This is a genomic window from Flavobacterium agri, from assembly GCF_013401995.1.
GTDB classification, from domain to species: domain Bacteria; phylum Bacteroidota; class Bacteroidia; order Flavobacteriales; family Flavobacteriaceae; genus Flavobacterium; species Flavobacterium agri.
In genome coordinates this window covers 58,514-173,856 of the sequence record NZ_JACBJI010000005.1, presented here as the reverse complement: position 1 = coordinate 173,856, position 115,343 = coordinate 58,514, and the positions used below count along the sequence as shown (strand labels likewise).

Here is a 115,343-nt window from a genome sequence, read left to right as displayed (position 1 = left end):
CGATCTCGGCCGGAATGTTTCCGTTGAGGCGGTTCATGTACATTTCAAGATTCTGCAAATGTACCAATTGGCCGATAGTCGTCGGGATATTTCCTTCGAGCTTGTTGAAAGCCAGATTCAACGACTGCAGGTTTTGCAACTGCCCGATTCTTGTAGGAATCTGACCCGAAATGTTATTTTTGAACAAATTCAGTTTCACCAAACCTGTAAGGTTGCCTATTTCAGTTGGCAACGTTCCTGTAAGATTGTTATTCGACAAATCGAGGCCTGTAACCTGGTTGTTTTTGATGGTTACACCATACCACTGTGTCTCTGGCTTTTTGAGGTCCCATTTATTGGTCCATTGAGCGCCGTTCGTGTTCTTATACAGACGGATAAGCGCTATTTTCTCGGCAGCCGGGATGGCGGCGAACATGGCCGATACGGCTAAGGTAAGTGCTAGGGTAAATATTTTTTTCATGTCTGAATGATTTAGGGAACTTTGATGGGATAAAACTAACAGAATCATCGACAACTGACAAAAAAAATCGATGAAATGCACTTTTTAATTTATTTGTGAAATATTTATCCTACAAAAATACATCAATCGGCACGAATCTGTAACTGTCTCACCACTAAGCGAATTAAATTTTGCTACATTTGAATCACCAACCAATAAAAACAAACCTTATGAATGTCAATTTCCTTGCGCTCATCGTAGCCGCACTCTCGTCTCTTGTTACCGGATTCATCTGGTATAACCCGAAAGTATTCGGCAATGCCTGGATGAAAGAAACCGGCATCGTGCACGACGAATCCAAAAAACCCAACATGGTCAAGATTTTCGGGATGACCATCGTGTATGCGTTCTTCATCGCTTTCATTTTGCAGATGCTCGTGATCCATCAATTTGGGGCTTTGGGAATGATCGGAGGCGATCCTACAAAAGCGCTTCCTTCATACGCCTCGTTCATGGCCGATTACGGAACGAACTTCCGCACTTTCAAACACGGAGCGCTTCACGGTTCCATGACCGGACTTTTCTTTTGCCTTCCGATTTTGGGAGTCGGTGCCTTGTATGAAAACAGGAGTTTCAAGTATACGATGATCGTCGGCGGTTATTGGGTCGTGACCTGCGCCATCATGGGCGGAATCATTTGCGCCTGGCAATAATTATCGGCTAAAAAATAGAATCCCGTTGCGCTTGTGACGGGATTTTTTTTCGGCATTCGTTAAAGTTTTACTTAAGCCGATTCGCATGATTGCCCGAAATTCTACATTTGAATCCTCAATTCCCGACGTTGGAAAAAGACTATTCTTTTATTCTTTACGATAAAGTTTCTGATTTGCCCCAAGCCTGGGACGCGCTGGCTATTTCGAACATTTTCCTTTCCACGCGATATTTATCGGTTCTCGAGATTTCGGCTCCGACGAATATGAGATGTCACTTCATCGGGCTTTTCGAAAAAGAAGAACTTGTCGGCATTGCTTTGTCTCAGTTTCTCGATTTGAATTTGCTCGAATCTTTTGGAGAACGCGACAGATGCATTAAAACGTCGGTGCGCAATTTCATCTTCAAACGCTTTAGTTCGCATGTGTTGTTTATCGGAAACAATATGCTCACGGGACAGAATGCGTTCGCCATCAAAGACGGTACCGATTGTACATCGGCCATCAAAACACTTCGAAAAGCATCGGTTTCGTTGACCGAATCGTTCCAGAAATCGGGCAAAAAAGTCCATTTGGTCACGTTCAAGGATTTCGAGGCTGCCGAAATTTCAAAATTCAAAAAAGCCGGTTATTCCGACTATTTCAAGTTCAGTACGCAACCGAACATGGTACTCGGCATCCGCTCCGGATGGATGACTTTCGACGATTACGTTTCGGATCTTTTGAAAAAATATCGCGATCAGTTCAAACGCGCGCGCAAGAAATCGGAAGGTCTTGAAAAGCGCAAAATGCACTTGGAGGACATCGTCAAATATGAAAACACGATTTACGATTTATATCATCACGTCGCCAAAAACGCGCCTTTCAACACTTTTTTCCTCGCTGAAAACCATTTCAGGACACTCAAGGAAAAACTGCGCGACGACTTTTTGTTTTACGGTTATTTCGACGATGGGAAACTCGTCGGTTTCAATACGCTGATCAAAAACGGCTGTGTGCTCGACACTTACTTTTTGGGTTATGACGAAAGCGTGCAACGCGAAAAGATGCTGTATCTGAATATGCTGTACGACATGATTGCGTATTGTATCAACAAAGGTTTCAAAAAAATAGTATTTGCACGTACGGCTCTCGAAATCAAAAGCTCGGTCGGGGCCGAACCCGTCGAGATGTTTGGTTTCATGAAGCACCGAAATACGCTCGTCAACAAAAAACTTGATCATGTTTTCGATTATCTGGAACCGAAAATCGAATGGCAACAACGGCATCCGTTCAAAGAAGCGCTTTAATCTGTTTTAGGAACGGCTACTTTCATTTGCTTCGGCAATACGAAGATGTCGAGTGCGGTTTCTTCTCCCGCATATTCCCCGTCGATCTGGAAATGTACCGGAACTTTGGTCACTACTTTGGCTTTGTCTGTAGAATAAATCTCGACTTCACCCGTATCGAGCGGCATATTTCCGGTGACGATCTTTCCGAAAAGCACGAGGTCGAACGTTTTTAAAATGACGATTTCGAACTTTCCGTCGTCCATTTTACCGAGCGGATTGATGGTAACGCCGGTGCCGTATTTCTGTGAATTCGCAAAGACGATCATACGCGCCTCGGTCATTATCGTTTCCCCGTTCACCTCTATCGTTGCTTCGAAAGGTTCGTTCTGTTCCTGAAGCGTGGCGATACTTTGGAGCGCATAACCGATCTTGCCGCGAACCGTACTTTGCTCATAATTCTTGACGAGGTTCGCATTGAGCCCGATGTCGGCCAAATGCAGGCTTTTTTCGCCGTTGATGCACACCATGTCGAGTTCCATGGCGTCGTTGTGAAATGCGATTTGCAGGTTTTCGTCGAGCGCCGTCGGAAAATTCAAATCGACCGACAAACCGTTGGCCGAACCCGCGGGTAAAATCCCCAAAATCACGTCCTGGTGTTCTACGGCTTGCGCCACGATTTTGATCGTTCCGTCTCCGCCCGCAATCAGGATGCGTTGCGGCTTGTGTTTTTCGTAAAGTTCTGCTATCCCCTTTTCGTCGTTTTCGCCTGTCGTTTCATAGGTCACGAGCGAGATTTTCTCGGTTTCGGCAAAAGCCTGTACCGCAGCCAGGATTTCGGCTTTGTCGAGATCGCCGGATATAGGGTTGACGACGAAAAGGTATTTCTTGGTGGCATCCATACTTTAAAATTGCGCGATTTTTCGTAATTTGAAATAAGCTTTAACACCGATTTTAAATTTAACGATTTTTCATGAAGCCGATTCTCAAATTGTACCGAGGTTACGCCAACGAAGAAGAACTGATCGTCATGGGTCACGTTTTTCGTCCGACGACCAAAGAAGAATACGACTTCCAGAAGAAACGTTTCCGCAACGCCAAGTGGGTGATCCGCATGTTCCGCATCAAGACGCAAAAGAACGCCGACGTGTACCTGCATTGGAACAACCAGAAAATCCACACCAAAACCCTCGATGACGGCTATTTTAAATTTTCAATCCCGTTGAAGAAAGAACCCGATTACGGCTGGATCGATTATTTCGTGAGCATCATGCACAACGGAGAAGAAATCGTGACCAAAAGCAGCTTTATACGGCCTCACGAAGGCAATTTGGGCTTCATTTCGGATATAGACGATACGTTTTTGGTGTCGCACACGCGCAATCCGTTCAAGAAGCTTTATATTCTTTTGTTCAGGAATGTGAACGACAGGAAAGTTTTTGAAGGTGTCGTTCCGCATTATCAGGCGTTGAGCACGGCCGGACGCAACAAGAAGAACGAGCAGAACGCTTTTTTTTACGTGTCGAGCAGCGAATGGAACCTGTACCGTTTTATTGTCGATTTTACGCAACTTCACGAACTGCCGCGCGCGGTTTTACTGCTTAAGGACATCAAGACGAGCCTCACCGATTTTTTTATTACCGGACGTGGCGACCACAACCATAAATTCGAAAAAATCAAGCACATCCTTGAGTTTTATCCGCATTTGCAATACACGCTTTTGGGAGACGATTCACAGCACGATCCGTATTTGTACGAAGCTATCTGCAAGATTTTCCCGGTTACGGTAAAGGCGGTTTACATTCGGCAGACGGGAACCGAAAAAAAACAAAAAGCCATAGACGCCATCAAGAACATGGAGTCAATGAATGTTGCATGCTGCTATTTCAGGGATAGCGAAGATGCAATTGCCCATTCGAAGCGGATTGGGTTGATTTCTTAGTTTGGGGATTCCGACGAAGGAGGAATCTCAGCTTGTGCGCATTGGCTAAGATTCCTCCTTCGTCGGAATCTAAAATCACCCTTCTATTTCCTCTTGAATCCTCTCCCATTCCGCCATCAACTTATCCAATTCTTCTTTTTTACGATTGTAAGCAACGAAAAAATTGGCGTCTTCGATGTGCTTGTCGTAGTTAGATTCGAGTGCTTTGTCGTCTTTGCGGATGTCTTCTTCTAGCTGTTGAATTTGACTTTCGACCTTTGAAAGTTTGTTTTGCAGTTGTTTGTTTTTCTTTTGGTCTTCGGATGATTTCGGCGCTTCCTTGATCTCTTTTTTGGCCACGTCTTTCTTTTCGACTTCTCGCATGTTCTCTACGTTGCGCTGTTCGAGGAAGAAATTGATGTCGCCCAGATATTCCTTGATTTTGTGGTCGCGGAATTCATAAACCACATTCGACAAACCTTGCAAAAAGTCACGGTCGTGCGAAACGAGCAACAGCGTACCTTCGTATTTCTGGAGTGCGGCTTTGAGTACGTTTTTCGATTTGATGTCGAGGTGGTTCGTAGGTTCGTCCATCAGCAAGACATTGATTGGCTGAAGCAACAATTTACAAAGCGCAAGCCTGTTCCTTTCACCTCCCGAAAGTACTTTTACCTTCTTCTCGACGTCGTCTCCGCGGAACAGGAACGCACCGAGCATGTCACGTACTTTCGAACGGTTCGTATCGTTTGCGGCGTTGGTCATCGTTTCGAGCAGCGTGATTTCACCGTCGAGGTATTCGGCCTGGTTCTGCGCGAAATAACCGAGTTCGACGTTATGTCCGAGCTTGATTGTTCCCGTGTAATCGATGTCACCGACGATGGCTTTGATGAACGTTGATTTTCCTTGTCCGTTCTGGCCTACGAAAGCCATTTTGGATCCGCGTTCGACGAGAAGCGAAATATCCTTGAAAATGTTTTTATCGCCGTAATTTTTGGTGACGTGTTCGGCTTCGATGACGACACGACCCGGCGTTTTCGAAACGGGAAACGAGATGTTCATCACCGACGTATCTTCTTCGTCCACTTCGATGCGCTCGACTTTATCCAGTTTTTTGATAAGCGACTGCGCCATCGACGCTTTCGACGCTTTGGCACGGAATTTCTCGATGAGTTTTTCGGTTTCTTCTATCTTCTTTTGTTGATTTTTTTGGGTCGCCAATTGCTTTTCGCGGATTTCACTCCTCAAAATGAGATATTCGGAATACGGTTTGGCGAAGTCGTACGCTTTTCCTAGTGAAATCTCGATCGTGCGGTTCGTAACGTTGTCGAGGAACATCTTATCGTGGGAAACGATCACGACGACGCCCGGAAAATTCTTCAAAAAGCTTTCGAGCCAGATGATCGACTCGATATCGAGGTGGTTCGTCGGCTCATCGAGAAGCAGGATGTCGTTGTTCTGCAAAAGCAGTTTAGCGAGCTCGATACGCATGCGCCATCCGCCAGAGAACGTGTCGGTCTGGTTGTTGAATTCCTCGCGCTTGAAACCGAGTCCGAGCAGGATTTTTTCGGTATTTCCGATGTAATCGTATCCGCCGAGCAATTCGTAACGATGCGTGTAATCGGACAAATCTTCTATGAGTTTCGAGTAGGTTTCCGATTCGTAATCGGTACGCGTCGCAAGTTGATGGTTGATGTGTTCGAGTTTGCGCTCGATTTCCTTGATTTCCTCGAATGCCTGATACGCTTCCTCGAGAACTGTCCGGCCTTGCTCGAAGTCGATGTCCTGGCGTAGGAATCCGATCTTTACTTCTTTTTCTGTGGCGATGCTGCCCGAATCGGGAGCCAAATCGCGCGACAGGATTTTGAGCATCGTAGATTTTCCGGCCCCGTTTTTCCCGACTAATCCGACGCGGTCGCCCGCACCCAATCGAAAGGTGACTTCTTCAAACAAATACGTGCCTCCAAACGACACCGAAAGATTGTGGATATTGAGCATTTTGTGCGATTTTATACGGAAGCGAATCCGTAATTTTGCAGTGGAAATCGGCGGAAAAACTACATCCGCGAATTTTTTTGCAAATGTTAAAAAAAGGCAGCAAACTGTATAGCATTTTAACAGGAACTTGTCCGAAATGCCACGAAGACAAAATGTTCGTGAACCCCAACCCTTATGCGTTGGCCGATAATCTTAAAATGCACCACAATTGCCGCAAGTGCGGATTCGTTTACAAAATCGAGACGTCGTTCTTTTTTGGGGCTATGTATGTGAGTTATGCGCTTGGCGTCGGGCTCGGAATCTTGATTTTCGCGATCGCGTATGCGTTTGGCGCGACGATGCTGCAGTCGTTCGGTTGGATTTTCGGATTGGAGATGGCGCTTATGCCAATCATAACACGACTTTCACGCAACATTTACATCAACCTCTTTATCAACTACGATCCCGAAGCCATCAACCGTTATAACGAAAACGCGTGATATTGACGCTTGCCGGGATTTCCGTGCCGTTTTCGATGGATTCGTAAAGTGTTTTTGCCGATGTCGGGCCGAGCATCACGCCTCGCGTTCCGAGTCCGTTTAGAATATGGAAGTTCGGAAAATTTGGATGTGTGCCGATTAGTGGTTTTCGGTCTTTTACCGTTGGGCGGATTCCGGCTTTTTGATCGACAATCTCAAAATCTACCTTGACGATTTCCTTTAGTTTTTCGATGAGTTCCAGTTTGGCGGATTCGGTCGGCATTTCGGTTTTGTCTGTCCATTCATAAGTCGCGCCAACCTTGAAGGTTTTGTTTCCGAGCGGAAGTATGAAAACGCCTCCTTTGACGATTACATCCATTTCCAAATTGGCTTTGATGATTATGACTTCGCCTTTCGTTCCTTCGAGCGGCAAATGATTGAAGTATGGATTTGATTTGATTCCGAAACCTTCACAGAAAACGATGTGACGCGCTTTGATAGTTCCGTATTCGACAAAACCTTCTTTTTGCGTCAATTTGGAGTAATCGAACGACTCGTTGACATAGGAGCCTGATGCTTCAAGAAAGCGTTTGTAATCGCTTAAAAATGCCATTGTGTCGACGTAACCGGTTTGGAGTACGAGGCCGAAATCGAAAGGAGAATCGATGTCGTTGAATTTGTCGCGAACCAAAGTTCCGGACAAGAAAGGCGACAATCCGTCTTTTTCGGAAGCGATGAACCAATTGTTCTGCTCTTCTACAGATGCGAAACGACGTAGGATTTGTTTATCAAAGTTGTATTTCCTGCCGATTCGCGATTCGACTTGCACATAAAACTGCTGCATGGAATCGAGCTGTTGTTGCGCGTCCTGCAATCGGCTGAATCTTTTTAGGATTACGGGATTGTAGACGCCGGCTGCTGTTTGGGAAGAATGCTGCGAATCGTTGTCAAAAACCAAAGCGGATTTGCCTTCGTTGATCACAGTTTCGGCGAAAGCGATTCCGGCAAGACCGGCACCGACGATGATGTAATCTTTCATGCCGTAAAGTTACGGATTGCGCGTGAGCGATGGAAGTGGTTAGCCCGCAGTTTGCAAGCCTTTATTTTTTTGGGCGCGGCGCGGCGACCAACGGAAGCCGTGTCGCACCTTAAAAAATTTGGCTTGAAAACGAGGACTATGAACGAACAGCGCGACGGCGGCTTTGACGAAAGTTGCCGTCACTACCGACTTACGAGCCGCCGGCACGCCATAAAATAAAAAACCCTCACTAAAAAGCGAGGGTTTTTGTATGATTTGAGAATTTTAGTAATTCCACATATCTTGCTCGAAATCGCGGATTTTATCCTTGATGCGCTCCGACTCGAGAAGTTGCATTTGCGCGTTGTCTTTCATGTAGTCTGCAATCTGGCGGTCACCGTACACGTTTTCTTCTTTGTAGATCTCTCCGCTGAAGCGGCGTGAGTTCAAAAGGTGGTCAAACGAGATTGGCATGGCCGAGTTGCGGTCGTTGAAAGCTTTGTGCTCGTGCAATACGTCACGGATTGCAGGGAAGTACACCCAGAAAAGCTCGATTGGTTCAGCCTTTTCCTTTCCGATGTCACGGGCCTCGATAGCAACCGGACAAATCGCCAACATACGATACTTCAATTCACCTTGACGTTTGTCGAAATACCAATATCCTTTGATACGGTATCCTTTAACGTCGGCCGGAGTAAGCTCCGTTTTGTTGATAAACTGAGGATCAAGTTGCTTTTGGGCAGGAACAGTTCCTCCAGGAGTAGATGAAATGACACGCCCTTTCTTGTCTTTCTTCACTACCGCTTTTGTTTCGCGGGCAAAATAAAGATCGCGGTTGTTGTTCAATTCGTCACGACCTGAATCGAGTGTATCGATGTAGGTAAATACAGATTCCATGTCTTTCAACGTTTTCTTAGTGTTGAAATACTCATCGGCATAAACCTCGGTGATTTTTCCGTTCTGTACATTCGCCAGCAAAACATTGAACAAAGAACGTCTGTCTTTACCGATGTTAGCGGTATCGACCGGGTAATACATCGGGAAGTTAACGCGTTGGTCAAGATCGATATATTCCCAAACGGTTTTACCCATCAGTACATCGCGATCGTGCACGTATCCGTAAGGCAATGGCTTGTCGTTATCGGAAATCAACTGTGCAGGCGTCTTTTTACCGATTTCGTCCGGCGTCTTTGCGTTAAGCAAATTCGATTGCCCAAACGTATGGCTCGCAGCCGCTGCACACACTATTACTAAAAGGTTTCTAAGTCTCATGTTTGTACTGTTAAGTTATGTAGGTTAACGGATAACTTAAATTCTTATTGTATTTCGTAAATAACTGGTGAACATTTCTTGGTAGTAATGTTCGGAGCTCCTTCAATTACAGTTTTGATATCGCTGATGGTAACTTGATCGCCACGGCTTGCACGCGCAAGAGCAGCTTTACACTGAGCGTTCACACGGTCACCGTTTACGACTACTGCAGCTTGTCCAGGAACTTTGAAAGTAAACTGGGTTACACGGAAGTTAAGGTCGTAAAGGAAGTCTTCCAATTTCGCGGAAACCTGAGAAACTTCAAGACGTGATTTAGCTCCTTTAGTATCACCAACGATTCCACCGATAGCACCTTGTGGTCCTGGGATGTTTTTGATACGGAAAACTTTCTTATCTGTAACCGATTTTCCATCAGGCAATTTAGCGTTGACGTTAACGACAACTTCTGTACCGCCACCTGGGTTAAGGTTGTATTTTCCTTTACCTGAGCTAGACAAACCTGGAGCAGAAGCTTTGACATCGCTGTCAGCCACGCCTGCAACCGAAATTGTCATCGGGTTAGGAAGACCGCGGTAAACAACGTTCATCTTGTCTGCAGAAATGTTAGCTCCTGAAGGACGTGGAACAACCACATACTTACCTTCGAATTTCAATGGAACCGGCTTTCCGTCTTCAAGGAATGTAAATTCACCTGCGATTTTTTGCTCACCAACCGATCCAGCAGTCATATCGATAACAGCTTGACCGTTTTGGATTTTACCAGGTCCTTTGAAAGCAGTCGGTTTTGTGTTTTGATCGTAACGACCCAAAACCACTTTACCTGTTACTTTTTCACCTTGGAAGTAAGCGTTTTTGTCCAATACAACCAAAGCAGTATAGTTTTTCATTGAAGCAGTTTCTACCGCAGCTTTACCAAGAAGGATAGCGTAAGTATCGGCTTCTGCCTTTCTCACGTCGTTCTGGAATGCAGAAATCTTAGTCAAAGATGCAATAGAAGGAAAGCCTTTGAAATGGTAGTCAAGATATTTCTTGGTAACACCTTCTCCATCCTTCACATCAGCAGTGTTGAATTTTGCAGTAATCTCTTCTTGAACTCCACTAAGCTTAGTGTTGTTTCCGATTACAGCCTTCATATCAGCAAGATATTTCGCGAAAGCGTCAACAATCTGCTTTCCTTTTGGAGAATATCCATCTCCTTCGAACCATCTTTCATCAATTTTATCACCCTTATCCATCGCCTCATAAGGAAGCTTTTTAGTTTCAGGGTTTACTTCAACACCTTCTGTAGCATCTTTTTTAAGACCTTCAAGATAAGTGTAGAATTGGTTGCTTATTTCAGAAACTCTTTTAGCTTCAGATGCCGCTTGCGTAAAGTGAGCATCTTCTGAAGCCTTTTTCTCAAGAGCCGCAAGCATACCTGTATTCGTTTCTGTAGAGGATATGTTAGCTGCCTCGAACTTCTCGTTCATAAGACCGAAAGCCGAAAGTACCTCTTTTGACATATTCAATGCCAACATCGCGATGAACACCAGATACATCAGGTTGATCATCTTTTGCCTAGGGGTTAATTTTCCTGACGCCATTCTTTTAGATTAGTTAGTTTAAATTAAAAAATGTCGCCTAAATTAGTTTCTACCCATTGCAGAAAGCATTCCGCCATAAACATTGTTCAATGAAGACAAGTTTGACGTCAATGACTGCATTTGATCTTTCAATTTAAGGTTGTTCTCAGCTACCTCTTGGTTGATTTGAGCGTTACGAGAAGCGCTTTCCAACTGAACTTTGTACAAGCTGTTCAAAGACTCAAGTTGAGCGGCAGCCATAGTAAGCTCTTCGCTGTATTTCTTTTGTGAAGCGATAGCATCAACTGTAGGAGAAATTCCTTTAGCAGCAGATTCGAAGTTACGGATGCTGCTTCCCAAGCTAGCCATAAGCTCTCCGTCGATCTTAGCTTCTTTAAGCAAGTTGTCAAGCTTTTGAGAAAGCAAACCTTGAGCTTCTGTTGGGTTCTCTTTTTTATCTTTTGGTTTGGCTTCACCTCCGGCAAGTTCCGGATATACCAATGACCAGTCAAGTTCTTTAGCTACAGGATCAAAAGCGGAAAGACCGAAAATCAAAGCCTCAGTTCCAAGACCTATGATAAGCATCGCGCTCGCTCCTGGCCAGTGCATCAATTTGAACAAAGCTCCAACGATTACGACCGCTGCTCCCATACCGTAGCAGAAATTCATTACTTTAGGACTCAATAATGCCATAATAATAATTTTTAGTTAGTTAAGTTAATTTACAATAAAGTGGTTAATAATTAAGGTTCTTATCTTTTGGGCGCTTTGCCGGTTATTTGCAAGCCCATGTAATCTTGAACTGTACGGAATCCGATATAACTTCTAGCCGTATCAGCATATTCAAAGTCACGTGTAGAAACTTGAAGGAAATAGGCCACATCCTTCCAAGAACCACCACGAACGACTTTGCGCATATTGGTTTGATCACCAACAGTCGGGTTCATTGTAGAAACATATTCGTAAGCTGCAGGATCGTATGAAGAATCCGTCCACTCGGCTACGTTTCCAGCCATGTTGTAAAGATTGAATCCGTTAGGATCGTAAGACTTGGCCTCGACAGTGTACAACGCCTGGTCAGCTGCGTAATCACCACGGTTAGGTTTGAAGTTAGCCAAGAAACAACCACGGTCGTTTTTCGTATAAGGACCACCCCAAGGGTAAGTTCCTGACTCAAGACCTCCACGAGCGGAATATTCCCATTCAGCCTCTGTAGGTAAACGGAAAGAGTTGATAAGATCTCTTCCTTTTTTAGTCTTGATATAAGCGTTTTTGTTCAAAGTTCTCCAAGCGCAGAATGCCTTGGCTTGCTTCCAGGTAACACCTACTACAGGATATTCGCTGTAAGCCTGGTGCCAGAAGTAATCATTGTGCATCGGCTCATTATAAGAGTAAGCGAAGTCTTTGATCCAAACAGTAGTATCTGGATATACTTTTACTTTTTCAGTTTTGATGAACTGGCTGCGTTTTCCGACTTTCGCCTTAGCTGCAGCCTGGATGTCCATCCAAGAATAACGGAACTGAAGCTTGTTCACGTCAACGGTACGCAATCCGTTAAAAGATTCAGCAACAGGAAGATACATACTATCCATAACTTCTGTATAGTACTCATCCGGATATTTGCTCGTATCGTTGATAAGCTTCACCTTCTTATTAAGTCTTCTTCCGGCATAAGGATCGTCCGATGTACCTTGGCTATAGTAGTTTTCGAACATATACTTATCGTATGGCGTCATTTTTGCAGGATCGGCATCGTTAAAAGCAAAATCACTGATGCCTTTACCGTTACCTTTTCCGCCTCCGCCACCGGCTGTACTTCCTCCACCGACTTCATCGGCAAGAATAGCAAGACGCACACGGATTGTGGAATCCTTAACCCATTCTACGAATTGACGATACTCACTATTTGTGATTTCAGTCTCATCCATATAAAACGAGCGAACGGTGACCGTCTTTGTAGGCGCATCCTGAACATTCGCCAAATCATCGTCTGACTTACCCATGATAAATGAACCTCCAGGAACCAAAACCATTCCGTAAGGTTTCTCCGGATGCCACTTCTTCCCTTTCACCCCGACAAGTTCGCCTTTGCTATTATTCGAACCGCAGCTTGCCAAAAGAGCGAAAAATGCTGTGAATGCAACGAATTTCTTCATATAAATTTGGGTTATGTGTGTTTTCTTTTTTAAGGGCGTAAACCTATTTATAATTTTTTAAAAAAACAATAAATAATTCTAAAATTTCAACTCCGGTTCAAATGTAGAATTATTGTTTAGAATAAAAAAATTTTTCATCGACAAAATGCACAATTAAATCGATAAAATACACTTTTTATGAATTATTGTAAGATATAACTTACGAAAACGATTGCGTTACATCTTTAACTGACAATGTTACACTTACACAATATTCTTGCGTTGGGCCTTCCACCATCTTTCGGGCATTTCTTCGTTGCACGCAGATAAATATTCTTCGTATGAACAGGGTAATAACGTATTTCTTTTTAATTTATTATTAACATTTGAAATAAATGGTATTTCAATCCACCAACGATCCGTTTTGTCGCTTTTGTAGAACACGATTTCTTCTCCTTCAGACGGCACTATATATTTAAGGTAGCCTTCGCGACTTCCGTACGGATATTCATTCGAACGATAATGGAAGCCTTCCACGAAATACCAAATGATCTGTGCCATTAAAGGCGCTTCGTGTTTCGATGCATGATGGCCGAAGATTCCGAACGACGTCACCTTATCACTAATTCCCGCATAACGGGCGAGCGCGCAGATCTCTTTGCCGTCGAATCCGTTCGGGATGAATTGGAACATGTTGCCCGATGCGGACGATTTCACCGAAGTCATGTCGATGCTCACCACATCTGTATCGCGCATCACAGGTTCGGCAATCGCTACCTTGTTGGCGACCTCGCCCAAGCGATATGCATCGAAGAACAATTTGTCCATCAAATCGATTTCCTCCTGCGAGTTGTAATACGTCTGATACCCAAGATTGCTGTAATTGAAAAGATTGTTGGGTTCATCAACAACGATTCTTGCCAGATACGATTGGCTCGGAAGCGAATCGGTTTCCCCTTTGCCAAAATCGAAACGGCTGTCAATCGCCGTAAGGTTGACCATTTGCTCCAATTCGTCGTATGCGCGATACAACGGATAGGTCAAATCTTGCGAGCCACCTATTATTATAGGTATAATCCTTCGCTTGATCAATCCGGTACACGCATTTTGGACAGCATAGTAAGTATCAGACAACGATTCCCCTGCGATGATGTTCCCCAAATCGGCAATCGCGACATCCCAATTACCGGGAAACAATCCGTAAAGCTCTTTCCTGAAATGAAAAAGGTCCGTTTCAGCATGAACCGAACCGGACCCTCGATTTTCGTAAACACCGATAATGGCGATCTTAATCTTATCGAGGTCTGGGAAATCCTCTTGAGTATGAAACGTCACCTTACTCCCAAGATGCTGGCTCGAAAGTTTGCTTACAAAGCCGAGCATCTCATTCTCTACGGGCGACAGAAAGTCAAATTCCATATATTATTTCTTTTTAACCGTGGTTTTCTTGGCGGTAGCTTTTTTCGCGGTCGGCTTTTTGGCTGCCGTTTTTTTGGCCGGCGCCTTGGCAGCGATCATTTCTTTAGCCTGCTCAAGCGTCATGGCTTCGGCGTTGAAATTCTTGTCCAGCTCGATCTTGATCTTGCCTTGTGTCAAAACCGATCTTCCCCAACGCGCTTTTTCAACCTTGATGCCTTCCGCTTCCCAATTGTGGATAAGCTTGTCTTCGTCTTTTTGAAGTTTCTCTACTATTAAGGTATCGACATCCGATTGGGTCAGTTTATCGAAGTTGTATTTCTTGTTCACGTTGATGAACATGCCGTTCCATTTGATGAAAGGCCCGAAACGACCCACGCCTTTCTGTACCGGCATTCCTTCATATATCGCGATAGGCGCGTCGGCTTGGTTTTTCTGGTCGATGAGTTCGATGGCCCTGGCCGATGTGACGTCCAACGGGTTCTCGCCTTTCGGAAGCGAAATGAAGGTTTTCCCGAATCTCACGTAAGGTCCGAAACGTCCGTTGTTGACTTCGACTTCTTCCCCATTGTAAGTCCCGAGGCTTTTCGGAAGCAGGAACAAATCCAACGCTTCTTCCAAAGAGATGTTACCGATATTCTGGTCGCTCATCAAACTTGCGAACTGCTTGTTCTCGTCGTCGGCTTCACCTATTTGCGCCATCGGACCGAATTTGCCCAAACGCACCGAAACCTGCTTCCCTGTTTTAGGGTCGGTTCCAAGAATCCTTTCACCGCTTTCGCGCTCGGCGTTTTCCTCAACTTCCTTCACGTTCGGATGGAACTTGCTGTAAAACTCCTGCATCATCTTGGCCCAGTTACGGTTTCCTTCGGCGATCTCATCGAAATCTTCCTCGACCTTGGCGGTAAAATTATAGTCCATGATGGCTTCGAAGTTCTTCACAAGGAAATCGGTCACGATCGTACCGATGTCGGTAGGCACCAACTTTCCTTTATCTGAACCCGTATTTTCGGTCAACGTCTTTTCGGAAAGCTTGCCGGAATGCAACGTCATCTGCACGTATTTACGCTCGACGCCTTCCATGTTCCCTTTCTCGACGTATGTGCGGTTGATGATGGTAGAAATCGTTGGCGCATAAGTCGAAGGGCGACCGATACCAAGTTCCTCGAGTTTCTTAACCAATGACGCTTCGGTATATCTTGCCGCCGCACGCGTATATTTTTCGGTAGCCGTGATAGACTCGTTGCGCAAGCTCTCGCCTACTCTCAAAGCCGGAAGCATACCTTCGCTTTCTTCCTCTTCGTCATCGTGTCCTTCGAGATAGACCTTCAAAAAGCCTTCGAATTTGAGCACTTCGCCCGATGCGATAAAATTCTCCGAATGGTTGTTCGCGGAAATCGTCACGTTCGTGCGCTCCAATTCGGCATCGCTCATTTGGGAAGCGAGCGTTCTTTTCCAAATCAAATCGTAAAGACGCGATTGGTCGCGATCGCCCGTAATCGAATGACGCGACATATCCGTCGGACGGATCGCTTCGTGCGCCTCCTGAGCGCCTTTTGCTTTGGTCACGAAATTGCGCGGTTTCGAAAATTCCTTTCCGTAAGACGACGTGATTTCTTGTTGGGCCGCATTCATCGCTTCCGAAGAAAGATTCACGCTGTCCGTTCTCATATACGTGATGAGTCCGGCCTCGTACAGACGTTGCGCGACCTGCATCGTGATTCCGACCGGCATGTATAATTTACGCGCCGCTTCCTGTTGCAAGGTCGAGGTCGTAAACGGAGCCGCCGGCGATTTTTTTGCCGGTTTCGTTTCAAGGTCGGCTACCTTATATATAGAGCCGATATTTTTCGCAAGGAAATCCTCGGCTTCTTTTTTTGTACTGAAGTTCTTCGGAAGACGCGCCTTGACGACTTTTCCGGCCTCATTCGTAAATTCCGCAGTAATCGAAAAAGACGCAACCGGCTTGAAGTTCTGGATCTCGCGCTCTCTTTCTACGATCAAACGCACGGCTACCGATTGCACGCGACCGGCAGACAACCCGCCTTTCACCTTTCTCCACAATACCGGAGACAATTCGTATCCGACCAAACGATCGAGCACGCGCCTTGCCTGTTGCGCATCTACCAAATCGTAATTGATGCTGCGCGGATTGTCGATCGCTTTCAAAATCGCGGTTTTGGTGATCTCGTGGAAAACGATGCGCTTTGTTTTTGACTTGTCCAGTTTCAGTTCTTCCGCCAAGTGCCATGAGATGGCCTCTCCCTCGCGGTCCTCATCGGAAGCCAACCAGACGGTTTCTGCATTCTTAGATAAGTCCTTGAGTTTTTTGACGAGCGCTTTCTTGTCTGGCGAAACTTCGTATTTGGGTTTGAAACCATGCTCGACGTCAACTCCGATTTCCTTCGACGGAAGATCGGCAATGTGCCCGTAGCTCGATTCGACCTGAAAATCCTTACCGAGGAATTTCTCGATCGTCTTTGCCTTTGCAGGTGACTCCACAATTACTAAGTTCTTTGCCATACCATTTTTCGTTTGCCGCAAAAGTAGGGTAAAATTTTAAATTTAACGCTCAGATGATTTTTACGAAAATCCACAATCTGAAAAACGCAAGTTTATACCTTAATATATATAGGTAAAAATGAGCACACTAATTTGATGTTAAATCACCGACTGACATCTTGTCACGAGTATTAATTTTCACGTATCTTTGCCAACCTATTTACGCCTGTATGGAAAAGATAATTGAGGAAAGCAAACAAGGTGAAAGCCTCGTCCTGGAACAAAAACCCGAGAACACGAAAAAGCTTTTTATCGAAAGCTATGGTTGTCAGATGAATTTCTCCGACAGCGAAATCGTGGCTTCAATCCTTCACGGACAAGGCTATAACACGACCCAAAATCTCGAGGACGCCGATCTGGTATTGGTAAACACGTGCTCGATCCGCGACAAAGCCGAACAAACCGTTCGCAAGCGTCTCGAAAAATACAATGCCGTCAAAAGCATCAATCCGGGAATGAAAGTGGGCGTTTTGGGTTGTATGGCCGAACGTCTGAAGTCGAAATTCCTCGAAGAAGAAAAAATCGTCGATCTCGTCGTCGGGCCTGACGCATATAAGGATTTACCGAATCTTTTGGCCGAAGTCGAAGAGGGACGCGACGCGATCAACGTGATCCTTTCGAAAGAAGAGACTTACGGTGATATTTCACCGGTTCGTCTCAACAGTAATGGCGTCACGGCTTTCGTTTCAATCACGCGCGGATGCGACAACATGTGCACGTTCTGCGTCGTTCCGTTCACACGCGGACGCGAAAGAAGCCGTGATCCGCAAAGTATCATGGAAGAAATCGCCGACCTGCACGCGAAGAACTTCAAGGAAATCACGCTTTTGGGCCAAAACGTCGACAGTTATTTGTGGTACGGCGGCGGACTTAAGAAAGATTACGAGAAAGCGTCCGACATGCAAAAAGCCACGGCGGTCGATTTCGCACAATTGCTCGATATGGCCGCAACGGCGTATCCGAAAATGCGTTTTCGTTTTTCGACGTCGAATCCGCAGGACATGCACGAGGAAGTGTTGCACGTGATCGCGAAACACCACAACGTGTGCAAGTACATCCACTTGCCGGTCCAATCTGGAAGCACACGCATTTTGAAGGAAATGAACCGTCAACATACGCGTGAGGAATACATGGCTTTGATTGATAAGATCAGGGCGATTATCCCGAACTGCGCGATTTCGCAAGACATGATCACCGGCTTTCCGACAGAAACCGAACAAGATCACCAAGATACGTTGTCGCTCATGGAGTACGTGAATTACGATTACGGATTCATGTTCGCCTATTCCGAAAGACCGGGCACTTTGGCCGCAAGAAAACTCGAGGACGACGTTCCCGAAGAAGTCAAGAAGCGCCGCCTGACCGAAGTTGTCGCGATGCAGCGTCAGCTTTCATTGAATTGCACCGAAGCTTTCGTAGGGCAAACCGTAGAAGTTTTGATCGAGAAAGAATCTCACCGTTCCGACGCGCATTGGAGCGGACGCAATTCCCAGAATACGGTCGCGGTTTTCCCGAAAGAGCATTACAAAACGGGCGATTTCGTGATGGTCCGCATCGATTCGTGTACGAGCGCGACGTTGATTGGGGAAGCGATCGGGTATTCCGAAAGAATGCAATAGTTTTAAGCCACGAATGGCACGAATGACACAAATTTTTGATGTGTTTTCCTGCCGATTTTTATATGCCACGAATTTGGAAACGGTAAGCGCGTTTTCCGATAAGATTTTTATACGCCATGGAACTTTACAAAAAAGGCGAATATTAAGCCATTGTCGGGTTGTGTATGGAAATACATAACAAATTGGGAGGAGGTTTGACCGAAGCCATCTACAAAGATGCTTTGGAACTTGAACTGAAATTGAACAATATACCTTACGAACGCGAAAAGCCTTTCAGGATATATTACAAAGGAGTTCTTCTCGCCCACAGTTATTATGCAGATTTCATTGTCGATGGGAATATCGTGATCGAAATCAAAGCAATTAGTGAAATCATAAAAGAGCATTTCTCCCAAACTTTGAATTATATGAAGTTGGCCGAAAGCAAGCTCGGAATCATAATTAATTTCGGAGGAAACCGCTTACAGCACAAAAGAATGATTCTTTAACAACTGCTTATAATTAGTGACATTCGTGTCATTCGCGGCTAAAAAGTCCTTCGTCATTTATCACCAGACACCAGTCTAGCATGGAATCAGTACAAGCCATAAAACAACGCTTCGAAATCATCGGCAACGACCCGAAGCTCAACCGCGCCATCGAAAAAGCGATCCAGGTCGCACCCACGGACATTTCCGTTTTGGTGACGGGCGAAAGCGGCGTAGGTAAAGAAGCCGTCCCGAAAATCATACACGCGCTTTCACACAGAAAGCACGGAAAATACATTGCCGTGAACTGCGGCGCGATTCCCGAAGGCACGATCGATTCGGAGCTTTTCGGACACGAGAAAGGCTCATTTACAGGCGCGACATCTACTCGCGAAGGTTATTTTGAAGTAGCCGACGGAGGAACGATTTTCCTTGACGAAGTCGGCGAATTACCGCTTACGACGCAAGTCCGCTTATTGCGCGTGCTTGAAAACGGCGAATTCATCAAAGTCGGATCGAGCCAGGTGCAAAAAACCAACGTAAGGATCGTGGCCGCGACAAACGTCCATATGGCCGACGCGATCGCCAAAGGCAAATTCCGCGAGGATTTGTATTATCGATTGAGCACGGTCGAAATCCATTTGCCGCCTTTGCGCGAAAGGAACGACGATATCCATTTGCTTTTCAGGAAATTCGCCGCCGATTTCGGTCACAAGTATAAAATGCCGCCGATCAAACTCGACGATTCGGCTGTCGATTTGCTACTTCGTTACCGTTGGGGCGGAAATATCCGTCAGTTGCGCAACATTGCCGAACAGATTTCGGTTTTGGAAACCACGCGCGACATTTCGGCAAGAACGCTGCAATCGTACCTGCCTTCGGACGGAAACGCATTGCCATCGGTAATATCGGACAAGAAAAACGACAGCGATTTCTCTACCGAACGCGAAATCCTGTACAAAGTGTTGTTCGACATGAAAAGCGACCTGAACGATCTCAAGCAGCTCACGCTCGAACTTATGAAGAACGGAGGCGCGAAAGTACAGGAAGACCATTCCAACCTGATCCGCAAAATTTACGGAAACGGCGAGGAAACCGATATCGAGTTCGAACAGCCGCACCGCGTATCGGTAATCCCGGTCCAAAAAACGCCCGTGGTAACGCCTTCTCTCGACGAAGATTACGATTTTGCCGAAACCGTAGAGGAAGAAGAACCGCTAAGGCTTGAACAAAAGGAAATCGAGATGATCAGAAAGGCGCTGCAACGCAACAAAGGCAAACGGAAAGCGGCCGCAAACGAGCTTGGCATTTCGGAAAGGACGTTGTATCGCAAGATCAAACAGTTTGATTTGGAGTAAGTTCGCTATCTTTAGGCGACTAACCAACACCGGCAAACCATGAAAAAAGCTGTCTTCCTTCTGTTTTCGATACTGTTTTTGGCTTCGTGCTCAAGCGACGACGATTCGCCAAGCGGCAACACACCACCCGATCCGAATAAGTTGGCGATGGTGATATTCCAGCCCGGATTGGCAAGCGAAAACCACTGGTTTTTCAATAATGACGGCTTGCTTACCGATGTCAAAAAACCAGACGGCACGCTGCTCAAACACTTTGAATACGACGAAAACGACAATGTGGTTCTGGCTCAATTTTTCGGCATGAACCCGAATTCTTTCACTTTTGTGTACGACGCGAACAACCACATCACATCGGTAAACGGCAAACCGCTCACCTTCGATACGGCTACCGGAAAATACACCGAAGATTACGAAAATCCTGTTGTAGGCGCGGAATACGATTTCTTCGACCGTTACGAATACAATGTCGATGCCAACGGCCGATTGGTTTCGGAATTCGCTTATTACCTTTCATCGGATGGGAATTACGACTCAGACGGCGCTCATTCCAATTTTGATTCGAACGGGAACGCCGTTTCTTTGTGGTCACACGGAGGCGAATCCGGAACGGGTTTTACGTATGACGACCATCCGAATCCGTTAGGGCCGGCCACCGCACACATCACTCGCGCTTTGGCGGTTACCCAATTCGGCGATTATTACGGAAAATTCATGTCGGGCCTGATCGCTTCGTCACACAATGCGGTTTCACAACACTATGCTCCCGAAGACCCCGAATCACACACTTTCACTTATATTTACAACGCCAACGGATTACCGCAATCCTCGAATGTACAATCGTATTACCTCGGGGATCTTGAGTCCGATACGGCCTATGCCCAATATTATTATCAAGGCGAAATTTTACCGTGACGCCTACTCCATTACAATGAAAAAATTCAGAATCCTTTTCTTTTTGCCTTGCCTTTTGCTTTTGAGCGGATGCAGCGTCTACAATTTCACCGGAACCGCGCCTATCGACGCCAAAACCTTCCAGGTGAATTATTTCCAGAATACGTCGGATTTGATAGAACCTGGTATCGACCGGACTTTTACGCTGGCTTTACAGGATTTGATTCAGAACCAGACCAATTTGAGCCTGACCAATTCAGGTGGCGAACTGTTATATGAAGGCGAGATCACCGATTACCGCATCACGCCGATGACCGCGACCGCCGACCAGAAAGCAGCCCAGAACAGGCTTACGATCCGCGTGAATGTGAGGTTTACCAACAAGAAAAAGGAAGAGGATAATTTCGAGAAGTCGTTTTCGTTCTTTTACGATTATCCGGCAGGCTCGCAACTTGTAGGATCAACGCTGAATACGGCGATCGACGAGATCTTTACGCGCATCACCCAAGATATTTTCAACGAATCGCTGGCCAAATGGTAGGTTGCCGAATCGGTAAATTTGTGTAATTTCCGCATCTCAAAACCACACATTGAACATTACGGACTATACATATCTGTTGAATCACCCCGAGTCGATCAACGAGCGCCGCACCGAGGAGCTCGACAAGATCGTCACGGAATTCCCGTATTTTCAAAGTGCGCGTGCGCTTCGACTTAAAGGGCTTTACAACGAGGACAGCTTCCGATACAATTACGCGCTCAAAGTCACCGCGGCGTTCACGGGCGACCGCAGCGTGCTTTTCGACTTTATCACGTCGGACAATTTCACATCGGTAGACAAAGAATTGTTCGCGCAAAAACAGCAGGAATTGCATGCGATCGATGTGGCCGACAGCCATCATGAAGTCGTCGAATTGACGATGGACGAGAGTTTCCGCGCAAGCCTCGACACCGAATTCGTTCCGGCCGAGGAATTCGAGCAAGATCACAACCACATCGCACATTCTCCCGAAATTGTCGAAACGCCCGAAGTCGAAAACCACGAAGAAGAGCAACTTGATGAAATTGCCGAAACTTCTGAAACTTCCGAAACACTTTCCGAACCCGAATACGATTCTGCGACGCGCTCCATTCTCGATTCCATAAAAGAAGCCGAGCAATATGCCAAAAGTTTAGTGGTTGCAGATGTTGAGGAAGTGATTGCCGAAACGCATGTCGAAAACGAAACCGAAGAGGTAGCCGAAATTCCGTCGGAAACAGAAGTCGCACCAACCGAAAACGCCATAACCGAAACCGAAGAAAACCTCGAAATCGGCAAACCGCTCGAATTCTCGAAACAGGAAACCCATTCCTTCCACGAATGGCTGCAGCTTTCGAAATTCGAACCGATCGTACGCGATGAAGTCGTACCCGAAACACCCGAAATTGCGGAAACCGAAGTTGAAGACGACGCCAACGAAACCGATTCGGAGCGTCAAAAAAAAAATGAGCTGATCGATAAATTCATCGAAAGCAATCCGAAAATCCCGAAAATCACGCCCGAAACGAAATCGCCGTCGTTCATTTTCGAGCCGTCACAAGCCGACAACTCGTACCTTATGACCGAAACGCTGGCGCGGGTTTATCTCGAACAAAAGAAGTATGACAAGGCGATTCAGGCTTACGAAATTTTAATTTTGAAATATCCGGAAAAAAATAGTTTCTTTGCAGACCGAATTTTAGATATCAGGAATTTACAACAAAATAACAAGTTACAATAATGAGTACGTTTTCTATTTTTTTAGTGTTGATCACCATCGTTTGCTTTTTGCTCATCATCGTGGTGATGGTGCAAAACCCTAAAGGCGGCGGTTTGTCTTCGTCTATCGGCGGTGCGCAAATGTTGGGCGGCGTTCAGAAGACGAACGACTTCCTGGACAAAAGTACCTGGACTTTGGCCGGTATCCTTATCGTCTTGATTATCCTGTCCGGCTTGAGCTTCACCGGATCTTTGAACGACAACCAATCCAAAATCCTTAACAACACAGAGGCTGCAGCTCCTAAAGCAACGACTCCTGCCGCTTCTACGCCAGCAGCGACTACTCCGGCTCCAGCCGAAAGTGCTCCGGCCCAACCTGCCAAATAATAGATTTCACTATATTTGAAATGCCAGCCTGTCAACGCTGGCATTTTTTTTAGGAAAAAATGACAGTCTGGAACCGATGGCATATTTTTCGACTAAGGCGAACTAAATTTTAATAATCTAAAACAATATAACATGGCTTTGAACATCCAACCACTTCACGACCGAGTGCTTATCGAGCCCGTTGCAGCCGAAACCCAGACCGCATCGGGTATTTACATTCCCGACACCGCGAAAGAAAAACCGCAGAAAGGAACTGTCGTAGCCGTTGGCAAAGGCACAAAAGACCACGAAATGACAGTAAAAGCTGGCGACACCGTTTTGTATCACAAACATGCCGGAACCGAATTGAAATTCGAAGGCAAAGATTATCTGATCATGAGCGAGGCGGAGATTTTCGCAATTATTTAAAGCTATAGGCTTTAAGCAATAAGCTTTAGGCATGAGAGACTTTAGGAAATATGAGATTTGGCAAATGAGCCATTCTTTCACCCTTAAAATTTATGCGGTGACAAAGAATTTCCCAAAGGAAGAAATATTCAACCTAACGAGTCAATTGCGAAGAGCTGCTGTTTCGATTCCAACTAATATTAGCGAAGGTTGTGGAAGGAATTCCGACCGAGAATTCAACCATTTCCTGAATATTGCCTTGGGTTCGACCAGCGAAACAAAATACCTTTTGATTTTGGCTCATGAACTGAATTATTTGTCATCGGAATCATTTTCTGAAATGAATAAAGAAGTCAACAACATCAAAAGCAAAATTTTTAAACTGAAGGAAAATTAACACAAGAGTAAGCTTATAGCATAATGCCTAAAGCCTACAGCAAATACAAACAGAAATGGCAAAAGATATAAAATTCGACATTGAGGCACGCGACGGTTTAAAACGCGGTGTCGACGCATTGGCAAATGCAGTAAAAGTGACATTAGGTCCAAAAGGAAGAAACGTAATCATCGGTAAATCTTTTGGCGCGCCAACCGTGACCAAAGACGGTGTTTCGGTGGCAAAAGAAATCGAATTGAAAGACACGCTCGAAAACATGGGCGCGCAAATGGTAAAGGAAGTCGCTTCCAAAACCAACGATTTGGCCGGTGACGGAACGACAACCGCAACCGTATTGGCACAAGCCATCGTAAAAGAAGGCCTTAAGAACGTGGCCGCGGGCGCAAACCCTATGGACTTGAAGCGCGGAATCGACAAAGCCGTCCAAGCGATCGTAGAAGACCTTTCAAAACAGTCGAGCGAAGTAGGCAGCAACACCGACAAAATCCAACAAGTCGCTTCGATTTCGGCAAACAATGACGACAAAATCGGTGAATTGATCGCCACTGCTTTCGGAAAAGTAGGCAAAGAAGGCGTCATCACCGTCGAAGAGGCAAAAGGAACGGACACTTACGTAGATGTGGTTGAAGGTATGCAGTTCGACCGCGGTTACCTATCGGCTTACTTCGTGACCAACACAGAGAAAATGGAAGCCGAGCTTGAAAACCCGTACATACTTTTGTATGACAAGAAAGTTTCGGTGTTGAAAGAATTGCTTCCGGTGCTCGAACCGGTCGCCCAATCGGGAAAGCCGCTTTTGATCATAGCAGAAGACGTAGACGGAGAAGCTTTGTCTACCTTGGTCGTGAACAAATTGCGAGGTGCTTTGAAAATCGCAGCCGTTAAAGCACCTGGTTTCGGTGACCGACGCAAGGCTTTGCTTGAAGACATCGCGATCCTTACTGGCGGAACCGTAATTTCTGAAGAAAGAGGTTACACACTCGAAAACGCTACTTTGGACATGCTAGGAAACGCAAAACGCGTATCCATCGACAAAGACAACACGACTATCGTGAGCGGCGCCGGCGACCCTGAATTGATCAAGAATCGCGTGGCGCAGATCAAGGCGCAGATGGAAGTCACCACTTCCGATTACGACCGCGAAAAACTTCAGGAACGTTTGGCCAAATTGGCCGGAGGCGTTGCCGTACTTTATGTTGGCGCCGCATCCGAAGTGGAAATGAAAGAGAAAAAAGACCGTGTAGACGATGCGCTCCACGCAACCCGTGCCGCCGTCGAAGAAGGAATCGTTGCCGGAGGCGGTGTTGCCTTGTTGCGCGCCAAATCGGCTTTGAAAGATTTGAAATCGGAGAATGCCGACGAGGCGACCGGAATCCAAATCGTTTCACGCGCCATCGAAGCGCCTTTGAGAACCATCGTCGAAAATGCAGGACTCGAAGGTTCAGTCGTAGTAGCCAAGGTATCAGAAGGTAAAAACGACTTCGGATACAATGCCAAAACGGACGAATACGTAGACATGCTCAAAGCGGGTATCATTGATCCTAAAAAAGTGACACGTATCGCGCTTGAAAATGCGGCATCGGTTGCGGGAATGATCCTGACTACAGAATGTGCGCTAGTCGACATCAAAGAGGAAAACTCCGGTGGCGGAATGCCTATGGGAGGCGGAATGCCCGGTATGATGTAATCTGAATTTTAAGATTTTTTACAGAAAAGCCATCCTTTGTAGGGTGGCTTTTTTCTTATATTCGTCCACAAACCAAACAATGATGAACAAACTTTTATATGCTACACTATTAGCGATTTGCTCTTTTTCGTATGCTCAACAATCAATGAGTCCCGATCTCAACAAAGAGTCTATCGCGATTTCGGAGTATTTCAAATCGGATCGTGAGGGCATTCACCTTCACGTCAATAAAGCGGCATATCTTTCGGGAGAACAGATCTGGTTTAAGGGTTATGTAATCAAGAAACAATCGGCACTGCCCTATCCTGAAACCATGAACGTTTATGTGACGCTCATCGATTCTAAAGGCCAAAAAGTGAACAGTGCGCTTTTGTATTGCGAAAATTCGCTTTTCAACGGATTTCTGAAAGTGCCCGAAAATCTCGAAAGCGGCGTGTATTATCTACAGACGTACACGTACTTCATGAACAACTTTGCAGAGGACGAATCAAGCGTTTATCCGATTACCGTCCTTAAAAAAGATTCCAACGATTTTTTCGACCCGAACGCTATAGACTTCGACTCGCTTTCGATTACTTTTTTTCCTGAAAGCGGTGTGTTCCTTGCCGGAAATGCCAACACTATGGCCATGCGTATTGCCGACTGTAGCGGAAACGGTGTGCCGGGAATAGAAGGTGCGGTTTTCGACTCCAAAGCAACCCAAATAGCAGTCGTTAGTACAGATGCCAGCGGATATGCCCGATTCGATATAAACGACACCAACATGGGACCGTATAGACTCAAGGCGACCATCAATAACAAGGAATACGAACAGACGTTGCCTACACCGTCTGTTACGGGTATCAATTTCTCTATAAACAATTATGTTTTTGCCGATAAAGCCACACTGACGCTAAAGACGAACAAGGCTACGCTTGAAAAAATCAAGGGTCGAAAATACGACATCGTCATCCAGCAATTCGGCTCCAGTACTACGGCCACCTTTTCGTTCGATGACAACCAAACAAAGCAAAACCTTTCGATCCCGTCAATCAATTTTTCGGACGGCCTCAACACGGTTTACCTCGTCGACCCTGGTGCAGGCGTAGTAGCCGAACGTATGGTGTACAAAGCCCATAGATCGTCATCTGCGAAAACGGAGCTGAGCATTTTACAAAAGCGGGGAGATTCTATAGTGGTAGGAGCTACTTCCAGCATGAAACTTGCCAGTCTTAGTGTATCGGTAGTACCTACTGAATCAGTCATGGCCAAGAATGACATGTTTGGCAAGCTAGAACTCGCAGGCCTAAAGAACAATGAGAAAATTAATGGGCGCTACTATTTTGAGGGATTCAATCGAAAAAAACACTTTGAACTGGACAACATGTTAATGGCACAAACGCCCAAATATGCATGGAAAAACATCATTTTGGATGCTCCTGTTTCCAAATATCCGTTCGACAAAGGACTCACCCTTAAAGGGACGGTCAACAACAAAAACATAAATCGCGCTACCTCGAAAGTAAACCTCAATGCAATGGCTTATGGCCTTAACGAATTCTCTAGCATAGACGACAAAAATGAATTCGTATTCGACCAATTGATGATCCAGGATTCGTCTAACGTATTCATATCGCTTTTCGAAAAAAAGGACCAACGTACCGATATCAAGCTGGCTGCGCAACTCAGCGGAAACAATCGCCCGTTCATCAAATCTTTCGAACCCGTGGCTAAAACTTGCATACTTAAGCCTATTGAATGGAAATATGGGTTTCCTGAAATCCGGGATGCCATTAAACTGGATTCGGTATTGGTAAAAGGCGCCAATAAACCTAAAATGAATAAGGAGCGGGCACGTTATTATTCAAATTCGGTCGGAAAGGGATATAAAATCAACGACCAGGATGTGAATATGTATCCAACAGTTGTTGAATTCATCCAGAATCATGGCTATAATGTCACCCAAAACGCGGGTCGGGTAATTATCACGCGCACTTATTCCACCTCTTTTAATGCGCCGAACAGCCCACAGGTCTATATAGACGACATGATCATGGACGATCACAGTTTATTGACCACGTACCGCATGGACATGGTCGATGAAATTTACATCAACAAACACGGATACGGCAGCGGACTGGCAGGTGCAAATGGATCCATCAGGATTTACTTAAAAAAGGGTGCTTACAACAGCAGAGTTAAAGTATTGTCCAAAAGCATATTGATTAAAGATGCTTTCCAACTGCAAAAAGAGTACAAGAACCCCGATTACGCAGATACCAAAAGCGACGCGTTCCACAGTCTTGGCGCGTTGCATTGGATTCCCGAACAACCTACAGATGCTCAAGGCAAGTTCCGTTTCGCATTTCCGAACCTGCGCCAAGATACCGTAAAGATCGTAATTGAAGGAATCGCCTCAGACGGGACACTGATTTCAGAAGAACAGATCCTAAAGATAAATTGATTATTCAGGATTCCCGGGAACCTCGGGAGTCTTGACTTTTTTCCCGAATTTGAGAATGACGGGCACGATCGTGATCAACACCAAAGAAATCACGATGATCTCGATGTGCTCTTTCAAGTCGATGCTGAAACGCTCCAAAAGGAACCCGTAAAGGTAATGGCCCGCGAAAATAAGGCTGAACGACCAAAGGAACGAACTCAAGACGTTGTAGAACATGAAGCGTTTTTTGTCCATAAGCACGATTCCGGCCACGATAGGCGCGAACGTCCTGAAAATAGGAAGGAAACGCGCGAAGATGATGGCGCGTCCGCCGTGTTTTTCAAAAAATTCTTTTGATTGGATCAGGTATTTCTTCTTGAAAAGGAAAGAATCTTTGCGATTATATAAGTAGTATCCGCTTTTGGCACCGAACCAATAGCCGACCATATTCCCCAAGATTCCGGCCAAACCGACAAGTGTCGACAGCAACGCCACATTGAGGAACGAATTGTCTATAAAAACGATGTTCTCTATGAGTTCGCGGTTATAGATCCCGGCAAGGAACAACAAACTGTCTCCGGGAAGAAAAAACCCTGCAAACAGGCCGGTTTCGGCAAAAACGATGAACAATACGATGAACAGTCCAACTTTGACGCCATTGATATCGAAGTGGATGTAAAACAATGGATCAATCAGGTCTTTCCAATTAAAATCGCTCATTCGGTCTGTTTGTAGGGTTTGAAAAATAGTCCGTGAAATTACGCATTAATTACGGCAACGGCAATTTCACATCCCAATTTAAAGTTTTATTAACGGATTTCGGATCGCACTGATTACGGCTTGCGCCCGTACTTGCAACAGCTGTGCAATTTGTCGTAATCTTCATCCGAAGCCTTTGCTTTTTCGGAATCATGACCCGCTTTGGCGACCGCTTTTTCAACTTCCTCAAGCGATGTTTTCTCTTCGTTGATGATCAAGGCCAACTGATGCGAATCCACATCCCAAACCGCCGATTTCACGCCCGCAACAGAAAAAGCGGCTTTCTCGATGCGCTTCTTGCATTGTTCGCAGTTTCCGTTGACCTCGACGCTGTATTTCGCGTTCTTGCTTTTCTTTTGCTGTGCATTGGCACCGATTCCGATCAAGGCGACCAATAGGATAAAAATGATTTTTTTCATGATGTAATGTAATTATTTGATTTTAAAACGAAGTCCGGCGTAATACATCTGTCCGAAAATGGGCGCGTACACGATCGACGCATCGAAATTCGGACCAAACGGATCGTCGGCTCCCAAAATGGGCTTGTCCTGTTTGTAATTGGCGATGTTCTCACCTCCGACGTACACCTCGAAAACCGAAGAGAACGTACGCGTAATCTGGGCGTTGACCACAGAAAACGCAGGCGAATGGCCGGGCAATCGATATTCGGCCGGATTTCCCGAAGTGTCCGGCAAGCGCTGGCTTCCGGTCCAGTTCCAGGTCGCGTCAAACTTCCATCGCTGTCCTTTTTGCTTGATGTGGGTCGCGAATTCGACATTGGTGAAAAAACGGTGTTTGGCCTGAAGCGGACGCTCGAAATTCCCTTCGGCATAATCGGTTTCGATATCGTAAAATTTGTACGCCGTGCGGATATTCAAGTGCTTGACGGGTTCATAATTGAAATCGACCTGCAAGCTGTTGGCCACCGATTTTCCGTCGAGGTTGTAAAAATTGACCTGAGTCGGGCCGGCAAACCAATCGACCACGACCTGATTTTCGAAATCGGTGCGGTACAAATCGAATCCCGCATCGGCAGGTTTTCCGAACAAATCGAATCGCTGGTTGAAACTGATGCCGTAATTCCAAGCGATCTCGGGATCAAGCCCATAAATGTTTCCCGTAGAATTCAGTATCGCAAAATTCCTTGCACTCGCGAACAACTGCTGGTTTTCGGCAAAAATATTGGCCGCGCGTTTGCCTCTTCCGGCCGAAGCGCGGATCACTCCTTTTTCCCAAGGATTGTAGCGCAAGTGCAGACGAGGCGTGACGAATGTTCCCAAACGGTTATGGTTGTCGACACGGACGCCAGCAATCAGGCTGAAATTGTCGGTATTGTCATACGTATACTCGAAAAACGCACCCACTGAATTGTCGATGCGGTCGAAATCGCGATCGATTCCCGGAACTTGCACGAATTCGTCATATCGGTCATAAGAAAAATTCAGACCCGTCGCGAACTTGTGCATCGTATTGTCGATGATCGAATTCAGGATCAGGTTCGAATAAAAACTGTCCTGGGCGATGTCGTATCGATTGAATCCGAAATACGAATCCTGCTCGTGTCGGCTGAACGCGTTCTGGAAACCGATGCTCTGGAACGGCATATCGGGAAATACATATCCGATTTTGGTCGCCACGTCGTATCGCCTCGTATTGATTTCCGAACCCCAATGGTTCGTCGTGAATTTGTCGAGATCGGGGTTGAAATCGACTTGACCCGTTTGCTTCTCATCGTTCATAAAACGAAAATTGATGAAACTCACCCAGCCTTTCTCGGCATTCGAATACTGCCAGCGGTTCATGATGTTGATTTGGCTGCCAAGCGGATTATCGAGGAAACCGTCGTCGTTCATGTCGTTTTTAGACAAACGCGAATTCCCGTGGATAAACAGGCTACTCGCCCATTTGTCGGACAATTTCCGATTGATGTGCGTGTTGATCTCGAAGCGCGAATCGGTAGAACCGTACACGTTGAGGAAAAACGGGATGTCGTTCATCGGCTTGAGCAACTCGGTGTTGATCTGTCCCGAAATCGACTCAAAACCGTTGACGACCGAACCCGCACCCTTCGTGATTTGGATACTTTCGACCCAAGTTCCGGGCGTGAAGGACAATCCGTAAGCTTGGGACGCGCCGCGCACCGACGGGATGTTTTCTTCGGTGATCATCAAATACGGGCTTGTCAGACCAAGCATCTTGATTTGTTTCGCACCCGTAAGCGCATCCGAAAAATTGACATCGATGGACGGATTGGTCTCGAAACTCTCGGCGAGGTTGCAGCATGCGGCCTTAAGCAGTTCCTTGCTCGTCATCACGGTCGTATTGGCCGTGACCGAAAGTGATTTTTTGAGGCTTCTCGAGCTCGATTGCACACTGATGTTCTGCAAAGTGTCCTGTGCAGACATAGAAAACGCGGCAAACAGCACGAAAGCCGTTAAGTATAAGCGCATAAAATTGATTTTGTGTTAGAAATTGGATGAATCCGGAATCGAACAAAAAATCAGGCGTAGAAAATATATTGGCTGTACAATTTGAAAAGCGGAGGCGCGTTGGCGTCGCAATAATACGAAGCGGCAGGCTTTTCGATGAAGTTTGAAGAAATCTGGAACGGGATCGAAACGATTTCCGAAGGCACGAAAGGCGCTTCGAACGAGAAAGAGAACGTTTTTACGATCGTCTCGTGTTCCTTGTCGGATTTGACGATTTTGGTCTTGCAGCAGCCCATCGGTTTCGAGTCGGCTTTTCCGCAGCAACCTTTTTCCGAAGAAAGGAAAATCGGCTTGACCGACGCGATCTCGTCACCGCAATAATGCACGCTGAACGCCAATCCGGTATTGGAAGCCAATACGAGGAAAGCGAGAAGGAAGCCTATGCATTTTTTCATTTCCTTTGGGATGTTAGGGATTCCGACGAAGGAGGAATCTCGGCAAATCGTACTGGCTGAGATTCCTCCTTCGTCGGAATCCGCAACAAATGTATAAAAAGCAACGCTTCGACTTCTTAACGAAACCCTATTTTTTAGAAATGCGCCTCTGATAATAGAACGCCGGGACGAACAAAAGCAGGAACAACGGCTGAATCAAAAACCGCCTTGTGTAAAAAAGCAGGAACGCATTTTTGCTTTCGAAATGCAACAGCGCGAAAAAAGCCGCAATCAGCAACACGAAGAAAAAGACGTACAATCCGATCGTGAAATACAGCAGGCTACGGTCTTTGAAAAGCACGTAAATGATCGCGACCGACAGGAACGTATTGATCCAATAGCGCGAACCCAATCCTAAAAAAAGCGAAAAGCCGTCGTATTTCGGGAAAGGTCCGCCCAGGTAATCATTCTTGAAATACGACAGGAAAGGATCGTAAAACAGCTTGTCCTCGAAGGCGCGTACGGCAAACAGCATGAGCACGAGAACCGTCACGGTAAGACCGCGGTTGATCCTATTATTCTTTCTTTCTTCCATGCTGAGAGAATTTATTGACCCAGACCACCCAAAGTAAAAACACGACGCCGTAAATGATCGCCGGGAAAATCACGCCGTGTAAAATGTGTTCGTATTTCGGATAGTGCAAAAGCGCGATGCTCAAAAGCCCGATACGCACGATGTTAAGGATATGGATCAAGACCGTGCCGCCCAAAATAAAACACAGCGTCTTTTTCCATTCGCCTTTAAAAGCGACCACGAAAGCCGCGAAAAGTATGATCACGCTAAGTGCGTTGCAACCTTCGACCACTCTCGCAACATAAGTGCCGTCTAAGATGAACATGATCGACGGCTGGAGAAGATGCGGTTTGACTTCGGTGTGATATCCGAGCGCGTCGGTAAACCATTTCGTTTGGTCGGCTACAAGTTTGGTGAAATCGTCAACCTCGAACGCAGCCGCGTTGAAACTGTTGAGATAGGTTTGGTAAATCAGCGTCAAGCCCGCATATACCGCGAAAAACTTCAACAGGAAAATAAAAAACGGCTTGTACTGCTTAAGGGTTTCCAATTATTTTTTTAACAAATTTATATAATCTTATGGTTGGCGATGGCGTAATTTTGCATAAAAATCCGAACCATGACTTTTGAAGAACTCAGACAGAAAGTAATCGACATACTCAAGCACAGTAACGTACTTAAAGACGACAAATTGTTGCAGATTTGCCATTTGCTGCGCGACAACATCGATTATTACGATTGGGTCGGATTCTATTTCCGCAACGGCGACAAAGAAGAACTGATTCTAGGACCTTATGCCGGAGAACCTACCGACCATACCGTAATCCCTTTCGGAAAAGGCATTTGCGGACAGGTCGCCGTATCGAACAAAAACTTCGTCGTGCCCGACGTGATGGCGCAAGACAACTACATCGCGTGCTCGATGACCGTAAAATCTGAAATCGTGGTGCCTTTGTTCGTCAACGACGAGAACATCGGCCAGATCGACATCGATTCTGAAGTACTCGATGCGTTTACCGATTTGGACGAGCGTTTCCTTGAAGATGTTAATTCTTTGATCGCGAAGTTTTTATTCTGATCAAACTAGTACTTTTGCGCTCCAATTTGAAAAGGAGATGCAAAAGATTTTTACTTTTTTACTGTCGATAGGCTGTTTGGCGCTTGCATCGGCACAACTCGAACCGGTGACGAGCTTTACCACTGGCGGAGGTGATTATGTGAACCCGCCGATTTCACCCCAAAGCCAATATTCGCATTCGCAGACTATTTACCACAAGGACCGTCTCGATTTCATCGGCACGATCAACACGATCAGCTATTTCACCATTTTCAGCGGATCGTCCCTACAGAATTCAGGTCAATGGATCGTTCGCATCGGTTACACCGACAAAGACGAATTTACCGATGGCGAGCCGTTTATTCCCGATTCCGAGACGACGGAAGTCTTTAACGTCGGGACGATGACGTATTCGGGAACCGAGCTCAAACTCACGCTAGCGCAACCGTTCTACTACAACCGCGAGCACAACCTCGTGATCGACGTGCGCGAAATCCAACCTGGATCCACCTCTAGCGCGCTTACGGGTTTCTTGGGGAGCGAATTTTTATTCGAGCCTCCAAAGGTGACGGCGATGAACTTTTCCGGTGGAAATGCAGGGCCTGGCATCTGGGAAAATTCCCTTGCAAGGATCAAATTTGGAGGCGACCTCCAAAAATGCCCGACCATTTACGCCGGCAACGTAAACAATGTCGAAACCACTACGGCTACGGCCTATTGGCCAAACCCGAACAACGTCGTCGCTTTCGAATATTCGGCCGCACCCGAAGGCCAGCCGATTCCGACAACGTACGTGACAACTATGGCGACCACCGTACAACTTACCGAGCTCCTTCCGGGGACGCATTACAAGTTCTACAGACGTTCGCAATGCGATTTCGGAGGCGATTTTTCGTCCTATCCGTTCGCGACCAAACCATTGCCGTTGACCGTACCTACGCATATCACCTTTGAAGGCCAATCGGATTATAATTATCGCATGGACCATGAATGGCTCGGATTCATCAAGCTTTCCAACATGGCCGGCAACAACTCCCAAACGGGGGTGCGTTTGGCAGGTTATGCCTTCACTGACCCGAATCCGTGGCAGGAATTCGGATCCGACGACTGGTGGCAGTACAACGACGATTACCTAAGCTCGTTGCTCTTCCAAGTCGATCTCACAGCTTTCATCGGAAATCCGGTTTTCAAGTTCGACTTGCGTCAGAATAGCGGATCGTTGGTGCGCGTGCTCGTAAACGGCGTGGCACAGCCTTTCGTTTTCGCGCCTGAAGCGGAATCGGGCAATCCGTTCCACACCGTTGCGATAGACCTAAGCGATTATGTGGGCTTGCTCTTCGATGTAGAAATCCAGCATATCGGTCATACCGCGTCCACTTCGGACGGTTTTGAGACACCCGACGACGCTGCTTTCATCGACAATATCAAACTTGAACAAAGCTGTGATGTTCCGTCGGGTTTCACCATACTGGCCACGCAAAGCAGCCTGTCTTTGGAATGGGATTCGGAAGCTGCGGAATTTGAGGTTGCCATCGTGCCTCACGACGGAAACGCTCCTTTCTCGGGAATGGTCATCAGCACCAAAAACCATCAATTCGACAACTTGCCGCAATCGACCGCTTACGATATTTTTGTACGCTCGAATTGCGACGGCAACCGTTCGGGATGGATCAAGGTACACGCAACAACGCTTCCCGAGCCGATTACGGCTCCGTACTATCAGAACCAGAACGTGATTTCCAGCGCGAAGGCCGCGCCCCAATTCAACAAAAGTTCGGATATATTTTACAACACGGTGCCTTCCTCACTTTCGTTGTTCACCAAGCAAACGGGACTTCCTTGGATAGGTGGCGACGCGCCTACAGAGGAACAAGCCTGGAATGCGAACCGCGCCTACGTGTCGGCGATGAAGTACCGCATCGATGCGACCCAACTCGCTACGGTCGCGTTCAAAGCCGACATCAAGCAACAATATTATTACCAATCGCCGCTTACGAACTGGTTCCGCGTTCTGGTAAACGGCCAACAATTCGGGCCAAGCCGACACGCGAACGTGAGTACGAACGACCCGTTCTCGATCCTGACCCTCGACCTGACCCCGTATGCGGGCCAAATCATCGACGTGACTTTGGAATCCTGCTCGAAATACACCACATATGTAAACGGAGGTCATATGAACCTCACGCGTTTGCGGTCTATACAAGTTCAGGGTACTCCTTTGCTAGATGTTGCCGACGAACAGAAAAAAACATTTTCGGTATTTCCGAACCCGACGCAGGGATTGGTGAGCATTTTAGCTTCGAAAGAATTGTCGCATGTCGAAGTGCTTGATATTTCGGGTAAGAAAATAAGGGATTTCGAGGTATCGGGCATGATGGCCGATCTCGATATATCGGGGTTGCAAAGCGGGACTTATCTCGTAAAGGTAACGGCCAACGGCACATCCGAAACCGTTAAAGTCATCAAACAGTAAGCTAAAACGCGGCTGCCGACCTGTGAAGCGATTTTTTTTTTAGTCGAGTACGCAATTTTTCAATTATAAAAATGTACTTTTGCACCCGTATCCGAAAAACGGCTACATACATAAAAATCATTTAAATAATATTGGCATGTATTTGACTAAAGAAGTTAAGGAGCAGATTTTCGCTAAGCACGGCGGATCGGCTACCAACACAGGATCTGCAGAAGGGCAGATCGCGTTGTTTACGCACCGTATCAATCACTTGACAGAGCACTTGAAGAAGAATCGTCACGATTTCAACACCGAGCGCTCCCTTGTAAAGCTGGTAGGTAAAAGAAGAAGTTTGCTTGATTATCTCAAGAATACCGAAATCAACCGCTACCGCGAAATCATCAAAGAATTGAATATTCGTAAATAATCGGAAAGAGGTGCTCGCGCGCCTCTTTTTGTTTTATAAAATCCGCTCGTCGGATAAATTAGATTGACAGAAAAAGTTTTGGTTTTTCATTGGGTTTTAAACAACTACAGCAACAACAACACAACTACAACGAAGACCCATTGTTTAATCAAGAAATTGGATTTATGATTCCACAAGTAACAAAAGAAGTTATCGATCTGGGAGATGGAAGAAGCATCTCGATCGAAACTGGGAAACTAGCCAAGCAAGCCGACGGATCGGTTGTCGTTCGAATGGGCGACGCTATGCTGCTTGGAACGGTAGTTTCCGCAAGAAAAGCAAGTCCGGGTGTAGACTTTTTGCCCCTGACTGTAGATTACCGCGAAAAATTCGCAGCCGCAGGTCGCTTTCCTGGCGGGTTTTTCAAACGTGAGGCGCGTCCTTCCGACAAGGAGGTCCTGACTATGCGTCTCGTGGACCGCGTTTTGCGTCCGCTTTTCCCCGATGATTACCATGCCGAAACGCAGGTGATGATCCAACTCATGTCGCACGACGACGAGGTGATGCCCGATGCTTTGGCAGGTCTTGCCGCATCTGCTGCTTTGTCTGTATCCGACATTCCTTTCGAGACGTTGATTTCGGAAGTACGCGTTGGCCGCATCAACGGAGAATTCGTCATCAACCCAAGCCCAACTCAATTGGCGGAGTCTGACATCGACATGATGATCGGAGCTTCTGAAGATTCGGTTGCGATGGTAGAAGGCGAAATGAAAGAAATCTCTGAAGCCGAAATGGTAGCCGCGATCAAATTCGCACACGAAGCCATCAAGGTCCAGATCGCTGCACAAAAACGTCTTCAGGCGGCTTTCGGAAAGAAAGAAATCCGTACGTACGAAGAAGAAAACAACAACGACGAAGTGCGCGAGAAAGTAGAGAAATTCGCTTACGACAAGTGTTATGCAATTGCCAAAGAAGGCACTGCAAAACACGAGCGTTCAGAGAAATTCGCTCTCGTAAAAGAAGAATTGAAAGCAGAATTCACCGAAGAAGAACAACTCGAGTTCGGCGAATTGATCGGAAAATACTTCTATAAGACACAAAAAGAAGCGGTCCGCAACGTGATCCTTGATTTGGGATTGCGCCTTGACGGACGTAAGACGACCGAAATCCGCCCGATCTGGTGTGAAGTCGATTATCTTCCGTCGGTTCACGGTTCGGCTTTGTTCACACGTGGTGAAACCCAGGCATTGGCAACGGTGACTTTGGGAACTTCGCGTGAAGCGAACATCATCGACGCACCGAGCGAGCAAGGTGAAGAAAGATTCTACCTTCACTATAACTTCCCACCGTTCTCGACAGGTGAAGCCAAGCCGTTGCGCGGAACTTCACGTCGCGAGGTCGGTCACGGGAACCTGGCGCAGCGCGCGTTGAAAAACATGATCCCGGAAGAAAACCCGTACACGATCCGTGTGGTTTCTGAAGTACTTGAATCGAACGGTTCGTCTTCTATGGCGACGGTTTGTGCCGGAACTTTGGCGATCATGGACGCGGGTGTTCAAATGACGAAACCGGTTTCCGGAATCGCGATGGGATTGATTTCTGACGACAAAACAGGCCGTTGGGCTGTACTTTCGGACATCCTTGGAGACGAAGATCACCTCGGTGACATGGACTTCAAAGTAACCGGAACGGCCGACGGTATCACCGCTTGCCAGATGGACATCAAGATCGAAGGATTGCGTTACGACATCATGGAACAAGCTTTGAACCAAGCGCGCGACGGACGTTTGCACATTCTTGGAAAACTCCTTGAAGTACAAGCTGCGCCACGCGAAAACGTGAAGCCGAAAGCACCGAAAATCATCATGACGACCATTCCGGGCGCTTTCATCGGGGCACTTATCGGACCTGGAGGAAAAGTCATCCAGGAACTTCAGAAGGCATCCAAAACGACTATCGTCATCAACGAAGTCAACGAAGAAGGTGTTGTCGAAATTTTGGGTACAGACCAGGACGGAATCGATATGGTACTTCGCAAGATCGACTCGCTTACGTTCAAGCCGGTTGTCGGTGAAGTCTACAAAGTGAAGGTCATCAAGATCATGGACTTTGGTGCAGTTGTGGAATACCTCGACGCTCCAGGAAACGAGATCTTGCTTCACGTATCGGAACTCGCATGGGAAAGAACAGAGAACGTCACCGACCTTGTAAACATGGGTGACGAGTTCGAAGTGAAATACATGGGAATCGATCCTAAGACGAAAAAAGAGCGCGTGTCGAAGAAAGCTTTGACGCCACGTCCGCCAAGAGACGAGAACGCTCCACGTCCGGAGAGACGCGACGGCGACCGTCCGAGAGGCGACCGCAACGACCGTGGCCCACGTCACGGTGGCGACAGACACAGAGGCGACCGCAACGATCGTCCGCGTAATCCCGAAGCATCGGGACGCGAACCACGCGAACCTCGTCAGGACCAACCTACATCAGAAGAATAAAACATCTTCATCCATAGTAAAATCCCGGTAATCAATGGTTATCGGGATTTTTTTATTTCTTAAAAAGTCAGAATGATAAAATTTTTCCTACATTAGGCTCCGAATTGCTATATCCCTAAACATGATTCTTTTCAGATCGAGGCATCGGCTACTGGCCTGTGTTACCTTATTTTGGCACGCCCACTCGTTTTCGCAGAACACAGAAATCCTCAACGTTTATGACCAATCAGTCGGGGTTGAGAACCTAAACCTTAACAACGGTCGCGCTTATGACAATCCGTATCGCGTAAGGAACGGCAACCATCAATTTCTGGCAACAAATGATTATACAGAAGGCATTGTATTTTATGATGGCCAGCAATACGCAGAAGTATCGTTGCGATACGATATCTATCACGACATTTTGATGTTTCGCCCGAGAAACATAAGCAACAACATCGGTACGATTCTCGAGAAAGACCGCGTGGATTCGTTCACGATCAATTCAAAAAACTTTGTCAACCTCAACGCCATTGCTTCGAAACCCGATTTCGTATCCGGTTATTACGAGAAGTGTTTCGAAGCTAAAAGCGCCACGCTGCTGGCCAAACATCACAAATTCCGCAAGGAAAAGCACGGTGAAGGCGTAACGTATGAGGAATTTTCCGACGACCCGAATTTCATACTTTCAAAAGGCGGCAGCTTCTTCAAAGTGAATTCCAAAAGCGAAATCACCGCGATTTTCCCCGAACAGAAAGACCGAATCCGCGATTTCTACCAAAAAGAACGCGACCTCGAGAAAAAAGACAAAATCAAATTCATGACCAACCTGTTGCGTTACATCGACAATTATTCCAATTAATGAAAACCGTGAAAAACCTACTTTTCGTTTTGTTGTTCGCGGTTTCGGCAACGGTTTCGGCCCAACAAAAAATAAGCGTTTCGTTTACCGATGTCCCTGTTGAACAGGCCATCCAAAAAATCGAATCGGCTTCTGCCTACAAATTTTATTTCGACAAAACCTGGTTTAAGCAAGCCGGAAACGTGTCGGCCAACTTTACCGCCACCGATGTCAATACGGTGCTCGAATCTATTTTCTCTCAGACCAACCTCAACTATTTTATAGACGGCGACCGCATCATCCTGACGCAGAACAGCGTGATTTACGATCAGTTGCCGAACGATTATTTTTCGGATAACCCAAAAGCCAAACCGGTTGCCGAAACCGCGAAACCCGTGTTTTTCAACGAACGCGGATCGGATGCCGACGACGATACCGTAGCCCTTGTCGGAAAGGAAAAAAGCGAGAACGACAAAACGTCGATCATTACGGGTTATGTGCGCGATGCCGCAAGCGGACAAGGCGTTCCGGGCGTATTGCTTTCGGTGAAAGGCACGACCATCGATGCCGTGACAGATGACAGTGGTTTCTATGCGCTCAAAGTGCCGTCTGGTGCGCAGACGATTGAAATCAAATCGCTCAATCACGTTCAGGCTTCCAAAAAAATCGTGGCCTACGGCAACGGTAAGCTCGACTTCCGCGTAACCGAGAATCCGAACATGCTCAAGGAAGTCATCGTACATATGAACGACAAAGCCACATTTAAAACGGCGGTGACGGGCGTGACCAATATCGATGTGGAAAACATCAAAACCATCCCGCTCGTGCTTGGCGAACGCGACATTTTCAGGGTTGCCACGACGCTTCCGGGCATAAAAACCGCGGGCGAAGGTTCGGCCGGATTCAACGTAAGAGGCGGAAAAGAAGATCAAAACCTGATTTTGCTCGACGAAGCCGTGTTGTACAATCCGTCGCACTTTCTTGGCTTTTTCTCGGCAGTTAATCCGTTTACGACGGGAAGCGCGATGATTTACAAAGGAAGTATTCCGGCAGAATTCGGAGGAAGGCTCTCATCGGTATTCGACATCACGACCAAAAAAGCCGAAACGACAAAATTCTCGGGCGAAGGCAACATCGGGCCGGTCACGAGCAATCTCGCGCTCAACATCCCGATTGTAAAAGGCAAAAGCGGACTCGTAATTGGCGGACGCGCGACGTATTCGGGTTGGATTTTGCGCTCGCTCAAAAACAGCGATCTTCAAAACAGCCGCGCCTCTTTTTACGACGGCATCGTGAAATACACGCATCAGTTGAGCGAAAAAGACGATTTGGAACTTATGGGTTATTACAGCCACGACGATTTCAGCATCACATCGGATTCGCTTTACAAATACGACAACCGTCTCGCCTCGCTCAAATGGAACCACCGTTTCAACAACAAGCACCGCGGCAGCCTTATCGTGACAAACAGCGAATACAAATTCCACATCGAATACGACGCTTCGAACCCGAATTCGTTCGACTTCGGCTATAAGATAGACGAAACCCAACTCGCGTTCAAATTGCGCTACCAGTTGAGCGAAAAACACAAGTTGAGTTACGGACTGAACAGCAAATTGTACCAAATCCGTCCGGGTTATCTGGATCCTTTGGGGTCAGAATCGCTAATGGTGCCGATCGATATCCAAAAGGAAAAAGGACTCGAATCGGGTGCTTTCGTGAGCGACGATTTCGAACCGAACGACAAATGGCTCATCAGCGTCGGGCTTCGCTATTCGTATTACATGGCTTTGGGCTCGTCTGTACAGCGGACTTACCAGGCCGGACTTCCGAAAAACGAAGGTACGGTCACGGGCGAACGCACTTTCGGCAACAACGAGGTCATCAAGACTTTCGGCGGATTGGAGCCGCGACTTTCGGCCCGTTACCTCATTTCGGACGGATTTTCGGTCAAAGCCGGATTCGACCAAACTTATCAGTACATCCATTTGTTGTCGAGCAATACGACACAATCGCCAACGGCTACGTGGAAATTGTCTGATTTGAACGTGGATCCGCAGCTTTCAAGACAATTCTCTCTCGGTTTTTATAAAAACTTAGCCGACGACGTTTACGAATTGAGCCTCGAAGGCTATTACAAACGCTCCGAAAACATCCTCGATTACAAAGTGGGCGCGCAACTGTTGCTCAACGAACACGTAGAAACCGAATTGCTGCAAGGCGAAGGCAAAAGTTACGGTTTCGAATTGTTGCTCAAGAAAAATACGGGAAGGCTCAATGGTTGGATCGGATATACGTATTCGCGCAGCTTCATCAAACTCGACAGCAGATTCGACGACGAACGCGTCAACAACGGTGATTATTTCCCATCGAATTTCGACAAACCACACGACTTCAGTGCCGTTTTGAATTACAAACTCACCAAGCGTTACAGTTTTTCTGCCAATATGGCCTACCAAACCGGAAGACCCGTCACCTACCCGATTGGCACGTATATGTACAACGGTATTGAATTCACGATGTACAGCGATCGCAACCAATTCCGCATTCCCGATTATTTCCGCGTCGACATCGGCGTGAACATCGAAGGAAACCACAAGATCAAGAAACTCGCGCACAGTTTCTGGAACTTCTCCATTTACAACGTACTCGGAAGAAACAATCCGTATTCGGTATTTTTCGTGACCGAAAGCGGACAGATCAAAGCTTACAAGACGTCGATTTTTTCGATTCCTGTTCCCACTTTGACTTATAATTTCAAATTTTAGCCATGAAAAGGACGTATAGAATATCGCTTTTTTGCTGTCTGGCTGCACTTTTGCTTTTGGGTTGTACAGATCCTTACGCACTCCAGACACGCAATTTCGAAAATGCCCTGGTCATAGAAGCTACGATTACCAACGAAGTGAAACAGCATGCGATCAAGCTCTCGCGTACTTATCGCTTTGAGGAAGACGGGCCGACGTTCGAAATCGGCGCCAATGTATACCTTCAGGACGATTTAGGCGCGACTGTAAACTTTACCGAACAGGACACGATGTATGTAGCCGAAAATGCGTTCGCACCCGATCCGCAGCGCAGTTATACGTTGCACATCACGACTTCGGATGGCAAGTCGTATTCTTCGACTCCCGAAAAGCAGACGACGGTCACACCAATCGAAAGTCTAAATCCGATAGTTGCAAATTTGGGAGGTGGACAAGGCGTCAAGATTTGTGTCAATTCATTCGATCCTACGGGGACTTCGAAATACTATCGATACGAATACGAAGAGGCCGGGCGTTTCCAAACACCTATGTGGAGCGATAACGAAATCGTGATCGGACCCGACGACAGCGATACCGACGCTTTTCCCGAAATCTATTTGTGGCCAAGGACAGAAGAAGCGCACACTTGTTATCGCAAAGGGCGTTCGAAAAGTATCGTCGTGACTTCTACGAATCAACTCAGCGAGGACCGAGTCGTGAACTTTCCGATACGTACCCTTGCAGACACAAGCTACATCCTTAACGACCGATACGGAATCAAGGTGCGTCAATATGTACAAAATCTGGCGTCTTATACGTTCTACAAGACGCTGAGCGAGCTTTCATCGAACGGAAGCATTCTGTCGCAGAACCAACCGGGCTTTTTTTACGGAAATATCCGCAACGATAACGATCCGAGCGAAAAAGTAATCGGATATTTCGAGGTTTCGTCTGTGTCCGAAATGACATTGCTGTTCGATTACAACGACATTTTCCCGAACAACCTTCCCATTCCGTGGCCTTACGAATGTACCGAACGCGATTTGAATCAGGACGATTGGTCGTCTCCAAGACCTTTGGGTGACGCACATGTGATCATCAATCTGACTTCGGCCGGATCTATGTTTTTCCACACTTGGAACGCTCAGGGATGGTACACGCTGGCCAGCAGTCAATGCGTAGATTGTCGCGTTACCGGATCGAACGTACCACCCGATTTCTGGCAAGACTAATACAAGTGACGATATGAATGCGATGCGTCTTTTGATTTACATCTTCTTATTGGGAACCATAATCGGTTGCACCGAACCGTATGCGTTACAGTCTACGAGGTTTGAAAGCGCGTTGGTCATACAAGCGACGATTACCAACGAAATGAAACAGCATGTGGTCAAGTTATCGCGTACCTATCGCCTTGAAGAAACCGGACCCTCGTTTGAAAGCGGTGCCGACGTGTATCTCGAAGACGATTCGGGAAACGTGATGCCTTTTGAGGAACAGGATGCCGAATATATTTCGGAAAACGCATTCATACCCGATGCGCAGCATAAATACACTTTGCATATCGTGACTTCAGACGGCAATTCGTATTCTTCTACCGCCGAAAAACTGACCACGGCAACTCCCATAGAAAACCTGACACCCGTCGCTATCGGTATCGGGAACGAACAAGGAGTGGAAATCAGGGTGAATACTTACGATCCGACAGGCACTTCAAGATACTATCGATACGAATACGAAGAGGCAGGCCGTTTCAAGGTGCCTTTTTATTCGGAAAGTGAAGTGGTGCTTTTTCCGGACAACAATGACGACGATTCATATCCCGAAATTTTGCTGCTTCCGCGAACCGAAGATGCACGTACTTGCTACCGAAAAGGAAAATCGAACAAAATCCTAGTAACTTCGACCCAACAGCTCAGCGAAGACCGCGTAATCAATTTCCCGATACGCGCTATAGTCGACACGAGTTACATCCTCAATGACCGTTACGGCATCAAGGTGCGCCAATATGTACAGAACCTGGCTTCGTATACATTTTACAAGACGCTCCGCGAATTCTCGTCTACCGGAAATATATTGTCGCAGAACCAACCCGGTTTCTTTTACGGCAACATGCGCAATGATCAACATCCGAACGAGAAAGTGATTGGATACTTCGAAGTTTCATCGGTTTCCGAAAAGGTACTTATGTTCAATTTCAACGACATTTTCCCAAGTACCATTGCACCGCCTTGGCCTTACGAATGCACTTTTTTCACCTACAACCAGAACGTGTTCGCCCCGGGTCCGCTTTTGGCTCTCGACCTGATCAATGATCTGAGTGCCGGAACGATCACGTATTACGAACAGGATAACCAGGGGTTTTATATCATGGTGAGTGACCAGTGTGGCGACTGCCGCGTAACGGGATCGAATGTACAACCCGCGTTTTGGCAAGATTGAGTGAAGAACACAGAAAATCAGACATGACAAAATCATACAACATATCATCAATAAGATCGCTTTGACAAGATTGACCTACATCCGAATAACATTTTTCCTGATCTTTTCGGGATGCATCCAAGCGCAGCAAAACAAAAACGCTTCCGTTTCGTTCACCGAAAAAATCAAGGTACACGTGAATGCATCGGCATTGGTAAGCGGAGAAACGCTTTATTACAAAATGTTCTGCGTTGACCGCGACGGAAAACCGAGCACGTTGAGCCGCATTGCCTATGTCACTTTGGTATCTTCCGACAAGAAAGCGGTGTTTACCCAAAAACTGCTATTGGAAAACGGTTCGGGCGAAGGCGATTTTTTTATTCCCGCATCGCTCGCTTCGGGCATGTACAAACTTATAGGTTATACACGATGGATGGTCGACAAGCCCGCATCTTTGTATTTCCAGACCGATTTAGCGATTGTCGATCCGTTCACGTCTTCGGTTAAAAACGCTTTGAAAAATGTGCCCGTGATGAATCCTACCGCAAGCAAATCGGGCGAAATCACATTAGCCAAAAACGCGTGGACGCAAAGGGAAAAAGTCACGCTCGGCTTAAAGTTGCCAAATGGGAACTATGCGCTTTCAGTGCGCAAAAAAGACACGCTGTCGTCTGTCGTGAAAGCCAATACCGAAATGGCTTCGAACGAATTCAAGCTATCCGAAAAAAACAACCTTCCCGAAGTGCGGGGCGAAATCATCAGCGGAAAAGTGACCTCCAAAAACGCTGAAGCCGTCAATGACATCGTGATAAGCCTTTCGATTCCCGGCAAGAACTTCGCGACCAAAATCGCCAGGACGCGAGCCGACGGAAGTTTTATCTTCACGCTCGAAAACGCCTATCTTCAAAAAGAAGCCGTCGTCCAGATCGTCGGTGACAAAAAAGAAGCTTTCGAAGTTCAACTCGACGGATTGCCGCAGCCCGATTTTTCGACCCTGCAATTCCCTGATTACCCGATCAACGCTTTTGCGAAAAATACGTTGCGCGAACATGCCGTGGCCAGCCAGATTGAAAACGCTTATCATTTGCACAGAAAGGACAGCATTCGGGCTTTCCCGACTTCTAAAGCGTTTTACGAACCGTCGGGAACCGTTTTCGCTTTGGATGCCTACACCCGTTTCCCTACGGTTGCCGAAACGATTACCGAAGTCGTCGAAGAAACGTATTACACCAAAAAAGACGGCAAATACGAACTTCATGTGCGCGAACATCTCGAAGGTTACGATCCGATCGGTGCTTCGCTTGTGATCGTAGACGGCATCTGGCTTCCCGATCCTACCGAACTTTTCGACTATCCGGCCAAAAACATAGAGAAATTCACGATCATTCCGGGTTATTATTATTTGGGATCCGAAGGTTTCAACGGATTGATCAGCGTCGCGACCAAAGACGGCAACTATGAACCAAAGTCGAAAGGCGGGTTCATTTTTAAAGATAAGTTGCCGCGTCCGTTTGCCCCAAAAGAGTATTTCACACAAGATTATTCTGCCAAATCGGATGAGCGAATCCCAGATTATCGCTATCAATTGGCTTGGATTCCGAACCTCGATTCATCCAAAACCGAAGTCTCTTTTTACGCTTCCGATGTGAAAGGCACGTTCGAAGCCGTCGTGGAAGGTGTTTCCCAAGACGGCTTGCCCGTTTTTTCTACAATTGAATTCGAGGTGAAATGATCAGCCGTTGAACAAATCGTTGCGTTTTATGATTTTGCCTTTGCGCAATTGTAAGGCGTGCCACGAACTCGGGACGTCGTGTGTCCAATCGCGCAATAAAAGTATGATCAGATAAACGTCTAGGTGCGCGATGATCCCGACGGTGAACATGATATAAAACGTCGCGCCCGCATATCCGAAACCGATAATCCCGATGAACGCGGCGAACAACGTAATTCCCCAAAGCTTGGACAACAGTGCGTGCGTGCAGGTTTCCTTTCCGAATTTTGCGACGCTGATCACGTAAGTCAAGGCTTCCATCACAAAAATGGTGATGATCGGTATTTTGTGGGACGAGATCAACGCAGGTTCGAGCAGCCACGCACACCATCCGGCGCACACCCAGAAGACGAGGTCGGTCTGGCTGTCCATTCGCCTTAATTTTTCGGATGAGATTCCGGTTTTCCTTGCAATGATACCGTCGAAAATGTCCGACAGTATTCCTAAAGTGATGAAGATGCCGAGCGTGGCACGCAATCCGTCGAACGGGAAATAACACAACGCGATCATGGCCGGTCCGCACAAAAGTCGGAACAACAAAAGAACATACGGTACTTTTTTCATGTCTGTCATTTTACCAATTGCCTTTTTGATACGTCATCCCTTCGAGCTTGATCTTTTTGAAGACCAACGGATTGAAATACGAGCCTTTCTCGATCAGGTAATCTGTTCTTTTTTTACCGAATCCGATGCAATACGTCGTACGCGGATTGTCGTGCAATAGGATGACGTCGCCGTTTTGGTCGACTTTTCCGAACTTGAGCTGGTCCGACCCCGCGTTGATATCCGAATAGAGTTGGATGCGCAACAAATCGCCTTTTAGGTAATAGTATCCGACAACGCCTTTTTCGGGATCGTTGACGTCCTCGATTCTCGGAAAGGCTTTCGTGCCTTGCACCTTTACGCGCCCGTCGGCATAAAACCGCATGTAGCGATCGGGTACTTTGTACGCATCCGAATTCCTGTAATAATTGGCGTCGTGCAGATAATAGATGGCCGTGGTATCGATCAACGACAAATCAGCAAGCGGTTTTACGCGATGGCGATACGGAAAGTCGTAATGCTTCGGCGGACGTGTGTAACCCGCTTGGTTCACGACATAATGCGAACAGGACGCGCACGCCAGGATCGATAAAATTGCAATACCTTTTTTCATGATTTCATTTTTTGTTTGACCCAAAGCTATTGCGATAAAAGCAACCTGATTTGTGCGATTTGTGTTTAAAAAAATATAGATTTGTGAAAATCGCAAATATGAGCCAGCAGGATGTGTTGCTTTCGGTCATCCGGAAAAAGATAAAATCGGGATCGCTTATAGAGGCCGTCGCCGTAGCCTTGGGAATCAGCTATGATGCCGCACACAGGCGGGTTTCATCCAAAAGCAAGTTCTCGATTGAGGAAGCCGTGGTTTTGTGCCGCCATTACAAGATTTCGATAGATGCGATACTTACGGGCTCGAATACGCTTGTTGTCGAAAAAACCAAAGAAATCGAGATTCCCGAAGACATGACGCAGTATTTCAGGCAATCGGCTGATTATTTGCACCGCTATGAAAACCAGGAAAACATCTCGTTGTTTTACGCGGCCAAGGACATTCCGTTGTTTTATATGATTGGCGGCACGCTGTTGTCTAAATTCAAATTGTACGTGTGGATGGAATTGCTCACAGGCGTACAGAAACCGTTCGAAAGTTTCTCGATGCCCGAAAACCTGCAACAGCACATTTCACGCATCAAAACCGCTTACGACCGTGCCGACGTGCATGAAATCTGGAACGACACGACGATAAACAGCACACTTCAGCAGATTTTTTATTTTTTCGAATCGGGCCTTCTTTCCAAAACCAACGCAGAATTATTGTATGAAGACATGCGCGGATTACTGTCTAAAGTCGAAGCCAAATGCGACGAAACCGCTGGAAAGTTCCATCTGTACTTTAATGAGTTGCTCATTTTGAACAACAACGTAATCGTTTCTTCTATTGAAAACAAGACGATGTTCATTCCGTATACGGCTTTGGGGTATTTTATCACAGAAGATGAAGTCACTTGCCAAAAGGCTTTTGATTATTTTTTGAGGCAGATCAAGAGTTCGAAATCTTTGAATTTGTCGGGGACACGCGATCGCAAGATTTTCTTTAATAAAGCGGGGAGGAAGATTGATTTTTATATTAAGAGGCTTAATGATCCGGAGGAGTTGATGTTTTAGAAACATCTAACGTTTCGGTCACGAAAGCTGCGCTTTCGCTCTTTGCTTCGCCTGCCGGCGGGGCCTTCTTTTGTCTGGCAACAAAAGAAGCAAAAATGCCGATGCGCGACCGCTCGGCGACCTGACAGCCCGAAAATCCCGAAGCGAAAAAAACTCGCCGATACCTCTATGGTTAGGGAAACTTTGTTTGGGCTCAAACAGTTTTTCGCTTTTTCGGGATTTTCGGGGCGTCAGGTGCCCGCCTGCGCGTTCATGGCGCCGGAGTTCGGAAGTTTTGATTGATTTTTGGCTTGCGCGCTGCGCCAAAAATGGTACGCTTGGAGGGTTTTGGCCTTGGCATTTTGGTGTGGTGGCCACGAGGGCGTTGCTGAGCATCGGATATTACAGGGAGCAGGCATAGATAGAAACCTTCTCGCGGAAAAGAACCAATACGTCGCACATCGCAGCCACGACCTTGCAACTATTGGAGATAGTTTATACTATCGAAAAAATTCCAAATCAATACTTATGGTGAAGTGCATTTGCATATGATACATAAATATAGTAATTTAGACGTCAAAGTTACTATATTATATATTCCATGAAATTAGAAAGACCTCCAGAATATACGGTTTACGAAGGAATAGTTTCGGATTTCTTCGATAAGAAACATGAGAAGTTCCTAGAAAAATCTGATGAAAGGTACGACTATTGGGACTCATTAAAATACAAAAAGGGACTGCCTTTTCCGGAAGATCTAGTAAAATCATGGAGTCTTGTCAAATTTCACAGAATGGTAAATTACAAGACATTGGACTTTTCCAACACACAATTTCACTATTACATCACCGCTAATATCCAAAAAGACCTCCATGAATTCGATTTGAAGCTGATCGGCGGGTTATACCAAGACCCCATAACAGCATCGGATAAACACGAATACTTGAGGGGTTCCATTTTAGAGGAGGCCATCGCCAGTTCACAGGTGGAAGGGGCCGCAACCACGACAAAAGTCGCTTTTGAAATGCTGAAGTCGGAAAGAAGTCCTCGGAACGAATCAGAACAAATGATATTCAACAACCTAAGAAGCATCCAATTCATCACCGGAGAAACTGGGCGTCAACTTGATTTTGAGTTCATAGTAGAAATACATAAAATAATGACCGCCAAGACTTCCGCCGAATACTGTTCAGGAGGATTCAGGACAAGCCAGATATTTGTTACGGACCATGTAGATGGTGAAATAGCCCATACACCACCCGCCGCTGACAAACTTGAAGGCTTTATGCAGGATTTGTGTGATTTTGCCAATTCGGAAAAACAGTTCATACACCCAATAGTAAAGGCGTCGATCATTCATTTCATGTTTGGCTTCATACACCCGTTCATGGACGGGAACGGAAGAACCGCCAGAGCACTTTTTTATTGGTATCTATTGAAAAAAGACTACTCTTTAATTAAGAACATATCCATATCCAGAGCTATATTGAACTCGAGGATCCAATATGACAAAGCGTTCTTAATGGCCGAATACGACGGTTTCGATTTAACATACTTCATAAATTATTCCGTTAGGAATTTAAGAATAGCATTTCAGAACCTAATAAAATATCGGGACAAGAAAAAAGAAGAGTCAGATAAAGCCAATCTGATAGCCTATAAACTTCTGAATAAGGGACTCAACAAAAGGCAGGCCGACCTTGTAGGTTATCTGTATCACAAGAACAACCCTAAAGTCAACATCGGCAATTATTCACTAAGGCACGATGTCGTCAGGCTCACGGCCAGGAGGGACATAAACGACCTTATTAAAAAAGGATTGGTTGTAGAGGAAAAAATAGGCCGGGACGTCATGATCCATATAAAATCGAAAGACGCGGTCGAAGCTTATGCCAATAAGTAAACGCTGGTATTCCGGAGATATCTACAAGGAAAATTTGTGACATTTTTTTCTGACGCATTTTTTTGTCACAAAAATAATTTGCCCGGAAATGGACTGCTGTGGAAACAGCGGTTATTGCTGTAGCATTTTTATTCATCGCGAAAAAATTGCTACGAAAATGTAGCCATTTTATTTATGCGGAATTTTTTGCTACACCCCGATGTTGGTAACTTACCGACGAACCCATTTGCCAAAATCTTTATATTTACGCAAACAAACACTTTTCACCATGGAAACTCCTTCTAAATCGCATATCGGACGTAAAATTTCGCGCATACGGGAACTGCGCGGCATGAAGCAGGAAGCGTTGGCGCAGGCTTTGGGCGTAAGCCAGCAAACCGTTAGTACTTTGGAGAACAGCGAGGAGATCGATGAGAAGCGTTTGAAGGACGTCGCGGAGGCGCTCGGCATTAGTGCGGAGGGAATTCGCAATTTTAGCGAAGAAGCGGTTATAAATTACTTCAACAGCTTTAACGATGCCGACTTCAGCAACAGCCAAGGTGTTAGCTTTGGGAACTTCGGCCCGAGCCACTGTACGTTCAATCCTTTGGATAAGTTGGTGGAGGTTTATGAGGAGAATAAGAGGTTGTATGAGCGGTTGTTGGAGAGTGAGAAGGAGAAGGTTAGGTATTTGGAGAAAATGATGGATAAGTAGAAAATCCGACAGAAGTCTTTTCGTTTGTGTTTTTGCATTTATAAACGATAATTAGACGGTTATTAGCTCAATACGTCACGAAATTATGCAGCTATAAGTAAGTTAGGGGGAAGCTTTAAAAGACGATATGGGAAAAAAATCGAATTTTTTCAAGATATTGAAATCCAGGATTGATGGTTTAAGAATAGAACTGAAAATTCTTGCAATTATAACCTTTACCTCTATTTTATTATATGAATTTTGGTTAAATAAAATTCCAGCTGCTAACTCCTTCTTTTATGATTTCGGAATAGTATGCCTCAAGCTCTCTTACTCATATATCTCCGCATTTATTTTCTACTTTCTAGTCGTTTACGCACCAAAAGAGCGCAAAAAAGTTCGAGCATTAAGATTTTTAAACAATAAAATTCATGTCATGAAAAATTTGACTGCTCTGATGATCCAAAGAATTTGTGACGAATCGGGAAATCCAATTAACAATCCCGACAATTTAAGCCTTGAGGAAATTAAAAGATATTGCGAATCAATTTCTATTAATCATCCTATAAGGAATATTAGAACTGGAGAAATTGTTCATCCAAATATGTATGAATATATTCAGGAAAAATCACAAAAAATTAAAACTAGCCTGGATCAACTTATTTCACTACACGAACTCTTAGATGATGAATTATTTCATCGATTTTCAAATATGAGCGACATCATTGCTCGGGAATTGACTTTTGAAATTTATGGAATGAACATTCCAAACCTTAAATTTCTGGGTGAAGGATTGTACAATCTAAATTGCGAAAAAAAGAAAATGTACACTTACTTTAATTCAAAATATTATCCGCGATATTATTTCCAATATTTACTAAAAAATTAAGCCTTCCCCTAACAGCGGCTTCCCGCCATGGCAGCGGGCTGAGGCAATACGAAAATCGATTTTTTAAGCCGCAAAACATTGAATTTTGCTACCTTTCGTCTCGGTGGAGAGATTCCTCTCCGTAAGGCTGCCACGATCGGGAAGCCACCGAACGTAACCCGAAATTGCATAAATTCTTAAATTAACAATAACGAATGTAATCATGACTTGCTAGAGATTGCAAAAATAATCTTGTCGGAATTAGCGATAATCGTCTTAAATTGTAATTTTATTAAATTACTCTCCAACAGATAGTTGTATGGCACTAAGAAAAATTAATCCAAACTCTGACCATGGCTATATTGATGGCATGAATATTTCGCTTCCGCAAAATTTCACTAATTTTCTTACTGATATTAGGCTTTTTCCTTTTCGGCATATTGATGAGCTATACATGGAATTCCAACATCCAATTAGTGTGATTTCAGGTACAAATCGATCAGGTAAATCAACAATATTAATGGCAATCGCATGTAGTCATCTCAATTTCGAAAAAAGAAATGTTCAAAATGGTAAATTAGAACGGCACACTTGGAGTTCTTTAATGCATTTTACCGACCATGATACACAAAGCCGTGATTGGACATATTTCATTTCTTATCGATGGGGAACAACAACTGAAACAAAACGAGGACAACGAAAAGCTGCCACAAACAAATGGAATGGTATAGGTAAAAAAGAAAGTCAATTTTCTCGACAAGTTGTGTTTATTGATTTGGATCGAGTGATGCCCGCTAGAAATTTTAGCAGAACACTTTTTCACCGTGCAAGACGAGCTACAACTTCTGGAATTTCGGCTTTAAATGTGGTCAGAATTGAAAAGTATATGTCATACATACTTGAAGAAAATTTCAGTATCCACAAACTGGCGAACTATATAGACAAAGATATCTTTAGTTATAATAATTCAAACGAATACTCTAGCTACAACGCGGCAACTGGCGAAGAAGTATTATTAAAAATCATTATTGATTTGGTTGACGCTCAATCAAACTCATTGATATTAATAGATGAAATCGAAATCGGATTACACCCAAAAATTCAAAGACGCTTGATGGATGTGTTGTATCATGTTTGTAGGACAGATAAAAAACAGTTAATATTAACTTCGCATTCCCCTTCAATCCTGTCTTCGGTACCAAATAATGCCCGGAATTTTATCCAAAAACTTCCCAACGGATCGTATCAATCGCTTACAAATATCAGTGTGAATGCTTGTTTATCAAAAATGGATTCAAAAGCTTATCCATTATTTGATTTGTATTGTGAAGATACAGAGGCTAAAAAAATAATCTCCAAAGCAATTTCTAATATTCAACGAAATCAAAATATTTCAAACTTTTCCGACCTAATTAACCTCATTGTTGTTGGTGACGCTGAAAAAACATATAATTATTATACCGCACATAAAAATACATATCCCAACAAACGGATTAAGACTGGCTATGCTTGCATTTTGGATGGTGACCAGCGCGCTACGACATCTGGCGGTGCTTTGACATATCCACCAGAAGATACTCTGCATTTTATCTATTCTAACCATAGCCCTGAAAGATTTTTAGTTCAGGCTTATCTTAATCAAAATCCAAACACGACACTTGAATACCATGTCCAAAATTCTAATGTTCATAGTCTTTTCACTAAAATGGTAGAGGAATCAGTTTGTATTTCAAGAGAGGAAGCGTTTGAAGTTTGTTGGGCGATTTTTTTTGCAACACCAGATGGACAAGCATATTTTCAAACTCTCCAAGATTTCATTTTAGAAATGGTTGAAAAATATTCAACAGAATTATAAATCAACTCCCCACAACAGCTGCTAAAAAACGAAATGGCAGGCTTCCGGTAATTTAACGCCAAATAAGGCTGCTTATAAAAACGTTGTGAAATGATTACAAAAATTCATCTAAATAAGGTTGCAAGTTATACAACATCAGCAACATTAGAGACTGACAAGAAGGTAAATCTCATTTATGGCTTAAATGGAACTGGGAAAAGTACATTTTCAAATTACTTACATAAGAAAATGGATGATAGGTATAAATGTTGTTCAATCGAAGGGTTGACCGACGACCATGATCTTCTTGTGTATAATCAAAGTTTCATTCAAGAGAATTTTTTCGAGGATGATAGCTTAAAGGGTATTTTCACTCTTTCAAAAGAAAATAAAGAAGCGGAGACGAAAATTGCAAATGCTCTAGAAGAAATTAAAAAACTTCAAAGCAATAGAGATATTAAAGCTAAAGAACTTGATACTGAAAAAAAAAGCTTAAATAAGAAATTAGATATAGCGAAGGAGACTCTGTGGAAAATAAAAACTGATTATAGTGGTGGCGACCGCGTTTTAGAATTTTGTCTGGATGGTTATAAAGGTTCCAAAGACAACCTATTTAATCATGTGATTGCGCTACCAAAGCCATCTGTGAAGCCGTTAAAAAATATAAGCGATTTAAAAAATGACTTACAATCGATTTCTGGTGACAACGCTGAAAAATATATAGAGTTGTTACATATAGATTTCTCTTATCAAAATACCCAAACTAAAAATTTGCTTGATAAGCAAATTGTCGGAAACGAACACAGTAGTGTTTCTCAATTGATTAAGCATCTTGGTAATTCCGATTGGGTAAAGCAAGGCCTGCAATATATTCCACAAGAAACAGAAAATTCGACGTGTCCGTTCTGTCAAGAAGACACGATATCGAAGGCATTACTAGATAGTATTAGAGATTATTTCGACGCTTCCTACGAAGCCGATATTACGGCTTTGAAAGAGTTTCTAAAGGTATATTCGGATGGGATTCAAAACCTTCCAAGTAAATCTGTCTTAGAATCAAATCCTAGGCTTGAGGACTATAGAAGAGATTTCGAAATCAAATTTGCTGCGTTTACAAAAGTTTTAGAGAACAATAAAAAACTAATAGAAGAAAAAATCAAAACGCCAAGCGTTTCAATTTCTCTAGCGGATTCATCTAAATTACTCGAGGAACTAAACGAGATAATTGGTAGAATCAATTTATCTATTCGCGAACATAACAAAAACATAGATCAAAAAGACATTGTGAAGAGTAATATCAAAAAAGTCTTTTGGGATATTATGCGTTGGGATTATGATCAAACCGTAAGTTCTATTAATGCCGACAAATCGACGTCCCAAATCAAAATACATTCGTTAGAGACGTCTTTAAAAGTCAATTCCGAGAGTATTGCAACTCAACACGCAATTATATCCGAAGAGCAGAAACAAACGGTAAATATTGAGAGTGCTATTGAAAAAATTAGGAATGGCTTAAATGATCTAGGAATTACAGACTTCGAAATTAAAAAGCACTCTGAAAATCTATACAAAATCGTCCGACGGGAAAACGAAGACAAGGTCTTTCATTCGTTGAGCGAAGGTGAAAAAATGATTATCAGTTTCCTTTATTTTCTCGAATTGTGCAGGGGTAAAAAGGAAGCTACAGATGCTGGAAAACGGAAAGTTGTTGTTATTGACGACCCCATTTCTAGCTTATCACATATCTATGTTTTTAATATTGGCAGGCTAATTAAGAATGAATTTTTGGGAAAGAAAAAAACTTCTACGGATAAAGAAACTGGTGAGCAGAAAATAGAGTTGGAATATAATTACGAGCAAGTATTTATCCTCACACATAGCTTATACTTTTTCTACGAGATGACTGAGACAAATCATGATTTCAGAAAAGAGAGTCAGAATCTATTCCGACTTATAAAAAATGAAAATGGCAGTAGGTTTATCCCCATGAAGTATGAGGAAGTCCAAAATGATTATCAAGCTTATTGGTTTATTATAAAAGACGAAGAGCAGCATCCTTCCCTGATAGCTAATTGCATGAGAAATATTATTGAGTATTTTTTTAATTTCGTAGAGAAAAAAGACTTAAATAATTATTTTCAACAGGAACCTTTAAAAGCAAATAAATTTCAAGCTTTTTACCGATATATAAATAGGGAATCTCATTCTCTAGGGCAAAATATTTTCGATATTAAAGAATTTAATTATCAAGATTTTAGGGATGCATTTAGAGAGCTCTTTAAAGTTTCTGGTTATGAAGAGCATTATAAAAAAATGATTAGAAAATAAGCATATTGTCTTACAGCGATTAACTCCAATGCTGTTTACAGTAAAAAGCCAATCCAATTCCCTAATTTCACATATAAAAGAATTTTCTCGGAAAGCCATAGATTAGCGAACTCACACCGGCCGAAATAGCGACGAATACAATCTGAAACCCTACCTTCCCTTCCAAACCCGCTTCCCCTTCCCAACCAAAACCGTAAACAACGCCTTATCGGCATCCACGGAGAACTTTAAATTCGGTACATAAGTACAAAGCTTGTTGAGCTGCACGGCCATTTGTTTGTCGGGCACGGTGACGGTAATCAAATCCCACTCAAGCAAACGTTCGAGGTCTTCAGGCTTAGGGTAGATCCCCAGGGCGTCGAGGATGTGTTTGATCTTTTGGGCATTGAGGCGGGCGATGGCTTCGTCGAGCGGCGCGAGTTGCTGCGACAAGGCTTCGGGGAGTTCGATCTTCGGCATGAGATTTCGGTTCAAGGAGTTTCCTAAAGATACGGTATTGCGGCCTTGCCCGCACCAACCCGCCGCCAAACCGCACCCAAAGGCACGGATAAAGTATCAACCGTGCAAGTCACCCCCCCAGCCACCCAAATAAACTCCCTCGTGAACCCAAACCCAAAATGTCAAGGCCCTCACTTCCCCGCGGACCATTTTTGGCGCAGCGCGCAAGCCAAAAATCAAACAAACACTTCCGCTTCCCCGCGCCATGAGCGCGCAGGCGGGCACCTGACTTGCCGAAGATTCGGAAAAAACGAAAAGCTGTCTGAGCCGCAGGCGAGTTCTTTTCGTTTCCGAATCAAGGCAATGTCAGGTCGCCTGTGCGGTCGCGCAAAAGGCATTTTTGTTTCTTTTGTTGCCAGACAAAAGAAAGCCCCGCCGGCAGGCGAAACCTTCCAGCAAGCGAAGCTTGCGCAAAAAAAAGGATGAAACGCAAGTTTCATCCTCTATAATCAAGCAAATAGAAAAAGTTACGCTTTCTTCAAAAGTACCTTCTCCTGCGTAAACTGATACGCCGCCTCCAAAAAATCCATCATCTTCGGCCAATTGCCGTTGGGCTCGTAATAATTCGTATAATACTTGTTCGTCCTGATTACAAGTTTGTTTCCTTCCACTTTAGCCGTACTCGTAAAACCACCCGTCGGGTTGGTCACGTTCTTATTGAGCTTCTCGATTCCGGTAACGGTATAGCCCGCCGGGATTTCGAGCGCGATCTCATTTTCGAAACTGCGCGGGAACGGCATAAAAACGTCGAGCTTGCGGTCTTTTTCCTTTTGGTTGATCTCGATTTGGCCCGTAAGGATTTTCCCGATTTCGACGATGTAATTATTGCCCGCTTTCTTGACGAAATTGTTCTCGATATCGAAATCCTCATTGATCACGAACGGCTCGTTACGCCCGAACCTTCCGGTATTTTTGACCGTATATTCGTATTTCTCGATCTTGAGGTCGTACTCGTCCGAAATGCTTTTCTTGAGGTTTTCGCGTTGCTTGTCCTTGTATTTGTTGATGAGTGCTTCGTATTCCTTTTTGTACTGCTCGCGTTTCTTGTCGCGCTTTACACGTTCAAGTACCGACTCGGTCTCGAACTTCTTGTAGTCTTCATCGACATAATCGTAAAAATACAGGCGATTGCTTTGCTCATCTTCCTTCAGATGCCCTGAAAAAGCAGATTCGCGTTTCACTTTCAATCCTGTCATCCCTGAATCCATCGTCACATTCGACACGACTTTGGAATGATTGTCCTGGAACGTAGACGACGGAAGACGCACTTTTTCCACATCGGTCACACGTTTGCGTTTGAAAACGTTTAATACGTAAGCATCGGTATTTTCAAGTTCCGACGCGATTTGGTCGGCATTCGTGAACGGAGAGAAATACTTGAGGTAAACCGGCTCCGGAGTCGTATTCACGCGCAACATCACGTCGAGGTTCGGCCCTAAAAGCACATCGTCGAGCGGACCGTTGTAGCGAGCCGTGGCCACGACGATATCGTAATCGATCTTATTATCCTTCAAAAACGCCATGAAGTGGTTGATGAACTCGGTCTCGTTGTCGAGGAAAATCGGATTCTTGTACAACTCGAACGGATTGAAGATTTTCGCCTCGTTTATCGCAAACGCCTCAATGAATTGCGTATAATAGAAATGGCGCGTGAAATAATACACCTGACGCACTTTGTCGGCATCGTCGGCGAACGTCTTTTTCTTGAGGAATTTCTCGATGTGCTGCATGTCGCCGAACGGACGGTACTTTTCCTCGAAAGAGAACATCATATCGTCTTTAGTGAATTTTTTCTTGACTTTTCCGTTGGCCACTTCCTTGTCGGGCTTACCGAAAGGTTTTGTGCTCACCTGCCATTTGTAGCTAGGCAACGCCACAAGCGGATACAACCAGCGTTGGGTTTCGTTCTTAGGGACGTCTTTCGCACGGATTTCCAAACGTCGGTCGCCTTTGCGTCCCGGAGGCAAATCTGAAAATTCGGGTGCGCCGTTGAACGAATTGAGGTTGATGAACAACTTTTTGTCGAGCTGTAATTCCACACGCAACGCCAACGTTGGATACCCGCCCGAAAGCGTCGATTCCTGGGTATCGAAAATCGAATTCACGTCGTTGATGATCGCGTAGAAATAGTAATCGATGATATCGCCGACCTCGAGGTTTGCGATCGCAAGTTTCCGGTCGTCGTCTACTTGGCGCGCCTCTTTTTGGGTGTCGATGATGATTTCCTTTCCGTCGGGTTTGATAATCTTGATGCCGAGCATGTTGTTGTTCACGCTACGGCTTCGGCTCGAAAGCTCTTTATACGAAAATTCCGAAAACTCGGTCACGGCCGCCGCATCCTGAAGTTTGATGCGCTTGCGGAAACCCTGCTTCGGGTAAAACATCGGATAATAAAAATAATCGTACTCATACAGCACGACAGCCGATTCGTTCTTGTATTTGTCGGGAACGGCTGTCGCATCGCTGCCTTCGTCTTTGGTCTCCCAAAACATTTTGCGGACTTCCTCCATATCCTGGGCGAACGTAAATCCGACCGTCAAAAATAAAACAGCAGTAAAAATCTTCTTCATATTACGATTTTGAAAGGACAATTTGTTGGTTATAAATGGTGTTCAGGTTTTTGATGAAATCGTTCCAGGCCGTGAATTCCGTGGTCTTGATCACGCCGTTTTTGAATACGAAATTCTTCTTGCAGATGATTTCCTTCGGGGTTTGCGTAAAAGTGATCGCGACGTCGTAATCTTTACCAGACACGTTGATGTTTTCGGGCAATTTGGTCACTTTGTAACCTGCGGGAATCTGCAAGGTCACCGACGACAGGTAATCGCTTTTATAATCGAACTCGTAATCGGTTTTGCGCTCCTTGAAATCGAAGTCGTTGAATTCTTTCATGAAGTCGATGTCTACGTAAATTTCGCCGTCGAAGCTAGAAACCTTGTTGTTTACCGCGACGTCATAGTCCAGTTTAAGTTGCTGCTCGCGGTTTTTGAGGTCGGACGTCACGACATTGCTCACCTGAATGTTCTTGTTGCGCAACGACAGATAGTTCTGCAACGCGTCCTGTTTGCGTTCCTGTCCGAATCGGTTGTATCCGTAAAGGAATTCGGCGCAACTTTCACCCATGAACGTTTTGGTGCACTTTCCTTTCAGGGTTTCATTGTCGATGGCCAGACGGATCGCATACGTTTCTTTGTTCACCTCGGTATTCGACGTCGGGATCTTGTCGATGATGAACTTGTCGCCGTCCTCGATCATGACTTCCTTGCCCTGGATGCGTTCGGCATTGACGCCCAAAGCCCCGAATTTCTCGGTTCCGTCAAGGTAGAATTTCTTGCCTTTGTAAAGCAGCGTGCAAATCATGTGGTTGTCGACGGCCAAAGACGGAACGGTGTAATCGTACGAAATGTGCTTCGTGCCGATCCACGTCAAACGCGCATCGAAACCGGCCGCTTTAAGCATTTGCTTGATCAGGTTTGCCATGCCTTTACAGTCGCCATAACGTTTGGTGAACACGTTTTGGGACTCGTCGGGCTTGAAACCTGCGATTCCGTCCTCGAACGCGATGTATCGGATGTTATCCTGGACCCAATAATAGATGTTCTTGATTTTTTCCTCGTCGGATTTTGCCGCAGCGGTAAGCTCGTCCACTTTCGCTTTGAATGCCGACGGATCGTCTTCCATCATATCGACAAGCGATTTGTACCATTTGTACAGGTCGGCAGAATCGGTGAAAAGGCGGTTTTCCTTCCCATCTTTCGTATACGATTTGGCCAAAACCAAAATGTGCGGATACACATAGGTGCGTCCGGGCGCGTTCTCGTCTTTGTAAAATGCAGGTGCGTTCTTGAGTTCATAGGTAAAAACGGTTTCGCCGTCCGAATTCACCGTTTGGTTTTTGGAAATAGAATATCCCGAAAAATTGAATTCGCGCAACTCGACATTGAGCCATTTGGGAACGGCTATCGAAATTTTCTTGTTGATGACCGGATATTCATCGTTGAAATAAAGCGAAGTGAAATACTTCACATCATTATAACTCTTGTCAAGCTCGTAGTTATACGTGTAACCCTGAACCGGAAAATCGACGGCCATGTGTTTGACGCGCGCATCGTTATAAAACAGGTCACTGTCTTTATAAAATTCGTCCTGAACCATGAAATTCGCCTTTTTATCGTTGCGGAATTTGAGGCTGAACTGCTCGATTTTCGATTCGCTGTCGTAAAATTCGTATTTGTGGATGTCTGCGCGATGGTTGATGTTCATGAGTTTTTCGCGGATTTTGTTCGAAACGGTCACTTTTGATCCGTCTTTACTGATTCCGAAAGAAACCATGTCGCTGCTTTCGAGAATCGCGACATCTTCCTTGCCGTATTGCTCGCGCAGCTTTTTTGCCAATTGCACATCTTCATCTGTCGGGTCGATGCCTCTTTGGGCCGACGCGATTCCCACCGTCAGAATCAACAAAAAATGGATAAGGGTTTTCATTGAAAAAATTTTGCGGAAATATAGTAAAATCGCGAACTGATTTATAATCGGGAATTTTTTTTTTGAAGGTTTGTAACTTTTTGTCACAACCAACCGTATAAGTAACGTATCTTCTTAAAAAAAGGGAATCATTTCATGAGACAACTTAAAATTACGAAGCAGGTAACCAACAGGGAAACGGCTTCACTAGACAAGTACCTACAGGAAATCGGGAAAGTCGACCTTATCACCGCCGACGAAGAGGTGGAACTCGCACAAAAAATCAAAGCCGGAGACCAAAGAGCACTAGAAAAACTGACGAAAGCCAACTTGCGTTTCGTGGTTTCCGTAGCAAAACAATACCAGAACCAAGGTTTGACGCTTCCAGATTTGATCAACGAAGGAAATCTTGGCCTTATCAAAGCCGCGCAACGTTTCGACGAGACGCGTGGTTTCAAGTTCATCTCTTACGCCGTTTGGTGGATCCGTCAGTCGATTCTCCAGGCGTTGGCAGAACAGTCGCGTATCGTTCGTCTTCCGTTGAACAAAATCGGATCGATCAACAAGATTAACAAGATGTACGCTTTGCTCGAGCAATCGAACGAACGTCCGCCAAGTGCAGAAGAAATCGCGAAAGAGCTCGACATGACCGTAAACGATGTAAAGGAGTCGATGAAAAATTCAGGACGTCACCTTTCTATGGACGCGCCTTTGGTTGAAGGTGAAGATTCGAACCTGTACGACGTTTTGCGTTCGGGCGAATCTCCGAACCCGGATCGCGAATTGATCCACGAATCGCTTCGCACCGAAATCGAACGTTCATTGGAAACTTTGACGCCTCGTGAAGCTGACGTTGTCCGTCTTTATTTCGGACTCGGTGACCAACATCCGATGACGCTCGAAGAAATTGGCGAGACTTTTGATTTGACTCGTGAACGCGTGCGTCAGATCAAGGAAAAAGCGATCCGCAGATTGAAGCACACTTCAAGAAGTAAGATTTTAAAGACATATTTGGGGTAATTGAAATCCTGAAAAAGTTAATTTTAATCTTGAAACTTGAAATTCCAAAATAATTAGTATGTTTGGAAATGAAACAATGACAAATCCCCTAAGGGCTTTAATAGCAACAACAGTCTGATTAACTGTTCGTTTTTTGATTGATGATTGAAACTCCGGCTGATTACCGGAGTTTTTTATTTTTATCCCGATAAAAAACTCCGGTCTGTTCGCGCCTTGCGCTCGGGTTTCCGGAGTTTTTTATTTTTATCCCGATAAAAAACTCCGGTCTGTTCGCGCCTTGCGCTCGGGTTTAGCTTTGCTCAGTTCGCCTTTCAGTCTCGTGTCCGGAGTTTTTTATTTTTATAGCTCGTCGGGCTCATAACCCGAAAGTCATTCCGACGAAGGAGGAATCTCATCCAAAATCTCTTAAACGAAAAGCGCTTTCCAAAACCACAAAACCTTCTTTCGGAGACACATTTTCCAAAGCGCAGCGGAGGAAAATGTCAATAAACACTTCCGTTTAGTCACGCCGTTAATTGCACAGGCGGGCACCTGACCGATGAAGGTTTGGAAAAAATGAAGCGCTGTTTGAGCGCAGCGAGTTCGTTTCATTTCCAAACCGAGGCGTTGTCAGGTCGCGGCTGCAATTTGGCGCTACGCATTTTTGCTTCTTTTTCTGCGAGGAAAAAGAAGAAGAAAACTACCTTTGTCCAGTCATAACTACACCACATGAAAAACACCCTCATAGCACCATCTGTACTAGCTGCCGACTTCGCCAATCTTCAACGTGAAATCGAAATGATCAACGCTTCCCAAGCGGATTGGTTCCACATCGACATCATGGACGGCGTTTTCGTACCGAACATCTCATTCGGCATGCCCGTACTCGAAGCCATCGCCAAACATGCCAAGAAACCTCTGGACGTGCATTTGATGATCGTCGATCCAGACCGTTACATCAAGACTTTCGCAGACCTGGGCGCGAACAACCTGACCGTCCATTACGAAGCCTGCACGCACTTGCATCGCACGCTCCAAGCGATAAAGGCCGAAGGTATGAAAGCCGGCGTCGCATTGAATCCGCATACGAGCGTAAGTGTTTTGGAGGACGTCATCCAAGACATTGATTTGGTTTGCCTGATGAGTGTAAATCCGGGGTTTGGCGGCCAATCGTTCATTGAACACACCTACAAGAAAATCCGTCAGCTTAAAGAAATGATCGTCAAGACCGGAGCTTCCACTTTGATCGAAATCGACGGTGGCGTGAACAGCAAAAACGCGACTCCTCTCGTAGAGGCCGGTGCCGATGTACTTGTCGCCGGAAACTTCGTGTTCAGAGCCGAAAACCCTACGCAAACCATCATCGACCTCAAGCAAATCGTCGCGACCGTAGCCTAATGTCGGTGATTCAGCATTTTAGAAACATGTGAATACAGTACCGGGAAGTTCGATTTGAATTCGTAAGGCGTCTCAAAATAATTTTCAAGGATGACCGCCAGGAATTCGAATTGGTTCGTGTACGCATAGTCCCTGAAATAACCCGAATCCAATAATTTTTGGCGATTTGGTGGATGGGCGATCTCCTCCAAAATCCTGTCGTAGGTTTCCATAAAGATTACGGCACTCACATCGTTGCCCATTTTGCCGTGATGATGAAGGATGTGCCCGAATTCATGAATGCCGAGATTCAGGTTGTCATTCGCGATGTCGTTGCCCGCGACAAAGTCTTCCCATGAAAACACCACGGCTTTCATATAGGGGTTGAACTCGCCCTTGTGATACTGATCGGTAATCGACGACAGATACACTTTGGGATAAATGACGATACGCTCGAAAATTGGGGTAAGGTAATTGCGCATCCCGAACGACATCATGACATACACACTTGCAATCCTAACTTTTACTTCTTCGGTAACCTCGAAATCTTCCCGGCCCGAAAATTCGTATTTCTCAAGAAAACGATGGATGCGATGTTCGAAAAAAGCTTTGTGCCTGTCCGACAATTTCACGTAAAAAGGCGAATATTGCCTGAGTCTAAACTGGATTTCAGGCGATATTTTCTTGCGCAAAGGATAAAAATGCACGTAAAACGGTCGTTTGAATGTCTTGGCGAATACGAATTCTGCCTGCAAATAAACGATGCCGAAGAAAAATGAAAAAGCCACGAGTATAAAAAAGGCGGCAAGCACAGTGACCGCGACCATTTCGGCAATCGGCATCTTATCGAATTCATCCATGCCGCAAATATAGAAATCGGGCGCTTTAAAATTGATGCGAACAGGATTTTACGACGGCTGTTGATGCGAATATCCCGAAGCAAGATATCGAATGTCCGAAATCTCCAAAACATGCTTGGTATGGCCCAAAACGACAGCATTGATCATCGCCTTGCCGACTTCCGAAATATTCAGCACGCTTTTAGGAGCGACCAACCGAATGGACTTTGCAATCCATTTATAAAGCGTTTTCCAGTTCTTTTGACTTTGGGTTGGATACATAACTCCGGGACGAAAATTGTAAACGGCTTTAAAACCTAATCGCATCAGGTCGTTTTCGGTTTTGCCCTTCACGCGCGCCCACATGACACGCCCGTTTTCGGTACTGTCCGTGTGGCTGCCCGAAACATATGTAAAAACCATATTGGGATTTATGCGGACAAGGGTTTTGGCGAACGATAGCGTCATATCGTACGTAATCTGGGTATATTTTTCCTCGTTCATCCCAACCGAGCTTACACCTGCACAAAAGAAACAAGTGTCAAATCCTTCCAGTTCCGCTTTGCGATCCTGCAATTTGGAAAAATCGGGAACGAGAAGTTGTTTGAGTTTCGGATGCTCCAAATCGTATGGTTTGCGATTGACAATCAAAACCTCGTTCACATTTTCGTTTTGGAGACATTCGAGCAATACGCCTTCGCCGACCATTCCGGTCGCGCCTGTAATAATGACTTTCAATCGCATAAGATATCGTTTAATTAAAGATATCTATTTCTGGACTTTTTTTCAAGCAAAAATCCCGATGCTACAAACAAATCGGGGTTTTAAAATGATGATTCAGAGTTGCTCGAAATAAGCGCCGGAATCAAGATTTTTGAGTAATCCCATATGTTTTGGATGCCATCCCAATACATTTTTTGTCGACTCACTCGATGCCGGACAATCGAAAGAAGCGAAATGCAAAAACCACCCGAAATGTGCTTCCGCTCCCAATTTATCTTTGCCGATTGTTGGAACACCCAGCCCTTTTCCGATTGCGGTCGCGATTTCGCGAAAAGGCACGCCTTGTTCCGCTATCGCATGAAATACTTTTTGTTCAGGTTGTTGCTCGATGATCAAACGGTATAAAGTTGCTGCGTCCAAGCGATGTACGGCCGGCCATCTATTGTCGCCTTGACCGATATATACCGATTCGCTGTTTTCTTTAGCCATCGCGATCACCATAGGCACAAAACCGTGGTCATCTTGACCGTGAACCGTTGGAGGAAGCCGTACGATATAGGTATTCACACCTTTTTTGGCTACGGCATTTGCAGCTTCTTCGGATGCGGCGCGAGGGGCGACGTCGGAATTTGGAGGCACATCGCTTTCGGTGACCAATCGCCCGTAATTGAGCAATCCGATTCCAGATGTGATGACCAATGGGCGATCTGAACCGATCAACGCTTCTCCCAAAGCCGTGATGACACGTCTGTCGTCTTCGCAATTTTGTTTGAACGTACTAAAATCGTGATTAAAGGCCGTATGGATAACGGCATCACAACCCGAAACCCCTTTTTTCAAGCTCTCCGTATCGTCGAGGTTACCGAAATATACATCGGCACCAACCTGTTTCAATGCTTTAGCCGATTCGTTCGAACGCGCCAGACCAATGACCTGGTGACCGGCATCCAAAAGTTCTTTTGCGATTGCGGAACCCACGAATCCCGAAGCTCCAGTAACAAATACACGCATGATAATGATTTTTAATGGACCAAAATTCACGAATCGTCCATACAAAAACGTGGTCATTTGACCCTATTTTGATTGTCTATGCAACTGGGCTTTTCGAATTCTGGTAAGCGTTTTGAGCGAAATGCCTAAAAATGACGCAATCATGCGAAGCGGCAGTCTCGAAAGTAAATCGCCCGACGTATGTACGAAGTTCTCATATTTCTGTTCGGGAGTCTCACCCAACGCCGTGAGCAAACGGTGACGACTGTTGTAGATGTTACGCGAGATAAGTTGCTGGGACAGGCTTTGAAGCTCGGGGAGTTCAGATCTCAAACGTTCAAAATCATTCCTTTCCCAAATCAAGACATCTGTTTTCTCTATTGCCGATATATTGTAAAGTGCCGGAATTTGCCTGTCATAGCTTTCTACATCTAGTGTCCAGGTGTTTTCGGGTGAAAATTGAAGGATGTGTTCGTTACCGTCGGTTGTCAATCCAAACGTGCGCAACAGCCCTTTTTCAACGAAAACCTTATGACGGCACACTTCGCCCTGCCGCAACACAAATTCACCTTTTTTAAAGGCTTCCGGATTCGCAGAAGAAACTAAGGAATCGATGGAATGGGCCGATAGATTATGGGATTGAAGGTAGTTTATGAAGGATTCCATAGGTTGAAGATACGGAATTTGGAGTTTTTAGGAGTCGGATATTATTACCTTAAATTGAACTTGGAAATTCGCTCCGAACGAGTATCCGGATCATGAATGAGAGGACTACGCTGCACGCGGCCCTCGAAGGCTCCGCCTTCAAAGTAAAAAAAGTAAGGCAGAAAATGCTCAAGTGGGACTTGGCGATTCGCTTGAAAGATTCATCGGAATCACAAATGAGAGGACTGCGCTACGCGCGGTCCTCGAAGGCTCCGCCTTCAAAGTAAAAAGAGTAAGGCAGAAAATGCTCAAGTGAAACTTGGCTTCTTCTGCCTTACTCTTTTTACTCATTCGTGATCCCGAGAGGACTCGAACCTCCATCATCAGAACCGGAATCTGACATTCTATCCGTTGAACTACGGGACCGGATTATTATGCCAAAAGCCGCTTCACGACAGCAGAGATGGTCTTTCCGTCGGCCTGGCCCGCCATCTTTTGCGAAGCCAATCCCATGACTTTACCCATATTGGCCATTCCGCCAAGGTTGTTTTCTGAAATGATCTTTTCGACGATGACCTCAATTTCGGACTCGGACAATTGGGCCGGAAGAAATTTCTCGATTACAGCCGCCTGATCGATTTCGGGCTGGGCCAAATCGGCACGTCCTTGTTCTGTGTAAATTGCCGCGCTGTCTTTGCGCTGTTTCACCAAACGCTGAAGGATTTTGATTTCCTCATCCTCGCTTAATTCTTCCTTTGCACCGCTTTCGGTCTGGGCCAAAAGAATAGCCGATTTCACCGCGCGAAGCGATTCCAAAGCCACGGTATCTTTAGCTCTCATGGCATTCTTTATTTCCTCGGTAATCTTGGCTTGTAGGCTCATGACGTTGATTTTTTAGTGGTGCGAAGTTAAAAAAATAACCCGAAAACTCGTTTGAATTTTCGGGCTAAAAAAGAAAAAATGGTTTAGGTTAGTCTACATTGTCATGTAGAAAGGAATTGTTCGAACGCAACTGCAAATCATCGTTGCTGTCCGTTCCGAGCGACATGCGCGAATTGGCATTGTTGATCGGATTTGAGCTTATGTCGATACCTGAACGCTTATACGCAGGCTCTTTTTCGAATTCATCGATACGCGCGTTGTGGAACTTGTAGTTGAACTCTTTCAACTTTCTCCTTCTTTCGTCGGCACGATGCTTCAAAGTCTCTTCGATAGACATTTCGAGAGGCGAAACTTCTTCGTAAGCCGAAGAGAAATTCGACGTCGGGATATTCGTCTCGACTTGCTTCATCTGGATATCGAGTTCCGGCTCAGCTGGCACTACTGGTGCATTGGCTGCAGGTTTCGAATCCATGAGGCTTTTCTCGACTTCCATGTACTCCTCGAGCGAATATTTTACGATTCCCGTCTCGTTAAGTTCGGTCATCGGAACTACCTGAACCGGATCGTTCACTTTGATATCGCGTGTTTCCTGGGTCAGTTCGAACAAGATTTTATCTTCGTTTACCACCGGAGTCGACGCAATCGGAAGGTCGAAACTGAAAGCCGCCTGTTCTTCTTTCTGTACGAAAACCGGTTCCTGGACTTTAATTTCCTTTACCTCCGGAGTCGTCATGAAGAAATCGAAATCCTGTACGGCCGAAACCACTTCGAACGTCACGTCGAGGTTTTTGATGAATTCCGATGTCGGGACCAAATCCATTTCGAACGTAGGTCTTGACGGAACAACCGACTCTGCTTGAGCAACTGGTGCCGCAACGATTTCGGGCTCTTCTTCGGTCAACTCAAAAACAACTTTCTCTACGATATCTTCGACTGAATTTTGAGGAGCGCTTTCCTCAACTTTCAAAAAATCAACCGATGGCAGGACATTTCCTTTAGACAGGTTGTGCTCCATTTTCTGCTCGCCGTCCAAAGAATGTATGATGCGTTTCGGTTCCGTATTGACGATTTGCGTCTGTTGATCCATGTTGAATCCGGTCGCGATGATGGTCACGGCGATAGATTCGCCAAGCGTTTCGTCTTCGCCCACACCCATGATGATGTTGGCGTTGAATCCGGCTTCCGATTGGATATAGTCGTTGATTTCACCGATTTCGTCAATCGTGATCTCGCTTGTTCCCGATACGATCAAAAGCAATACGTTTTTCGCGCCTGCGATTTTGTTGTCGTTCAAAAGCGGGGAATCCAAAGCGGCAACGATTCCTTCTTTTGCGCGGTTTTCACCCATTGCGACAGCCGATCCCATTATGGCGGTTCCGGAGTTCGACAATACGGTTTTCGCATCCTTCAAGTCGATGTTTTGCGTGTAGTGGTGCGTGATGACCTCGGCGATTCCGCGTGATGCGGTTGCCAAGACTTCATCGGCTTTCGAGAACCCGGCTTTGAATCCGAGGTTTCCGTAAACTTCGCGCAATTTGTTGTTGTTGATCACGATGAGTGAATCGACTTGTTTGCGCAAACGCTCCACGCCTTGCATCGCCTGCTCCGAACGCACTTTCCCTTCGAACTGGAACGGAATGGTCACGATGCCGACGGTAAGGATATCTTTTTCCTTGGCCAATTGAGCGATTACAGGAGCTGCACCGGTTCCCGTTCCTCCGCCCATACCGGCCGTGATGAACACCATTTTGGTATTGCTGTCGAGCACTTTCTCGATCTCGGCTACCGATTCGATGGCCGACTGCTGCCCGACTTCAGGATTCGCACCCGCTCCAAGACCTTCGGTAAGATTGACTCCCAATTGGATCTTGTTCGGCACGGAACTGTTTTGCAACGCTTGTGAATCGGTATTACAGACTACGAAGTCGACACCTTTGATCCCTTGCTTAAACATGTGGTTGATGGCATTGCTTCCGCCGCCTCCAACACCTATTACCTTAATGACGTTCGACTGATTTTTTGGTAAGTCGAACGAGATGCTTCCGAATTCTGAGTTGCCTGTCATACTATCTGGTATTAAATTCTTGCTTTGCTTTTGTTTTGTTTTTGGCGCCTTTTCTTATTCGGCATTGTCAAGGAATTCCTTGATTTTCTCTACATATTTGTCGAAAAACGAACGACGGATCTTGCCTTCTGTCGTTTGCGGTTCTCTTTTTGATTCCACCTCGACCATTTCAACCCTCTCGAGGATTTTTTCCTCTTTTACAGGCTCAGGCTGCGTGAACACGGGCTGTTGCTGCTCGATCGGCTGTTGGTACTGGAACGGATTCTGGTGCTGCACCGGCTGTTGTCTGAAAACCGGTTGGGCAATCGTCTCGACATGAACCCTCACGGCGCTTTGCGTCCTGTTGTTCACGCTGTTCATGACCAACCCAACGGCGGTTGCGTACATCGGAGACGAAATGTCTTCGCTCGAATTTCCGGCCAAATGCTCGTTCGGATAGCCGATACGCGTGTCCATTCCCGTAATGTATTCCACCAACTGCTTGATGTGCTTCAATTGGGATCCGCCTCCGGTCAATACGATTCCGGCTATCAATTTCTTGCGCGGATCTTCATGTCCGTAAGCCTTGATTTCGGCAAAAACCTGCTCGATGATTTCCACAACTCTCGCGTGGATGATTTTCGACAAGTTCTTGAGCGAAATCTCTTTCGGTTCACGGCCGCGAAGACCAGGGATCGACACGATCTCGTTGTCTTTGTTCTCGCCCGGCCAAGCCGATCCGAACTTCACTTTCAAAAGCTCGGCTTGCTTTTCGATGATCGAGCATCCTTCCTTGATGTCTTCGGTAATCACATTTCCCCCAAATGGAATGACTGCCGTGTGACGGATGATACCATCCTTGAAAATCGCCAAATCGGTAGTTCCGCCACCGATATCGATAAGCGCAACTCCGGCTTCTTTTTCTTCCTGGCTCAACACCGCGTCAGACGAGGCAAGCGGCTCAAGCGTCAAGCCCGAAAGCTCGATTCCTGAACTCTGTACGCATCGTCCAACGTTTCTGATGGAAGAAGCCTGACCGACCACGACGTGGAAACTCGATTCGAGCCTTCCGCCGTACATGCCGATCGGTTCTTTGATTTCGTTTTGGCCGTCGATCTTGAATTCCTGCGGCAACACGTGGATGATTTCCTCACCCGGAAGCATCGCCAGTTTGTTCACCTGATCGATGAGCAATTGTATGTCTTTGTCGCCGATCACTTCGTCAGGATTGTTCCTCGACACGTAATCGGTGTGCTGGATGCTGCGGATGTGTTGACCCGCAATCCCAACGACGACGTCTTTGATTTTGTAACCCGAATTCGCCTCGGCTTCCATCACGGCTTGCTGGATCGACTGGATCGTCTGGGTGATGTTGTTCACCACGCCGCGCGCCACTCCAAGGCTTTTGGACTTTCCCATGCCTAGGATTTCGAGTTTGCCATATTCGTTTTTCTTTCCGATCATGGCTACGATCTTCGTCGTCCCGATATCCAAACCTACTGCAATGTTCTCTTTTTCCATATCCGAATTATTTTGAGCAAACGACCTGTTGCGTAAATATCAGGTTGATCCTCTTATAGTTGTTAATCGTACTATCCAGCGCGGCTTTCTGAAAGAACGCCTTGTAATTCTTAAACTTCCTGTCGATGTGTATCGGTCTTCCGAAATCGATTTCATACGCGTAATTCCTGTTCTTCATCACCAAAGCGCCGTTTGGCAACATCTTGATCCCGATGATGTTCTTCTTCAAGAAGTCGTCGTCGTGGATCGATCGGAATACTTTTATGAGTTCCGGATTGTTCGCATCCATCGTGCCCGAAACCAGCGGCACCCTTGCAGTGTAGAGCGTCGATAGCGGCATCTTTTTCCCTTGGTAATCAATATAGAAAGAACCGGATCCGTCGAACACCCGTACAACAGGAGTTTTCTGTTTTACTTTGGCTTTGAGCACGCCGTCCACGCTAACGTAAACCTGTGATTTTTCAACCATTTCGTGAGCATTCACGGCATTTTCCAACTTGTTCAAATCTAAATTTTCTTTCGCAACGGTTTCGGAAGCCCTATTTTTTTCTATTAACAATTTATTAACCGCTTCGGGCGTCAAAAACAGGTTTTCGGTCTGTTCGAAAGCGACTTCCGATTTCTTCAAAGCCCGATGTTCATTGCGATTCGCGCTGAAGGCGAACAAAAAACCTACCACGATGAAAATCAACACCAAACGAATATTTTCCCAGTTGAATCTTTTCATGACAATGCCTTTTTTATTTCTGGAACGAGTTCGCCAATGTCGCCTGCCCCGATGGTCACGACAACGTCGGCATTCGCATCCATAATCTCGTGTATCAGATCGGTTTTCAACACCAATTTCTTGTTCGGATTTTCGATTTTCGAAAGTAGCCATTCGCTCGTGACGCCTTCCATCGGAAGTTCACGCGCCGGATAAATGTCGAGCAGCAAAACCTGGTCGAAATTCGACAGGCTTTTCGCAAAATCGTCGGCAAAATCTTTGGTGCGGCTGAACAGATGCGGCTGGAAAATCGCAACGACTTTCTTTCCGGCATACAACTCGCGAACCGCTTGATGGACGGCATTGATTTCGGTCGGATGATGTGCGTAATCATCGATATAAACGCGGTTTGTAGTCTTTATCTGATACGAAAACCTGCGTTTGATGCCTTTGAACGAAATAAGCGCCTTGCGGATGTTGTCGGCCGAAACCCCGAACGTACGCGCCATCGCCAAGGCCATGAGCGCATTGCTCAGGTTGTGCCAGCCCGGAAGCGCAAAACGCAGATCCGGGATGATCTCGTTGGGCGTCTGCACGTCGAACAGATATTCCCCGTTGTCGATACGGATATTGAACGCTTTGAAATCGGCGTCTTTATTGACCGCGACGGTCATTCCTTCCAGCGACAGACCTTGGGCGACGAAAATCATGCCTTTGTCGTCTACTTTATCGGCGAATTCACGGAAAGAAGTTTCGATCGAGGCGCTGTCTCCGTAAATATCCAAATGGTCGGCATCCATACTTGTCACGCAAGCGATATTCGGGTGCAGGTGCAAAAACGAACGGTCGAATTCGTCGGCTTCGACAACCGTGACTTTGGTTCCGTTTCCGATCAGGTTTGAATCGTAATTTTCGACGATTCCGCCCAAAAACGCCGTCATGTCGACTCCGCTTTCGAACAGGACATGTCCGAGAATACTTGACGTCGTCGTTTTTCCGTGCGTCCCTGCGACGGCGAAACAGAACGTGTCCTTGGTGATGATGCCCAAAACTTCGGCACGCTTTTTCACGGTGTAGCCGTGGTCGAGAAAGTAATTCCACTCGGAATGCGATTTCGGTACGGCCGGCGTGATGACGACCAATGTGTTTTCTTTCGTGAAATCTTTGGGGATGAAATTCACGTCATCCTGAAAATGAACCGCAATACCTTTGCTTTCGAGAACGCTTGTCAATTCGGTCGGGGTTTTGTCGTAACCGACGACGTTCTTGCCCGCGTATTTGAAATACCTAGCAAGCGCGCTCATACCGATGCCGCCGATGCCGATGAAATAGACGTTATGTATTTGGTTCAGGTTCATTGTTTTTGCCCCAAGGCTTTTTTGCCACGAATGGCACTAATTCACTACTATTTAATGCCGCGATCACGAATTCATTTGTGACATTCGTGCGATTCGTGGCTACTTTTCAATCAACTTTACAATTTCTTCGACAATATCTTTCGTCGCATTTTCTTTAGCCAACTTTCCGATATTGTCTCCGAGTTTCTGCTGCAGGTTTTCATCTTTGAGCAAATTGTTGAACGTATTCTCGAATTGCGTATCGAGCTCGACTTCCTTGAGCAGAATCGCACCTTCCTTGTCGACGATGGCTTTCGCGTTTTTCGTCTGATGGTCTTCGGCCACATTGGGCGACGGAATGAAAATCACGGGTTTCCCGACGAGGCACAATTCCGAAACCGAAGACGCTCCGGCTCTCGAGATCACGATGTCCGCGGCGGCGTAAACCAAATCCATGCGATCGATGAACGAAAGCACTTGCACGCCCGGCTTTTCATCGTAATGCTTGTATTCTTCGTAGTACAACTTCCCGCATTGCCAGATCACCTGTACGTTTTGGGCCGCGAAATTCACGAGCTCTTTTGCGATCAATTGGTTGATGCGGCGCGCTCCGAGGCTTCCGCCCAAAATGAGCACGGTTTTCTTTTCGGCATCGAGCTTGAAATACTCACGCGCTTCTTTCTTTTTGCCTTTAAGGTCGATCAGGTCCTGACGCACCGGATTTCCCGTAAGCACGATTTTATCGGCCGGAAAAAACCGCTCCAGGCCTTCATACGCCGTACAAATTTTCGCCGCTTTGCGCGACAGCATCTTGTTGGTGATTCCCGGATACGAATTCTGTTCCTGCACCAAAGTCGGAATGCCGACCAAACCTGCAACCTGCAACAGCGGACCGCTTGCGAAACCGCCAGTACCGATTGCGACATCGGGTTTGAATTCGCGGATGATCGAACGTGCTCTTAACAAACTCGAAATCAATTTGACCGGAAACATCGTGTTGTCCAAAGTCAATTTGCGTTGCAAGCCAGCAATCCACAAGCCTTTGATTTTGTAACCGGCTTGGGGCACTTTCTGCATTTCCATTTTGTCCTGGGCACCGACGAACAAAAATTCGGCGTTCGGGAAACGAAGCTTCAATTCATTGGCAATCGCGATCGCCGGGTAAATATGACCTCCGGTTCCGCCTCCGCTTAATATGAATCTTGGTGCTTTCAAACTTTTTCTTTTTTGCCTCGGATGGCTATTTTTTTTTGCCACGAATGGCACTAATTTCACTACTATTTTATGCTACAAATCATCACGAAGCCATTTGTGACATTCGTGTCATTCGTGGCTAAACCTTCCCGCGAACGGCATCCATAGGATTCGCAGTCGCATCTTCTATCGAAAAATCGACGCCGCTTTCAACGGCCGATTCGCGTTCCTTCAATATTTTTTCGGCTTCTTCCTCACGAGCGATCTGTTGGTCTATGAGCTTGCGAAGCGCTTCTTCGCGTTTTTCCTTATCGGATATTTCCTGTGCGATCTCTTCTTCTTTTTTGGTCACGCCGATGATGATGCCGAGTGAGACACACGTCATCCAGATCGACGAACCGCCGCTCGAAATCAGCGGAAGCGTTTGTCCCGTCACCGGAAGCAAATTCACGGCGACCGCCATATTGATCATCGCCTGGAACACGATCGGGAATCCGAGGCCGACGACGACGAGTTTGCCGAACATCGAATTGGCTTTGTGCGCAGCGACGATGAATCGGAAAAACAGCAATAGGTACAATACCATGACGCCGATTCCGCCGATCAATCCCCATTCTTCTACGATGATCGCGTAAATGAAATCGGAAGACGATTGCGGAAGGAAGTTTTTCTGTACGCTTTTTCCCGGACCTAATCCGTAAACGCCTCCAGATGCGATGGCCGTTTTCGCCAGATCGGTCTGGTAGTGCTCGTCGGATGTGTCGCGGTCTTCGGTACGCTCTCCGAAACTCGCGATACGGCTTTCCCACGTATGCACGCGGTTAAAGAATTTCGCTTCCGGAAACGCGTGAGCCAATGCCACGAAAATCACCAAAGCCCCGATTCCGGCACCGATGATGAGTCCGATGTAACGCAACGGATATTGTCCGATGAACACAAGCATGATGATCATCGAAAAGATCAACGCCGCGGTCGAGAAGTTCGCGGGCAAAATGAACGCCAAAGTCATGAAAACCGGCGCCCACAATTCCCAAAGCGATTGTTTGAACGTAACCGGCGTCTCGCGTTTCTTCGACAGGTAACGCGCCACGAAAATCATCAAAACCACAGAGGCGAGCGTAGACGTCTGGAACCCGATTCCGATGAATGGAATGGTAATCCAACGCGAGGCATTCGCTCCCGCGATAACCGTTCCTTTGACCAAAGTATAGGCCAGCAATGCCCAGACGATCGGCAACGCGATCATCGAAATCCCTTTGAAATAGTGGTACGGCACTTTATGCACCCAATAAATCATGCAGAATCCGATGAAAATGTGCAGCAAATGCTTCACCAGAAAACTCACCGTATTTCCGGTTCCCTGACCGATATACGCCAAGTTCGAACTCGCGCTGAACACGGGCATGAACGAAAACAGCGCCAGCAAGGCGATGAACGCCCAGATGACTTTGTCTCCTTTTAGGTTGTATAACAGGTCTTTCATTTTGACTCAGAAATGTCTATTATCTATCCGTCTATTATCTATTCTCTTATAAATTGTGGACGGCATTCTTGAACTGCTTGCCGCGATCTTCATAATTCTCGAACAAATCGAAACTCGCGCATGCCGGCGACAGCAACACGGCTTCTCCTTTTTCGGCCAGTTTTTGGGATGTGCGCACGGCGTCGGTCATGTTGTCGACCTCGACCATCACGTCTACCACGTTTCCGAAGGCATCGATAATTTTCTTGTTATCGACGCCCAGGCAAACGATGGCTTTGACTTTTTCGCGAACCAATGGCATAAGTTCCGAATAGTCGTTTCCTTTATCGACACCACCGACAATCCAGACGGTTTGCGTCGTCATCGAATCGAGCGCGTAGAAAGTCGCGTTGACGTTCGTCGCTTTCGAATCGTTTATGTATTGCACGTTCCCGATTTTCAACACCTTTTCCAAACGGTGCTCAACGCCTTGGAAATTGGCCAGACTCTCACGGATCGTGGCTTTGCGGATCTGCATCAGCTTTGCAACCGAAGCCGCCGCCATCGCATTCTTCAAATTGTGCTTGCCTTCAAGAGAAATATCTCCCGTTTCGATGATGAACTCTTCTTCGTTGATGTTGATTTCCATTTTGTTGTCTTTTAAGTAGGCGCCTTTCTTAAGTTTTTGGGTAATCGAGAAAGGGATTAATTGTGCTTTTGTTTTGTTGTTCTTGAGCCAGTTCTGAATCGCTTCGTCGTCGGCGTCGTATATCAGGTAATCGTCCTTGGTCTGGTTCATCGTGATCCGGAACTTGGCATCGATGTACTTTTCGTATTTGTAATCGTATCGGTCCAGATGGTCGGGACTGATGTTGGTGATGATCGCGATGTGGGGCGCATATTTGATGATGCCGTCCAATTGGAAACTCGACAGTTCGAGCACGTAATACTCGTAATTGTCTTCGGCGACCTGCCAGGCGAAACTCTTTCCGATGTTTCCGCCGAGCCCGACGTTCAATCCGCCGCTTTTGAGCAGCCAATGTGTGAGCATCGTCGTGGTCGTCTTGCCGTTGCTTCCTGTGATGCCGATGGTTTTTCCTTTGGCGTACTTGGAAGCGAACTCGATTTCCGAAATCACCGGAATCCCTTTTTTGTGCAGCTTCTTGACGATGTCCGCTTTGTCTGGAATTCCCGGGCTTTTCATCACGATGTCGGCGTTAAGGACCTTTTCTTCGGTGTGTCCGCCGTCCTCGAATTTTATCTGGTTGAGTAAAAGAACTTCTTTGTAATTGTTTTTGATTTTCCCGAAATCGGACAGGAAAACCTCGTAGCCTTGCTTCTTTCCGAGGATCGCGGTTCCGACGCCGCTTTCGCCTCCGCCAAGTATCACCAATCGCTTCATGTTATCTCAATTTGAGCGTTACGATGGCCAAAATGGCGAGCAAGATTCCTGTAATCCAGAAGCGCGTCACGATCTTGCTTTCGTGATAGCCTTTCTTTTGATAATGGTGATGCAGCGGCGACATCAGGAAAATGCGTCGGCCTTCGCCATATCTTTTTTTGGTCCATTTGAAATAGCTTACCTGCAAGACGACCGAGAAATTCTCGACGAGGAAAATCCCGCACAACAACGGAATCATGAGTTCCTTTCTGACGGCAATCGCCAGAACCGCGATGATGCCTCCTATCGTCAAACTTCCGGTATCGCCCATGAACACGGCCGCCGGATACGAATTGTACCACAGGAATCCGATGAGCGCACCTACGAAAGCTGCGATATAGACCGTCATTTCACCCGAATTTGGGATGTACATGATGTTCAGGTAATTCGAGAAAATGATGTTACCCGAAACGAACGTGAAAATCCCGAGTGCCAATACCGAAATTGCCGACGTTCCTGCCGCCAATCCGTCGATTCCGTCGGTGAGGTTCGCACCGTTCGAAACCGCCGTGATGATGAAAATCACGACCGGAATGAAAATCAGCCATGCCCAATCCTGATAACCGTCGCCCATCCAACGAAGCGCTTCGGCATAGTCGAGTTCGTTATTCTTGAAGAACGGAATGGTCGTAGTGGTCGATTTTTCTTCTACCGGCGCCGGATAAATCACGGTTTCGCTCGGATTCTGGCTTGCGAAAATGTTCGTATGCTGCGTATCGGTGCGCACGGTGACTTCGGGGTTGAAATACAGCGTGCATCCGACGATCAATCCCAATCCGACCTGGCCGATGACTTTGAAAATGCCTTTCAATCCGGCTTTGTCTTTCTTAAAGATTTTGATGTAATCGTCGATGAAACCGATCGTTCCCATCCAAAGCGTCGTCACGATCAAAAGAATGATGTAGATGTTGTTCAGTTTCGCCAACAGCAATACCGGAATCAACGTCGAGATGATGATGATCAAACCGCCCATAGTCGGCGTTCCCGCTTTTTGCGTCTGGCCTTCAAGACCGAGTTCGCGCACCGTTTCCCCAACTTGCTGGTTGCGTAGGAAATTGATGATTTTCTTTCCGTAAATCGTCGAAATCAGCAGCGAAAGCAACACTGCAAGCCCCGAACGGAACGTGATGTACTGGAACACGCCCGTTCCCGGGATGTTCATCGTCTTATCTAAGTATTCGAACAAATAGTACAGCATTGCTTATTTATTGAGTTGGTCCAACAGTTCTTTTACGGTCGCCATATCGTCGAAATCGTAGCGCACGCCTTTGATTTCCTGATACGTTTCATGTCCTTTTCCTGCAATCAGGATGATGTCTTTCGGACCGGCCAACTGGCATGCCATCTTGATCGCCTGTTTGCGGTCTACGACGGCTACGGTCTTTTTGTAATTCTGCGGCTGCACGCCTTTTTCCATATCTGAAATGATGTCTTGCGGATCTTCGCTGCGCGGATTGTCGCTAGTCAAGATCACCTTATCGCTCATGTTCGATGCGATGTCGGCCATGATCGGACGTTTCGTTTTGTCGCGATCGCCTCCGCATCCGACAACCGTGATCAACTGTTCGTTTTTGGTGCGGATGTCGTTTATGGTTTTGAGCACATTCTCCAAAGCGTCAGGCGTATGCGCATAATCGACGATTGCCGTGATCTTGCCCTCGGAAACGATGAATTGGAATCGGCCCGAAACGCTTTCCACTTCGCTAAGCAATCGCAAGACTTCGAGTTCTTCCAAGCCCAAATTCACGGCCGTTCCGTAAATCGCAAGCAGATTGTAGGCGTTGAACGTTCCGATGAGACGCACCCAAACTTCCTGTTCGTTGATTTTGAGCAACAATCCAGAAAGTTGGTTTTCTAGAATCTGCGCGCGATAATCGGCGTACGATTTCAAAGCATACGTGAGTTTCTTTGCGATCGTGTTCTGCAACATCACCAAGCCGTTCTTGTCGTCGAGGTTCGTGAGCGCGAACGCATGTCGCGGCAGATGATCGAAAAACGACTTCTTCACGTCGCGGTATTCGGCGAACGTTTCGTGGTAATCCAAGTGATCGTGCGACAGGTTCGTGAACACACCACCCGCGAACTGCAAACCTTCTGTGCGTTTTTGGTGGATGCCGTGAGACGAGACTTCCATAAAACAGAAATCGACGCCCGCATCGACCATTTCACGCAGATGTTTGTTGATCGTAAGCGAATCGGGAGTCGTATGCGTGGCCTTGTATTCGATATCGCCGACGAGGATTTTTACGGTCGAGATCAAACCGGTCTTGTATCCCGCCTTTTTGAAAAGCTGGTATAAAAGCGACGCGATCGTGGTTTTGCCGTTCGTGCCCGTGATTCCGGTAAGTTTGAGGCTTTGCGATGGATTTCCGTAGAAATTCGCAGCCAAAAACGCCAAAGCCTTGTTCGTGTCTTTTACCTGGACATACGTGATTCCGTTTACGATGACATCCGGAAACGTATCGCAAACCACGGCTGTAGCACCTTGGTTGATGGCTTTCTCGATGAAATCATGACCGTTCGAAACCGTTCCGCGGATGGCCACGAACACATCGTCGGCCTCTACTTTGCGCGAATCGAAATCAATGTTGCGCACGGCGATGTCGGTCGAGCCTTTCACCGCTTCGATCGATACCTTGTACAAAAGATCCTTCAATTGCGTCATGATAATTCGAGTATGATTACGTCGTTGTCGCCGAAATGCTGTCCGGGTTGTATCGACTGTTTTTTCACTTTTCCGATGCCGACCACTTTCACTTTCACGCCGAGATTACCAAGAAGCGCAACCGCGTCCATTCCCGACATTCCTTTGACGTTCGGGATGGTTTTTTCCTTGACTTTTTGGGTTTCGGTATAGTAATCGTTGTAATTCTTCTCCTGTACTTTGCTCTTGCGTTCGAGGTTTTTGACTTCGTTCGTAGAAGGTGCGTCGGTGAATATTTTCTGGGCGATGCGCTTGAAAACCGGTCCGGCAACGTCGGCTCCGTAGTAATTGTTGCGCGATGTGTTGGGTTCGTGCACGACGACGATACACGAATATTTCGGGTTGTCCGCCGGGAAATAACCCACGAAAGACGAGATGTAATGCTTTTCGGTCCCGTCCTTTCGGTTGTAGTTCGCCTGTGCCGTTCCCGTTTTTCCGGCCATCGAGAAATTCTTCGAATACAGTTTGTTACCGGTTCCTTTCTTGACGACGTTTTCAAGACAGGCACGTAGTTTCTTTACGGTCTCGTCCGAGCAGATTTTCGGGTTGATGACCTGCTTGTCGTATTTTTTGATGGTTTTGTTCCATTCGCGGATTTCGGAAACGAATTGCGGCTTGACCATTTCTCCGTTGTTGGCGACGGCGTTGTAATACGTCAAGGTTTGCAAAGGCGTGATCGAAACTCCGTATCCGAAAGCCATCCACGGCAGTGAAAGCGCGCTCCAGTTGCGGCCGCCGCGATGCGGAATGAACGGTTCGCCTTCGCCTTCGAACGGCAATCCCAATTTCTTGTTGAGGCCGAAATCGTCAAGGTGATCCACGAACTGCATCGGATTTTCTTTGTACGCATTGTAAACCGCTTGTACCAAAACCGTATTCGACGAAACTTCGAATCCGCGTCCCAAAGAAATCTTGCCGTAACCGCCTTCGTGCGAATCGCGCACATGACGCCCACGGATCGTGAAATCGCCACCGCGGCTGTCGTAGATGTCGCTCGTATCGGCTTTCTTGTCTTCGAAAAGCGCCATCAAATCGGCGAGCTTGTAAGTAGAACCGGGCTCATGCGATTCGGAAACCGCATAATTCACACGCTCGTAATACGTGCTGTCGGTCTTGGAATTGCGCCCGAGGTTCGCGATCGCTTTCACATAACCCGTTTTGGTTTCCATGACCACGACGCAGCCGTGATCGGCATCGTAATCCTTGAGTTGCTTCAAAAGTGCGTGGTGCGCGATGTCCTGGATATACACGTCGATCGTGGAAATGATGTCGTAACCGTCTACCGGATCGACTTCGTTCACGTCGCGGATCGGCTTCCACTGGCCTTTTGCGATTTTTTGTTTGAGGATACGGCCGTCTTTTCCGTTCAGATATTTGCGGTACGCCCACTCGATGCCTTTTCCGTCGGCTTTTCCGTCAGGACGCACGACATCGTAACCGATCGTACGCTTGGCGATGGTTCCTATCGGATGCTCACGAACCGTATATTGTTCGGTGATGATGCCGCCTTTGAACGCGCCTTTATTGAACAAAGGGAACGATTTGATGCGCATGTATTCGGTAAAACTCAAACCTTTCGCAATCAGGCAATAGCGGTTTTTGGTGTTGCGCGCCTTGGTCAGTCCGGCGTAGTAATAGCCTGACGGACGACCCAAAAGCACCGAAAGCGAATCGGACAAAGCCGAAACGTTCTTGCGGAAATCTTCCTGTTTCGGGGCAACGGCGTCGAATCGAATGTCGTAATTCGGGATCGAGGTCGCGAGCAAGCTGCCATCGGCCGAATACACATTGCCTTTGTTGGCCGGAATCACGAAATTCTTGACCGTGCGCTCCTTTGCCAATTTTCGGTAATAGTCGCCTTCCACCCATTGGATGTTGCACAACTTGACCGAAATCGCGATCGCCATGATGAAAACCAGGAACGCGAACAGGTAAATGCGGTACGATATGTTCTTTTCGTCTATTGCCATAATCTCGCGAAGAAGCCTTTTTCTTCGGGTTTTTTGACTTTTATTTTTTGTGGCGGAACCGGTGACGGAACGATGCCTCTCATTAACATTTTTTCGGAAACCGTAGATTCCATTTTAAGCTGCATGAGCTCGGAACGCCTGTCCACGAATTCGGACCGCAATTCTTTGACTTCATTGTTGAGCGCCACGATCTTGAAAACCTTGCGTTCGTAGCTCTGTGTGTTCGCGATCATGATAATCGCCAAACCGATTAGGAATACGATGAAGCGCCAATTCTTGGTCGCGTCTTCGTTGATCAGGAATCTTGCCTTTAATATGCTGTAAACGTTCATGGCTAGATTTTTTCGGCGATTCGCAGTTTGGCGCTGCGTGCGCGATTGTTTTCCTTGATTTCCTCGTCTGTCGGGACGATGAGCTTGCCGATGGTCTTGAACGGAACCGAAAAGTTGCCGAACATGTCGCGCTCGGGCTCACCTTCGAACATCCCGTTTTTCATGTAGCGCTTTACCAGGCGGTCTTCGAGCGAATGATAGGCGATTACGCTCAACCGGCCGCCAGGTTTGAGAATCTCAAGCGATTGCTCGAGAAATTCCTTCAGCACGTCCATTTCCTGGTTCACTTCTATGCGGATCGCCTGATAGATCTGCGCCAGGATTTTGTTACTCTTATGAATGGGCAAAAAGCGGTGTAATACTTTTTTAAGTTGTTCGGTATCGCGGATCGGAGCCGCCTCACGGGCTTCGACGATAGTCCTTGCGATGACCGGAGCGTTTTTGAGTTCGCCGTATTCGAGAAACACACGTCTCAATTCGGAATCCTCGTAAGTGTTGACGACTTTGAACGCATCGAGTTCGTCCTTCTGGTTCATGCGCATGTCGAGCGCGCCTTCGAAACGAGTGGAGAACCCTCTTTCAGGAACGTCGAATTGGTGAGACGAAACACCCAAATCGGCCAAAATCCCATCGACTTCACGCACGTTGTGGAATCGTAAAAAGCGTTTTATGAAACGGAAGTTCTCGTTGATGAGCACGAATCGTTCGTCTTCTATCGCATTCCCCAAAGCATCGAGATCCTGGTCGAAAGCGAACAGTTTTCCGTTCGGGCCAAGGCGCTTCATGATTTCGCGCGAATGCCCGCCTCCGCCAAAAGTGACGTCTACGTAAACGCCGTCGGGCTTGATGTTCAGCCCGTCTACGGTTTCTTTTAGCAGTACAGGGTTATGATATTCCATTGTCGCCGTCATTGATATTCCCCATTACATCTTCAGCCAAATCGGCAAAATCTATTTCACTGTTGTCGAGAGACTTCTCGTACAAATCCTTATCCCAAATCTCGACGATGTTCACCGCCGAAGCCAACACCACATCGCCTTTAAGCTTGATCTGGGCAAACTGTTGCAGGTCTTTGGCAACGAGCAGACGTCCGGCCGCATCGATCTCGACCATCTTGACTCCGGCGGTGAACCGCCTGATGAAGTCGTTGTTCTTCTTGACGAAGCGGTTGAGCTTGTTGATTTTGGTCATCATCGCATTCCATTCACTCATAGGATACAACTCAAGGCACGGCTGAAAAACCGAACGCTTCAAGACAAAACCGTCCTGAAGCGACGCAGCCATCTGCTTCTTCAAAGGCGCAGGCAACGTGAGCCTTCCTTTGTCGTCTGCCTTGCATTCGTATGTTCCTATAATTGCCTCCAACTGCAGTTTGGATTTGATTTGAAGCAAAAATATAACAATTCCCCCCACATTTTACCATTTTAACCCACTTGTTGATAAGTTTTACCATTTCTTCACCCACCACTTACATACAGCGCCAATTCCTACAGCCTTAATTGTTTAACGAATTATTAAGATTTTAAAATTTTTTAAAAATTAATTTCGGATTGCAGACGATTCTTATTCGAATTTTTACGGATTTTAGAATTTGTAGAGACTTCCTACAACGCCGATTTTCATGTGGAAAATGTTGATAATTGACTGATTTTCATCTTGCTGAAACACGTTTTCCCGATTCGGCAAAAAAACAGTGCCTTAATACCAAAACTGCTATCTTTGCAGCGACCTGAACTACAAAGCATCAATGGATAACGATCTTATCAAAGAAGGGAAATACAAGTATACCGAGGCCGGCGAAGGCACTCCAATCATCGTCCTTCACGGACTTATGGGCGGCCTTAGCAATTTTGGAGGCGTGTTCGATTATTTCCCGGAGCACGGTTACAAAGTCATCATCCCCGAACTGCCGTTGTACACCCAAAACATCCTTAAAACCAACGTAAAAGCATTCGCTCGCTGGGTCAAGGATTTCATCACTTATAAAGGTTTCGACCGCGTCATTTTGCTTGGGAACTCGCTTGGCGGACACATCGCTTTATACCACGCCAAAATGTATCCCGAGAAAATGCTGGGGCTTGTGCTTACGGGAAGCTCCGGTTTGTACGAAAGCGCAATGGGCGACAGTTATCCGAGACGTGGCGATAAGGATTACATCCAAAAGAAAGCCGAGGAAGTGTTCTACGACCCTAAAATCGCGACTCCTGAATTGGTTGACGAGGTGTATCAGGTTGCGAACGATCGCTTGAAATTGATCAAGACGCTTACGATCGCCAAAAGCGCGATCCGTCACAATATGGCGAAGGATTTGCCGAAAATGCATGTGCACACGTGTTTGATTTGGGGCGCGAACGACAAGGTTACGCCGCCGGAAGTCGCTGAGGAATTCCATCAGCTTTTGCCACATTCCGATTTGTATTGGATCGAAAAATGTGGGCACGCGGCGATGATGGAGCATCCTGATGAATTTAACCGCATCATGCATGAATGGTTGAAAAAACAGAATCTTTAAGAGTCCGAAAGGGCTTTTTTTTGTTTGATGGGGTTGGGTAGGAATTTAAGATTTTGTGTAGTTTTTCTGTACTGAAGGAAGCCGAAACCGTAATATCTTGCGGGTGGGTGGTGGTAATTTTTTCCGCCGAAAATTAAAATATTTACCTCTTTCAGAAGATTTCAAACCATCATTTAGGAGTTCGCCCGTTTAGAAGTATCTTTGCCTGCGAAAACGATCCACATGAAAATCACGTCCGCCGAATTCGTCATCAGTAATTCCGACCCGAAAAAATGCCCGAACGAGCCGCTTCCTGAGTACGCGTTCATCGGCCGTTCCAACGTCGGGAAATCGTCGTTGATCAATATGCTGACCAACAACAAGAACTTGGCAAAGACCTCGGGAAGACCCGGAAAAACGCAGCTCATCAATCATTTCAAGATCAACCACAATTGGTTTTTGGTCGATTTGCCGGGTTACGGATACGCCAAAGTATCGAAATCGGTCAAGGCCACTTTCCAGAAATTCATCACCGAATATTTTGAAAAACGCGAGAATTTGACGTGTGCATTCGTCTTGGTCGACATCCGTCACGAAGCCCAGAAAATCGACCTTGAATTCATCAATTACCTTGGGACGATAGAAGTTCCGTTCTGCATCATCTTTACCAAAGCCGACAAAATTGGGCGCGTCAAAGCCCAGGAAGCCGTCGCTGCTTACCGAAAGACCTTGCTTGCTAACAATTGGGAAGAAATGCCGCAGCACTTCATCACCTCATCCGAAGATAAGACAGGCAAAGACGAAGTGCTCAACTTCATCGGACAGGTAAACGACGACATCTTCAAAAACAATTCCTTCTAACCAAACCAACATGTTTAAAAAATTAACGCTACTGGCGTTGTCATACGCCCTGTTATCGTCATGCGCCAGCGTTTCCGATTATCGCATCGGATACAACACAATCGATCAGCAACTAGATTTCAGGCAAGGCAAATGGCTTCTCGGATTTATTGAAGGCCCGACAGTAGCCAAACAGGAAATGACTGCAAAAGCCAAAATCGATTTGAATAAAATTTCAGGAGGACGCGTCGATTACGCCGGAGACGTAAGCCTTTTGATGGCGGAAAAAACCCCGATGAATCCATCTAAAAACAAATTGGCCCAAATGTACAAGGGTACGGGTTACGATTACTTCATCAACATCCATTGCCAGGGCAGTGTTGCGGAAAGCGACAAGGATTTCACCGAACAAGATTATATTACCTATACGACTTCTTTCGCCGAAGTGATTTGCGAGGTATACGACCTCAAAAAAGGCGAAGTCGTTTACAGGCAAGCGTGTTCGGCACGACTCAACAAAGACACGAGTTTTGCGTCAAAACCAGTGTTTACGGTACTTTTTATCGCCTACGGAAAAATAATAGACGACATTCAGAAACGGGCTGCAACCCTTCAATCATAAAAAAAGCGACTCTTTCGGGTCGCTTTTTCATTTCTTACTTTTTGACAAGTTCCATCTTCTCGGCGAAGTAGTCGCAGAAATCGCGCATGGAATCGGCCATTTTTTCGTCGTCTGTCGCGCGTTGGAACGTATCGGCCATGGCGACCAATGTTTGATGGAAGAACTTTTTCATCTCATCGACCGGCATGTCTTTCGTCCAAAGGTCGATGCGCAGCGTTTCCTGCGATTTGTAATCCCATAGCGACAACAACATGGCTTTTGCGCGTTCGTGGTTCACGCCGCCGTCCTGGGCCGACCAGTACATTTTTTCGGGCACGTGGTTATCATCGAGCGCGATGGTTACTTTTATTTCGGAGTTGCGAAGTTTATTACTCATTCTTTTTGGGTTTGTATCTTGATTTTTCGAAAAGGGTTCGCGCATCGGTCTTGAGCAAGTCCTGAACCGACACCTCATTGTTTTCCATGTAGGATTTTACGATTTGCCATCCGATGTATTCGCCTATGCGTCCCGGACTTTGATTGTCGATCTCGAGATAGAATTTCGAGAACGGTGCCGGATTGAGAAACCTTTCGGACAGTTTCTGATCGGTACTGTACAACATCTGGCTTTCGATGAAGTATGCCCAAACGTAGCCTTCATTTTCATCAGACCAAGCGATTTGTTCGGGCGTGTATCCTATTTTGTCAGCATCCGATGTTTCGGGAAGGAAAAGGTCTTTGAGATACAATTGCTTTCCCACGTAAACCATCTGGCTCAAAAACGTATTGTCGGGCGGACGGATTTTGTATTGCGACCAAGCCGAAACCACATCGGGCAAAATTTGATTTTCCTCGAAATTCTGACGGATGTATTCCGGAAATTCACCGGCGTAGAATTTGTGGTCTTTCCCAAGGAACAATTCGAGCGAAATCACGAGCGTATCGTTGGCAAAAAGCACCTTGCTGTTATAGTCCATATTTCCGACAAGCGTATAAACGACGGGCGTTTTGGCATTCGGGAAATAATATTTGAAATGCTTGAAAAGGTCTTCTATCTTTTGCTGTTCGGGTTCGAAATTGCCGTACTTTTTCTCAACTTCGCCATACACTTCCTTCCACAACGGATCTTGCAGGCGCTCAAGATATGGCGCATCGGACGGATCGGGGAAGAAAAACGGGTATTCCAGACGCAAGTCATTCAAATCTTCGGGTTTGGATTTGAAAAAGGCCTGGTCAAAGCGATGCACCTCCATTTTTACAGGCACTTCCTCTACTTCTTTCTCAACCTTCGATTTCTTGTCGCATGAAGCCAATATGACAATTAAACCCAAAAATGTAAGCAGATTCCTCATTTGTTGATTAAATTAGCGTGACAAAACCGGCTGCAAATATACCGGAAAAACCTCAGTAAACATGCCCAAAAAAAGCACGATCAAAGCCGCCGAAACCGTAGATTTCATAGTAGACTGGCTCAAGGCTTATGCCCAAAACGCCAAAGTGAACGGATTTGTTGTAGGCATTTCGGGCGGTATCGACTCGGCCGTGACCTCATCGCTTTGCGCAAAGACAGGAATGAAGACACTTTGCGTGGAAATGCCGATCCATCAACCGCCTCATCACGTGACGCGCGCCCAGGAACATATCGCGCAATTGAAGCAGAAATATCCGAACGTCGATGACGCGCGAGCCGATTTGACGCCTGTTTTCGAATCGCTCAAGACTGCGGTTCCGACATCCCAAAACGAACACGCACTTTTCCTGACGCTTGCCAACACGCGCGCGCGTCTCAGGATGACGACTTTATACTATTACGCCGGATTGAATGGATTGCTCGTGGCCGGAACCGGAAACAAAGTCGAGGATTTCGGCGTTGGTTTCTTTACCAAATACGGTGACGGGGGCGTCGATCTGAGCCCGATCGCAGATCTTATGAAATCGGATGTGTATGCTTTGGCGGCGTACATGGGCGTTCCCGATTCGATTTTGGTCGCGCCGCCGACCGACGGGCTTTTTGTCGACGACCGTTCGGACGAAGACCAACTCGGCGCATCTTACGACGAACTCGAATGGGCGATGCTCGAATCCGAAAAAGGAAGAGCCGCCGACGACTTCACCGGAAGGGAAAAAGAAGCGTTCGAAATTTACGCGCGACTGAATCGTGCGAACAGGCATAAAATGCTTCCGATACCCGTTTGTGAGATTCCATCAGATTTTAAATAAAATTTTAACATAATTTTTCAAAGGATTACATTTTTTTTCTAATTTTGATTAACCCCGAAAGGCGTTTAACAGTAAAAACCAGCACTATGATAAATGTTTGTTTGGCCGACAACTATCCGGTAGTTCACTTTGGGGTAAAGTCATACTTCAAAGATCATCCGGAAATCCATGTAGTTTCTAACGTGGGGAATTTTCTTATGATTCCCGAAGCGTTGCGCAACAAACAAATCGACGTTTTGATACTCGATTTGGAACTTGACGGATTGACGAGTATATACGAAGTGAAATCGGTCATCAAGAACAACCCGAAAACGAAAGTCATCATCTTTACGAGCCTTTCGGAACAGATTTACGCTCCGAACGCTATAAAATCGGGTGTTTCCGGATTCGTGCACAAATCTGCTAAATTGGAAACTTTGGGCATTACGATCCAAAAAGTCCACAACGGCACGATCATGCTCAGCGATTCGATCAAGAAGAATTTGGCACTTATCGCCAAGCAGAATAAAAGCGAACGTTTATATCGCAAGCTGTCCAATAGAGAAATTGAGGTATTGCGCTATTTGAGCGACGGAAAGAAAAACAACGAAATTTCCAAAATCCTGAACCTCAACGAGAAAACGGTCAGCACGTATAAACTGCGATTGCTTACGAAACTCAACGTAACCAATCTCGTAGACTTGGTAAATAAGGCAAAAACCCTCGAAATCGTTTAACTATAGCGCGTCATTACTCTCCCCAATCTTTTTGAAAACGAACCGATGAGCGTGTAATAGTCCATCGCGAGCGCCAGCGTTTCAGAATTGTCGGCGTCGGGTTCGGACGAAATTTCACCTTTAAGGTCGTTAATGATACGGTCTACCAAAAACCATCTCAATGTAAGAATGGTTTCGGATACGTATTGCGCAATCGTCTGGTCTTTGAGTTTGACCACGATGTTTTGGGATTCCCAATTATGGAGCTGTTCTCGTTCGTCGACCATCAATATATCGGTGACTTCGGATGCGAATTCGGGTGGAAGCTGCGCGATGTACTGATCGGTTTCGAATTCCTCATTTTGCTGATAGAACGCGATCAGGTTGTTATAAATGTCGCGGAACAACGGATTAGCCAATTGCGTCTCATCTTCCTGAAGACTTAAGAAAATGCGTTCGTACACTTTGGCCTCGCGTTTTACTTTGGCTTCTTTGATTTCGCCATCGGCATTGGCTTCGTATACGATATCGTCGAACTCCTCGGTCTTAAAGCCATAAAGCAATAGTATTTCGAGGATTTTACGCTCGAGTTCGTACAACACATCGACCTTTTCCTGAGTTTGCGTCTCTTCGTTGCGTACGATATCGAATGCTCTCTCTTTGGTTTCCTGCTTGAGTTTTTTTCCGGCCTCGTCTATGTCTTTTTGGACGAGTTGGGCCAAAGTACTTACGAGAACCTGTTCCGAAATATCCATGATGCGCGCGCATTCCTGAATATAGATTTCGCGCTGGATGCGATCGGGAATTTTCGAAATACTCGTCACCATATCACGGATCAACCCTGCTTTTTTTACCGGATCGTTTTGGGCTTCATCGACAAGTAAAGTCGCCTTGAACTGGATGAAATCCTTCGCGTTCTTCTGCAAGTATTCGACCAGATCGCCGTGCGCGGTTTTCCTCGCGAAACTGTCGGGATCTTCGCCTTCGGGGAAAGTGCACACTTTTACGTTCATGCCTTCCTCGAGAATCAAGTCGATTCCTCGAACCGAAGCGCGCAAACCGGCGGCGTCACCGTCAAAAAGCACGGTGATATTTTTCGTAAGACGGCTGATGAGGCGGATTTGATCCGGAGTCAAAGCCGTGCCCGACGAAGCCACGACGTTCTCGATTCCGGCCTGATTGAACTGGATCACGTCGGTATAACCTTCTACGAGGTAACAATTGTCGAGTTTGGCGATCGATTGCTTGGCCTGGAAAATCCCGTAAAGGACTTTGCTTTTGTGATAAATGTCCGATTCGGGCGAATTGAGATATTTCGCGACTTTTTTGTCGTTTGTCAGGATACGTCCGCCGAAACCGAGTACGCGTCCCGACATCGAATGGATCGGAAACATGACGCGGTGACGGAAACGATCGACAGTCCTGCCGTCTTCGCGTACGATCGTCAAACCGGTTTTATCGAGAAATTCGAGCTGATAACCTTTGCCAAGTGCGTCTTTGGAAAATGCGTCCCAAGCTTCAGGTGAATAACCTAGCCCGAACTTTTTGATGGTTTCCCCGTTGAATCCGCGCTCTTTGAAATAGCTCAAACCGATCGCTTTTCCTTCTTCGGTGTTCAACAGCACGTCGTGGAAATATTTCTGGGCGTATTCCGACACCAAAAACATCGATTCGCGTTGGTCGAGTGCGGCTTTTTCTTCGTCGGTCTTTTCGGTTTCCTCGATCTCTATGTTGTATTTCTTGGCGAGATATCTGATAGCTTCGGGATACGTGAAATGCTCGTGTTCCATCAAAAAGGCCACAACATTGCCGCCTTTGCCCGATGAAAAATCCTTCCAGATCTGTTTCACGGGCGATACCATAAACGAGGGCGAACGCTCGCTGGTGAACGGGCTCAATCCTTTGAGGTTTGAACCTGCGCGCTTGAGCTGCACGAAGTCGCCTATGACTTCTTCGAGGCGTGCGGTTTCGAAAACGGTATCTATGGAGGCTTTTGAAATCATAAGAGAGGCGAAAGATACGAATAGATTTCTGTTTTGGAACGCTCCTCGACTGCGCTCGGAGCATGTTCCGAGCGCAGTCGAGGAACAAAAAAAACGCCCTGGTTTCCCAAAGCGTTTCTCCCTTTTATAACTATCTGCTAACCTTAATTGAAATCGAATCGCAGGCCGAACGAAATGTTGCGTTCGTCTGTCGCATTGTCTTCGAACACCGGGTTCAAATCGTATTTGCAGTACAAACTGATCGATTCGTAACCGACGTAAGCACTCAATCCGTACACGAAATCGTTCACATTGAAATCGCCGACGGTCTTGTTCTTGACCTCGTTGTTCTCTTCGTTTTCGTATTCGAGGATGCGCTTGGCTTTGACGTTTCCGCCTACGAAACCTCCAATACCGACTCTCCAGCCTTGATGCGTACGGAAATACGTTTTGTCGCCATCCGTTTCCTTACCCGAAAAATCGAATTCCAAATGCACGGGCACGACCAAATTCACGGTACGGAATCTCGAGTCTCCCAAATTGATCGAACTGTTCACGAGATTTGTCTGGTCGCCTTGCTCCGCGAAATAACGATTGTCGGTCGGACGAACGGTGTTCCATTGCATCGAAAGTCCGTATTTGGCATGCAGCAAATTGCTGTGTGCAAGGATTCTCGTGTTCAAAGTAAGCCCGAGTTCATAGAAATGCGAGCCCCAAACACGGTAGTCGGAATGCGCGATCGCACCGTCTGTCATATAATGGTTCAAACCGAATGCGAAAACCAATTGCGATGTCGTGCGGTTCTCGCCTCTTATCGTGTCTTTCACTTTATCGGTGACTTTTATGCCATTCGAACCAATAGAAATACGGTAACGTCGTGTAGAATCCTTTTCGGTGATTTTGCCGTCTACTTTTTCCTGCACGAGTTTCTTGAGTTCCTCTTGTGCCGCCGCGGTTCTCCTTTCGATATTGGCCGCACGGGTTTCAGCATATTCCAGTTTCTTTTGGTCGGCTTGGTCTATCGTGAGCTGGCCTTCCTGAACCTGTTTGTTTACAGCATCCACTTCAAGTTTGAGCGCTTCCTTCTCTTCTTTGGTGATTACCGAAATCTTATCGCTGATGATCTTGATCCGGTCTTCGAAAGTCTGTTGTGCAAAGGCTTTGCTCACAAAAAGACATAGCAAGGCCGATACGTAAAAAATAACGTTTCTCATGGTGTTCGTGATTTAATTGATGATTAATGGTTCTCTTCGAGGTTGCGGTTCTCGACGGCAACCTTAACTTGTTGGTAGTTTTTGTTGAGTGCGCGCAGGGCTTTTTGGCGAAGCGTGAGTTTTTCCTCGGCCTGGCTGTCTACTTGCGAAAGAAGGCTTTTCGCATTGACTTTTACGCCCTTCACCTGGGCTTCCCGTTTGGCTTGGGCATTTGCGAGAAGCTCGTCAGCCGTGGCACTTGAAGCGATTTGTGGATTCGCCTGATTTAACTTGTCCGTTTTTTGATCGATGATCGAATTTGATGATTGATTTTGATTGATGGTATTGTCGGCCAATTGCGCCTTTTGTTCTTGAACCGAATTGACTTTTTCAATTTTCCGTCTTACCGAAGGCGCTGTCGCTTTTGCCGTTTCCGATACTTCAGAAGAATTCTCAGCGATCTGAACCTTGGGTTGCGCTTCGATTTTAACATGCGAAGGCTTTTGCACCGGTGTTTTGGCAGTCTCGACCACTTGATGGTTTCCGTTATCGATCGCCTTCGTATCGCCTTGTCGGAAAAAAAGTGTCCCGACCAAGAGGAATCCCAAAAAACCCGCGGCCACGTAAAGCCATTTGAAACTTCTCTTGATTTTCACGACTTGAGGTTGGGCTTCGGCCGCCGACAACATCGCGTCGAGCCTGTCCCAAGCGGCAGAACTCGGTTGTATTTCACGCTGGTTGAGTTTTTCTGAGAACTCCTTTTCCATTTTATTCCGTGCCATTTTCATAGTTCTTTGATTCAACAATTTTTTCCTGCAGAATTCGTCTTGCATGCGACAGTTGCGATTTCGACGTGCCTTCGTTGATTCCGAGCATTTCGGCGATTTCCTTGTGTTTGTAACCTTCTATGGCATACAGGTTGAAAATCATGCGGTAACCGTCGGGCAAACCGTCTATCAGATTTTGGATGTCGTCTACGCTGAGTCCGCTTTCGACGTCGTTGAAGCCTTCTTCTTTGTAGAAACTGTCTTCCATGAAACTCACTTTCTTCTGGACGCGCAGCCAAGAAATGCACTCGTTGACCATAATCCGTCGGATCCAACCTTCGAAACTGCCTTCGTGCTTGAAATTCCTGAGATTCGCGAACACTTTCATGAACGCGGTGATCATCAAATCTTCGGCATGATGCACATCTTTGGCGTATTGTCGGCAAACGCTGAGCATTTTAGGAGCGTACTGCGTATAGATTTTCTGTTGGGCATGTCGGTTGTTTTCGACAGCCAAAGCGATTATCTCATGTTGCTCCTGATGTAAAGCTATTACCTTCAAATCCTTTTTAAGTGGGTTTCTGATAGCATAGACGACGACTTTCGGAAAAGCGTTGCATGTATCGGCAAAAAAATTTCAGAAAAACAAAAAAGCCCTGTATTTACAAGGCTTGACAGATATAAAATATTTTATTTTTTTCGTTCGATGACGTAATTGACCATGAGTTCCAAAGCGCTTTTGAACTCCGATTCGGGGTATTTCTCGAGCAAAACGAGTGCTTGGCGGCGAAATTCCTCCATTTTGGTTTCGGCGTAACCCAAACCGTTGCGCTCTTTCACGAAGTTGATGACTTCCTTGACGCGCTTTTTGTCCTTGTTGTGGTTCTTGACCGAATTGATGAGCCAGGATTTTTCCTTTGCCGAACACGTATTGAGCACATGGATCAACGGAAGCGTCATCTTTTGTTCCTTGATGTCGATTCCGGTCGGTTTTCCAATGGCTTCTTCAGAATAATCGAACAAATCGTCCTTGATCTGGAACGCCATACCGATAAGTTCGCCGAATTTGCGCATGTTTTCCACTTCGCCCAAATCGTCTGTTACCGAACGCGCTCCGAGCGCACAACAACTCGCAATCAACGTCGCGGTTTTCTTTCGGATGATTTCGTAATACACGTCTTCGGTAATATCGAGCCTTCTCGCCTTCTCGATTTGTAGGAGTTCACCTTCAGACATTTCACGCACCGCGACCGAGATAATCTGCAGCAAATCAAAGTCTCCGTTGTCTATAGACAGCAAAAGTCCTTTCGAAAGCAGATAATCGCCGACGAGCACGGCAATTTTATTCTTCCAAAGTGCGTTAATGGAAAAGAATCCGCGGCGGCGGTTCGAATCGTCGACAACGTCATCGTGCACCAAAGTTGCCGTATGGATGAGTTCGATGACCGACGCGCCCCGATACGTTCTTTCATTTACGGTTCCGCCCGACGTCATTTTTGCGATCAGGAACACGAACATCGGACGCATCTGTTTGCCTTTCCGATTGACGATATAATAGGTGATGCGATTGAGAAGCGCGACTTTCGACGACATGGATTCGTAGAACTTCTTCTCGAAGAGTTCCATCTCGGGTCGGATGGGTTGTTTTATTTGCGCGCTGATGTTCATTTGCCTTTCAAAGATAGACTATGTTTGCACAAGTTCAAAGGTTAAAAATTTGTTGGCTTTTTTTGAACGATACGTTAAACCATATTGGATTCCAGCACTCTAATTCCAAAACCATAAAAACCAAAATCTATGAAAAATAAATTGTTGTTAGGATTTGCGGCCCTTGCGCTGACTTTCGCAAGCTGTACAAAAGACGAAGACGAGGCTTTCAACGCCCAAAGCGCGCGTATCAATAATGAGATGGATCGCATCGCCGACGACGTTTAGGCCATTGCCGAGGAAGAGTACGAAAACCAGCAAGCCGACGCCGGACGTCCGAATTCTGTACAGGCGTTTCTGCCGTCTTGCGCCGTCGTGACAACCACTTTTACCGATGCAACCTGGACAAGCGTGATCGAATTCGGCGAAAGCGGATGCACGTTGAATTCGGGAGCTGTCGTAACCGGACAAATCATCGTGAGTGGAAGCCTTGATTTTGACGCGGCCTCGTACGAAGTCGATTATACGTTCAACAATTTCTACCACAATAACAGACATGTGGAAGGCAACCGCCACGTCACGTTCACCTGGGAAAGCACGACTGCACAACCCGAAGCGCATACCGTGGCGAACATCGACATCGATTTTACGGTGACGTATCCGAACGGAAACGAATACCACAGGACGGGCCACAGGATCCGCGAATTGATCGACGGATACGACACGCCGTTCAACTGGACCGACAACGTCTATCAGGTAACTGGAAACTGGACGACGACCGGCCCCAATGGCAGTTGGACGACGACCATCGGAACACCTTTGGTTTGGTACGCGACCTGTCCTTACATCGGTGCCGGAACGTTGACGTTGTCTACAGGAAACAACACCGCGACTCTGGATTACGGAGACGGCACTTGCGATTATTTCGCACAACTCACCGTAAACGGAGGCACGCCGACAACGGTCCTTTTGAATTGATAAAGGTTAATTACATAAAAGTGAAGAAACGCTTCGGAGACGAGGCGTTTTTTTATTCGGCGTCCTTATTGGCGAGTTGCCCGCATGCGGCATCGATGTCTTTTCCTCGGCTGCGACGTACTTTCACGACGATATCGGCTTTTTCAAGTGCCGAAATATAAGCATTGATCGATTCTTCGGACGCTTGTTGGAATTCTCCGTCGTCGATCGGGTTGTATTCGATCAGGTTGACTTTGCACGGCACGTATTTGCAGAATTTCACAAGTGCGTCGATCGATTTTTTGTCGTCGTTGATACCTTTCCAAACCACATATTCGTAAGTCACGCGGCTTTTCGTTTTGGCGTACCAATATTCGAGCGCTTCACGCAATTCCGTAAGCGGGAAATTCTTGGTGAACGGCATGATCTTGTTGCGGATTTCCTCTACGGCCGAATGCAAGGATACGGCGAGTTTGAACTTCACCTCATCGTCGGCGAGTTTCTTGATCATTTTGGTCACGCCCGAAGTGGAAACCGTGATCCGTTTCGGCGACATGCCCAAACCTTCGTCCGAGGTGATTTTCTCGATGGCTTTCATCACGTTCGGATAGTTCATCAATGGCTCGCCCATTCCCATGAACACGATGTTCGAAAGCGGCCGGTTGTGATAGAGTCGGCTTTCCTTGTCAATCGCTGCGACCTGGTCGTAAATCTCGTCGGGATTGAGGTTGCGCATGCGCTTGAGTTTGGCCGTCGCGCAGAAATTGCAATCGAGCGAACATCCTACCTGGCTTGAAACGCAAGCAGTGGTTCTGGTTTCTGTCGGAATCAAAACCGATTCGACAAGCAACCCGTCGTGAAGACGCACGGCATTTTTGACCGTTCCGTCTTCGCTTTTCTGCATTTTGTCGACCTTGATGTGGTTGATGACGAAATTGCGCTCGAGCATCGCACGCGTTTCTTTCGACACATTGGTCATGTCTTCGAAGCTGTGCGCACCTTTGCTCCATAGCCATTCGTAGACCTGGTTGCCCCGGAAGGCTTTATCTCCGTTGTCTACGAAAAAATCACGGAGTTTTTCTTTGGTCAGTGCGCGTATGTCTTTCTTTTCGATTTCCACGGCGCAAAGATACGGTTAAAGTTGAAAGTCGAGGCAGTTAGGGTGTTAGGGATTTTATAAAATGGATGAGGACAATAATTTCGACATGAACAAACGCAAAACCTAAAATTTAAGAAAATGTACATAAAATCTATAATGGAGCGAATCGCGTTTGGGCTAACTTTGAGACCTAACAGATTTAAAAAATCTGTTAGGTCTCAAACACCGATTTTTGATGTGGAAAAGTAGTGTCGAAAAAACCTACAACGGCTTTTCTCAAAACACCAGAAAGACAAACATCCGAAAACTTCTATTCGTAACTTTGGAAAAAACCATCCGATGCAATTCAAATACCTGTTTATCGCATTGATCGCCACGATTCCAGTTTCGTCCCAAGTACAAAAAGTGGGATATTCCGAAAAAGGAGATTACACCCTACTCTATTACTCGGTCAAAAATATCGACACGGTCAAAATCCCGGGCAATTGGGAACGCGACAAACGCGACCTCGCAACTTCAGTTTACCTGACGAATCCGCATAGCGACATCGCGTTTTACATCGACACCAAAAACAAGAAATACGCATCGGCTGCCAACGAGGCCGAAGCACTCAAATTATACGTAGCCGACAAAACCCACAAAATCAAAAAATCCTGGGAAATCGAGCTGCTCGACACCGACAACGAAACCTATCAACTGTATAAAATCAAAGGTTTGCGCCATCCCGACGGCAATCAGGTCGCACTTTTGGGAAGTCGCGGCAAATACGTGTACAACATCGTATGTTATGGCGCGATCGACGACAATCTCAAATCTGAATTCCTTATCCGATTATTCAAAAACACCACTCCGTAATGCATTTCATTTCCGAAGAACTCGAACTCTATACAGAAAACCATTCTCAGGACGAGCCGCAGTTGTTGGCTGAACTCAACCGTGAAACCCATCAGAAAATCCTGCAGCCGAGAATGCTAAGCGGGCATTTGCAGGGACGCGTTTTGAGTATGCTGTCGAAAATCATCAGACCTCAAAGCATCCTCGAGATCGGGACGTTTACGGGTTATGCTACTTTATGCCTCGCGGAAGGATTACAGCAAAACGGCACGATCGATACATTAGACAACAACGAGGAATTATTTGACTTCCAACGCAAATATTTCGATCGCTCCCAATGGAAAGACCAGATTTTCCAACACCTAGGCAACGCGCTCGACATCATTCCGACGTTGGGTAAAAAATACGATTTGGTGTTCATCGACGCCGACAAACAGAACTACGCGAATTATTTCGAAATCGTCGTTCCGATGATGACCAAAGGCGGCATAATCCTTTCGGACAACGTGTTATGGAGCGGAAAGGTGCTCGAAGAAGTCAAAGCGAACGACAAAAGCACGATCGCACTGCTCGATTACAACAAAATGCTCAAGGAAGACCCGAGAGTGGAAACGGTTTTATTGCCCATCCGCGACGGGCTCACTGTTAGTCGGGTTATCTAGATTCGATTTTTGGTCGGGAAAGAAACGGTTGCGCAAATACGCGTACACGTAAAGCATGATCGTTCCCATAAGCAATCCCCAAGCGTAACCGCACAAAATATCGCCCGGATAATGCAATCCGAGGTAAATGCGGCTGTATGCAAAAATTAACGGCCACAGGAAAAAGAAGCCCATGTATTTGAGATACGGACGCAACACGCGGTAGCTGAAAAAAGCCACGGCCATCGAATTCGACGCATGTCCCGATATAAAACTGAAGGATTTCCTTTTTTGCACGGCGCGGATCAAATCGGCCAAATCAGGGTCGCTTCCCGGTCTTAGCCTTTGGAAACCGTTTTTGAAAAGATTCGTGGTCTGATCGGTCAACGTGATCAACAATGCGATACAAATGACGACCAAAAGCGCGTGCCTCCAACCTAAACGTTTAAATGCCAAATATAGGATGACCGCGAAAATCGGGATCCAACTCGTGAATTTGGTGATGATGAGCCACAATCCGTCATAGGTTTCGGAACCCAGACTGTTGAGCCAGATAAAAACGTGTTGGTCTAAATCGATTAGCTTGTCGATCATCGCCCCTGGCGTTTGATAGGACCCGAAGCGATTTCGTCGATTTCCTGTTTGGTTTTCTCAAGATCGGCCGAATTGCTCATCAAGCTTTCCTTGGCCTTATCGATTTCGGAATTGATATTGCTCTTGATGTCGAACAACGACTTGTCAAGACCGTTGGCTTCGGCTCCTTTGTTGATCTCGCTTTTGATTTCGTTCGTCGCATCCTTTAGTTGACGCATGCCTTTTCCTAAAGCGCGCGCCATTTCGGGGATTTTATCCGATCCGAACAACATCAACACGACAAAAATTATGAAAATCAATTCGCCTCCGCCTATTCCGAACATGATAAAGATTTTAGGTATTTGGCAAAGGTACGAACTTACGCACGTCGCGGTTTGCCGTTAACAAAATTTTCGTCAGTCGAATTTGGATTTCACGGCTTCTTTAGGCCAGGTGTTGTTCGAGACATCGATGTCGGCCGTTTCTTCTTTCGAATCGATCTGGATTTTGGAAACCGCTTTCTTCACCGCAAAAACACGTGAAACTTCTGCGTCGCTCTTTCTCCAGATTTGGGCCGGGAACGTATAATCTTCAGTAGTTCCGTCCTCGAAAGTCAACTGCACGATAAGCGGCATGACCAAACCTCCGGGCTTGTTGAAACTCACTTCGTAGAAATACTTCGGATTGTCGAGTTTGGCGCGTTGTTCTGCCGTGAAATTAGCCTCGAGATATTCGTTGAGCGGCTGAACTTCTTTGGCATCGAACGCCTTTTTCATTTCGGGTTTGAAGTTCGCGTCGCCTTCCGCGACCATATACACTAGCGGTCCGGCCATTTGGCGTCGGTTGCGTCGGTTCACTTCGGGTTTGTCGAAATCTTTGGGTTTTTCGGCCGAAACGTAATATTGCTTGACTTCTTTGATGCCGATGTCGTTGAAATCGGTGGTGTAGAACCAGCCTCTCCAGAACCAGTCGAGATCGGTTCCCGAAGCGTCTTCCATCGTACGGAAGAAATCATCAGGCGTCGGATGCTTGAACTTCCAACGGTTCGCATACGTTTTGAACGCATAATCGAACAAATCGTGTCCGAGGATCGTCTCACGCAAAATATTCAAAGCGGTCGCCGGCTTGCCATAAGCGTTGTTCCCGAACGACTTGATGCTCTCGGAATTCGTCATGATCGGCTCAAGCCCAGATTGCGCGCCGCTCATATACGGAACGATTTTCTTTGCAGGCCCGCGATCGGCCGGGAAATTCGGATCGAACGAGGTTTCGGCCAAATATTCCATGAAGGTGTTCAGACCTTCGTCCATCCACGTCCATTGACGTTCGTCCGAATTCACGATCATCGGGAAGAAATTGTGCCCGACTTCGTGGATGATTACGCCTAGCATGCCATATTTGGTGCGGTCGGTGTATTTTCCGTCGGCATCGGGACGACCGAAATTCCAACAGATCATCGGATATTCCATGCCCTGATCCTGCGCATTTACCGAAATCGCCTTCGGATACGGAAAATCGAATGTATATTTCGAATACGACTTCAACGTGTGGGCGACGGCGCGGGTCGAATATTCTTCCCAAAGCGGATTGCCTTCTTTCGGATATAGCGATTCGGCCATCACGACGCGATCGCCGAACTTGACGGCCATCATGTCGCAAATGAATTTTCTTGAAGTCGAAATCCCGAAATCACGTACGTTTTCGGCTTTGAATTTCCAGGTTTTCTTCTTGTCGGAAAAGCCTTTTTCGATTTCGGTCGCTTCGGCTTGCGTACGAATGATTACCGGTTTGTCGAACGATTTGGTCGCAAGTTCGTAACGCTTCATTTCCTCGTCCGTATACACGTCTTTGCGGTTTTGGAGAACACCCGTCGCATCGAGGAAATGGTCGGCCGGAACGGTGATGTTCACTTCGAAATCCCCGAATGGAAGTGCGAATTCGCCTGCGCCCCAAAACTGCATGTTCTGCCAGCCTTCGACGTCGTTATACACCGCCATGCGCGGATAGAACTGCGCCAAAACGTATAATTTGTTCTTGTCTTTTTCGAAGTATTCGTAGCCAGAACGTCCGCCGTCTTTCATGTAATTGTTGATATTGTACCACCATTTCACCGAAAACGAGATTTTTTCGCCGTGCTTCAAAGGCGTAGGCAGATCGATGCGCATCATGGTTTGGTTCACAGTGTATTTCAACGCCTTCCCTGACGCGTCTTTTACATGTTCGATGTTGAATCCGCCGTCGAAACCTTCTTCGAGGTATTTACGCGAGAATCCGGAAACGCTGACGGCTTTGTCGGCTTTGGTACTTTCCTGGAGCGGACTCAAGGACGTACGCGACTTTTCGTTCTGGTCGAGCTGCATCCACAAATATTCGAGCGGTTCCTGCGCATTGTTGTGATAGGTAATGGTTTCTACTCCCGACAATTTTGCATTCTTGTCGTCGAGTTCGATATCCATTTTGTAATCGGCTTTTTGCTGATAGTAGGCCGGACCCGGTGCGCCCGCGGCCGTTCGGTACATATTTGGGGTTGCCAACAAGTCGTACATCTGACGGAACTTGTTCTCATCCGTATGGCCTTGTTCTTTTGGTTTTGGGGTTTCCTGGGCAACGACGCTCACGGCGCAAAGCAACAGTAGGCTGGAAAGTATCTTCATAGGTTCAAAAACGGCAATTTAAGGATTTTATTCGGCTTGGTTTTTCATTCTAAACCTCAAAGGTTTTGAAAACCTTTGAGGTTTCCATCAAAACTCCAATTTCCCCGACGGTTCGTCTATCGTCAGCAATAAGTTCTGTTTATTGCCGCCGACGTTCGTTTGTATGATATTTTGCTGTTCCGTTACAAAATCGAACAGCACTTTGTTGGTGCAGGCCAATGTTTTGATATTCGCAATATCGGTAATGCGATAATACCCGACGATTACGTTGTTTTCCATTTCGTAACTGCGGTAATCGAGCGATTCCGATTTTCCGTTGACGGCGATGCGGAAATTCTCGAAAATGTATTTGTTCATCAACGCGACTTCATCTTCACCTACATTCTTTTCGCCCAAATGGAATTTCTTCTTGAACTTTTTTTCGAGAGCGGAGTTCAGGTCGTCGACGAAAATCCGTGTCGTGATCTGCAACATTTTCTTGTCGGACGCGTAGTTGAGTTGGTAAATCCCAACGTAGAACTTATGCGTCCACGAGCAAATAGAGAATAAGACGATGACAAAAATGCCTATGAAACTAAGTTTTTTCATTCGACAAAATTACGGTTTCCCGGAAACTTGGCTTTCTTTTTCTTCCTGGGCGATCAACTCGATGTAAGTAGGCGCGAGTTGTGAAATGCGTTGCAACAAAGCCACTTTGTTCTTCAATTCCAATGCTTTGACCGCTTCCGGATCGTCTATGCAGTAATATTGGAAGCCTTTGACGTAATCGGCCGGGATTTTAAGCCTTTGGATGTAAAGCGAATCGTCGAATTGGTAACGCAGTTTTTCCATTAACCCTTCCTTTCTTTCGACCTTGACCTGCTTCTTGAGCATTTTCGTACGACCACTTATCGCATTGGCCAAAATATCGACCGGGCCCGAAGTCGCCGTATAGAGTTTTCGCTCGGAAGGCGTGTATTTCTTTTGTCCTTTCGGGACGAGGCCCAAATCTTCGGGATTGAGGTTTTTATTGACGACGACTTCATCGAGTTGCACCGCTTTCGGGATCAAAACGATGGTAATGACTTTCTTTTTGACATCCTCATCCCGAACCAGATAACGTTTGTACTCGTAATTTTCTGACGGAAACACTAACATCTCATCGGGTTTCGCATGCATCGTGAATTCGCCCAAGGCATTGCTCACGGCGGTTTTCTCGGAAACGATGTTGACGACCTTTACGTTCACGGCCGCAATCGAATCGGTCGAAACCAAACGGAATTTGAGCTCTTGACCTTTCATATAGAACGATCCGAGAAACAATACTAAAAAAAGAAGTGGGTTATTTGGTTTCAAACGCATGAAGTTCGTTGTATTTCTGTGCTAAAGCGACCAAGCAAAAATCGAGCCTGGCTTTAACTCCGGCATCCAAAGCGGCAACCGCATTGGCGTCGTCGATCGCGTAGTATTGGAAGCCTTCCACATAATCTGCTGGAATCTTGAGGTTGTCCGTAAAGTATTTTTGCTGATAAAGGCTTTTGAGTTTTTTAAGATTCCTTTCCTTCTTTTCAGTTTTGAGGTCTTTTTTGAGCATCGTCGTGCGTCCCGTGATGGCGTTGATGATCGGATCGATCGGAATCGACAATCCCGCTACCATTCCGACGAACATTTCGGGCTTGAATTCGCCCGCTTGTTTCAAACGTCTTTCGGCAACCGTATATTTTTTTTGCCCTTTCGGCACGATTCCCAAATCTTCGGGATTGATGTCTTTGTTGACGACGACTTCTTCCAGCTCTATCGGTTTCGAAATCAATTTCACTTCGAAATATCCTTTGGCGATGTCGTCGCTGTCTACAATGTGCCGTTTGTATTCGTAACTCGGAGACGAAAAAATGATCAGGTCGTCTTCTTTGGCCGAAATCTGGAATTCACCGTTGGAGTTGGTCGCCGTGACTTTTTCTGTCACGAGATTCATCACCTGTATGTTCGAAATCCCCAAACCATCGACGATCGTCTTTCCTTTGAGCACGATTTCTCTCTGCTGTGCGAAAACACTACAGGCCGATATGAAAAAAATCAAGAGTATAACATCAATTTTTCTCACTCTTCAACGTCTTTCGGTAATTGGTCGCGAGCACGCCAAGCTGCAGTTCGATCTGCTCCTTGTTGTCGGTTTCGAGCGCCTTGAGGAATTTTTGGTCGTCTACGGAATAATACAAGAATCCGTCGACATGCGAATTCGGGACTTTTAGCGTATCGGTAAAATACACACGCTCGTAACGTTCTAGAAGGCGTTGTTTCCACATGAGTTTTTTCTCGACCTCGGCTTCTTTTTTGAGTTGGTCTTCACGGCCCGAAAGTTTGTTCAGGTAACGATCCGTCGCTACGGCAGTATAAGCCTTGTCGGGATCGCGCTGCTCTTTGGACGTTTGTCCTTGTGCCAACCTGCGCTCTTGGGGCGTGTATTTTTTTCCGACAGGAATGCCCAACGCTTCAGAGTTGATCTTGTTCCCGTCCACTTTGACCTCGGCCAATTGCGTACCCACGGGGTCGAGGTCGATCACCAAAGTCTCTTCATCCATATCGAAAGCGGTAATCACCATTTTCCTTGTGATGATTTCTACGCCTTTAAACATGAGCGTATCGCCTTTTTTGACGTTTACCGTAAAGAAACCGCCAGGGGTTGTCGTGGTTTTTTCGCCCGTTTGCATGTTGGTGATCTTGACTTCGTCCCTTTCGGCCACGAGGTTTCCGATCATCGCTTTACCCGGAAGCGGTTTGCGTTTTTGCGCCACCGTGGTCAGGCACAACAAAAGTGAGAAAAGCAGCACGAACCGTTTCATGTTAAGGTGATTGAGTATTATTGAGGTAAAATTATTCGAGAACTTCGGAAAATGCTCACAAGTTTATGTTAATTCAAACCGCTTGGCATCGTACTGCATTTTTAAGATAAATCTCCGAACTTTACCACATGAAAAAACTCATCATCGCAAGCACTTCGACGCTGCACGGCGGCAACTACCTTGAATATATCCTACCCGAACTCACGCATTTCTTCGAAGGAAAAAAATCGCTGCTTTTTATTCCGTATGCAAGGCCTGGCGGTATTTCGCACGATGAATATACGGCAAAAGTACGTGAGGCTTTTTCCCAAATCGGGATGTCGGTTTCGGGTTTGCACGAATACGGGAATCTAATAGAAGCCATAAAATCGGCAGAAGCCATTTTCACGGGTGGCGGAAATACGTTCCTACTCGTAAGCCAGCTTTATAAGTTTAAAGTGATGGATGTTTTGGCCGAAACCGTCAAAAGCGGCACGCCCTATCTCGGAAGCAGCGCCGGAAGCAACATCACCGGATTGACGATGCAGACCACGAACGACATGCCGATCATCTATCCGCCAGATTTCAGGACTTTAGGGCTGATTCCTTTCAACCTGAACCCACATTATCTCGATGCCGATTTGCAGTCGAAACACATGGGCGAAACCCGCGAAACCAGAATCAAGGAATTCCACCAGTTCAATTCGATACCTGTTTTGGGATTGCGCGAAGGCAGTTGGCTCGAGGTTAAAGGCGAAACGATCATTCTTAAGGGTGATTTGAGTGCGCGATTGTTCCGTCAGGGAAAAGAGGCCGAAGAATTGGCGGCGGGATCTGATGTGAGTCTTATTGGCCGATGAGGCCACGCAGGAGCGTTTTATACAAACCTCAAAGGTTTTAAAAACCTTTGAGGTTTACAAAAACAAATATTTAAAAAACAAAAAAGCCCTAGATTTCTCTAAGGCTTTTGAGCGGAAGACGAGGCTCGAACTCGCGACAACCAGCTTGGAAGGCTGGAGCTCTACCAACTGAGCTACTTCCGCTTTTATCTCACCAAACCCTTATTTTGATAGGTGTTCGATGATTTTCAATTGTGGGTGCAAATATAAGTCAGAAGATTTCGTAAATGCAAGTTTTTCGATAAAAATTTTCAAGTTTTTTTGGTTCGTAAATCCACTCAAACCCTATATCGTTGCTTGCTAATTTGTTATACCTTTAAACCAAAACCCAAACGACCATGCCCGAAATTCGCGAAATAAGCTCGACGGAAACCTATGTGGTGCGCCATCCTGTTTTGCGTCCGGGCAAACCGATGGAGACGTGTCGGTTCGACGGTGACGATTTGGGCAACACCACACATTTCGGCCTTTACGAGAACGGAGAGATCGCGGGAGTCGCGTCGCTTTTCAGGAATTCGCATCCGGCATTCAACGAATTCAGGCAGTTCCAATTGAGAGGAATGGCCGTACTTGAGGAATTTCAGGGCCGGAGTTTCGGACAGGCTTTGGTCGATGCGGCCGAAGACAAGGCCAGACGTGCCGCCGCCGACCTCATTTGGTTCAACGCGCGCCTGATTGCGGTCGGATTTTACGAAAAAATGGGATACAAGATTACGGGGAAACCTTTCGAAATCGGCGACATCGGGCCGCATTATGTGATGTTCAAGAGAATGTAGTGGCCTATGCGGAAAATTTTACTCCTTACCTTTTTGGCGGTTGCCGTGCTCGGATGCAAGAAAGATCCGAAATCGAAACCCAAAACCGACGAACCACTTGTGAAACACGAACCGGGAAGCGTCCTTTTTGATTCGTCCGAAGTCGTGAAATTAGAAGACAAGCAACTCACGGCATTCTATCGGGCGCAAAATTTCCATACGTTTTGGGTCGATTCGACAAAGCGCAAAAAAGCCGAAACGATTTTGGCCGAAGCCGAGAAATACGGTTTGGACCCGAAGGATTATTATCTCGAAAAAATCCGCAAATACGAAAAGAAATACCTCGATTTGAGCCAGGACGACCATTTGACGTACGATTTCCTGCTCACGCAATCGGTGCGCAGATTCATGATCCACGTATCTTGCGGAAAACTCAATCCGTACCATATCTATCCGAATTGGGATTTGGCGCAGCCGTCGTTCAACGTCAACAAAACCTTGGCCGAAGCGGTTTCGGGCGATTCATTGCCGAAAGTCATATCGAAGATCGAACCTCAGCACGTCGTCTATAAAAGATTGAAAAAAGCGCTCGCCTACCTCGATACTTTCGGGAAAGACACTTTGAAGCAAATCGTTTTCACCGAGAAAATAAAAAGAGGCGATTCGTCCGAAAACGTGATCCGCATCAAACGCCGCCTCATGTTTTGGCGCGACATGGAAAGAACCGACAGCATCTCGCCTTGGTACGATCGCAAAACGGCCAATGCGATGAAGAAATTCCAATTGCGCCACGGACTGATTCCCGACGGAATCGCCGGGGCCGGAACGGTGGCCGCACTCAATTTCACCAAAATCCAAAGGAAACAGCAAGTGATCGTGAATTTGGAGCGTTGGCGCTGGTTTCCGCACGAAATGGGAAGACAGTACGTGATCGTGAACATTCCCGATTATCGTTTGAGAGTGATCAAAAATGGGGATACGGTCGATACGAGGCGCGTAGTCGTCGGCAAAGAAAAAAGACGGACGCCGGTGCTTTCATCGACTTTTACCGACGTAATCCTGAACCCGACATGGACGGTTCCGCCTACGATCATCAAGGAAGATTTAGGTCCGGACGCGGCGAAAGACACGAATTATTTCCGAAATCGTCGCCTCAAGATTTTCAATTCCAAAGGCGAAGAAATCCCGTCATCGAAATGGAATTCGGCAAAACCCAACAATTACAGGTATGTCCAAGATCCCGGAGACGACAATTCGCTGGGCAACGTGAAGTTCAATTTCAGGAATCGGTTTACGGTGTACCTGCACGACACCAACCACCGCGATTATTTCAGCAGGAATTACAGAAGTTTGAGTTCGGGCTGCGTCCGCGTACAAAATCCGTTGCCGTTGGCCGCTTACCTGATCAACGATTCGATTAGATGGAACCTCGACAAAATAAATGAGGTGGTCGCCACAAAGGAAACCACCTACATCAGATTAAAAGATAAGACACGCATCCATCAATTGTATTGGACGGCGTGGATGAACAAGCGCGGCGAACTCGAATTCCGTGAGGATATCTACAATTACGACGCCGACCTGTTTAAGCGTTTACGACAATAGTTTTTCGAAGTTCTTTTCTCCGGACGGGTGATAAATGAACAACAACGACTTTCCTTTAATTGTCGAAATGATCTCTTTGGTCAATTCCTGCGGAAGCGCCGGACAACCCTGGCTTCTACCAAGTCTTCTGTGAGCCGAAATGAACGATTCCGAAACATAATCGGCAGCGTGCATCACCACGCCACGAGCACGTGCATGATCGTTCACGCCGGGTTGCAATCCGTCGAGTTTTAACGATTGGCCGTGTTTTCCGTTGTAGATTTCACCGGTCGCGTAAAACCCAAGGCTGCTCATGTTCGATTCGGAACGGTTCGAGAATTTGGTCGCGAATTCATCGCCAGTATTGCGTCCGTGCGCACAAAGCGAGTTGAACAACACGGTATTTGTAGCCAAATCGATTACCCAAAGTCGCTTGGTGTTAGACGACATGGTAAAATCGATAACCGTCAGTATATCTTTCGATACCGTACCATTCGCTCTCAGCTTGTAAAAACCTTCGAGCGCTTTGTAGAAACTTTGCTTGGTCGGGAGGGAAAATTTTCCTGCATTAAGCGTTCCGTACACATTCTCAATCTTCATTTCCATGGCCGACTTGGTCGTAGTGGCGATGGCCTTCTTCACGGGTTCCTCTGTCTTGCCTGGTGTTGCAGATGTAAATGCGAACGCGGCTGCCAGAAGGACGGGGAAAATTCTGTAAATCATTGAACTTGTTATGTTTAAATTAGATTCTGGGGACGCCAAAAATAGGAATTAAAAACTACCATCCAAACTTTTTTACAAAAAAATTGTCGATTAACGGCAAAATTTGTCGACGAAAAGCATTTCGTAACAGTCTCAAAAGTTTGCCGAGACGTGGTTTTTATTCAAAATTTTCGGAGTGAAGTGTAATAACGGCCTGAATTGCATTTTATTGTAAAATAATTGTTATTTAGATTTAAATACTACATTTGTTTCACCAAACGCCCCGAACAAAATGACCCGGTTTGCAGCAATTTCAGCTTTCTTACTACTCCTGTTTTGCCAATTCGCTGCAGGTCAGAAAAAAACGCTACAGGCCGTTTCTGTTACCGAAAACATTACGATAAACGGAAAATTGGACGAAGCGGCTTGGGAAGCGGCGCCTATCGCAACAGACTTTATCATGTTCGAGCCCGACAACGGCAAACCCATCGATCCATCCAAAAAAACCGACGTAAAGGTGTTGTACGACAATCAGGCGATTTACATCGGCGCAGTCATGTACGACGACGAACCCCACAAAATGCTAAAGGAAATTACCGAACGCGACGATTTCGGAACTTCGGAACACTTCGGCATCTTCATCAACGGTTTCAACGACGGTCAACAGGATTATCGCTTTTTCGTCAGCGCAGCCGGTGTGCAGATGGATGCTTTGGCCACGGAAGCCAACGAAGATTTTTCGTGGAACGCGATCTGGTCGAGCCATGTGCAGATGACCGAATTCGGTTGGGTTGCCGAAATCCGTATTCCTTATGCCGCATTGCGCTTTTCGAACGAAGCCAAACAAACTTGGGGACTCAACTTTTACCGAGAATTGCGTCGTTACCGCCAGAAATACACCTGGAACAGGATCGACACGAAAATCGGCGCGATCATTCCGCAGGCCGGTCTTTTGGAAGGCATCGAAAACATCAAGCCGCCCACGCGATTGTTTTTCATCCCATACGCTTCCTATTATTACGATTATACCGACCACGAATCGAACAACACGTTCAAGGCCGGGCTCGACATCAAATACGGCATAAACGATTCGTTTACTTTGGATGCGATCTTGGTTCCCGATTTCGGGCAGACGCGTTTCGACAACGTCGTTTTGAACCTCTCGCCTTTCGAGCAGCAATTCAACGAAAACCGTCCGTTTTTTACCGAAGGCACCGATTTGTTCAACAAAGGTTCTCTTTTGTATTCGAGGCGTATCGGAGGCCCGCCGTCGGTTTCCCCTACGATAGCCGACAACGAGACGATCGTAGACATGCCCAACACCGTCGATCTTATAAACGCCGTAAAACTTTCGGGACGTACCAAAGGCGGACTCGGCGTCGGGATTTTGAACGCCGTCACCGAAAGGACGACGGCCATCGTACGCAACACCGACACTCAAGCGCAACGCGATGTAGTTGTCGAACCGCTTACGAATTACAATTTGCTCGTGCTCGACCAGCGTTTCCGCGGCAATTCGTCGGTTTCGCTTGTCAATGCGAACACGACGAGAAACGGAAGTTACCGGGATGCGAACGTCACGGCTTTGGTTTGGGATTTGAACACGAAGAAGAACACATACAAACTCGCGGGCGATTTCAAATACAGCCATATCAACGAAGCCGACGATTACGACGGGTTCAAGACGGCTTTGAATTTCATCAAGACGCACGGCCATCACCGTTACGATTTGCTCGCGAAGTACATTTCGAAAGACTACGACATCAACGATTTGGGCATCGCGTTCATCAACAATTACTACAATTTCTACGCGAATTACAATTACAGGATTTTGAATCCGACGAAAAATTTCAACAGTTTCCGTTTCGATTTGTCGTCATCCGTCGAATTCCAGAACCAGACCGGAAAAACCCAGGATTATTATTGGGTCGCCTCGACTAATTTCAGCAGCCGCAAGAACGATTACTGGAATTTTTCGGCCAATGTGCGTCCGATGATCACGTACGATTTCTATCAGCCGCGCGTTTCGGGGCGTTATTCGTACAATCCGCGCGCCGCTTCGTTCAGCGCGTTGTTTTCATCCAATTACAACCGCAAATTCGCGATCGACATCAATCCGTACGCGAGTTTCATGGACGAGACCGACCGCAACGTTTTCGAAATGTACATAAGTCCGCGTTATCGCGTGAACGACCGCGTGTTGTTGATCCTTTCGGGCGATTACATCTTCCACACCAACGACCGTGGTTATGTCGACCAGACCAACGGCGATATCGTGTTTGGTGAACGCGACCGCAAGACGTTGGTCGGAGAACTCTCGGGTCGTTATTCGATCAACAACAAGATGACATTCAACGTGACGGCGCGTTATTATTGGAGCTATGCCGAATACGACGAGCTTTTCACATTGCGCGACGACGGTTTTCTCAACTACCAGACAAACGATCCGGCAGCGGTTTCTCCTTACGACGAGAACCTCAACCTTTGGAACTTCGACCTCACATATTCGTGGTGGTTTGCGCCAGCGAGCCAGATTTCGGTGTTGTATCGCAACAACGCTTTGGACTATCGTTCGACGATCGAGAACAATTTGGGGCGCAACTTCGACAATTTGTTCTCGAACAACCTGAATTCGGTGTTTTCGGTGAGCATCCGTTACTTCGTCGATTACAATTCGTTGAGACGCAAATCTTAACGAACAATTTGCAGGCAGGCATTCCGCTCGGGTTTCAAATGCCTTATCTTTGTGGAAAACCTCTAAGACATGAATAACAAAGTAATCCTGATGATTCTGGACGGTTGGGGAATTGCGCCCGACAAGAAGGTTTCAGCACCCGATAACGCCAACGTTCCTTTCATCAATTCGCTTTCCCTGAAATACGCTCACGCGACTTTGCGTACCGACGGACTCAATGTCGGCTTGCCCGAAGGCCAGATGGGAAATTCCGAAGTCGGGCACATGAATCTCGGTGCCGGGCGTATCATTTACCAAGATCTCGTAAAAATCAATTTGGCGGTCGAAGACGGTTCTATCGCAAACGAAAAACCGCTTGTGGACGCGTTCCGATATGCCAAAGACCATAATAAAGACGTGCATTTGCTCGGATTGGTTTCCGACGGAGGCGTGCATTCCCACATCAACCACGTTAAAGGTCTTGTCGATGCAGCCGATGCGTTCGGACTCAAAAACGTGTTCGTCCATGCGTTTACCGACGGACGCGACGTAGACCCGAAATCGGGAGCGTTTTTCATAGGCGACCTGAAGCATCATCTTGAAAACAAGTCGGCCAAAATCGCTTCAGTCGTCGGACGCTATTATGCGATGGATCGCGACAAACGTTGGGAACGCGTGCGAAAAGCGTATGATTTGCTCGTACACGGCATCGGAACACCGACTACCGATGTCATCCACAGCATTCACGACAGCTACGAAAACGGCATCACCGACGAATTCATCGAGCCGATCGTGGTGACCGACGACAACCAAAAACCGCTTACTACGATCAAGGACGGAGACGTCGTGATTTTCTTCAACTTCCGCACAGACCGCGGACGTCAGCTTACCGAAGCCTTGTCTCAACAGGATTTCCACGAACAGAACATGCACAAGCTCGATCTGTATTATGTGACGATGACCAATTACGACGACACGTTCCAAAATATCCACGTGGTTTACGACAAAGACAATTTGACCGAGACGCTTGGGGAAATCGTTTCGAAAGCAGGTAAAAAACAGATTCGTATTGCCGAAACCGAGAAATATCCGCACGTGACGTTCTTCTTTTCGGGCGGACGCGAAGAACCTTTCGAAGGCGAATCCCGAATCCTCAGAAATTCCCCGAAAGTCGCCACATACGACCTGCAACCCGAAATGAGCGCTTACGAACTCGCCGATGCGCTTGTTCCCGAACTCGAGAAACAAGAAGTCGATTTCGTGTGTCTGAACTTTGCGAATGGCGACATGGTCGGACACACAGGCGTGATGGAAGCCGCGATCAAAGCGTGCGAAGCCGTAGACAAATGCGCCGAAAAAGTGATCACCGCCGCTTTGGCGAACGGATACTCGACTATCGTGATCGCCGACCACGGAAACTGCGAAACGATGATCAATCCCGACGGAAGCCCGAATACCGCTCACACTACGAATCCGGTACCGATCATTTTGGTCGATCCGGACCGCAGACACATCAACGACGGGATTTTGGGCGACATCGCCCCGACGATCCTCGACATGATGGGCATCGCGAAACCCGAAGCGATGACCAGACATTCTTTGCTTTAAAAAAAACGCCACGAATTACACGAATCCATTAGTGATATTCGTGTAATTCGTGGCTATCTCTAAACATGAAAAAGCTACTATTTTTTGCAGCTTCGTTGCTCATCATCGGATGCAAAACCACCCAAAAAACCACCCAAAGAGTGAAAACTCCCGAAGTGACATCCCAAAAACCATCTACCGGATTGCTTGCGACCACGACCGAAGGCGATCTGCTCGGGCAAGGCGAAGTACAGGATTTACTGCGCACGCCTTTCCGCAATTGGTTCGCTCCTGGTTACGACAATTACAAGCCCGATGCGGCGACCGTGACCAAATTGCGCGATTTGACCAACGGCATTTCCATCAAGATTTTTATGGGAACCTGGTGCGAGGACAGCCAAAACCAAGTGCCGAAATTCTTCAAGATCTTGCACGACGCAGGTTTTGACAAACAGGATGTGACGCTGATTTTCGTCGACAAGGACAAAACCACGCCAGAAAAACTCGAAGCCGGTTTGAACATCACGAACGTTCCGACGTTCATTTTCTACAAAACGACGCAATCCGGAGGAAAAAAAGGCCCGAAAGGCGAACCGAAAACCAAAGAACTCAACCGTATCGTAGAATCGCCACGCGAGACTTTGGAAAAGGACATGCTCAAAATCCTATCCAACCAAGGCTATAAGCATAGTTACTTGGAATAGTTGGGGATTTCGACGAAGGAGAAATCTGATTAGCTAAAATCTCTTTTTTGCTGAAATGCCGAATAATCAGGCCGAGATTCCTCCTTCGTCGGAATCCACCGCATTGCAAACTCATTTGAAAGTTGTAATTTTGCGCTCTAATATTTTGACTTCATGATTATCCCTAAAACCCGCGAACAGATTGAACTCATGCGTGAAAGCGCGTTGCTGGTTTCTAAAACTTTGGGCATGCTCGCCAGCGAGATCAAACCCGGCGTCACGACGTTGCAGCTCGACAAAATGGCCGAACAGTTCATACGCGACCACGATGCCGTTCCAGGATTTTTAGGGCTTTACGGATGTCCGTCATCTATTCTTACGAGCGTGAATGAAGCCGTCGTGCACGGTTTGCCGAATGACCGCGCGATCGAGGAAGGCGATATCATCTCGCTTGACTGCGGCGTGCTTAAAAACGGCTATTACGGCGATCACGCCTATACTTTCGAAGTCGGAGAAGTCGCTCCAGCCACCAAAAAACTGCTTCAGGTAACCAAGGAATCGCTTTATATCGGAATCCGCGAATTCAAAGCCGGAAACCGCGTTGGCGATGTGGCGAACGCGATCCAGGCCTATACCGAAAGCTTCGGATATGGCGTCGTACGCGAACTCGTCGGTCACGGGCTCGGCACCAAAATGCACGAAGAACCCGAAATGCCGAACTACGGAAAACGCGGCAAAGGCAAAATGTTCGTCGAAGGTATGGTCGTGGCCATCGAACCGATGATCAACATGGGCGTGCGCAACATCAAAACCCTGAAAGACGGTTGGACGATCGTGACTGCCGACAAAAAACCGAGCGCCCACTTTGAACACAACGTCGCGATCGTAGACGGAAAACCGGAATTGCTTTCGACTTTCGCCTACGTGTACAAAGCGTTAGGCATCGAAAGCGACGAGGAAAACGAGTTCAGACGCGAAGCTTTGGTGTTGTCGTAATGAAAAAAATCTTCAAATTCATCCTCAATACGATTCCGCGCCCGATCTTGATTAGATTGAGCTATGTCGCGCGTCCGTTGATTTCGATTTTACTTAGCGGCGATAAATTCACCGATCCCATCGACGGCAAGAGTTTCAGGAAATTCCTTCCGTACGGATACGGAAAACAGCGCGAGAACGTACTTTCGCCAAGCACGCTTTCGTTGGAGCGCCATCGTTTGCTTTGGTTATACCTGAAAGAGGAGACCGATTTTTTCACCGCTCCCAAAAAAGTGTTGCATTTCGCGCCCGAACAGGCTTTCTACAAGCTTTTCCGCGAACAGAAAAACCTCGATTACACGACTACGGATTTATTTTCTCCTTTGGCCGACGTGAAAGCCGATATTTGCGATTTGCCGTTCAACGACAATCAATACGATTTGATTTTGTGCAATCACGTGCTCGAACACATTCCCGACGACACCAAAGCGATGCAGGAATTGTTCCGTGTGATGAAACCCGGAGGAATGGGCATTTTCCAGATTCCACAGGATTTGAAAAGGGAACATACTTTCGAGGACGATTCGATCACCGATCCGAAACAACGCGCCGAAATCTTTGGTCAATACGACCATGTCCGCGTGTACGGACGTGATTATTTCGACAAACTGCGCAGCATCGGGTTCACAGTAGTCGAGGAAGATTACACGAAAAAAATCTCTCCGGAAATGGTCGAACGCTATTGTTTGGCTCCGGGCGAAATCATTCCGGTCGTGTTCAAGCCGTAATAGACGCGACAAAATATCTTTGCGTTTTTCGCCGTTAACACTTCGATTCGTCTTTTTCCTATATTTACGAATCTCAATCTTCAGCCAAATGACAAAATTCCTATCGGCGGCTTTTCTGTTGCTTTTCGCTTCTGTATCGGCCCAAGTTCAAACCGAGATCCAGGCGCCATACAACATACGTACGATCATGTTCAACCAGTCGAGCGGGCAGAACACGATTCCGATATTTTTACTCAACGATTCATTTACGCTCCAGTTCGATGATTTGTACGGGAACGAAGCCAATTACTATTACCAGATCGTGCA

105 protein-coding genes and 2 tRNA genes (2 of these 107 running past the window's edge) are annotated in these 115,343 nt (G+C 46.3%); 50 read left to right on the top strand and 57 right to left on the bottom strand.

Annotated features, from left to right (window positions below):
* Positions 1 to 460: the 5' portion of a leucine-rich repeat domain-containing protein gene (locus HZF10_RS12830; RefSeq protein ID WP_176006619.1), read on the bottom strand. It extends 389 nt beyond the left edge of the window; 460 of the gene's 849 nt are visible here — the first part of the coding sequence; its start codon is at positions 458 to 460; the stop codon falls past the left edge of the window.
* Between the two features lie 209 nt (positions 461 to 669).
* Between HZF10_RS12830 and HZF10_RS12825 the strand changes: the two genes are divergently transcribed.
* Both HZF10_RS12825 and HZF10_RS12820 read left to right on the top strand, forming a co-directional pair.
* Complete coding sequence (locus tag HZF10_RS12825; RefSeq protein WP_176006618.1) at positions 670 to 1,152, top strand: DUF1761 domain-containing protein; 483 nt, start codon at positions 670 to 672, stop codon at positions 1,150 to 1,152.
* An 89-nt stretch (positions 1,153 to 1,241) separates the two neighbouring features.
* Positions 1,242 to 2,438, top strand: coding sequence for a GNAT family N-acetyltransferase (locus HZF10_RS12820; protein WP_306454596.1), 1,197 nt, complete (start codon positions 1,242 to 1,244; stop codon positions 2,436 to 2,438).
* Here HZF10_RS12820 and HZF10_RS12815 read toward each other — a convergent pair.
* Entirely contained in the window at positions 2,435 to 3,319 is an 885-nt protein-coding gene (locus tag HZF10_RS12815) for a diacylglycerol/lipid kinase family protein (protein WP_176006617.1), read from the bottom strand. The two genes, HZF10_RS12820 and HZF10_RS12815, sit on opposite strands and share 4 nt — an antisense overlap.
* Before the next feature lie 71 nt (positions 3,320 to 3,390).
* Between HZF10_RS12815 and HZF10_RS12810 the strand changes: the two genes are divergently transcribed.
* Positions 3,391 to 4,359: an App1 family protein phosphatidate phosphatase gene (locus HZF10_RS12810; RefSeq protein ID WP_176006616.1), complete on the top strand. Its 969-nt coding sequence runs from the start codon at positions 3,391 to 3,393 to the stop codon at positions 4,357 to 4,359.
* A 75-nt stretch (positions 4,360 to 4,434) separates the two neighbouring features.
* Here HZF10_RS12810 and HZF10_RS12805 read toward each other — a convergent pair whose 3' ends face one another.
* Positions 4,435 to 6,333, bottom strand: a complete 1,899-nt coding sequence (locus HZF10_RS12805) for an ABC-F family ATP-binding cassette domain-containing protein (protein WP_176006615.1) — start codon at positions 6,331 to 6,333, stop codon at positions 4,435 to 4,437.
* 83 nt (positions 6,334 to 6,416) lie between these two features.
* Here HZF10_RS12805 and HZF10_RS12800 point away from each other — a divergent pair, with 83 nt between their 5' ends.
* Positions 6,417 to 6,812 (top strand): DUF983 domain-containing protein, encoded by a 396-nt coding sequence (locus tag HZF10_RS12800; RefSeq protein ID WP_176006614.1) that lies wholly within the window; start codon positions 6,417 to 6,419, stop codon positions 6,810 to 6,812.
* Here HZF10_RS12800 and HZF10_RS12795 read toward each other — a convergent pair.
* The 7 genes from HZF10_RS12795 to topA form a co-directional block, all read right to left on the bottom strand.
* Positions 6,787 to 7,830, bottom strand: coding sequence for an NAD(P)/FAD-dependent oxidoreductase (locus tag HZF10_RS12795; protein WP_176006613.1), 1,044 nt, complete (start codon positions 7,828 to 7,830; stop codon positions 6,787 to 6,789). The genes HZF10_RS12800 and HZF10_RS12795 overlap by 26 nt on opposite strands.
* A gap of 264 nt (positions 7,831 to 8,094) precedes the next feature.
* On the bottom strand, positions 8,095 to 9,081 hold the full coding sequence (gene porN, locus HZF10_RS12790; RefSeq protein ID WP_176006612.1) for a type IX secretion system ring subunit PorN/GldN: 987 nt from the start codon (positions 9,079 to 9,081) through the stop codon (positions 8,095 to 8,097).
* Positions 9,082 to 9,125: 44 nt separating this feature from the next.
* On the bottom strand, positions 9,126 to 10,664 hold the full coding sequence (gene porM / locus HZF10_RS12785) for a type IX secretion system motor protein PorM/GldM (RefSeq protein ID WP_176006611.1): 1,539 nt from the start codon (positions 10,662 to 10,664) through the stop codon (positions 9,126 to 9,128).
* A 42-nt stretch (positions 10,665 to 10,706) separates the two neighbouring features.
* Positions 10,707 to 11,336, bottom strand: coding sequence for a type IX secretion system motor protein PorL/GldL (gene porL, locus HZF10_RS12780; RefSeq protein ID WP_176006610.1), 630 nt, complete (start codon positions 11,334 to 11,336; stop codon positions 10,707 to 10,709).
* A 59-nt stretch (positions 11,337 to 11,395) separates the two neighbouring features.
* The gene (gene porK, locus HZF10_RS12775; protein WP_176006609.1) at positions 11,396 to 12,799 is read right to left on the bottom strand and encodes a T9SS ring complex lipoprotein PorK/GldK; all 1,404 of its coding nucleotides are present in this window, start codon (positions 12,797 to 12,799) and stop codon (positions 11,396 to 11,398) included.
* Between the two features lie 243 nt (positions 12,800 to 13,042).
* Positions 13,043 to 14,197, bottom strand: coding sequence for a formimidoylglutamase (locus tag HZF10_RS12770; protein ID WP_176006608.1), 1,155 nt, complete (start codon positions 14,195 to 14,197; stop codon positions 13,043 to 13,045).
* A gap of 3 nt (positions 14,198 to 14,200) precedes the next feature.
* Positions 14,201 to 16,717: a type I DNA topoisomerase gene (gene topA / locus HZF10_RS12765; RefSeq protein ID WP_176006607.1), complete on the bottom strand. Its 2,517-nt coding sequence runs from the start codon at positions 16,715 to 16,717 to the stop codon at positions 14,201 to 14,203.
* Between the two features lie 209 nt (positions 16,718 to 16,926).
* On the opposite strand from topA, the gene miaB reads away from it, so the two are divergent.
* The 11 genes from miaB to HZF10_RS12710 all read left to right on the top strand — a co-directional run bounded on the left by miaB (position 16,927) and on the right by HZF10_RS12710 (position 28,130).
* Positions 16,927 to 18,375 carry a tRNA (N6-isopentenyl adenosine(37)-C2)-methylthiotransferase MiaB gene (miaB, locus tag HZF10_RS12760; protein ID WP_176006606.1) on the top strand — a complete coding sequence of 483 codons (1,449 nt, stop codon included), beginning with the start codon at positions 16,927 to 16,929 and terminating at the stop codon, positions 18,373 to 18,375.
* Between the two features lie 158 nt (positions 18,376 to 18,533).
* The gene (locus tag HZF10_RS12755) at positions 18,534 to 18,863 is read left to right on the top strand and encodes a GxxExxY protein (protein WP_257008563.1); all 330 of its coding nucleotides are present in this window, start codon (positions 18,534 to 18,536) and stop codon (positions 18,861 to 18,863) included.
* An 80-nt stretch (positions 18,864 to 18,943) separates the two neighbouring features.
* Positions 18,944 to 20,200, top strand: a complete 1,257-nt coding sequence (locus tag HZF10_RS12750) for a sigma-54 interaction domain-containing protein (RefSeq protein WP_176006605.1) — start codon at positions 18,944 to 18,946, stop codon at positions 20,198 to 20,200.
* Between the two features lie 39 nt (positions 20,201 to 20,239).
* Positions 20,240 to 21,112, top strand: coding sequence for a hypothetical protein (locus HZF10_RS12745; RefSeq protein ID WP_176006604.1), 873 nt, complete (start codon positions 20,240 to 20,242; stop codon positions 21,110 to 21,112).
* Between the two features lie 16 nt (positions 21,113 to 21,128).
* The gene (locus tag HZF10_RS12740) at positions 21,129 to 21,632 is read left to right on the top strand and encodes an LptE family protein (RefSeq protein ID WP_176006603.1); all 504 of its coding nucleotides are present in this window, start codon (positions 21,129 to 21,131) and stop codon (positions 21,630 to 21,632) included.
* A gap of 49 nt (positions 21,633 to 21,681) precedes the next feature.
* The gene (locus tag HZF10_RS12735) at positions 21,682 to 22,851 is read left to right on the top strand and encodes a tetratricopeptide repeat protein (RefSeq protein ID WP_176006602.1); all 1,170 of its coding nucleotides are present in this window, start codon (positions 21,682 to 21,684) and stop codon (positions 22,849 to 22,851) included.
* On the top strand, positions 22,851 to 23,216 hold the full coding sequence (gene secG / locus HZF10_RS12730; protein WP_176006601.1) for a preprotein translocase subunit SecG: 366 nt from the start codon (positions 22,851 to 22,853) through the stop codon (positions 23,214 to 23,216). Before HZF10_RS12735 ends, secG begins: the two co-directional genes overlap by 1 nt.
* A gap of 132 nt (positions 23,217 to 23,348) precedes the next feature.
* Complete coding sequence (locus tag HZF10_RS12725; protein WP_176006600.1) at positions 23,349 to 23,624, top strand: co-chaperone GroES; 276 nt, start codon at positions 23,349 to 23,351, stop codon at positions 23,622 to 23,624.
* A 31-nt stretch (positions 23,625 to 23,655) separates the two neighbouring features.
* Complete coding sequence (locus HZF10_RS12720) at positions 23,656 to 24,000, top strand: four helix bundle protein (protein WP_176006599.1); 345 nt, start codon at positions 23,656 to 23,658, stop codon at positions 23,998 to 24,000.
* Between the two features lie 55 nt (positions 24,001 to 24,055).
* On the top strand, positions 24,056 to 25,687 hold the full coding sequence (gene groL, locus HZF10_RS12715; RefSeq protein ID WP_176006598.1) for a chaperonin GroEL: 1,632 nt from the start codon (positions 24,056 to 24,058) through the stop codon (positions 25,685 to 25,687).
* A 145-nt stretch (positions 25,688 to 25,832) separates the two neighbouring features.
* Positions 25,833 to 28,130 carry a hypothetical protein gene (locus tag HZF10_RS12710; protein ID WP_176006597.1) on the top strand — a complete coding sequence of 766 codons (2,298 nt, stop codon included), beginning with the start codon at positions 25,833 to 25,835 and terminating at the stop codon, positions 28,128 to 28,130.
* Here the strand turns inward: HZF10_RS12710 and HZF10_RS12705 are convergent, their stop codons facing one another.
* The 6 genes from HZF10_RS12705 to xrtF form a co-directional block, all read right to left on the bottom strand.
* Positions 28,131 to 28,829: a DedA family protein gene (locus HZF10_RS12705; protein WP_176006596.1), complete on the bottom strand. Its 699-nt coding sequence runs from the start codon at positions 28,827 to 28,829 to the stop codon at positions 28,131 to 28,133.
* Positions 28,830 to 28,942: 113 nt separating this feature from the next.
* Positions 28,943 to 29,287 carry a heavy-metal-associated domain-containing protein gene (locus HZF10_RS12700; RefSeq protein WP_176006595.1) on the bottom strand — a complete coding sequence of 115 codons (345 nt, stop codon included), beginning with the start codon at positions 29,285 to 29,287 and terminating at the stop codon, positions 28,943 to 28,945.
* Between the two features lie 12 nt (positions 29,288 to 29,299).
* A complete protein-coding gene (locus HZF10_RS12695) occupies positions 29,300 to 31,273 on the bottom strand; it encodes a TonB-dependent receptor plug domain-containing protein (RefSeq protein WP_371315660.1) in 1,974 nt (657 codons plus the stop codon).
* Positions 31,274 to 31,368: 95 nt separating this feature from the next.
* Positions 31,369 to 31,752: an HYC_CC_PP family protein gene (locus HZF10_RS12690; RefSeq protein ID WP_176006593.1), complete on the bottom strand. Its 384-nt coding sequence runs from the start codon at positions 31,750 to 31,752 to the stop codon at positions 31,369 to 31,371.
* 127 nt (positions 31,753 to 31,879) lie between these two features.
* The gene (locus tag HZF10_RS12685; RefSeq protein ID WP_176006592.1) at positions 31,880 to 32,326 is read right to left on the bottom strand and encodes an exosortase F system-associated membrane protein; all 447 of its coding nucleotides are present in this window, start codon (positions 32,324 to 32,326) and stop codon (positions 31,880 to 31,882) included.
* Positions 32,307 to 32,855 carry an exosortase family protein XrtF gene (gene xrtF, locus HZF10_RS12680; RefSeq protein WP_176006591.1) on the bottom strand — a complete coding sequence of 183 codons (549 nt, stop codon included), beginning with the start codon at positions 32,853 to 32,855 and terminating at the stop codon, positions 32,307 to 32,309. Before xrtF ends, HZF10_RS12685 begins: the two co-directional genes overlap by 20 nt.
* 69 nt (positions 32,856 to 32,924) lie before the next feature.
* On the opposite strand from xrtF, the gene HZF10_RS12675 reads away from it, so the two are divergent.
* The 9 genes from HZF10_RS12675 to HZF10_RS12635 all read left to right on the top strand — a co-directional run bounded on the left by HZF10_RS12675 (position 32,925) and on the right by HZF10_RS12635 (position 46,435).
* Complete coding sequence (locus tag HZF10_RS12675; protein ID WP_176006590.1) at positions 32,925 to 33,383, top strand: XrtF-associated fRMsr-like GAF protein; 459 nt, start codon at positions 32,925 to 32,927, stop codon at positions 33,381 to 33,383.
* A 37-nt stretch (positions 33,384 to 33,420) separates the two neighbouring features.
* Positions 33,421 to 35,835 (top strand): T9SS type A sorting domain-containing protein, encoded by a 2,415-nt coding sequence (locus HZF10_RS12670; protein ID WP_176006589.1) that lies wholly within the window; start codon positions 33,421 to 33,423, stop codon positions 35,833 to 35,835.
* Between the two features lie 136 nt (positions 35,836 to 35,971).
* Positions 35,972 to 36,241, top strand: a complete 270-nt coding sequence (gene rpsO, locus HZF10_RS12665) for a 30S ribosomal protein S15 (RefSeq protein WP_176006588.1) — start codon at positions 35,972 to 35,974, stop codon at positions 36,239 to 36,241.
* Between the two features lie 164 nt (positions 36,242 to 36,405).
* Complete coding sequence (locus HZF10_RS12660; RefSeq protein WP_176006587.1) at positions 36,406 to 38,715, top strand: polyribonucleotide nucleotidyltransferase; 2,310 nt, start codon at positions 36,406 to 36,408, stop codon at positions 38,713 to 38,715.
* Positions 38,716 to 38,836: 121 nt separating this feature from the next.
* Positions 38,837 to 39,556 carry a hypothetical protein gene (locus HZF10_RS12655; RefSeq protein WP_176006586.1) on the top strand — a complete coding sequence of 240 codons (720 nt, stop codon included), beginning with the start codon at positions 38,837 to 38,839 and terminating at the stop codon, positions 39,554 to 39,556.
* Positions 39,556 to 42,303, top strand: a complete 2,748-nt coding sequence (locus tag HZF10_RS12650; RefSeq protein WP_176006585.1) for a TonB-dependent receptor — start codon at positions 39,556 to 39,558, stop codon at positions 42,301 to 42,303. Before HZF10_RS12655 ends, HZF10_RS12650 begins: the two co-directional genes overlap by 1 nt.
* A gap of 2 nt (positions 42,304 to 42,305) precedes the next feature.
* Positions 42,306 to 43,514 carry a DUF4249 domain-containing protein gene (locus tag HZF10_RS12645; protein WP_176006584.1) on the top strand — a complete coding sequence of 403 codons (1,209 nt, stop codon included), beginning with the start codon at positions 42,306 to 42,308 and terminating at the stop codon, positions 43,512 to 43,514.
* Between the two features lie 13 nt (positions 43,515 to 43,527).
* On the top strand, positions 43,528 to 44,724 hold the full coding sequence (locus HZF10_RS12640; RefSeq protein WP_176006583.1) for a DUF4249 domain-containing protein: 1,197 nt from the start codon (positions 43,528 to 43,530) through the stop codon (positions 44,722 to 44,724).
* A 61-nt stretch (positions 44,725 to 44,785) separates the two neighbouring features.
* Entirely contained in the window at positions 44,786 to 46,435 is a 1,650-nt protein-coding gene (locus HZF10_RS12635) for a hypothetical protein (RefSeq protein ID WP_176006582.1), read from the top strand.
* Here the strand turns inward: HZF10_RS12635 and HZF10_RS12630 are convergent, their stop codons facing one another.
* Together HZF10_RS12630 and HZF10_RS12625 are read right to left on the bottom strand one after the other, a co-directional pair.
* Positions 46,436 to 47,038 carry a CDP-alcohol phosphatidyltransferase family protein gene (locus HZF10_RS12630; protein ID WP_176006581.1) on the bottom strand — a complete coding sequence of 201 codons (603 nt, stop codon included), beginning with the start codon at positions 47,036 to 47,038 and terminating at the stop codon, positions 46,436 to 46,438. It lies immediately after the preceding gene.
* Positions 47,039 to 47,048: 10 nt separating this feature from the next.
* The gene (locus tag HZF10_RS12625) at positions 47,049 to 47,630 is read right to left on the bottom strand and encodes a hypothetical protein (RefSeq protein WP_176006580.1); all 582 of its coding nucleotides are present in this window, start codon (positions 47,628 to 47,630) and stop codon (positions 47,049 to 47,051) included.
* An 83-nt stretch (positions 47,631 to 47,713) separates the two neighbouring features.
* On the opposite strand from HZF10_RS12625, the gene HZF10_RS12620 reads away from it, so the two are divergent.
* The 6 genes from HZF10_RS12620 to HZF10_RS12595 all read left to right on the top strand — a co-directional run bounded on the left by HZF10_RS12620 (position 47,714) and on the right by HZF10_RS12595 (position 56,267).
* On the top strand, positions 47,714 to 48,682 hold the full coding sequence (locus HZF10_RS12620; RefSeq protein WP_317171626.1) for a hypothetical protein: 969 nt from the start codon (positions 47,714 to 47,716) through the stop codon (positions 48,680 to 48,682).
* A 580-nt stretch (positions 48,683 to 49,262) separates the two neighbouring features.
* Positions 49,263 to 50,564: a Fic family protein gene (locus HZF10_RS12615; RefSeq protein ID WP_176006579.1), complete on the top strand. Its 1,302-nt coding sequence runs from the start codon at positions 49,263 to 49,265 to the stop codon at positions 50,562 to 50,564.
* Positions 50,565 to 50,832: 268 nt separating this feature from the next.
* On the top strand, positions 50,833 to 51,258 hold the full coding sequence (locus HZF10_RS12610) for a helix-turn-helix domain-containing protein (protein WP_176006578.1): 426 nt from the start codon (positions 50,833 to 50,835) through the stop codon (positions 51,256 to 51,258).
* 127 nt (positions 51,259 to 51,385) lie between these two features.
* Positions 51,386 to 52,126 (top strand): hypothetical protein, encoded by a 741-nt coding sequence (locus HZF10_RS12605; protein WP_176006577.1) that lies wholly within the window; start codon positions 51,386 to 51,388, stop codon positions 52,124 to 52,126.
* 298 nt (positions 52,127 to 52,424) lie between these two features.
* Positions 52,425 to 53,960, top strand: coding sequence for an ATP-binding protein (locus tag HZF10_RS12600; RefSeq protein ID WP_176006576.1), 1,536 nt, complete (start codon positions 52,425 to 52,427; stop codon positions 53,958 to 53,960).
* A gap of 90 nt (positions 53,961 to 54,050) precedes the next feature.
* Positions 54,051 to 56,267 carry an AAA family ATPase gene (locus HZF10_RS12595; protein ID WP_176006575.1) on the top strand — a complete coding sequence of 739 codons (2,217 nt, stop codon included), beginning with the start codon at positions 54,051 to 54,053 and terminating at the stop codon, positions 56,265 to 56,267.
* A 150-nt stretch (positions 56,268 to 56,417) separates the two neighbouring features.
* Here the strand turns inward: HZF10_RS12595 and HZF10_RS12590 are convergent, their stop codons facing one another.
* The 3 genes from HZF10_RS12590 to HZF10_RS12580 form a co-directional block, all read right to left on the bottom strand.
* Positions 56,418 to 56,726 carry a hypothetical protein gene (locus HZF10_RS12590; RefSeq protein ID WP_176006574.1) on the bottom strand — a complete coding sequence of 103 codons (309 nt, stop codon included), beginning with the start codon at positions 56,724 to 56,726 and terminating at the stop codon, positions 56,418 to 56,420.
* 506 nt (positions 56,727 to 57,232) lie between these two features.
* Positions 57,233 to 59,335, bottom strand: coding sequence for a DUF3858 domain-containing protein (locus HZF10_RS12585; protein ID WP_176006573.1), 2,103 nt, complete (start codon positions 59,333 to 59,335; stop codon positions 57,233 to 57,235).
* 1 nt (position 59,336) lies between these two features.
* Positions 59,337 to 61,250 carry a transglutaminase domain-containing protein gene (locus HZF10_RS12580; RefSeq protein ID WP_176006572.1) on the bottom strand — a complete coding sequence of 638 codons (1,914 nt, stop codon included), beginning with the start codon at positions 61,248 to 61,250 and terminating at the stop codon, positions 59,337 to 59,339.
* Positions 61,251 to 61,385: 135 nt separating this feature from the next.
* Between HZF10_RS12580 and HZF10_RS12575 the strand changes: the two genes are divergently transcribed.
* Together HZF10_RS12575 and rpe are read left to right on the top strand one after the other, a co-directional pair.
* A complete protein-coding gene (locus HZF10_RS12575) occupies positions 61,386 to 62,249 on the top strand; it encodes a sigma-70 family RNA polymerase sigma factor (protein ID WP_026707723.1) in 864 nt (287 codons plus the stop codon).
* A 708-nt stretch (positions 62,250 to 62,957) separates the two neighbouring features.
* Entirely contained in the window at positions 62,958 to 63,626 is a 669-nt protein-coding gene (gene rpe / locus HZF10_RS12570; protein WP_176006571.1) for a ribulose-phosphate 3-epimerase, read from the top strand.
* Here the strand turns inward: rpe and HZF10_RS12565 are convergent.
* The 19 genes from HZF10_RS12565 to HZF10_RS12475 form a co-directional block, all read right to left on the bottom strand.
* Positions 63,623 to 64,465: a zinc-dependent peptidase gene (locus HZF10_RS12565; protein WP_176006570.1), complete on the bottom strand. Its 843-nt coding sequence runs from the start codon at positions 64,463 to 64,465 to the stop codon at positions 63,623 to 63,625. The genes rpe and HZF10_RS12565 overlap by 4 nt on opposite strands.
* 48 nt (positions 64,466 to 64,513) lie before the next feature.
* Entirely contained in the window at positions 64,514 to 65,188 is a 675-nt protein-coding gene (locus HZF10_RS12560) for an NAD-dependent epimerase/dehydratase family protein (RefSeq protein WP_176006569.1), read from the bottom strand.
* Between the two features lie 93 nt (positions 65,189 to 65,281).
* Positions 65,282 to 66,178 (bottom strand): SDR family oxidoreductase, encoded by an 897-nt coding sequence (locus HZF10_RS12555; protein WP_176006568.1) that lies wholly within the window; start codon positions 66,176 to 66,178, stop codon positions 65,282 to 65,284.
* A gap of 63 nt (positions 66,179 to 66,241) precedes the next feature.
* Positions 66,242 to 66,823 (bottom strand): Crp/Fnr family transcriptional regulator, encoded by a 582-nt coding sequence (locus HZF10_RS12550; protein ID WP_176006567.1) that lies wholly within the window; start codon positions 66,821 to 66,823, stop codon positions 66,242 to 66,244.
* 333 nt (positions 66,824 to 67,156) lie between these two features.
* Positions 67,157 to 67,228 (bottom strand) — tRNA-Arg (locus HZF10_RS12545).
* 6 nt (positions 67,229 to 67,234) lie between these two features.
* Complete coding sequence (locus tag HZF10_RS12540; protein ID WP_176006566.1) at positions 67,235 to 67,684, bottom strand: GatB/YqeY domain-containing protein; 450 nt, start codon at positions 67,682 to 67,684, stop codon at positions 67,235 to 67,237.
* Positions 67,685 to 67,772: 88 nt separating this feature from the next.
* Positions 67,773 to 69,749 carry a cell division protein FtsZ gene (ftsZ, locus tag HZF10_RS12535; RefSeq protein WP_176006565.1) on the bottom strand — a complete coding sequence of 659 codons (1,977 nt, stop codon included), beginning with the start codon at positions 69,747 to 69,749 and terminating at the stop codon, positions 67,773 to 67,775.
* A 54-nt stretch (positions 69,750 to 69,803) separates the two neighbouring features.
* Positions 69,804 to 71,249, bottom strand: a complete 1,446-nt coding sequence (gene ftsA, locus HZF10_RS12530; protein ID WP_176006564.1) for a cell division protein FtsA — start codon at positions 71,247 to 71,249, stop codon at positions 69,804 to 69,806.
* A gap of 7 nt (positions 71,250 to 71,256) precedes the next feature.
* The gene (locus HZF10_RS12525; protein ID WP_176006563.1) at positions 71,257 to 71,976 is read right to left on the bottom strand and encodes a cell division protein FtsQ/DivIB; all 720 of its coding nucleotides are present in this window, start codon (positions 71,974 to 71,976) and stop codon (positions 71,257 to 71,259) included.
* Positions 71,973 to 73,313 (bottom strand): UDP-N-acetylmuramate--L-alanine ligase, encoded by a 1,341-nt coding sequence (gene murC, locus HZF10_RS12520; RefSeq protein WP_176006562.1) that lies wholly within the window; start codon positions 73,311 to 73,313, stop codon positions 71,973 to 71,975. The genes HZF10_RS12525 and murC overlap by 4 nt, the downstream gene beginning before the upstream one ends.
* 99 nt (positions 73,314 to 73,412) lie before the next feature.
* A complete protein-coding gene (murG, locus tag HZF10_RS12515; RefSeq protein ID WP_176006561.1) occupies positions 73,413 to 74,507 on the bottom strand; it encodes an undecaprenyldiphospho-muramoylpentapeptide beta-N-acetylglucosaminyltransferase in 1,095 nt (364 codons plus the stop codon).
* Between the two features lie 118 nt (positions 74,508 to 74,625).
* Entirely contained in the window at positions 74,626 to 75,969 is a 1,344-nt protein-coding gene (locus HZF10_RS12510; protein WP_176006560.1) for an FtsW/RodA/SpoVE family cell cycle protein, read from the bottom strand.
* Positions 75,970 to 76,015: 46 nt separating this feature from the next.
* Positions 76,016 to 77,350, bottom strand: a complete 1,335-nt coding sequence (gene murD, locus HZF10_RS12505) for a UDP-N-acetylmuramoyl-L-alanine--D-glutamate ligase (protein WP_176006559.1) — start codon at positions 77,348 to 77,350, stop codon at positions 76,016 to 76,018.
* 1 nt (position 77,351) lies between these two features.
* Complete coding sequence (mraY, locus tag HZF10_RS12500; protein WP_176006558.1) at positions 77,352 to 78,587, bottom strand: phospho-N-acetylmuramoyl-pentapeptide-transferase; 1,236 nt, start codon at positions 78,585 to 78,587, stop codon at positions 77,352 to 77,354.
* Between the two features lie 3 nt (positions 78,588 to 78,590).
* Positions 78,591 to 80,054: a UDP-N-acetylmuramoyl-L-alanyl-D-glutamate--2,6-diaminopimelate ligase gene (locus tag HZF10_RS12495; protein ID WP_176006557.1), complete on the bottom strand. Its 1,464-nt coding sequence runs from the start codon at positions 80,052 to 80,054 to the stop codon at positions 78,591 to 78,593.
* The gene (locus HZF10_RS12490) at positions 80,051 to 82,063 is read right to left on the bottom strand and encodes a PASTA domain-containing penicillin-binding protein (RefSeq protein ID WP_176006556.1); all 2,013 of its coding nucleotides are present in this window, start codon (positions 82,061 to 82,063) and stop codon (positions 80,051 to 80,053) included. The genes HZF10_RS12495 and HZF10_RS12490 overlap by 4 nt, the downstream gene beginning before the upstream one ends.
* Positions 82,054 to 82,395: an FtsL-like putative cell division protein gene (locus tag HZF10_RS12485; protein ID WP_176006555.1), complete on the bottom strand. Its 342-nt coding sequence runs from the start codon at positions 82,393 to 82,395 to the stop codon at positions 82,054 to 82,056. Before HZF10_RS12485 ends, HZF10_RS12490 begins: the two co-directional genes overlap by 10 nt.
* Before the next feature lie 2 nt (positions 82,396 to 82,397).
* A complete protein-coding gene (gene rsmH / locus HZF10_RS12480) occupies positions 82,398 to 83,306 on the bottom strand; it encodes a 16S rRNA (cytosine(1402)-N(4))-methyltransferase RsmH (RefSeq protein WP_176006554.1) in 909 nt (302 codons plus the stop codon).
* Positions 83,281 to 83,760, bottom strand: coding sequence for a division/cell wall cluster transcriptional repressor MraZ (locus HZF10_RS12475; protein ID WP_176006553.1), 480 nt, complete (start codon positions 83,758 to 83,760; stop codon positions 83,281 to 83,283). Before HZF10_RS12475 ends, rsmH begins: the two co-directional genes overlap by 26 nt.
* Before the next feature lie 382 nt (positions 83,761 to 84,142).
* Between HZF10_RS12475 and HZF10_RS12470 the strand changes: the two genes are divergently transcribed.
* The 3 genes from HZF10_RS12470 (at position 84,143) to HZF10_RS12460 (ending at position 86,348) form a co-directional block, all read left to right on the top strand.
* Positions 84,143 to 84,907, top strand: coding sequence for an alpha/beta fold hydrolase (locus HZF10_RS12470; protein WP_176006552.1), 765 nt, complete (start codon positions 84,143 to 84,145; stop codon positions 84,905 to 84,907).
* 222 nt (positions 84,908 to 85,129) lie between these two features.
* Positions 85,130 to 85,747 (top strand): ribosome biogenesis GTP-binding protein YihA/YsxC, encoded by a 618-nt coding sequence (gene yihA / locus HZF10_RS12465; RefSeq protein ID WP_176006551.1) that lies wholly within the window; start codon positions 85,130 to 85,132, stop codon positions 85,745 to 85,747.
* Positions 85,748 to 85,757: 10 nt separating this feature from the next.
* Positions 85,758 to 86,348, top strand: coding sequence for a hypothetical protein (locus tag HZF10_RS12460; protein ID WP_176006550.1), 591 nt, complete (start codon positions 85,758 to 85,760; stop codon positions 86,346 to 86,348).
* A gap of 34 nt (positions 86,349 to 86,382) precedes the next feature.
* Here the strand turns inward: HZF10_RS12460 and gldC are convergent, their stop codons facing one another.
* Positions 86,383 to 86,724, bottom strand: a complete 342-nt coding sequence (gene gldC, locus HZF10_RS12455; protein ID WP_176006549.1) for a gliding motility protein GldC — start codon at positions 86,722 to 86,724, stop codon at positions 86,383 to 86,385.
* Positions 86,717 to 87,679 carry a gliding motility lipoprotein GldB gene (gene gldB / locus HZF10_RS12450; RefSeq protein ID WP_176006548.1) on the bottom strand — a complete coding sequence of 321 codons (963 nt, stop codon included), beginning with the start codon at positions 87,677 to 87,679 and terminating at the stop codon, positions 86,717 to 86,719. The genes gldC and gldB overlap by 8 nt, the downstream gene beginning before the upstream one ends.
* A 61-nt stretch (positions 87,680 to 87,740) precedes the next feature.
* On the opposite strand from gldB, the gene nadE reads away from it, so the two are divergent.
* The gene (gene nadE, locus HZF10_RS12445; protein WP_176006547.1) at positions 87,741 to 88,547 is read left to right on the top strand and encodes an NAD(+) synthase; all 807 of its coding nucleotides are present in this window, start codon (positions 87,741 to 87,743) and stop codon (positions 88,545 to 88,547) included.
* Positions 88,548 to 88,633: 86 nt separating this feature from the next.
* Positions 88,634 to 89,263: a LuxR C-terminal-related transcriptional regulator gene (locus HZF10_RS12440; protein ID WP_176006546.1), complete on the top strand. Its 630-nt coding sequence runs from the start codon at positions 88,634 to 88,636 to the stop codon at positions 89,261 to 89,263.
* Here the strand turns inward: HZF10_RS12440 and dnaG are convergent.
* The 5 genes from dnaG to HZF10_RS12415 all read right to left on the bottom strand — a co-directional run bounded on the left by dnaG (position 89,260) and on the right by HZF10_RS12415 (position 94,852).
* Positions 89,260 to 91,245, bottom strand: coding sequence for a DNA primase (gene dnaG / locus HZF10_RS12435; protein ID WP_176006545.1), 1,986 nt, complete (start codon positions 91,243 to 91,245; stop codon positions 89,260 to 89,262). The genes HZF10_RS12440 and dnaG overlap by 4 nt on opposite strands.
* Before the next feature lie 143 nt (positions 91,246 to 91,388).
* On the bottom strand, positions 91,389 to 92,438 hold the full coding sequence (locus HZF10_RS12430) for a coiled-coil domain-containing protein (protein ID WP_176006544.1): 1,050 nt from the start codon (positions 92,436 to 92,438) through the stop codon (positions 91,389 to 91,391).
* Positions 92,439 to 92,461: 23 nt separating this feature from the next.
* Positions 92,462 to 93,199: a hypothetical protein gene (locus HZF10_RS12425; protein ID WP_176006543.1), complete on the bottom strand. Its 738-nt coding sequence runs from the start codon at positions 93,197 to 93,199 to the stop codon at positions 92,462 to 92,464.
* Positions 93,186 to 93,746 carry an RNA polymerase sigma factor gene (locus tag HZF10_RS12420; RefSeq protein WP_176006542.1) on the bottom strand — a complete coding sequence of 187 codons (561 nt, stop codon included), beginning with the start codon at positions 93,744 to 93,746 and terminating at the stop codon, positions 93,186 to 93,188. Before HZF10_RS12420 ends, HZF10_RS12425 begins: the two co-directional genes overlap by 14 nt.
* Positions 93,747 to 93,874: 128 nt before the next feature.
* Positions 93,875 to 94,852: a polyprenyl synthetase family protein gene (locus tag HZF10_RS12415; protein WP_176006541.1), complete on the bottom strand. Its 978-nt coding sequence runs from the start codon at positions 94,850 to 94,852 to the stop codon at positions 93,875 to 93,877.
* 129 nt (positions 94,853 to 94,981) lie between these two features.
* Between HZF10_RS12415 and HZF10_RS12410 the strand changes: the two genes are divergently transcribed.
* Positions 94,982 to 95,119, top strand: coding sequence for a hypothetical protein (locus tag HZF10_RS12410; RefSeq protein WP_176006540.1), 138 nt, complete (start codon positions 94,982 to 94,984; stop codon positions 95,117 to 95,119).
* 87 nt (positions 95,120 to 95,206) lie between these two features.
* Positions 95,207 to 95,809, top strand: coding sequence for a hypothetical protein (locus HZF10_RS12405; RefSeq protein ID WP_176006539.1), 603 nt, complete (start codon positions 95,207 to 95,209; stop codon positions 95,807 to 95,809).
* Positions 95,810 to 95,861: 52 nt separating this feature from the next.
* Here HZF10_RS12405 and rlmN read toward each other — a convergent pair whose 3' ends face one another.
* Positions 95,862 to 96,908, bottom strand: a complete 1,047-nt coding sequence (gene rlmN / locus HZF10_RS12400) for a dual-specificity RNA methyltransferase RlmN (RefSeq protein WP_176006538.1) — start codon at positions 96,906 to 96,908, stop codon at positions 95,862 to 95,864.
* A gap of 318 nt (positions 96,909 to 97,226) precedes the next feature.
* On the opposite strand from rlmN, the gene HZF10_RS12395 reads away from it, so the two are divergent.
* Together HZF10_RS12395 and HZF10_RS12390 are read left to right on the top strand one after the other, a co-directional pair.
* Positions 97,227 to 97,742: a hypothetical protein gene (locus tag HZF10_RS12395; RefSeq protein ID WP_176006537.1), complete on the top strand. Its 516-nt coding sequence runs from the start codon at positions 97,227 to 97,229 to the stop codon at positions 97,740 to 97,742.
* The gene (locus HZF10_RS12390) at positions 97,742 to 98,383 is read left to right on the top strand and encodes an O-methyltransferase (protein WP_176006536.1); all 642 of its coding nucleotides are present in this window, start codon (positions 97,742 to 97,744) and stop codon (positions 98,381 to 98,383) included. The genes HZF10_RS12395 and HZF10_RS12390 overlap by 1 nt, the downstream gene beginning before the upstream one ends.
* Here HZF10_RS12390 and HZF10_RS12385 read toward each other — a convergent pair.
* The 7 genes from HZF10_RS12385 to HZF10_RS12355 form a co-directional block, all read right to left on the bottom strand.
* A complete protein-coding gene (locus HZF10_RS12385) occupies positions 98,339 to 98,956 on the bottom strand; it encodes a phosphatase PAP2 family protein (protein ID WP_176006535.1) in 618 nt (205 codons plus the stop codon). The genes HZF10_RS12390 and HZF10_RS12385 overlap by 45 nt on opposite strands.
* Positions 98,953 to 99,279: a Sec-independent protein translocase subunit TatA/TatB gene (locus tag HZF10_RS12380; RefSeq protein ID WP_176006534.1), complete on the bottom strand. Its 327-nt coding sequence runs from the start codon at positions 99,277 to 99,279 to the stop codon at positions 98,953 to 98,955. The genes HZF10_RS12385 and HZF10_RS12380 overlap by 4 nt, the downstream gene beginning before the upstream one ends.
* A gap of 72 nt (positions 99,280 to 99,351) precedes the next feature.
* Positions 99,352 to 101,589: a M1 family metallopeptidase gene (locus HZF10_RS12375; RefSeq protein ID WP_176006533.1), complete on the bottom strand. Its 2,238-nt coding sequence runs from the start codon at positions 101,587 to 101,589 to the stop codon at positions 99,352 to 99,354.
* Between the two features lie 87 nt (positions 101,590 to 101,676).
* On the bottom strand, positions 101,677 to 102,177 hold the full coding sequence (locus tag HZF10_RS12370; protein WP_176006532.1) for a DUF6702 family protein: 501 nt from the start codon (positions 102,175 to 102,177) through the stop codon (positions 101,677 to 101,679).
* Positions 102,178 to 102,186: 9 nt separating this feature from the next.
* Positions 102,187 to 102,870, bottom strand: a complete 684-nt coding sequence (locus tag HZF10_RS12365) for a hypothetical protein (protein ID WP_176006531.1) — start codon at positions 102,868 to 102,870, stop codon at positions 102,187 to 102,189.
* Positions 102,871 to 102,910: 40 nt separating this feature from the next.
* Positions 102,911 to 103,648, bottom strand: a complete 738-nt coding sequence (locus HZF10_RS12360; protein ID WP_176006530.1) for a peptidase associated/transthyretin-like domain-containing protein — start codon at positions 103,646 to 103,648, stop codon at positions 102,911 to 102,913.
* A 10-nt stretch (positions 103,649 to 103,658) separates the two neighbouring features.
* Complete coding sequence (locus HZF10_RS12355; protein WP_176006529.1) at positions 103,659 to 104,411, bottom strand: hypothetical protein; 753 nt, start codon at positions 104,409 to 104,411, stop codon at positions 103,659 to 103,661.
* Between the two features lie 128 nt (positions 104,412 to 104,539).
* Here HZF10_RS12355 and pepE point away from each other — a divergent pair, with 128 nt between their 5' ends.
* On the top strand, positions 104,540 to 105,250 hold the full coding sequence (gene pepE / locus HZF10_RS12350) for a dipeptidase PepE (protein ID WP_176006528.1): 711 nt from the start codon (positions 104,540 to 104,542) through the stop codon (positions 105,248 to 105,250).
* 110 nt (positions 105,251 to 105,360) lie between these two features.
* Here the strand turns inward: pepE and HZF10_RS12345 are convergent.
* Positions 105,361 to 105,433: transfer RNA gene (locus HZF10_RS12345), tRNA-Gly, on the bottom strand.
* A gap of 194 nt (positions 105,434 to 105,627) precedes the next feature.
* Here HZF10_RS12345 and HZF10_RS12340 point away from each other — a divergent pair.
* Positions 105,628 to 106,065, top strand: coding sequence for a GNAT family N-acetyltransferase (locus HZF10_RS12340; RefSeq protein ID WP_176006527.1), 438 nt, complete (start codon positions 105,628 to 105,630; stop codon positions 106,063 to 106,065).
* A 6-nt stretch (positions 106,066 to 106,071) separates the two neighbouring features.
* Positions 106,072 to 107,649 carry a L,D-transpeptidase family protein gene (locus tag HZF10_RS12335; RefSeq protein WP_176006526.1) on the top strand — a complete coding sequence of 526 codons (1,578 nt, stop codon included), beginning with the start codon at positions 106,072 to 106,074 and terminating at the stop codon, positions 107,647 to 107,649.
* Here HZF10_RS12335 and HZF10_RS12330 read toward each other — a convergent pair.
* Positions 107,638 to 108,351, bottom strand: a complete 714-nt coding sequence (locus tag HZF10_RS12330; protein ID WP_176006525.1) for a murein L,D-transpeptidase catalytic domain family protein — start codon at positions 108,349 to 108,351, stop codon at positions 107,638 to 107,640. The genes HZF10_RS12335 and HZF10_RS12330 overlap by 12 nt on opposite strands.
* A 271-nt stretch (positions 108,352 to 108,622) precedes the next feature.
* Here HZF10_RS12330 and HZF10_RS12325 point away from each other — a divergent pair, with 271 nt between their 5' ends.
* The 6 genes from HZF10_RS12325 to HZF10_RS12300 form a co-directional block, all read left to right on the top strand.
* Positions 108,623 to 111,025 carry a DUF5916 domain-containing protein gene (locus HZF10_RS12325; protein ID WP_176006524.1) on the top strand — a complete coding sequence of 801 codons (2,403 nt, stop codon included), beginning with the start codon at positions 108,623 to 108,625 and terminating at the stop codon, positions 111,023 to 111,025.
* A 69-nt stretch (positions 111,026 to 111,094) separates the two neighbouring features.
* On the top strand, positions 111,095 to 112,612 hold the full coding sequence (gene gpmI / locus HZF10_RS12320; RefSeq protein WP_176006523.1) for a 2,3-bisphosphoglycerate-independent phosphoglycerate mutase: 1,518 nt from the start codon (positions 111,095 to 111,097) through the stop codon (positions 112,610 to 112,612).
* A 65-nt stretch (positions 112,613 to 112,677) separates the two neighbouring features.
* Positions 112,678 to 113,295, top strand: coding sequence for a thioredoxin family protein (locus HZF10_RS12315; protein ID WP_176006522.1), 618 nt, complete (start codon positions 112,678 to 112,680; stop codon positions 113,293 to 113,295).
* A gap of 153 nt (positions 113,296 to 113,448) precedes the next feature.
* Positions 113,449 to 114,270 carry a type I methionyl aminopeptidase gene (map, locus tag HZF10_RS12310; protein ID WP_176006521.1) on the top strand — a complete coding sequence of 274 codons (822 nt, stop codon included), beginning with the start codon at positions 113,449 to 113,451 and terminating at the stop codon, positions 114,268 to 114,270.
* Positions 114,270 to 115,037 carry a class I SAM-dependent methyltransferase gene (locus HZF10_RS12305; protein WP_176006520.1) on the top strand — a complete coding sequence of 256 codons (768 nt, stop codon included), beginning with the start codon at positions 114,270 to 114,272 and terminating at the stop codon, positions 115,035 to 115,037. The genes map and HZF10_RS12305 overlap by 1 nt, the downstream gene beginning before the upstream one ends.
* An 88-nt stretch (positions 115,038 to 115,125) precedes the next feature.
* Positions 115,126 to 115,343 carry the 5' end (the start) of a type IX secretion system plug protein gene (locus HZF10_RS12300; RefSeq protein WP_176006519.1) on the top strand. It continues 1,033 nt past the right edge of the window, so the window shows 218 of its 1,251 coding nt (coding positions 1-218); the start codon lies at positions 115,126 to 115,128; its stop codon lies off the right edge, out of view.

Excerpts from the sequence above, each read along its gene's own strand:
- HZF10_RS12825 (WP_176006618.1), top strand. The coding sequence starts at position 670 with ATGAATGTCAATTTCCTTGCGCTCATCGTAGCCGCACTCTCGTCTCTT.
- HZF10_RS12815 (WP_176006617.1), bottom strand. The coding sequence starts at position 3,319 with ATGGATGCCACCAAGAAATACCTTTTCGTCGTCAACCCTATATCCGGC.
- HZF10_RS12810 (WP_176006616.1), top strand. The coding sequence starts at position 3,391 with ATGAAGCCGATTCTCAAATTGTACCGAGGTTACGCCAACGAAGAAGAA.
- HZF10_RS12805 (WP_176006615.1), bottom strand. The coding sequence starts at position 6,333 with ATGCTCAATATCCACAATCTTTCGGTGTCGTTTGGAGGCACGTATTTG.
- HZF10_RS12800 (WP_176006614.1), top strand. The coding sequence starts at position 6,417 with ATGTTAAAAAAAGGCAGCAAACTGTATAGCATTTTAACAGGAACTTGT.
- HZF10_RS12795 (WP_176006613.1), bottom strand. The coding sequence starts at position 7,830 with ATGAAAGATTACATCATCGTCGGTGCCGGTCTTGCCGGAATCGCTTTC.
- porN (WP_176006612.1), bottom strand. The coding sequence starts at position 9,081 with ATGAGACTTAGAAACCTTTTAGTAATAGTGTGTGCAGCGGCTGCGAGC.
- porM (WP_176006611.1), bottom strand. The coding sequence starts at position 10,664 with ATGGCGTCAGGAAAATTAACCCCTAGGCAAAAGATGATCAACCTGATG.
- porL (WP_176006610.1), bottom strand. The coding sequence starts at position 11,336 with ATGGCATTATTGAGTCCTAAAGTAATGAATTTCTGCTACGGTATGGGA.
- porK (WP_176006609.1), bottom strand. The coding sequence starts at position 12,799 with ATGAAGAAATTCGTTGCATTCACAGCATTTTTCGCTCTTTTGGCAAGC.
- HZF10_RS12770 (WP_176006608.1), bottom strand. The coding sequence starts at position 14,197 with ATGGAATTTGACTTTCTGTCGCCCGTAGAGAATGAGATGCTCGGCTTT.
- topA (WP_176006607.1), bottom strand. The coding sequence starts at position 16,717 with ATGGCAAAGAACTTAGTAATTGTGGAGTCACCTGCAAAGGCAAAGACG.
- miaB (WP_176006606.1), top strand. The coding sequence starts at position 16,927 with ATGGAAAAGATAATTGAGGAAAGCAAACAAGGTGAAAGCCTCGTCCTG.
- HZF10_RS12750 (WP_176006605.1), top strand. The coding sequence starts at position 18,944 with ATGGAATCAGTACAAGCCATAAAACAACGCTTCGAAATCATCGGCAAC.
- HZF10_RS12745 (WP_176006604.1), top strand. The coding sequence starts at position 20,240 with ATGAAAAAAGCTGTCTTCCTTCTGTTTTCGATACTGTTTTTGGCTTCG.
- HZF10_RS12740 (WP_176006603.1), top strand. The coding sequence starts at position 21,129 with ATGAAAAAATTCAGAATCCTTTTCTTTTTGCCTTGCCTTTTGCTTTTG.
- secG (WP_176006601.1), top strand. The coding sequence starts at position 22,851 with ATGAGTACGTTTTCTATTTTTTTAGTGTTGATCACCATCGTTTGCTTT.
- HZF10_RS12725 (WP_176006600.1), top strand. The coding sequence starts at position 23,349 with ATGGCTTTGAACATCCAACCACTTCACGACCGAGTGCTTATCGAGCCC.
- HZF10_RS12720 (WP_176006599.1), top strand. The coding sequence starts at position 23,656 with ATGAGAGACTTTAGGAAATATGAGATTTGGCAAATGAGCCATTCTTTC.
- groL (WP_176006598.1), top strand. The coding sequence starts at position 24,056 with ATGGCAAAAGATATAAAATTCGACATTGAGGCACGCGACGGTTTAAAA.
- HZF10_RS12710 (WP_176006597.1), top strand. The coding sequence starts at position 25,833 with ATGAGTCCCGATCTCAACAAAGAGTCTATCGCGATTTCGGAGTATTTC.
- HZF10_RS12705 (WP_176006596.1), bottom strand. The coding sequence starts at position 28,829 with ATGAGCGATTTTAATTGGAAAGACCTGATTGATCCATTGTTTTACATC.
- HZF10_RS12700 (WP_176006595.1), bottom strand. The coding sequence starts at position 29,287 with ATGAAAAAAATCATTTTTATCCTATTGGTCGCCTTGATCGGAATCGGT.
- HZF10_RS12695 (WP_371315660.1), bottom strand. The coding sequence starts at position 31,273 with ATGTCTGCACAGGACACTTTGCAGAACATCAGTGTGCAATCGAGCTCG.
- HZF10_RS12690 (WP_176006593.1), bottom strand. The coding sequence starts at position 31,752 with ATGAAAAAATGCATAGGCTTCCTTCTCGCTTTCCTCGTATTGGCTTCC.
- HZF10_RS12685 (WP_176006592.1), bottom strand. The coding sequence starts at position 32,326 with ATGGAAGAAAGAAAGAATAATAGGATCAACCGCGGTCTTACCGTGACG.
- HZF10_RS12675 (WP_176006590.1), top strand. The coding sequence starts at position 32,925 with ATGACTTTTGAAGAACTCAGACAGAAAGTAATCGACATACTCAAGCAC.
- HZF10_RS12670 (WP_176006589.1), top strand. The coding sequence starts at position 33,421 with ATGCAAAAGATTTTTACTTTTTTACTGTCGATAGGCTGTTTGGCGCTT.
- rpsO (WP_176006588.1), top strand. The coding sequence starts at position 35,972 with ATGTATTTGACTAAAGAAGTTAAGGAGCAGATTTTCGCTAAGCACGGC.
- HZF10_RS12660 (WP_176006587.1), top strand. The coding sequence starts at position 36,406 with ATGATTCCACAAGTAACAAAAGAAGTTATCGATCTGGGAGATGGAAGA.
- HZF10_RS12655 (WP_176006586.1), top strand. The coding sequence starts at position 38,837 with ATGATTCTTTTCAGATCGAGGCATCGGCTACTGGCCTGTGTTACCTTA.
- HZF10_RS12650 (WP_176006585.1), top strand. The coding sequence starts at position 39,556 with ATGAAAACCGTGAAAAACCTACTTTTCGTTTTGTTGTTCGCGGTTTCG.
- HZF10_RS12645 (WP_176006584.1), top strand. The coding sequence starts at position 42,306 with ATGAAAAGGACGTATAGAATATCGCTTTTTTGCTGTCTGGCTGCACTT.
- HZF10_RS12640 (WP_176006583.1), top strand. The coding sequence starts at position 43,528 with ATGAATGCGATGCGTCTTTTGATTTACATCTTCTTATTGGGAACCATA.
- HZF10_RS12630 (WP_176006581.1), bottom strand. The coding sequence starts at position 47,038 with ATGAAAAAAGTACCGTATGTTCTTTTGTTGTTCCGACTTTTGTGCGGA.
- HZF10_RS12625 (WP_176006580.1), bottom strand. The coding sequence starts at position 47,630 with ATGAAAAAAGGTATTGCAATTTTATCGATCCTGGCGTGCGCGTCCTGT.
- HZF10_RS12615 (WP_176006579.1), top strand. The coding sequence starts at position 49,263 with ATGAAATTAGAAAGACCTCCAGAATATACGGTTTACGAAGGAATAGTT.
- HZF10_RS12610 (WP_176006578.1), top strand. The coding sequence starts at position 50,833 with ATGGAAACTCCTTCTAAATCGCATATCGGACGTAAAATTTCGCGCATA.
- HZF10_RS12605 (WP_176006577.1), top strand. The coding sequence starts at position 51,386 with ATGGGAAAAAAATCGAATTTTTTCAAGATATTGAAATCCAGGATTGAT.
- HZF10_RS12600 (WP_176006576.1), top strand. The coding sequence starts at position 52,425 with ATGGCACTAAGAAAAATTAATCCAAACTCTGACCATGGCTATATTGAT.
- HZF10_RS12595 (WP_176006575.1), top strand. The coding sequence starts at position 54,051 with ATGATTACAAAAATTCATCTAAATAAGGTTGCAAGTTATACAACATCA.
- HZF10_RS12590 (WP_176006574.1), bottom strand. The coding sequence starts at position 56,726 with ATGCCGAAGATCGAACTCCCCGAAGCCTTGTCGCAGCAACTCGCGCCG.
- HZF10_RS12585 (WP_176006573.1), bottom strand. The coding sequence starts at position 59,335 with ATGAAGAAGATTTTTACTGCTGTTTTATTTTTGACGGTCGGATTTACG.
- HZF10_RS12580 (WP_176006572.1), bottom strand. The coding sequence starts at position 61,250 with ATGAAAACCCTTATCCATTTTTTGTTGATTCTGACGGTGGGAATCGCG.
- HZF10_RS12575 (WP_026707723.1), top strand. The coding sequence starts at position 61,386 with ATGAGACAACTTAAAATTACGAAGCAGGTAACCAACAGGGAAACGGCT.
- rpe (WP_176006571.1), top strand. The coding sequence starts at position 62,958 with ATGAAAAACACCCTCATAGCACCATCTGTACTAGCTGCCGACTTCGCC.
- HZF10_RS12565 (WP_176006570.1), bottom strand. The coding sequence starts at position 64,465 with ATGGATGAATTCGATAAGATGCCGATTGCCGAAATGGTCGCGGTCACT.
- HZF10_RS12560 (WP_176006569.1), bottom strand. The coding sequence starts at position 65,188 with ATGCGATTGAAAGTCATTATTACAGGCGCGACCGGAATGGTCGGCGAA.
- HZF10_RS12555 (WP_176006568.1), bottom strand. The coding sequence starts at position 66,178 with ATGCGTGTATTTGTTACTGGAGCTTCGGGATTCGTGGGTTCCGCAATC.
- HZF10_RS12550 (WP_176006567.1), bottom strand. The coding sequence starts at position 66,823 with ATGGAATCCTTCATAAACTACCTTCAATCCCATAATCTATCGGCCCAT.
- HZF10_RS12540 (WP_176006566.1), bottom strand. The coding sequence starts at position 67,684 with ATGAGCCTACAAGCCAAGATTACCGAGGAAATAAAGAATGCCATGAGA.
- ftsZ (WP_176006565.1), bottom strand. The coding sequence starts at position 69,749 with ATGACAGGCAACTCAGAATTCGGAAGCATCTCGTTCGACTTACCAAAA.
- ftsA (WP_176006564.1), bottom strand. The coding sequence starts at position 71,249 with ATGGAAAAAGAGAACATTGCAGTAGGTTTGGATATCGGGACGACGAAG.
- HZF10_RS12525 (WP_176006563.1), bottom strand. The coding sequence starts at position 71,976 with ATGAAAAGATTCAACTGGGAAAATATTCGTTTGGTGTTGATTTTCATC.
- murC (WP_176006562.1), bottom strand. The coding sequence starts at position 73,313 with ATGAACCTGAACCAAATACATAACGTCTATTTCATCGGCATCGGCGGC.
- HZF10_RS12510 (WP_176006560.1), bottom strand. The coding sequence starts at position 75,969 with ATGAAAGACCTGTTATACAACCTAAAAGGAGACAAAGTCATCTGGGCG.
- murD (WP_176006559.1), bottom strand. The coding sequence starts at position 77,350 with ATGAAGCGATTGGTGATACTTGGCGGAGGCGAAAGCGGCGTCGGAACC.
- mraY (WP_176006558.1), bottom strand. The coding sequence starts at position 78,587 with ATGCTGTACTATTTGTTCGAATACTTAGATAAGACGATGAACATCCCG.
- HZF10_RS12495 (WP_176006557.1), bottom strand. The coding sequence starts at position 80,054 with ATGACGCAATTGAAGGATCTTTTGTACAAGGTATCGATCGAAGCGGTG.
- HZF10_RS12490 (WP_176006556.1), bottom strand. The coding sequence starts at position 82,063 with ATGGCAATAGACGAAAAGAACATATCGTACCGCATTTACCTGTTCGCG.
- HZF10_RS12485 (WP_176006555.1), bottom strand. The coding sequence starts at position 82,395 with ATGAACGTTTACAGCATATTAAAGGCAAGATTCCTGATCAACGAAGAC.
- rsmH (WP_176006554.1), bottom strand. The coding sequence starts at position 83,306 with ATGACGGCGACAATGGAATATCATAACCCTGTACTGCTAAAAGAAACC.
- HZF10_RS12470 (WP_176006552.1), top strand. The coding sequence starts at position 84,143 with ATGGATAACGATCTTATCAAAGAAGGGAAATACAAGTATACCGAGGCC.
- yihA (WP_176006551.1), top strand. The coding sequence starts at position 85,130 with ATGAAAATCACGTCCGCCGAATTCGTCATCAGTAATTCCGACCCGAAA.
- HZF10_RS12460 (WP_176006550.1), top strand. The coding sequence starts at position 85,758 with ATGTTTAAAAAATTAACGCTACTGGCGTTGTCATACGCCCTGTTATCG.
- gldC (WP_176006549.1), bottom strand. The coding sequence starts at position 86,724 with ATGAGTAATAAACTTCGCAACTCCGAAATAAAAGTAACCATCGCGCTC.
- gldB (WP_176006548.1), bottom strand. The coding sequence starts at position 87,679 with ATGAGGAATCTGCTTACATTTTTGGGTTTAATTGTCATATTGGCTTCA.
- nadE (WP_176006547.1), top strand. The coding sequence starts at position 87,741 with ATGCCCAAAAAAAGCACGATCAAAGCCGCCGAAACCGTAGATTTCATA.
- HZF10_RS12440 (WP_176006546.1), top strand. The coding sequence starts at position 88,634 with ATGATAAATGTTTGTTTGGCCGACAACTATCCGGTAGTTCACTTTGGG.
- dnaG (WP_176006545.1), bottom strand. The coding sequence starts at position 91,245 with ATGATTTCAAAAGCCTCCATAGATACCGTTTTCGAAACCGCACGCCTC.
- HZF10_RS12430 (WP_176006544.1), bottom strand. The coding sequence starts at position 92,438 with ATGAGAAACGTTATTTTTTACGTATCGGCCTTGCTATGTCTTTTTGTG.
- HZF10_RS12425 (WP_176006543.1), bottom strand. The coding sequence starts at position 93,199 with ATGGCACGGAATAAAATGGAAAAGGAGTTCTCAGAAAAACTCAACCAG.
- HZF10_RS12415 (WP_176006541.1), bottom strand. The coding sequence starts at position 94,852 with ATGAACATCAGCGCGCAAATAAAACAACCCATCCGACCCGAGATGGAA.
- HZF10_RS12410 (WP_176006540.1), top strand. The coding sequence starts at position 94,982 with ATGAAAAATAAATTGTTGTTAGGATTTGCGGCCCTTGCGCTGACTTTC.
- HZF10_RS12395 (WP_176006537.1), top strand. The coding sequence starts at position 97,227 with ATGCAATTCAAATACCTGTTTATCGCATTGATCGCCACGATTCCAGTT.
- HZF10_RS12390 (WP_176006536.1), top strand. The coding sequence starts at position 97,742 with ATGCATTTCATTTCCGAAGAACTCGAACTCTATACAGAAAACCATTCT.
- HZF10_RS12385 (WP_176006535.1), bottom strand. The coding sequence starts at position 98,956 with ATGATCGACAAGCTAATCGATTTAGACCAACACGTTTTTATCTGGCTC.
- HZF10_RS12380 (WP_176006534.1), bottom strand. The coding sequence starts at position 99,279 with ATGTTCGGAATAGGCGGAGGCGAATTGATTTTCATAATTTTTGTCGTG.
- HZF10_RS12375 (WP_176006533.1), bottom strand. The coding sequence starts at position 101,589 with ATGAAGATACTTTCCAGCCTACTGTTGCTTTGCGCCGTGAGCGTCGTT.
- HZF10_RS12370 (WP_176006532.1), bottom strand. The coding sequence starts at position 102,177 with ATGAAAAAACTTAGTTTCATAGGCATTTTTGTCATCGTCTTATTCTCT.
- HZF10_RS12365 (WP_176006531.1), bottom strand. The coding sequence starts at position 102,870 with ATGAAAGGTCAAGAGCTCAAATTCCGTTTGGTTTCGACCGATTCGATT.
- HZF10_RS12355 (WP_176006529.1), bottom strand. The coding sequence starts at position 104,411 with ATGAAACGGTTCGTGCTGCTTTTCTCACTTTTGTTGTGCCTGACCACG.
- pepE (WP_176006528.1), top strand. The coding sequence starts at position 104,540 with ATGAAAAAACTCATCATCGCAAGCACTTCGACGCTGCACGGCGGCAAC.
- HZF10_RS12340 (WP_176006527.1), top strand. The coding sequence starts at position 105,628 with ATGCCCGAAATTCGCGAAATAAGCTCGACGGAAACCTATGTGGTGCGC.
- HZF10_RS12335 (WP_176006526.1), top strand. The coding sequence starts at position 106,072 with ATGCGGAAAATTTTACTCCTTACCTTTTTGGCGGTTGCCGTGCTCGGA.
- HZF10_RS12330 (WP_176006525.1), bottom strand. The coding sequence starts at position 108,351 with ATGATTTACAGAATTTTCCCCGTCCTTCTGGCAGCCGCGTTCGCATTT.
- HZF10_RS12325 (WP_176006524.1), top strand. The coding sequence starts at position 108,623 with ATGACCCGGTTTGCAGCAATTTCAGCTTTCTTACTACTCCTGTTTTGC.
- gpmI (WP_176006523.1), top strand. The coding sequence starts at position 111,095 with ATGAATAACAAAGTAATCCTGATGATTCTGGACGGTTGGGGAATTGCG.
- HZF10_RS12315 (WP_176006522.1), top strand. The coding sequence starts at position 112,678 with ATGAAAAAGCTACTATTTTTTGCAGCTTCGTTGCTCATCATCGGATGC.
- map (WP_176006521.1), top strand. The coding sequence starts at position 113,449 with ATGATTATCCCTAAAACCCGCGAACAGATTGAACTCATGCGTGAAAGC.
- HZF10_RS12305 (WP_176006520.1), top strand. The coding sequence starts at position 114,270 with ATGAAAAAAATCTTCAAATTCATCCTCAATACGATTCCGCGCCCGATC.